109 protein-coding genes and 8 pseudogenes (2 of these 117 only partly in view) are annotated in these 114,837 nt (G+C 51.9%); 72 read left to right on the top strand and 45 right to left on the bottom strand.

Annotation, left to right across the window (positions count from 1 at the left end; translation table 11 throughout):
- A protein-coding gene (pspF, locus tag FDW98_RS13605; protein ID WP_096756888.1) for a phage shock protein operon transcriptional activator crosses the window boundary here: on the bottom strand, positions 1-778 show its 5' portion. The gene continues 197 nt to the left of window position 1, outside the view; only the first 778 of its 975 coding nucleotides appear in the window; the start codon lies at positions 776-778; its stop codon lies beyond the left edge, outside the window.
- 170 nt (positions 779-948) lie between these two features.
- Here pspF and pspA point away from each other — a divergent pair, with 170 nt between their 5' ends.
- The 8 genes from pspA to tyrR all read left to right on the top strand — a co-directional run bounded on the left by pspA (position 949) and on the right by tyrR (position 7,168).
- Complete coding sequence (gene pspA / locus FDW98_RS13600) at positions 949-1,617, top strand: phage shock protein PspA (RefSeq protein WP_096756889.1); 669 nt, start codon at positions 949-951, stop codon at positions 1,615-1,617.
- A 54-nt stretch (positions 1,618-1,671) separates the two neighbouring features.
- A complete protein-coding gene (pspB, locus tag FDW98_RS13595; protein WP_096756890.1) occupies positions 1,672-1,896 on the top strand; it encodes an envelope stress response membrane protein PspB in 225 nt (74 codons plus the stop codon).
- Positions 1,896-2,255: an envelope stress response membrane protein PspC gene (gene pspC / locus FDW98_RS13590; RefSeq protein ID WP_096756891.1), complete on the top strand. Its 360-nt coding sequence runs from the start codon at positions 1,896-1,898 to the stop codon at positions 2,253-2,255. The genes pspB and pspC overlap by 1 nt, the downstream gene beginning before the upstream one ends.
- An 8-nt stretch (positions 2,256-2,263) precedes the next feature.
- Positions 2,264-2,485, top strand: a complete 222-nt coding sequence (pspD, locus tag FDW98_RS13585; protein WP_096756892.1) for a phage shock protein PspD — start codon at positions 2,264-2,266, stop codon at positions 2,483-2,485.
- Positions 2,486-2,561: 76 nt separating this feature from the next.
- Entirely contained in the window at positions 2,562-2,879 is a 318-nt protein-coding gene (pspE, locus tag FDW98_RS13580; RefSeq protein ID WP_096756893.1) for a thiosulfate sulfurtransferase PspE, read from the top strand.
- Between the two features lie 142 nt (positions 2,880-3,021).
- Positions 3,022-4,419 carry a YcjX family protein gene (locus FDW98_RS13575; protein WP_096759391.1) on the top strand — a complete coding sequence of 466 codons (1,398 nt, stop codon included), beginning with the start codon at positions 3,022-3,024 and terminating at the stop codon, positions 4,417-4,419.
- On the top strand, positions 4,416-5,477 hold the full coding sequence (locus tag FDW98_RS13570; RefSeq protein WP_096756894.1) for a YcjF family protein: 1,062 nt from the start codon (positions 4,416-4,418) through the stop codon (positions 5,475-5,477). Before FDW98_RS13575 ends, FDW98_RS13570 begins: the two co-directional genes overlap by 4 nt.
- Before the next feature lie 146 nt (positions 5,478-5,623).
- The gene (gene tyrR / locus FDW98_RS13565; protein ID WP_096756895.1) at positions 5,624-7,168 is read left to right on the top strand and encodes a transcriptional regulator TyrR; all 1,545 of its coding nucleotides are present in this window, start codon (positions 5,624-5,626) and stop codon (positions 7,166-7,168) included.
- Between the two features lie 49 nt (positions 7,169-7,217).
- On the opposite strand, the gene tpx is transcribed toward tyrR, so the two are convergent.
- Complete coding sequence (gene tpx, locus FDW98_RS13560) at positions 7,218-7,724, bottom strand: thiol peroxidase (protein ID WP_096756896.1); 507 nt, start codon at positions 7,722-7,724, stop codon at positions 7,218-7,220.
- A gap of 114 nt (positions 7,725-7,838) precedes the next feature.
- Between tpx and ycjG the strand changes: the two genes are divergently transcribed.
- On the top strand, positions 7,839-8,804 hold the full coding sequence (gene ycjG / locus FDW98_RS13555) for an L-Ala-D/L-Glu epimerase (protein WP_096756897.1): 966 nt from the start codon (positions 7,839-7,841) through the stop codon (positions 8,802-8,804).
- Here the strand turns inward: ycjG and mpaA are convergent.
- On the bottom strand, positions 8,779-9,507 hold the full coding sequence (gene mpaA, locus FDW98_RS13550) for a murein tripeptide amidase MpaA (RefSeq protein ID WP_096756898.1): 729 nt from the start codon (positions 9,505-9,507) through the stop codon (positions 8,779-8,781). The two genes, ycjG and mpaA, sit on opposite strands and share 26 nt — an antisense overlap.
- A gap of 184 nt (positions 9,508-9,691) precedes the next feature.
- Here mpaA and mppA point away from each other — a divergent pair, with 184 nt between their 5' ends.
- Positions 9,692-11,305 carry a murein tripeptide ABC transporter substrate-binding protein MppA gene (mppA, locus tag FDW98_RS13545; RefSeq protein WP_096756899.1) on the top strand — a complete coding sequence of 538 codons (1,614 nt, stop codon included), beginning with the start codon at positions 9,692-9,694 and terminating at the stop codon, positions 11,303-11,305.
- A 42-nt stretch (positions 11,306-11,347) separates the two neighbouring features.
- Here mppA and FDW98_RS13540 read toward each other — a convergent pair whose 3' ends face one another.
- Positions 11,348-11,908: a MarR family winged helix-turn-helix transcriptional regulator gene (locus tag FDW98_RS13540; RefSeq protein ID WP_096756900.1), complete on the bottom strand. Its 561-nt coding sequence runs from the start codon at positions 11,906-11,908 to the stop codon at positions 11,348-11,350.
- 115 nt (positions 11,909-12,023) lie between these two features.
- On the opposite strand from FDW98_RS13540, the gene FDW98_RS13535 reads away from it, so the two are divergent.
- A complete protein-coding gene (locus tag FDW98_RS13535) occupies positions 12,024-12,254 on the top strand; it encodes a glutaredoxin domain-containing protein (protein WP_096756901.1) in 231 nt (76 codons plus the stop codon).
- A gap of 65 nt (positions 12,255-12,319) precedes the next feature.
- On the top strand, positions 12,320-12,601 hold the full coding sequence (locus FDW98_RS13530; protein WP_096756902.1) for a Rho-binding antiterminator: 282 nt from the start codon (positions 12,320-12,322) through the stop codon (positions 12,599-12,601).
- 16 nt (positions 12,602-12,617) lie between these two features.
- On the opposite strand, the gene FDW98_RS13525 is transcribed toward FDW98_RS13530, so the two are convergent.
- Positions 12,618-13,388, bottom strand: coding sequence for a DeoR/GlpR family DNA-binding transcription regulator (locus tag FDW98_RS13525; RefSeq protein WP_096756903.1), 771 nt, complete (start codon positions 13,386-13,388; stop codon positions 12,618-12,620).
- 104 nt (positions 13,389-13,492) lie between these two features.
- Between FDW98_RS13525 and FDW98_RS13520 the strand changes: the two genes are divergently transcribed.
- The gene (locus FDW98_RS13520; RefSeq protein ID WP_096756904.1) at positions 13,493-13,876 is read left to right on the top strand and encodes a VOC family protein; all 384 of its coding nucleotides are present in this window, start codon (positions 13,493-13,495) and stop codon (positions 13,874-13,876) included.
- 4 nt (positions 13,877-13,880) lie between these two features.
- A pseudogene (locus tag FDW98_RS23825) lies at positions 13,881-13,979 on the top strand (cupin domain-containing protein); the annotation flags it as partial.
- Between the two features lie 42 nt (positions 13,980-14,021).
- Here the strand turns inward: FDW98_RS23825 and FDW98_RS13510 are convergent.
- Positions 14,022-15,047 carry a mechanosensitive ion channel family protein gene (locus FDW98_RS13510; RefSeq protein WP_096756905.1) on the bottom strand — a complete coding sequence of 342 codons (1,026 nt, stop codon included), beginning with the start codon at positions 15,045-15,047 and terminating at the stop codon, positions 14,022-14,024.
- A 249-nt stretch (positions 15,048-15,296) separates the two neighbouring features.
- Between FDW98_RS13510 and FDW98_RS13505 the strand changes: the two genes are divergently transcribed.
- Positions 15,297-15,557 carry a DUF2534 family protein gene (locus FDW98_RS13505; RefSeq protein ID WP_096756906.1) on the top strand — a complete coding sequence of 87 codons (261 nt, stop codon included), beginning with the start codon at positions 15,297-15,299 and terminating at the stop codon, positions 15,555-15,557.
- Between the two features lie 48 nt (positions 15,558-15,605).
- Here the strand turns inward: FDW98_RS13505 and uspE are convergent, their stop codons facing one another.
- The 4 genes from uspE to ogt form a co-directional block, all read right to left on the bottom strand.
- Positions 15,606-16,553, bottom strand: a complete 948-nt coding sequence (gene uspE, locus FDW98_RS13500; RefSeq protein ID WP_096756907.1) for a universal stress protein UspE — start codon at positions 16,551-16,553, stop codon at positions 15,606-15,608.
- 202 nt (positions 16,554-16,755) lie between these two features.
- Entirely contained in the window at positions 16,756-17,571 is an 816-nt protein-coding gene (locus tag FDW98_RS13495; protein WP_096756908.1) for an APH(3')-I family aminoglycoside O-phosphotransferase, read from the bottom strand.
- Between the two features lie 190 nt (positions 17,572-17,761).
- On the bottom strand, positions 17,762-18,514 hold the full coding sequence (fnr, locus tag FDW98_RS13490; protein WP_137398865.1) for a fumarate/nitrate reduction transcriptional regulator Fnr: 753 nt from the start codon (positions 18,512-18,514) through the stop codon (positions 17,762-17,764).
- Between the two features lie 194 nt (positions 18,515-18,708).
- The gene (gene ogt, locus FDW98_RS13485; RefSeq protein WP_096756910.1) at positions 18,709-19,224 is read right to left on the bottom strand and encodes a methylated-DNA--[protein]-cysteine S-methyltransferase; all 516 of its coding nucleotides are present in this window, start codon (positions 19,222-19,224) and stop codon (positions 18,709-18,711) included.
- 224 nt (positions 19,225-19,448) lie between these two features.
- On the opposite strand from ogt, the gene smrA reads away from it, so the two are divergent.
- Positions 19,449-20,012 carry a DNA endonuclease SmrA gene (gene smrA, locus FDW98_RS13480; RefSeq protein ID WP_096756911.1) on the top strand — a complete coding sequence of 188 codons (564 nt, stop codon included), beginning with the start codon at positions 19,449-19,451 and terminating at the stop codon, positions 20,010-20,012.
- A gap of 11 nt (positions 20,013-20,023) precedes the next feature.
- Here smrA and FDW98_RS13475 read toward each other — a convergent pair whose 3' ends face one another.
- Both FDW98_RS13475 and FDW98_RS13470 read right to left on the bottom strand, forming a co-directional pair.
- Complete coding sequence (locus tag FDW98_RS13475) at positions 20,024-21,256, bottom strand: sensor domain-containing diguanylate cyclase (protein ID WP_096756912.1); 1,233 nt, start codon at positions 21,254-21,256, stop codon at positions 20,024-20,026.
- A 67-nt stretch (positions 21,257-21,323) separates the two neighbouring features.
- The gene (locus tag FDW98_RS13470) at positions 21,324-23,438 is read right to left on the bottom strand and encodes a bifunctional diguanylate cyclase/phosphodiesterase (RefSeq protein WP_096756913.1); all 2,115 of its coding nucleotides are present in this window, start codon (positions 23,436-23,438) and stop codon (positions 21,324-21,326) included.
- A gap of 417 nt (positions 23,439-23,855) precedes the next feature.
- On the opposite strand from FDW98_RS13470, the gene FDW98_RS13465 reads away from it, so the two are divergent.
- The 4 genes from FDW98_RS13465 (at position 23,856) to dbpA (ending at position 28,013) form a co-directional block, all read left to right on the top strand.
- Positions 23,856-25,022 carry a methyl-accepting chemotaxis protein gene (locus tag FDW98_RS13465; RefSeq protein ID WP_096756914.1) on the top strand — a complete coding sequence of 389 codons (1,167 nt, stop codon included), beginning with the start codon at positions 23,856-23,858 and terminating at the stop codon, positions 25,020-25,022.
- 148 nt (positions 25,023-25,170) lie between these two features.
- Positions 25,171-26,154 (top strand): zinc transporter ZntB, encoded by a 984-nt coding sequence (zntB, locus tag FDW98_RS13460; RefSeq protein ID WP_096756915.1) that lies wholly within the window; start codon positions 25,171-25,173, stop codon positions 26,152-26,154.
- 274 nt (positions 26,155-26,428) lie between these two features.
- The gene (locus FDW98_RS13455; RefSeq protein ID WP_096756916.1) at positions 26,429-26,611 is read left to right on the top strand and encodes a hypothetical protein; all 183 of its coding nucleotides are present in this window, start codon (positions 26,429-26,431) and stop codon (positions 26,609-26,611) included.
- 28 nt (positions 26,612-26,639) lie between these two features.
- Positions 26,640-28,013 (top strand): ATP-dependent RNA helicase DbpA, encoded by a 1,374-nt coding sequence (dbpA, locus tag FDW98_RS13450; RefSeq protein ID WP_096756917.1) that lies wholly within the window; start codon positions 26,640-26,642, stop codon positions 28,011-28,013.
- A 104-nt stretch (positions 28,014-28,117) separates the two neighbouring features.
- Here the strand turns inward: dbpA and ttcA are convergent, their stop codons facing one another.
- The 5 genes from ttcA to nifJ form a co-directional block, all read right to left on the bottom strand.
- Positions 28,118-29,053: a tRNA 2-thiocytidine(32) synthetase TtcA gene (gene ttcA / locus FDW98_RS13445; RefSeq protein WP_096756918.1), complete on the bottom strand. Its 936-nt coding sequence runs from the start codon at positions 29,051-29,053 to the stop codon at positions 28,118-28,120.
- Positions 29,054-29,251: 198 nt separating this feature from the next.
- Positions 29,252-29,686 (bottom strand): universal stress protein UspF, encoded by a 435-nt coding sequence (gene uspF / locus FDW98_RS13440; RefSeq protein ID WP_096756919.1) that lies wholly within the window; start codon positions 29,684-29,686, stop codon positions 29,252-29,254.
- Between the two features lie 81 nt (positions 29,687-29,767).
- Positions 29,768-29,980, bottom strand: a complete 213-nt coding sequence (locus FDW98_RS13435) for a KTSC domain-containing protein (protein WP_096756920.1) — start codon at positions 29,978-29,980, stop codon at positions 29,768-29,770.
- A gap of 150 nt (positions 29,981-30,130) precedes the next feature.
- Positions 30,131-31,264 carry a porin OmpC gene (gene ompC, locus FDW98_RS13430; protein WP_096756921.1) on the bottom strand — a complete coding sequence of 378 codons (1,134 nt, stop codon included), beginning with the start codon at positions 31,262-31,264 and terminating at the stop codon, positions 30,131-30,133.
- A 362-nt stretch (positions 31,265-31,626) separates the two neighbouring features.
- Positions 31,627-35,151 (bottom strand): pyruvate:ferredoxin (flavodoxin) oxidoreductase, encoded by a 3,525-nt coding sequence (nifJ, locus tag FDW98_RS13425; RefSeq protein ID WP_096756922.1) that lies wholly within the window; start codon positions 35,149-35,151, stop codon positions 31,627-31,629.
- Positions 35,152-35,425: 274 nt separating this feature from the next.
- Between nifJ and FDW98_RS13415 the strand changes: the two genes are divergently transcribed.
- Complete coding sequence (locus FDW98_RS13415; protein ID WP_096756923.1) at positions 35,426-35,692, top strand: DUF333 domain-containing protein; 267 nt, start codon at positions 35,426-35,428, stop codon at positions 35,690-35,692.
- Between the two features lie 13 nt (positions 35,693-35,705).
- Here FDW98_RS13415 and hslJ read toward each other — a convergent pair whose 3' ends face one another.
- The gene (gene hslJ, locus FDW98_RS13410; protein WP_096756924.1) at positions 35,706-36,125 is read right to left on the bottom strand and encodes a heat shock protein HslJ; all 420 of its coding nucleotides are present in this window, start codon (positions 36,123-36,125) and stop codon (positions 35,706-35,708) included.
- 112 nt (positions 36,126-36,237) lie between these two features.
- Positions 36,238-37,227, bottom strand: coding sequence for a D-lactate dehydrogenase (ldhA, locus tag FDW98_RS13405; protein WP_096756925.1), 990 nt, complete (start codon positions 37,225-37,227; stop codon positions 36,238-36,240).
- Positions 37,228-37,969: 742 nt separating this feature from the next.
- Here ldhA and FDW98_RS13395 point away from each other — a divergent pair.
- From FDW98_RS13395 to FDW98_RS13385, 3 genes are all read left to right on the top strand, one after another.
- Positions 37,970-39,175, top strand: a complete 1,206-nt coding sequence (locus FDW98_RS13395) for a serine hydrolase (protein WP_096756926.1) — start codon at positions 37,970-37,972, stop codon at positions 39,173-39,175.
- 97 nt (positions 39,176-39,272) lie between these two features.
- Positions 39,273-39,494: a hypothetical protein gene (locus FDW98_RS13390; RefSeq protein WP_137398864.1), complete on the top strand. Its 222-nt coding sequence runs from the start codon at positions 39,273-39,275 to the stop codon at positions 39,492-39,494.
- Positions 39,495-39,611: 117 nt separating this feature from the next.
- Entirely contained in the window at positions 39,612-39,824 is a 213-nt protein-coding gene (locus FDW98_RS13385) for a hypothetical protein (protein WP_096756927.1), read from the top strand.
- 156 nt (positions 39,825-39,980) lie between these two features.
- Here FDW98_RS13385 and blaGIL read toward each other — a convergent pair whose 3' ends face one another.
- Positions 39,981-40,841 carry a GIL family class A beta-lactamase gene (gene blaGIL, locus FDW98_RS13380; protein WP_346343672.1) on the bottom strand — a complete coding sequence of 287 codons (861 nt, stop codon included), beginning with the start codon at positions 40,839-40,841 and terminating at the stop codon, positions 39,981-39,983.
- A 181-nt stretch (positions 40,842-41,022) separates the two neighbouring features.
- Here blaGIL and FDW98_RS13375 point away from each other — a divergent pair, with 181 nt between their 5' ends.
- The 10 genes from FDW98_RS13375 to FDW98_RS13330 all read left to right on the top strand — a co-directional run bounded on the left by FDW98_RS13375 (position 41,023) and on the right by FDW98_RS13330 (position 50,150).
- Positions 41,023-43,662 carry a YdbH family protein gene (locus FDW98_RS13375; protein WP_096756928.1) on the top strand — a complete coding sequence of 880 codons (2,640 nt, stop codon included), beginning with the start codon at positions 41,023-41,025 and terminating at the stop codon, positions 43,660-43,662.
- Positions 43,659-43,850 (top strand): YnbE family lipoprotein, encoded by a 192-nt coding sequence (locus FDW98_RS13370; protein ID WP_096756929.1) that lies wholly within the window; start codon positions 43,659-43,661, stop codon positions 43,848-43,850. The genes FDW98_RS13375 and FDW98_RS13370 overlap by 4 nt, the downstream gene beginning before the upstream one ends.
- Before the next feature lie 7 nt (positions 43,851-43,857).
- Positions 43,858-44,181: a YdbL family protein gene (locus FDW98_RS13365; protein WP_096756930.1), complete on the top strand. Its 324-nt coding sequence runs from the start codon at positions 43,858-43,860 to the stop codon at positions 44,179-44,181.
- 105 nt (positions 44,182-44,286) lie between these two features.
- Positions 44,287-44,892 carry a CDP-alcohol phosphatidyltransferase family protein gene (locus FDW98_RS13360; protein WP_096756931.1) on the top strand — a complete coding sequence of 202 codons (606 nt, stop codon included), beginning with the start codon at positions 44,287-44,289 and terminating at the stop codon, positions 44,890-44,892.
- The gene (locus FDW98_RS13355) at positions 44,889-45,806 is read left to right on the top strand and encodes a phosphatidate cytidylyltransferase (protein WP_096756932.1); all 918 of its coding nucleotides are present in this window, start codon (positions 44,889-44,891) and stop codon (positions 45,804-45,806) included. The genes FDW98_RS13360 and FDW98_RS13355 overlap by 4 nt, the downstream gene beginning before the upstream one ends.
- A 6-nt stretch (positions 45,807-45,812) precedes the next feature.
- Positions 45,813-46,451: a lysophospholipid acyltransferase family protein gene (locus FDW98_RS13350; RefSeq protein WP_370316940.1), complete on the top strand. Its 639-nt coding sequence runs from the start codon at positions 45,813-45,815 to the stop codon at positions 46,449-46,451.
- Positions 46,444-48,204: a bifunctional alpha/beta hydrolase/class I SAM-dependent methyltransferase gene (locus tag FDW98_RS13345; RefSeq protein WP_096756934.1), complete on the top strand. Its 1,761-nt coding sequence runs from the start codon at positions 46,444-46,446 to the stop codon at positions 48,202-48,204. The genes FDW98_RS13350 and FDW98_RS13345 overlap by 8 nt, the downstream gene beginning before the upstream one ends.
- Positions 48,194-49,498: a phosphatase PAP2/dual specificity phosphatase family protein gene (locus FDW98_RS13340; RefSeq protein ID WP_096756935.1), complete on the top strand. Its 1,305-nt coding sequence runs from the start codon at positions 48,194-48,196 to the stop codon at positions 49,496-49,498. Before FDW98_RS13345 ends, FDW98_RS13340 begins: the two co-directional genes overlap by 11 nt.
- The gene (locus FDW98_RS13335; RefSeq protein ID WP_096756936.1) at positions 49,474-49,875 is read left to right on the top strand and encodes a hypothetical protein; all 402 of its coding nucleotides are present in this window, start codon (positions 49,474-49,476) and stop codon (positions 49,873-49,875) included. Before FDW98_RS13340 ends, FDW98_RS13335 begins: the two co-directional genes overlap by 25 nt.
- Positions 49,876-49,958: 83 nt before the next feature.
- Positions 49,959-50,150: a hypothetical protein gene (locus FDW98_RS13330; RefSeq protein WP_096756937.1), complete on the top strand. Its 192-nt coding sequence runs from the start codon at positions 49,959-49,961 to the stop codon at positions 50,148-50,150.
- 50 nt (positions 50,151-50,200) lie between these two features.
- On the opposite strand, the gene azoR is transcribed toward FDW98_RS13330, so the two are convergent.
- Positions 50,201-50,806, bottom strand: a complete 606-nt coding sequence (gene azoR / locus FDW98_RS13325; protein ID WP_096756938.1) for an FMN-dependent NADH-azoreductase — start codon at positions 50,804-50,806, stop codon at positions 50,201-50,203.
- Positions 50,807-51,007: 201 nt separating this feature from the next.
- On the opposite strand from azoR, the gene hrpA reads away from it, so the two are divergent.
- The 4 genes from hrpA to aldA all read left to right on the top strand — a co-directional run bounded on the left by hrpA (position 51,008) and on the right by aldA (position 58,090).
- Complete coding sequence (hrpA, locus tag FDW98_RS13320) at positions 51,008-54,910, top strand: ATP-dependent RNA helicase HrpA (RefSeq protein ID WP_096756939.1); 3,903 nt, start codon at positions 51,008-51,010, stop codon at positions 54,908-54,910.
- 125 nt (positions 54,911-55,035) lie between these two features.
- Entirely contained in the window at positions 55,036-55,596 is a 561-nt protein-coding gene (locus FDW98_RS13315) for a GNAT family N-acetyltransferase (protein ID WP_096756940.1), read from the top strand.
- 57 nt (positions 55,597-55,653) lie between these two features.
- Positions 55,654-56,451 carry a YdcF family protein gene (locus FDW98_RS13310; RefSeq protein WP_137398863.1) on the top strand — a complete coding sequence of 266 codons (798 nt, stop codon included), beginning with the start codon at positions 55,654-55,656 and terminating at the stop codon, positions 56,449-56,451.
- A 199-nt stretch (positions 56,452-56,650) separates the two neighbouring features.
- Positions 56,651-58,090 (top strand): aldehyde dehydrogenase, encoded by a 1,440-nt coding sequence (gene aldA, locus FDW98_RS13305; RefSeq protein WP_096756941.1) that lies wholly within the window; start codon positions 56,651-56,653, stop codon positions 58,088-58,090.
- 42 nt (positions 58,091-58,132) lie between these two features.
- Here the strand turns inward: aldA and FDW98_RS13300 are convergent, their stop codons facing one another.
- On the bottom strand, positions 58,133-59,059 hold the full coding sequence (locus FDW98_RS13300; RefSeq protein ID WP_096756942.1) for an alpha/beta hydrolase: 927 nt from the start codon (positions 59,057-59,059) through the stop codon (positions 58,133-58,135).
- Positions 59,060-59,210: 151 nt separating this feature from the next.
- On the opposite strand from FDW98_RS13300, the pseudogene FDW98_RS23655 reads away from it, so the two are divergent.
- The 5 genes and pseudogenes from FDW98_RS23655 to cybB form a co-directional block, all read left to right on the top strand.
- Positions 59,211-59,345, top strand: a pseudogene (locus tag FDW98_RS23655) (helix-turn-helix domain-containing protein); the annotation flags it as partial.
- Positions 59,346-59,384: 39 nt separating this feature from the next.
- Positions 59,385-60,067 (top strand): annotated as a pseudogene (locus FDW98_RS13290) (hypothetical protein).
- A gap of 238 nt (positions 60,068-60,305) precedes the next feature.
- Positions 60,306-60,784: pseudogene (locus tag FDW98_RS13280) on the top strand (Hcp family type VI secretion system effector).
- Positions 60,785-60,790: 6 nt separating this feature from the next.
- Positions 60,791-61,063 (top strand): annotated as a pseudogene (locus FDW98_RS13275) (sugar phosphate isomerase/epimerase); the annotation flags it as partial.
- A 161-nt stretch (positions 61,064-61,224) separates the two neighbouring features.
- Positions 61,225-61,755, top strand: a complete 531-nt coding sequence (gene cybB / locus FDW98_RS13270) for a cytochrome b561 (RefSeq protein WP_096756944.1) — start codon at positions 61,225-61,227, stop codon at positions 61,753-61,755.
- Positions 61,756-61,804: 49 nt separating this feature from the next.
- Here the strand turns inward: cybB and FDW98_RS13265 are convergent.
- Positions 61,805-62,121: pseudogene (locus FDW98_RS13265) on the bottom strand (EamA family transporter); the annotation flags it as partial.
- 377 nt (positions 62,122-62,498) lie between these two features.
- Here FDW98_RS13265 and FDW98_RS13255 point away from each other — a divergent pair.
- The 6 genes and pseudogenes from FDW98_RS13255 to FDW98_RS13230 all read left to right on the top strand — a co-directional run.
- A pseudogene (locus FDW98_RS13255) lies at positions 62,499-63,221 on the top strand (mechanosensitive ion channel protein MscS); the annotation flags it as partial.
- Positions 63,222-63,470: 249 nt separating this feature from the next.
- A complete protein-coding gene (locus FDW98_RS13250) occupies positions 63,471-63,890 on the top strand; it encodes a translesion error-prone DNA polymerase V autoproteolytic subunit (protein ID WP_096756945.1) in 420 nt (139 codons plus the stop codon).
- A 2-nt stretch (positions 63,891-63,892) separates the two neighbouring features.
- On the top strand, positions 63,893-65,155 hold the full coding sequence (locus tag FDW98_RS13245) for a Y-family DNA polymerase (RefSeq protein ID WP_096756946.1): 1,263 nt from the start codon (positions 63,893-63,895) through the stop codon (positions 65,153-65,155).
- A gap of 168 nt (positions 65,156-65,323) precedes the next feature.
- A complete protein-coding gene (locus FDW98_RS13240) occupies positions 65,324-65,599 on the top strand; it encodes a metal/formaldehyde-sensitive transcriptional repressor (RefSeq protein WP_096756947.1) in 276 nt (91 codons plus the stop codon).
- A 32-nt stretch (positions 65,600-65,631) separates the two neighbouring features.
- Positions 65,632-66,750 (top strand): S-(hydroxymethyl)glutathione dehydrogenase/class III alcohol dehydrogenase, encoded by a 1,119-nt coding sequence (locus tag FDW98_RS13235; protein ID WP_096756948.1) that lies wholly within the window; start codon positions 65,632-65,634, stop codon positions 66,748-66,750.
- 169 nt (positions 66,751-66,919) lie between these two features.
- A complete protein-coding gene (locus tag FDW98_RS13230) occupies positions 66,920-68,608 on the top strand; it encodes a methyl-accepting chemotaxis protein (RefSeq protein WP_096756949.1) in 1,689 nt (562 codons plus the stop codon).
- A 49-nt stretch (positions 68,609-68,657) separates the two neighbouring features.
- Here the strand turns inward: FDW98_RS13230 and FDW98_RS13225 are convergent, their stop codons facing one another.
- The 7 genes from FDW98_RS13225 to FDW98_RS13195 form a co-directional block, all read right to left on the bottom strand.
- The gene (locus tag FDW98_RS13225) at positions 68,658-69,746 is read right to left on the bottom strand and encodes a pilus assembly protein FimA (RefSeq protein ID WP_096756950.1); all 1,089 of its coding nucleotides are present in this window, start codon (positions 69,744-69,746) and stop codon (positions 68,658-68,660) included.
- The gene (locus FDW98_RS13220) at positions 69,743-70,321 is read right to left on the bottom strand and encodes a fimbrial protein (RefSeq protein ID WP_096756951.1); all 579 of its coding nucleotides are present in this window, start codon (positions 70,319-70,321) and stop codon (positions 69,743-69,745) included. The genes FDW98_RS13225 and FDW98_RS13220 overlap by 4 nt, the downstream gene beginning before the upstream one ends.
- 8 nt (positions 70,322-70,329) lie before the next feature.
- On the bottom strand, positions 70,330-70,890 hold the full coding sequence (locus FDW98_RS13215; protein WP_096756952.1) for a fimbrial protein: 561 nt from the start codon (positions 70,888-70,890) through the stop codon (positions 70,330-70,332).
- Between the two features lie 3 nt (positions 70,891-70,893).
- Positions 70,894-73,479, bottom strand: coding sequence for an outer membrane usher protein (locus FDW98_RS13210; RefSeq protein WP_096756953.1), 2,586 nt, complete (start codon positions 73,477-73,479; stop codon positions 70,894-70,896).
- Between the two features lie 25 nt (positions 73,480-73,504).
- Entirely contained in the window at positions 73,505-74,227 is a 723-nt protein-coding gene (locus FDW98_RS13205) for a fimbria/pilus periplasmic chaperone (protein ID WP_226794630.1), read from the bottom strand.
- 88 nt (positions 74,228-74,315) lie between these two features.
- Positions 74,316-74,876: a fimbrial protein gene (locus tag FDW98_RS13200; protein WP_096756954.1), complete on the bottom strand. Its 561-nt coding sequence runs from the start codon at positions 74,874-74,876 to the stop codon at positions 74,316-74,318.
- 375 nt (positions 74,877-75,251) lie between these two features.
- Entirely contained in the window at positions 75,252-76,175 is a 924-nt protein-coding gene (locus FDW98_RS13195) for a LysR substrate-binding domain-containing protein (RefSeq protein ID WP_096756955.1), read from the bottom strand.
- A 220-nt stretch (positions 76,176-76,395) separates the two neighbouring features.
- Here FDW98_RS13195 and FDW98_RS13190 point away from each other — a divergent pair, with 220 nt between their 5' ends.
- From FDW98_RS13190 to FDW98_RS13175, 4 genes are all read left to right on the top strand, one after another.
- Positions 76,396-77,298, top strand: a complete 903-nt coding sequence (locus tag FDW98_RS13190; RefSeq protein ID WP_096756956.1) for a manganese-dependent inorganic pyrophosphatase — start codon at positions 76,396-76,398, stop codon at positions 77,296-77,298.
- Positions 77,299-77,420: 122 nt separating this feature from the next.
- Positions 77,421-78,764, top strand: coding sequence for a VOC family protein (locus tag FDW98_RS13185; protein WP_096756957.1), 1,344 nt, complete (start codon positions 77,421-77,423; stop codon positions 78,762-78,764).
- 193 nt (positions 78,765-78,957) lie between these two features.
- Positions 78,958-80,613 (top strand): glucan biosynthesis protein D, encoded by a 1,656-nt coding sequence (locus FDW98_RS13180; protein ID WP_096756958.1) that lies wholly within the window; start codon positions 78,958-78,960, stop codon positions 80,611-80,613.
- 167 nt (positions 80,614-80,780) lie between these two features.
- A complete protein-coding gene (locus FDW98_RS13175) occupies positions 80,781-81,005 on the top strand; it encodes a YdcH family protein (RefSeq protein WP_096756959.1) in 225 nt (74 codons plus the stop codon).
- A 66-nt stretch (positions 81,006-81,071) separates the two neighbouring features.
- Here FDW98_RS13175 and alr read toward each other — a convergent pair whose 3' ends face one another.
- Positions 81,072-82,298, bottom strand: a complete 1,227-nt coding sequence (gene alr, locus FDW98_RS13170) for an alanine racemase (RefSeq protein WP_096756960.1) — start codon at positions 82,296-82,298, stop codon at positions 81,072-81,074.
- Between the two features lie 219 nt (positions 82,299-82,517).
- Here alr and rimL point away from each other — a divergent pair, with 219 nt between their 5' ends.
- Positions 82,518-83,063, top strand: coding sequence for a 50S ribosomal protein L7/L12-serine acetyltransferase (gene rimL, locus FDW98_RS13165; protein ID WP_096756961.1), 546 nt, complete (start codon positions 82,518-82,520; stop codon positions 83,061-83,063).
- On the opposite strand, the gene ydcK is transcribed toward rimL, so the two are convergent.
- Positions 83,055-84,035: a YdcK family protein gene (gene ydcK, locus FDW98_RS13160; protein ID WP_096756962.1), complete on the bottom strand. Its 981-nt coding sequence runs from the start codon at positions 84,033-84,035 to the stop codon at positions 83,055-83,057. The genes rimL and ydcK overlap by 9 nt on opposite strands.
- Positions 84,036-84,148: 113 nt before the next feature.
- Here ydcK and tehA point away from each other — a divergent pair, with 113 nt between their 5' ends.
- The 3 genes from tehA to FDW98_RS13145 all read left to right on the top strand — a co-directional run bounded on the left by tehA (position 84,149) and on the right by FDW98_RS13145 (position 86,586).
- Positions 84,149-85,150 (top strand): dicarboxylate transporter/tellurite-resistance protein TehA, encoded by a 1,002-nt coding sequence (gene tehA / locus FDW98_RS13155; RefSeq protein ID WP_096756963.1) that lies wholly within the window; start codon positions 84,149-84,151, stop codon positions 85,148-85,150.
- On the top strand, positions 85,150-85,746 hold the full coding sequence (tehB, locus tag FDW98_RS13150) for a tellurite resistance methyltransferase TehB (protein WP_096756964.1): 597 nt from the start codon (positions 85,150-85,152) through the stop codon (positions 85,744-85,746). The genes tehA and tehB overlap by 1 nt, the downstream gene beginning before the upstream one ends.
- Before the next feature lie 168 nt (positions 85,747-85,914).
- Positions 85,915-86,586 (top strand): DUF3313 domain-containing protein, encoded by a 672-nt coding sequence (locus FDW98_RS13145; protein ID WP_096756965.1) that lies wholly within the window; start codon positions 85,915-85,917, stop codon positions 86,584-86,586.
- Positions 86,587-86,629: 43 nt separating this feature from the next.
- Here the strand turns inward: FDW98_RS13145 and FDW98_RS13140 are convergent, their stop codons facing one another.
- Positions 86,630-87,538: a DMT family transporter gene (locus tag FDW98_RS13140; protein ID WP_096756966.1), complete on the bottom strand. Its 909-nt coding sequence runs from the start codon at positions 87,536-87,538 to the stop codon at positions 86,630-86,632.
- Positions 87,539-87,727: 189 nt separating this feature from the next.
- Here FDW98_RS13140 and FDW98_RS13135 point away from each other — a divergent pair, with 189 nt between their 5' ends.
- Positions 87,728-88,597, top strand: a complete 870-nt coding sequence (locus FDW98_RS13135) for a helix-turn-helix domain-containing protein (protein ID WP_096756967.1) — start codon at positions 87,728-87,730, stop codon at positions 88,595-88,597.
- Here the strand turns inward: FDW98_RS13135 and FDW98_RS13130 are convergent.
- Positions 88,580-89,678, bottom strand: a pseudogene (locus FDW98_RS13130) (benzoate/H(+) symporter BenE family transporter). The gene FDW98_RS13135 and the pseudogene FDW98_RS13130 overlap by 18 nt on opposite strands.
- Positions 89,679-89,783: 105 nt before the next feature.
- Here FDW98_RS13130 and FDW98_RS13125 point away from each other — a divergent pair.
- Positions 89,784-90,320 (top strand): helix-turn-helix domain-containing protein, encoded by a 537-nt coding sequence (locus tag FDW98_RS13125; RefSeq protein WP_096756969.1) that lies wholly within the window; start codon positions 89,784-89,786, stop codon positions 90,318-90,320.
- Positions 90,321-90,398: 78 nt separating this feature from the next.
- Positions 90,399-92,360, top strand: a complete 1,962-nt coding sequence (locus tag FDW98_RS13120) for a U32 family peptidase (protein ID WP_096756970.1) — start codon at positions 90,399-90,401, stop codon at positions 92,358-92,360.
- Between the two features lie 3 nt (positions 92,361-92,363).
- On the opposite strand, the gene FDW98_RS13115 is transcribed toward FDW98_RS13120, so the two are convergent.
- From FDW98_RS13115 to FDW98_RS13100, 4 genes are all read right to left on the bottom strand, one after another.
- Entirely contained in the window at positions 92,364-92,594 is a 231-nt protein-coding gene (locus FDW98_RS13115) for a DUF2554 family protein (RefSeq protein WP_096756971.1), read from the bottom strand.
- Positions 92,595-92,780: 186 nt separating this feature from the next.
- Positions 92,781-92,906 (bottom strand): DUF2474 domain-containing protein, encoded by a 126-nt coding sequence (locus FDW98_RS13110; RefSeq protein WP_096756972.1) that lies wholly within the window; start codon positions 92,904-92,906, stop codon positions 92,781-92,783.
- The gene (gene cydB, locus FDW98_RS13105) at positions 92,906-93,916 is read right to left on the bottom strand and encodes a cytochrome d ubiquinol oxidase subunit II (RefSeq protein WP_096756973.1); all 1,011 of its coding nucleotides are present in this window, start codon (positions 93,914-93,916) and stop codon (positions 92,906-92,908) included. The genes FDW98_RS13110 and cydB overlap by 1 nt, the downstream gene beginning before the upstream one ends.
- On the bottom strand, positions 93,916-95,319 hold the full coding sequence (locus tag FDW98_RS13100) for a cytochrome ubiquinol oxidase subunit I (protein ID WP_096756974.1): 1,404 nt from the start codon (positions 95,317-95,319) through the stop codon (positions 93,916-93,918). The genes cydB and FDW98_RS13100 overlap by 1 nt, the downstream gene beginning before the upstream one ends.
- A gap of 263 nt (positions 95,320-95,582) precedes the next feature.
- Between FDW98_RS13100 and FDW98_RS13095 the strand changes: the two genes are divergently transcribed.
- The 8 genes from FDW98_RS13095 to patD all read left to right on the top strand — a co-directional run bounded on the left by FDW98_RS13095 (position 95,583) and on the right by patD (position 103,424).
- Positions 95,583-95,759 carry a type II toxin-antitoxin system HicA family toxin gene (locus FDW98_RS13095; protein ID WP_096756975.1) on the top strand — a complete coding sequence of 59 codons (177 nt, stop codon included), beginning with the start codon at positions 95,583-95,585 and terminating at the stop codon, positions 95,757-95,759.
- Between the two features lie 46 nt (positions 95,760-95,805).
- Positions 95,806-96,222: a type II toxin-antitoxin system HicB family antitoxin gene (locus FDW98_RS13090; protein WP_137398867.1), complete on the top strand. Its 417-nt coding sequence runs from the start codon at positions 95,806-95,808 to the stop codon at positions 96,220-96,222.
- Between the two features lie 93 nt (positions 96,223-96,315).
- Positions 96,316-97,725, top strand: a complete 1,410-nt coding sequence (locus FDW98_RS13085) for a PLP-dependent aminotransferase family protein (RefSeq protein ID WP_137398862.1) — start codon at positions 96,316-96,318, stop codon at positions 97,723-97,725.
- A gap of 330 nt (positions 97,726-98,055) precedes the next feature.
- On the top strand, positions 98,056-99,201 hold the full coding sequence (ydcS, locus tag FDW98_RS13080) for a putative ABC transporter substrate-binding protein YdcS (RefSeq protein WP_096756978.1): 1,146 nt from the start codon (positions 98,056-98,058) through the stop codon (positions 99,199-99,201).
- A gap of 16 nt (positions 99,202-99,217) precedes the next feature.
- Positions 99,218-100,234, top strand: coding sequence for an ABC transporter ATP-binding protein (locus FDW98_RS13075; RefSeq protein ID WP_096756979.1), 1,017 nt, complete (start codon positions 99,218-99,220; stop codon positions 100,232-100,234).
- Positions 100,235-101,179, top strand: a complete 945-nt coding sequence (locus FDW98_RS13070; protein ID WP_096756980.1) for an ABC transporter permease — start codon at positions 100,235-100,237, stop codon at positions 101,177-101,179.
- A complete protein-coding gene (locus FDW98_RS13065) occupies positions 101,169-101,975 on the top strand; it encodes an ABC transporter permease (protein WP_096756981.1) in 807 nt (268 codons plus the stop codon). Before FDW98_RS13070 ends, FDW98_RS13065 begins: the two co-directional genes overlap by 11 nt.
- A gap of 21 nt (positions 101,976-101,996) precedes the next feature.
- Positions 101,997-103,424, top strand: coding sequence for an aminobutyraldehyde dehydrogenase (gene patD / locus FDW98_RS13060; RefSeq protein WP_096756982.1), 1,428 nt, complete (start codon positions 101,997-101,999; stop codon positions 103,422-103,424).
- A 435-nt stretch (positions 103,425-103,859) separates the two neighbouring features.
- Here patD and FDW98_RS13055 read toward each other — a convergent pair whose 3' ends face one another.
- Complete coding sequence (locus FDW98_RS13055) at positions 103,860-104,846, bottom strand: hypothetical protein (protein ID WP_096756983.1); 987 nt, start codon at positions 104,844-104,846, stop codon at positions 103,860-103,862.
- Positions 104,847-104,886: 40 nt separating this feature from the next.
- Positions 104,887-105,441, bottom strand: coding sequence for a TetR/AcrR family transcriptional regulator (locus FDW98_RS13050; RefSeq protein WP_096756554.1), 555 nt, complete (start codon positions 105,439-105,441; stop codon positions 104,887-104,889).
- A 180-nt stretch (positions 105,442-105,621) separates the two neighbouring features.
- Here FDW98_RS13050 and FDW98_RS23650 point away from each other — a divergent pair, with 180 nt between their 5' ends.
- Entirely contained in the window at positions 105,622-106,347 is a 726-nt protein-coding gene (locus FDW98_RS23650; protein WP_226794632.1) for a hypothetical protein, read from the top strand.
- A 288-nt stretch (positions 106,348-106,635) separates the two neighbouring features.
- Here FDW98_RS23650 and FDW98_RS13040 read toward each other — a convergent pair whose 3' ends face one another.
- Positions 106,636-108,399 (bottom strand): EAL domain-containing protein, encoded by a 1,764-nt coding sequence (locus FDW98_RS13040; RefSeq protein ID WP_096756984.1) that lies wholly within the window; start codon positions 108,397-108,399, stop codon positions 106,636-106,638.
- Positions 108,400-108,931: 532 nt separating this feature from the next.
- On the opposite strand from FDW98_RS13040, the gene FDW98_RS23420 reads away from it, so the two are divergent.
- Together FDW98_RS23420 and FDW98_RS13035 are read left to right on the top strand one after the other, a co-directional pair.
- Positions 108,932-109,105 carry a hypothetical protein gene (locus FDW98_RS23420; RefSeq protein WP_170975212.1) on the top strand — a complete coding sequence of 58 codons (174 nt, stop codon included), beginning with the start codon at positions 108,932-108,934 and terminating at the stop codon, positions 109,103-109,105.
- Between the two features lie 259 nt (positions 109,106-109,364).
- On the top strand, positions 109,365-109,808 hold the full coding sequence (locus FDW98_RS13035) for an acetyltransferase (RefSeq protein ID WP_096756986.1): 444 nt from the start codon (positions 109,365-109,367) through the stop codon (positions 109,806-109,808).
- 20 nt (positions 109,809-109,828) lie between these two features.
- On the opposite strand, the gene FDW98_RS13030 is transcribed toward FDW98_RS13035, so the two are convergent.
- Both FDW98_RS13030 and yncL read right to left on the bottom strand, forming a co-directional pair.
- Positions 109,829-110,413 carry a helix-turn-helix domain-containing protein gene (locus FDW98_RS13030; RefSeq protein ID WP_096759397.1) on the bottom strand — a complete coding sequence of 195 codons (585 nt, stop codon included), beginning with the start codon at positions 110,411-110,413 and terminating at the stop codon, positions 109,829-109,831.
- A gap of 357 nt (positions 110,414-110,770) precedes the next feature.
- Positions 110,771-110,866, bottom strand: coding sequence for a stress response membrane protein YncL (gene yncL / locus FDW98_RS13025; protein ID WP_096756987.1), 96 nt, complete (start codon positions 110,864-110,866; stop codon positions 110,771-110,773).
- Between the two features lie 191 nt (positions 110,867-111,057).
- Here yncL and FDW98_RS13020 point away from each other — a divergent pair, with 191 nt between their 5' ends.
- On the top strand, positions 111,058-111,231 hold the full coding sequence (locus FDW98_RS13020; protein WP_096756988.1) for a GhoT/OrtT family toxin: 174 nt from the start codon (positions 111,058-111,060) through the stop codon (positions 111,229-111,231).
- Between the two features lie 8 nt (positions 111,232-111,239).
- On the opposite strand, the gene FDW98_RS13015 is transcribed toward FDW98_RS13020, so the two are convergent.
- Together FDW98_RS13015 and FDW98_RS13010 are read right to left on the bottom strand one after the other, a co-directional pair.
- Entirely contained in the window at positions 111,240-113,399 is a 2,160-nt protein-coding gene (locus FDW98_RS13015; RefSeq protein ID WP_096756989.1) for a virulence factor SrfC family protein, read from the bottom strand.
- On the bottom strand, positions 113,396-114,837 hold the final stretch of the coding sequence (locus tag FDW98_RS13010) for a virulence factor SrfB (protein WP_096759398.1). The gene runs 1,540 nt beyond the window's last position; 1,442 of the gene's 2,982 nt are visible here — the last part of the coding sequence; its start codon lies off the right edge, out of view; the stop codon is at positions 113,396-113,398. Before FDW98_RS13010 ends, FDW98_RS13015 begins: the two co-directional genes overlap by 4 nt.

Genomic DNA, 114,837 nt, shown 5'->3' with positions numbered 1-114,837 from the left:
CGGTGTGGCGTTTGAAAGGGTCAATCACGACTTCATCCAGTGGAAATTCGCTGGTGCCGTGGCGGTAAACAGAGCGCTCGACGACGTTTTTCAGCTCACGAATATTGCCCGGCCAACGGTAGTGCAGCAGAGTATCCCTGGCCTGTGCGCTAAAGCCTGGAAACAGTGGTAAGCCAATTTCCCGGCACATTTGAATGGCAAAGTGCTCGGCCATTAGCATGATGTCGCTTTGACGCTCCCGCAACGGGGGAAGTTGCACCACATCGAAGGCCAGCCTGTCGAGCAGGTCCGCGCGAAACGTCCCTTCATTAACCATCCGCGGTAAATCGGCGTTGGTGGCGCAGACCAGGCGCACGTTAACCTGCAGCGGTTGGCTGCCGCCAACACGTTCGAGTTCCCCGTATTCAATCACCCGTAGCAGTTTTTCCTGTACCAGCATCGGGGCGGTGGCCAGTTCATCAAGAAACAGCGTCCCGCCATCAGCGCGTTCAAAGCGTCCGGGATGACGTTTTTGTGCGCCGGTAAAGGCGCCAGCTTCGTGACCGAACAGTTCTGAATCGAGTAAGTTTTCATTGAGCGCCGCGCAGTTCAGCGAAATAAACGGCCCTTGCCAGCGCGAAGAGAGGTAATGCAGGCGGTTAGCGATCAGCTCTTTGCCGGTGCCGCGCTCACCGATCACCAGTACCGGTTTATCCAGCGGCGCCAGCTGAGAAACTTGCTCAAGCACCTCGATGAAACTGTTGGCTTCGCCGAGGAGGTTGTCTTTGTATCCGGTCATGATGAAATTCACTATTTGTTAGTGTTATTCACCAATGTACCCTAATTTCGCTATCAGGTAAAATTAACTATTATTTTTATAATCAAGTAGTTATAAAGTTGGCACGCAATCTGCATTAATCCAGCAGCAGGGCATCGCCCGATATCAGAACTATCAGTGAGGATTACATTATGGGTATTTTTTCTCGTTTTGCCGACATCGTGAACGCCAACATCAATGCGTTGCTGGAAAAGGCTGAAGATCCGCAGAAGCTGGTGCGGTTAATGATTCAGGAAATGGAAGACACGTTGGTTGAGGTGCGTTCGAACTCGGCACGTGCGCTGGCGGAAAAGAAACAGCTATCCCGCCGTATTGAACAGGCCACCGCGCAACAGGTTGAGTGGCAGGAAAAAGCAGAACTGGCGCTGCGTAAAGAGAAAGAAGATTTGGCGCGATCTGCCTTAATTGAAAAGCAGAAGCTTACCGATCTGATCGCCTCGCTGGAACATGAAGTGACGCTGGTTGATGACACGCTGTCACGCATGAAAAAAGAGATTGGCGAGCTGGAAAATAAACTCAGCGAAACCCGTGCTCGTCAGCAGGCATTGACCCTGCGTCATCAGGCCGCCAGTTCTTCACGTGATGTTCGTCGTCAACTGGACAGCGGTAAGCTCGATGAAGCCATGGCGCGCTTTGAGTCTTTTGAGCGTCGTATCGACCATATGGAAGCTGAAGCTGAAAGCCATAACTTTGGTAAGCAAAAATCGCTGGATCAGCAATTCGCCGACCTGAAAGCGGATGATGAAATTAGCGAGCAGTTGGCGCAACTGAAAGCCAAAATGCAGCAAGACAAGCAATAATAATATCTGGCGGCGCCCGAACGCGCCGCCGCTCATCACCTGTAAGGAGTACTCATGAGCGCGCTATTTCTGGCCATCCCGTTAACCATCTTTGTGCTGTTTGTTTTACCGATTTGGTTATGGCTGCATTACAGCAACCGTTCCAGTCGTGGCGAATTGTCGCAGAACGAACAGCAGCGTTTAGTGGATCTGAACGCTGAAGCGCAGCGCATGCGTGAGCGTATTCAGACGCTGGAAGACATTCTGGATGCTGAACATCCTAACTGGAGGGACCGCTAATGGGAGGCGTTAACCTGAACAAAAAGTTGTGGCGTATTCCGCAGCAGGGCATGGTGAAGGGGGTCTGCGCAGGTATCGCGCAGTATCTCGACGTGCCGGTGAAGCTGGTACGGATTCTGGTAGTACTGTCGATTTTCTTCGGCCTGGCCTTTTTCACCCTGGTGGCCTATATCGTACTGACTTTTGTGCTGGATCCAATGCCGGACAATGTCGCAACCGGTGAACAGCAACCGTCCAGCGGGGAACTGTTGGATGCCGTCGACCGCGAACTGGCGGCCAGTGAAAATCGTTTGCGGGATATGGAGCGTTATGTGACGTCAGATACCTTCACATTGCGTAGCCGCTTCCGTCAACTGTGAGGAATGAGATGAACAATCGCTGGCAACGTGCCGGGCAGAGGGTAAAGCCTGGCGTTAAATTAGCAGGTAAGCTGGTTCTGTTTACGGCACTTCGCTACGGCCCGGCGGGCGTCGCCGGGTGGGCGGTAAAATCCGTCGCCCGTCGCCCGCTAAAAATGTTGCTGGTTTTGATGCTTGAACCTTTATTGAACAAGGTCGCCAAAAAAATATCCCGCCGTTATGGTCAGTGATAGTGCGCTCGCAATATTTTCTTAAGATCAGTTATATAGTGTTAGATGAAATTAGGTCATTTAACAGGACGATACTATGTTGAGAAAAGGGGTATTCGCGCTAGCGTTGCTCATCGGTATGCCGGTTTTTGCCGCGGAACATTGGATTGATGTCCGCGTACCTGAGCAATACCAGCAGGAGCATGTTCAGGGAGCCGTCAACATTCCCTTAAAAGATCTCAAAGCGCACATCGCGTCCGAGGTTCCGGATAAGACCGACACCGTGAAACTGTACTGTAATTCCGGGCGGCAATCGGGACAGGCGAAAGATATGCTTACCGAGATGGGATACATGCAGGTAACAAATGAAGGGGGGATCAAAAGCATTGATCTTCCGAAAGTAGAAAACAAATAATCGCGCAATGTACATCTATTTCGGGCGGCATTATTTTTTGTCGCCTGCTAGACCTCAGGTAGTTGATAAATAAGAATTACCCCCTATCTTTACTTCCTGTTTGTTATATTTCCTACGGTTCCTTCAGCATAACGGGATGGCGATGAAGCGACTCAAAAATGAACTCAATTCGCTGGTGAATCGCGGCGTGGACAGGCATCTGCGTCTGGCTGTCACCGGGCTTAGCCGCAGTGGTAAGACCGCGTTTATCACTGCGATGGTGAACCAATTACTCAATATTCATGCCGGCGCTCGTCTGCCGCTGCTCAGTGCGGTGCGCGAAGAGCGTCTGCTCGGCGTTAAACGGGTTCCACAACGCGACTTTGGCATTCCGCGCTTTACCTATGATGAAGGGCTGGCCCAGCTGTACGGCGCTCCGCCGACCTGGCCGACACCGACGCGCGGCGTGAGTGAGATTCGTCTGGCGCTGCGTTATAAGTCCAATGACTCATTGCTGCGCCACTTTAAAGACACCTCCACGTTATATCTGGAGATCGTCGATTATCCGGGCGAATGGCTGCTTGATTTGCCGATGCTGGCACAGGATTACCTGAGCTGGTCGCGGCAAATGACCGGATTATTGCAGGGCCAGCGGGCAGAATGGTCGGTAAAATGGCGGCAGTTAAGTCAGGGGTTAGATCCCTTAGCGCCCGCCGATGAAAATCGTCTGGCGGAGATTGCCGCCGCCTGGACGGATTATTTGCATCAGTGTAAGCAGCAGGGCCTGCATTTTATTCAGCCGGGGCGTTTTGTTCTGCCGGGCGATATGGCGGGCGCACCCGCGCTGCAGTTTTTCCCGTGGCCGGATGTTGACGCGTATGGCGAATCGAAACTGGCGCAGGCTGATAAACACACCAACGCTGGCATGCTGCGCGATCGGTTCAATTACTACTGCGAGAAAGTGGTGAAGGGGTTTTATAAGAATCACTTCCTGCGCTTTGACCGTCAGATTGTGCTGGTTGACTGCCTGCAACCGCTCAATAGCGGACCACAAGCGTTTAACGATATGCGTCTGGCGCTCACGCAGTTGATGCAAAGCTTCCATTATGGTCAGCGTACATTGTTCCGGCGGTTGTTCTCACCGGTGATCGACAAGTTACTGTTTGCCGCTACCAAAGCCGACCACGTGACGGTCGATCAGCATGCCAACATGGTGTCGCTACTGCAGCAACTGATCCAGGATGCCTGGCAAAATGCCGCCTTTGAAGGCATCAGCATGGATTGTCTGGGGCTGGCGTCGGTACAGGCCACTACCAGCGGATTGATCGATGTGAAAGGCGAGAAGATCCCGGCACTGCGGGGGAACCGCCTGAGCGACGGCGCGCCGCTAACCGTCTATCCGGGAGAGGTGCCAGCACGCTTACCGGGTCAGGCGTTTTGGGACAGTCAGGGCTTTCAGTTTGAAGCGTTTCGTCCGCAGGTCATGGATGTGGATAAGCCCTTACCGCACATTCGTCTTGATGCCGCGCTGGAGTTTTTAATAGGAGATAAATTGCGATGAGCGAGCCGTTAAAACCGCGTATCGATTTCTCAGGACCGTTGGACGTTGATCAACGTCCGGCTTTTAAAGCGCAGCAGATGTTCGACGATACGCAAGCGCAGACTTTTTCTCCGGCTCAGTTAGACGAGCCGCTGGCAGATGAAGGACAGGCCGAAGCGGTCATTGATGCTGCTTTACGTCCTAAGCGTAGTCTGTGGCGCAAAATGGTGATGAGCGGGCTGGCATTGTTTGGCGTCAGCGTGGTCGCACAGGGTGTGCAGTGGACGATGAATGCCTGGCAAACGCAGGACTGGGTTGCGCTGGGTGGCTGTGTCGCCGGAGCGCTGATTGTTGGCGCCGGTGTCGGTTCGGTGGCAACGGAGTGGCGTCGGCTGTGGCGTTTGCGCCAGCGCGCGCACGAGCGTGATGAAGCTCGGGATTTGTTGCATAGCCACGGCGCCGGCAAAGGGCGCGCGTTTTGTGAAAAGCTGGCACAGCAGGCGGGTATCGACCAGTCTCATCCGGCGCTACAGCGCTGGTATGCCTCTATACACGAAACGCAAAACGATCGTGAAGTGGTGAGCCTGTATGCTCATCTGGTGCAGCCGGTGCTGGATGCGCAGGCGCGGCGCGAAATCAGCCGCTCGGCGGCAGAATCTACGTTGATGATCGCCGTCAGCCCGCTGGCGCTGGTGGACATGGCATTTATCGCCTGGCGAAATCTGCGATTGATTAACCGTATTGCGACGCTATACGGCATCGAACTGGGCTATTACAGCCGCTTGCGCCTGTTCCGCCTGGTGCTGCTGAATATTGCCTTTGCCGGGGCCAGTGAACTGGTTCGCGAAGTCGGTATGGACTGGATGTCGCAGGATCTGGCCGCACGTTTATCCACGCGAGCTGCCCAGGGCATTGGCGCCGGATTGTTAACGGCGCGTCTGGGGATTAAAGCGATGGAACTGTGTCGTCCGCTGCCGTGGATTGACGATGATAAACCGCGTCTCGGTGATTTCCGTCGCCAGCTGATCACTCAGGTCAAAGAGACCGTACAAAAGAATAAACCTGCGCGTGAAAGCTGAGTAAAAATGGGCGCCGATTGTATAACTTTACGCCCCGGCGCCTAATTTTCCAGCGTGCTGTCAATATTTGTTGACAGAGTCCTTCCTGCTAACGAAATACTGGCTTATCATCTATCACATGATCCCTTGTTTAGGTGAAGGTTCCCATGCGTCTGGAAGTGTTTTGTGAAGACCGACTTGGTCTGACCCGCGAATTACTCGATTTACTGGTGCTTCGAGGCATTGACTTACGCGGTATCGAGATCGACCCCATCGGGCGAATCTACCTTAATTTTGCGGAACTGGAGTTCACCAACTTCAGCAGCCTGATGGCTGAAATCCGCCGTATTGCCGGTGTAACGGATGTGCGCACCGTGCCCTGGATGCCTTCTGAACGCGAACACCTGGCGCTGAGCGCGCTGCTTGAGGCGCTGCCTGAACCGGTCCTTTCACTGGACATGAAAAGCAAAGTGGAGATGGCGAACCCGGCGAGCTGCCAGCTTTTTGCCCACACGCAGGATCGTATGCGCAACCACACGGCGGCGCAACTCATCAATGGCTTTAACTTCCAGCGCTGGCTGGAGAGCAATCCGCAGGATTCCCACAGCGAGCATGTCGTCATTAATGGACAGAATTTCCTGATGGAAATAACCCCTGTCCATTTGCAGGGCGAAAATCAGGAACAGATGTTAACCGGCGCGGTGGTGATGCTGCGTTCCACCATCCGCATGGGGCGTCAGTTGCAAAACATGACCACCCAGGACCTGAGCGCCTTTAGCCAGATTATTGCCGTCAGTGCCAAAATGAAGCACGTGGTAGAACAGGCGCGTAAACTGGCCATGCTGAGCGCACCGCTGCTGATTACCGGCAATACCGGGACGGGGAAAGATCTGTTTGCCCATGCCTGCCATCTGGCAAGCCCGCGAGCGGCGAAACCTTATCTGGCGCTGAATTGTGCGTCGATCCCTGAAGATGCGGTAGAAAGCGAGCTGTTTGGTCATGCGGGGGAAGGTAAAAAAGGTTTCTTTGAGCAGGCTAACGGTGGTTCAGTACTGTTGGATGAAATTGGCGAAATGTCGCCGAGCATGCAGACCAAATTGCTGCGTTTTCTTAATGACGGGACCTTCCGCCGCGTCGGCGAAGATCATGAGGTTCACGTTGATGTCCGTGTGATTTGCGCCACGCAAAAAAATCTGGTGGAGCTGGTACAGAAAGGTTTGTTCCGCGAAGATCTCTATTATCGGCTGAATGTACTGACGCTCAACCTGCCGCCGCTGCGCGATTGTCCGCAAGACATTATGCCGCTCACCGAGCTGTTTGTGGCGCGTTTTGCCGACGAACAGGGCGTGCCGCGCCCGAAACTGTCCGCCGATCTCAGTACGGTGTTAACCCGCTACGGTTGGCCGGGTAACGTGCGCCAGTTGAAAAATGCTATCTACCGGGCATTAACCCAGCTTGAAGGGTACGAACTGCGGCCACAGGATATCTTATTACCGGATTATGATGCGGCGACGGTAGCTGTGGGGGAAGAGGTGATGGAAGGGTCGCTGGATGAAATTACCAGCCGCTTCGAGCGCTCTGTCCTGACGCAGCTGTATATTAATTATCCCAGTACGCGCAAACTGGCCAAACGACTTGGCGTTTCGCACACCGCTATCGCCAATAAGTTACGTGAATACGGTCTGAGTCAGCAGAAAAAAAGCGAAGAGTAATACGTAGATGAAAAAGCCTCCGAATGGAGGCTTTTTGCTTTAGGGCGACTTAGGCTTTCAGTACGTCCAGAGCGGCAGCATAGTCTGGCTCGTTGGTGATTTCATTCACCAGCTGGCTGAAAATGACGTTGTCATTCTCGTCGATAACCACCACGGCACGCGCGGCCAGGCCCTTCAGTGGGCCTTCGGCGATTTCAACGCCGTAGTTTTTCAGGAATTCCGCGTTACGCAGGGTGGACAGAGTGATCACGTTGCTCAGACCTTCCGCGCCACAAAAGCGAGAATGGGCGAATGGCAGGTCGGCTGAAATACACAGTACGACAGTATTGTCGATTTCTGTCGCCAGTTGGTTAAACTTACGTACCGATGCCGCACAGACGCCGGTATCGATGCTTGGGAAAATATTCAGCACTTTGCGCTTGCCGGCAAACTGGCCCAGCGTAACGTCAGACAGGTCTTTAGCCACAAGGGTAAAAGCCTGCGCTTTGCTACCTGCCTGAGGAATGGAGCCAGCAACGGCAACCGGGTTGCCCTGGAAATGAACGGTTTGTGACATGGTTATCTTCCTGTTTACATATAGTTAACGTCGAGGTTAGTTTATGCCATCAACAGTTAACACGGCAAACGCTATTTGCGGATATCCACTTCCGGGACTGCATAAGGAAAACAAATGAGAACAGTGAAGGTATATGAGGAAGCCTGGCCGTTACACACCCCGTTTGTCATTGCCCGTGGCAGCAGGACCGAAGCGCACGTGGTGGTGGTCGAACTGGAAGAAAACGGCGTGAAGGGGATCGGCGAGTGTACGCCTTATCCTCGCTATGGCGAGAGCGATGCCTCGGTACTGGCGCAAATTATGGGTATCACCCCACAGCTGGAAAACGGACTGACGCGCGAAGATTTACAAAAGCTACTGCCTGCCGGTGCCGCACGTAATGCTGTCGACTGCGCGCTTTGGGATTTAAGTGCCCGGCAACAGCAGCAAACCCTGGTGGAGCAGGTCGGTGTCGAACTCGATGCAACGGTAACGACGGCTCAGACGGTGGTGATCGGCACGCCGGAACAGATGGCGGCAAGCGCTGCCGCCCTGTGGGAGAACGGGGCGACGCTGCTGAAAGTCAAACTGGATGCGCGCTTAATCAGCGAACGTATGGTCGCTATTCGTTCGGTTGTTCCTGATGCAACGTTGATTGTTGATGCCAATGAGTCCTGGCGTGCCGAAGGTCTGGCCGCACGCTGTCAGCTGCTGGCTGACTTAGGTGTTGCCATGCTGGAACAGCCGCTGCCTGCTCAGGACGATGCCGCGCTGGAGAATTTTGTGCATCCGCTGCCCATCTGCGCGGATGAAAGCTGCCATACCCGCAGTAGCCTGAAAGCGTTGCACGGACGCTATGAGATGGTGAACATTAAGCTGGATAAAACCGGTGGCCTGACGGAAGCACTGGCGCTGGCGACCGAAGCCCGAGAACAGGGTTTTGCATTGATGCTGGGATGCATGCTGTGCACATCGCGCGCGATTAACGCCGCCTTGCCGCTGACGCCGCAGGTCTGCTTTGCCGATCTCGACGGCCCGACCTGGCTTGCGAACGATGTGCAGCCCGCCCTGCATTTTACGACCGGGCAACTCCATCTTTAGGGTGCCAGCGCAGCAAATTGGACATCGCCAGCAGGTATTTTTCGCTGGCTTCATCTGAAGATATGGGCGGGAACTCTGCGGTAATGCAGTGTAGGTTCAGGTCGGCACACCAGCTACCAAATGATCCCGGCGTTTCATAACCCACGCTGGTGACGAGGGGGAGTTCAAACCCTCGCGCCAGCCACTCGCCCAGTTCGCTGTGCCTCGGATCTTCAATACAGGCCAGCGGGTCGTGAAATGAGACCACCCAGGCGGGATGAATGCGGTGAATCAACTGACACAGTGCCTGGGTTTCCGGTTCGGAACCCGGATGATCCCCCGTCAACAGCACCACATCGCGTTCTTCTGCACTACTGTTCCAGCGATAGACAGTTTCACCTGCTTTCCAGTTTGCTGCCGGGAAATTACGATTGAGATCAACCCCGTTAGCATTGGCGCGCAGGCCGAGCTGACACCCGTCAGGGTTTACCGCCAGTACCACGTGGTGACGGCGCAGGGAAGGGGTAAGCGTACGCAAGGCGCAGGACAGCGTGACAATTGATGCGTTTTCGTCACCGTGGGTACCCGCCAGAATGAGTCCACTATCATGATCGGCTGCCGGCGCGGGAAACCAAATTAACGGGGCACCTAAGAGTGAACGTCCGTAATGTTCGGTTCCTGGCGGAAATGCGCCGCGCTCGGCACGGGGACGGGTAACGGTCATAGTCATCTCTGAATGCATAAATTGTTATTCGCAGTGTTGTGCAAAATGTATGGATAATCAAATCGTTTTCACACACTTATCTTTTCAGGTGTAATATCACTTTCTTGTCCGAAGTTAATTGCATTTCCTGCTGGCGATACAAATAATTACACATTCACTTAATGGTCAGATTTGAGGGTATCTTATGCGGCATTCTGTTCCAGTAACCTGTTGTGCGCTGTTGGTTAGCAGCATTTCCTTGTCCTGGGCTGCGGATGTACCCAGCGGTACGGTACTGGCAGAGAAACAAGAACTGGTGCGTCATATCAAAGATGAACCGGCCTCGCTCGATCCGGCCAAGGCTGTGGGGTTACCAGAAATTCAGGTCATTCGTGATTTATTTGAAGGGCTGGTTAACCAAAACGAAAAGGGCGAAATTGTGCCTGGCGTTGCCACCCAGTGGAAGAGTAACGATAACCGTGTCTGGACGTTTACGCTGCGTGATAATGCCAAATGGGCCGACGGTACGCCGGTAACGGCACAAGATTTTGTTTACAGCTGGCAGCGTCTGGTTGATCCGAAAACACTGTCTCCGTTTGCCTGGTTCGCGGCGCTAGCCGGGATCAATAATGCGCAGTCGATTATCGATGGTAAAGCCACTCCCGATACGCTGGGCGTTAGCGCGGTAGATGCCCGCACCTTAAGAATTCAGCTGGATAAACCGCTGCCGTGGTTTGCGAATTTAACGGCTAACTTTGCGTTTTATCCGGTACAGAAAGCCAATGTTGAAAGTGGTAAAGAGTGGACGAGACCGGGTCATTTAATCGGTAACGGCGCGTATGTATTAAAAGACCGCGTGGTTAACGAAAAATTGGTGGTGGTACCAAATACGCACTATTGGGATAACGCTAACACCGTGCTGCAAAAAGTCACTTTCCTGCCGATTAACCAGGAATCTGCGGCAACAAAACGTTATCTGGCTGGCGATATTGATATTACGGAATCCTTCCCGAAGAACATGTATCAGAAACTACTGAAGGATATTCCGGGACAGGTTTATACGCCGCCGCAGCTCGGCACCTATTATTATGCGTTTAACACCCAGAAAGGTCCAACGGCTGATTCACGCGTGCGTCTGGCGCTCAGCATGACTATCGATCGTCGTCTGATGGCGGAAAAAGTCCTCGGAACCGGCGAAAAACCGGCCTGGCATTTTACCCCGGATGTCACGGCGGGATTTACGCCTGAACCTTCACCGTTTGAGCAAATGAGTCAGGAAGAGCTGAACGCGCAGGCGAAGACGCTGCTGCGTGCGGCGGGCTATGGACCGCAAAAACCGCTAAATCTGACGCTGTTGTATAATACGTCAGAAAACCATCAGAAGATTGCCATCGCCGTCGCGTCAATGTGGAAAAAAAACCTGGGCGTTGATGTGAAGTTGCAAAACCAGGAGTGGAAAACCTACATCGACAGTCGTAATACCGGTAATTTCGATGTTATCCGTGCTTCCTGGGTGGGGGATTACAATGAGCCATCTACCTTCCTGTCGTTATTAACCTCGACTCACACGGGCAATATTTCGCGGTTTACTAATCCCGCGTACGATAAAGTGTTGACCCAGGCCACGATGGAAAGCACCGAAAAAGCCCGTAATGCGGACTATAATGCGGCAGAAAAAATACTGATGGAGCAGGCGCCAATTGCTCCGATTTATCAGTACACCAATGGTCGTTTAATTAAGCCATGGCTGAAGGGGTATCCGATTACCAACCCTGAAGATGTGGCATACAGCCGCAGCATGTATATTGAGAAGCATTAAATCTGGTATCGGCTGGGGAATTTTCGTGCCAGCCTTTTCCTGTTACTCCGGGGGCTGGTGCTCCCGGCAAATTAGCATTGAATCATCTTTACTCAACACCTCTTTCGTCAGATTACAAAATCCCTGACCCTTTATTTTTTGGTGAAACCGACAGCTATGGCACAGACCAAAGCCTGGCACATTGTGGGTCCGCTGAATTTCTCTTAGTAGTTCGAACAACAGTTCTTTTAGCTGCGTCGCGCGTTCACCCATTGCCGATTCGCCTGCCACTAAAAATGTGGGGGGAAGCAGCGCATCCAGTAAGGTGTTGGCTGACCCAGTTAACTGCAGATGAACGCTGCGTTTATCGCGATCATCCTGCTTGCGCACGATCAACCCTTTGGTTTCCAGAAGCTTAAGCGACTGGGATACCGTACCTTTGGTGAGACCGAGGTAATCCGTCACGCCGAGCGGCGTATTGGAATAGCGGTTGCAGCGCGCCAGATACATTAACGCGCTGAGCTGTACTGGTTGCAGATCCGACAGTAATGGATGCTGGCGAAACCACATCCGCATCAGGCTAGAAAGCCTGTCCATAACGTCGAAAAGTGACATATCGTGCATTACAAAATCCTCCTCGGCATAGAGTATCGACTAAAAACTATATTGACAAAGTCTAAATCTCTCGTAGTATGAATTATGGTATCGAATCGATACTATAATTCACAGGAGAGGTATTATGAGCAAAGCCCGGTTTTATCATGCTGGTTGCCCGGTGTGCGTATCCGCAGAACAAACGCTGCTACAACATCTGTCCCCTGATGTGGAGGTTGATGTCATTCACCTGGGAGAACAGCCTGCTCGGGTGGCAGAGGCTGAGTTGGCTGGCGTGAAGTCTGTTCCGGCGTTGGTCATCGATGGCAATGTGCTGCATATCAACTTCGGCGCACCTATCGAAGCCTTGAAATAACACAAGCGTTCGGGGCGTTGCATTGGCAATTTCCCGAACATCCGATCGAATGCTCAGGGACCGTTATGTATTCCACAGAAAAGTATCACCCTGTTGATTGTGACCTTCATGATTACCTGGAGATCGCCTGCATATACCGCTATATGCTGCGTATTGTGCTCACCGACGGCACAGTCTTTGATGCCAGAGCCGTGACGACACGAACAACGGCAGGTAAAGAGGAGTATTTGGTGGTTGAAAGGCAGGAAAGTCCGCAAAACATTCGTCTGGATTACCTGTCAGCCATCACCGCGTTAACGGCAGGGGCGAAATTTAGCACTGTGCTATTTGCCTCTGTGACTCGTTGACGTCACAGAGAGAGCGTTACACGGTATAAATCCGGATGTCGTGCGCCTGAAAAGTGGTGCCATACTGTTTGCTAATGTTTTCCTCTACCACTATCACATCGATTTCGCTGCTCTGAGCGACCACATATCGGGCCACCGCGGGGATCTTATCCGCCGTCAGCGCGACAATAGTTTCATTGCACTGCTTAATCACCGCTTTCTTGAACTCACAGTCGGCATAGTCAAACCCGGTTAAACCAGATTCCGGTGCCATTGCGCAGCCGCCAATAAATCCCTGGTCAAACAAAATGCCCTGCACCTGGGTTATCGCGGTGGTGCCTACACTTCCACCGGATGAGCGCTGTATCGGGCCACCGAGGATTATGACATCGTACAACGGTTTCTTGAGCAGAGCGGTGGCAATTTCCGGAGAATTAGTCACGACGGTCAAAGCAAGCTCGGCGGGTAACGCTTCAGCCATCGCCAGATTGGTGGTTCCGCTATCAATAAAGATACAGCTGCCGGATTTGACCAGTCGGGCACAGCGTTGCGCGAGGCTACTCTTTTTCGCCGTATTTTTTGTTTTCCTCACCGACATATCTTCAGATTCCGGCAAAGAAATGACGGCCCCACCGTACACTTTTTTGCAGACACCTTCTTTACTTAGTTCATGCAAATCCCGACGAATTGTGTGTTCTGACACGCCGAGTCGACCGGCAAGCTCGGAACAGACAACCCTACCGTTTTCCTGCAGGATTTGATAAATCAGCGACTGACGTTGTTCCGGGAATGCAGCATAATCGAGCATCAAAACTCCTGGTAAAATAAATATCGAGCAATAATAATCATGATCGTGCATTATGACTGGTATTGTCAATGTCCCTTAATGGGCGTGTTTGAGAGAGGCAGGTGATGAAGATTGCACATATGGCGCTGTGGACCCAGGATCTCGAGCGGCAGGCCCGTTTCTGGATCACCTTTTTGGGCGGTGAGATTAACGAAAAATACGCCAGTAAAACTAATCCCGGGTTTGAATCCTATTTTGTCAAAATTGGCGAGAGTATTGCGATTGAGTTAATGACTAAACCCGGCCTGAGCCAGGCGGTGCCCGACAATAACACCACCGGGTGGGTACATCTGGCGATCTCTGTTGGTGGGGTAGAGAACGTCGACTCAATATCAATGCGCGCCAAACAGCAGGGGATCCTCGTCTCCGGTCCGCGTACCACTGGCGATGGCTATTACGAAGCGGTCATTCACGATCCCGACGGCAATTTAATTGAGATTGTTGCATAACGCGAGTTGGTTTGCGCATATCGCGGTGGAAATCCCGGCTCCAGGCGCCTCGAACGAATGGCTGGAACCCGTGGCCGACGAAGAATACAACCAACTTCCCTGATTGATAGACTAATAAGACGCGGGGTTCCGCGCCTTATGCCTTTTAATGAGCAGAAGCCTGAGGATTGTCCATATACAGCGTCTGGCTTGGGAAGGCAAAGTCAGCGCCGTTTTCCTGGACCAGGGTGATAATTTTCAAATAAACATCCTGCTGTACGGCAAGCCACTCCTGCCATACGGTTGTTTTGGTGAAGCAGTAGACCATAATATTCAGCGAAGAATCGGCAAACTCATTAAAGTAGACCAGTAGGGTCTGCTTCTGGTCAATTCCAGGGTGATTTTGCAGCATCTGTCTGATCGCATCGACAATTGTGCTTATTTTATCGGCATCCTCATACCGCAACCCGATCACCGTTTTTATCCGTCGATTGCTCATCCTGCCCGGGTTTTCTACGCTAATTGATGAGAAAATCGAATTGGGCACATACAGGGGACGATGATCGAAGGTGTTTATTTTGGTCATCCGCCAGCCAATTTCGGTCACCGTACCTTCGATGTTTCTGTCCGGGGAGCGGATCCAGTCACCGATGCTGAACGGTCTGTCAAAATACAGCATGATACCTGAGAAGAAATTGCTCAGAATATCTTTCCCCGCCATACCGACAGCAATACCACCGATACCACCGAAGGTTAACAGGCCAGACAGGCTCATACCAAAATGCTCGCCGTACAGTAAAACGATGGCGACGACGATCGTAATCTTAATAATACGCGACAGGATCCGCGCACTGGTAATGTCCCGGCCTTTGTTGATCTGCGTTTTTTCAAACTGGTTAATCACCAGAAAGAGTTTTGTGGTTAAAATCAATGCAATCAACGAGGTACAAAGAAAATTGACCACGCTGGGCGAGACAAATGTCAGTTTATAGCTGTCGATAACGTTATTGGCGATGCTGCCAAACGTACCGATAATAATGGCATAGACGAAAAACTGCGCCGCGTGGAATATAAATCCTTTGCAGTGTTTTTCACTACGATGAAACCAGACGCTCATCAGCACTAATGCTGCACAGCAACTGAGAATGACCGTCAGATTAAAGGCATTATTCATAAACAATTTAGCGATCATGATTCTCCCTGGCTACTCCGTGTTAGCAAAATATCATCTGACATCCTGAACCTCAGGTATTTTACCTGTAACAGGCTGTCATATCATTCATCATGAGGAGATAGAAATAATACAATTAGCGCTATTTTCAGTTGAATAACGCGGGTGTCAACCCCGCAGGCAGTTTATGTAGCAGACAGTGAGTTGATGTCATGGTATTGTTATTGCAAAGTGACAATATTTTCATCTGCACAAGAAAAGGACGAGACTATGATCATGGCTAAGCTGAAGACAGCTAAGGGAAGAAAATTTCTGTTGTGTCTGCTTGGAGTGTTTATCATCGCCGCATCGGTGGTGACGCGAGCCACTATAGGTGGGGTGATTGAACAGTACAATATCCCGCTGTCTGACTGGACGGCTTCCATGTATGCCATCCAATCGGCAATGATTGGCGTCTACAGTATGGTGTTTACTATTCTGCTGGCAATCCCGCTTGGGATCTATTTCCTTGGCGGCGAGGATAAGCACTAAGCGCTTATGATGCCGGACGACATCGTCATCCGGCAGGTTGCTGCGTGATCAATCGTCTTCGTCGTCCAGTTCAACCGGCGTCTGATACTGATCGGGCTTAATGACCAGCAGATCGCAGCGTAGATGGTCGATGACCTGTTCCGCCGTATTGCCAAGGAATGCGGCAGAAATACCGGTGCGCCCCACGGTACCCAGTACTACGATACCCGCCTGTAAATGCTCTGCTAAATCAGGAATGACCTCTTCAGGCAGTCCTTTTTCAACGTGCGTGACTTTCTCATCGATGCTGAATTTCTGACGCAATGCCTTCATGGCCAGCAGGTGCTGTCCGCGAATCGCGTCGTTATAAACGCTAGGGTCAAACTCAGGCAGTTCAATGGCGATGTTGATTGGGGTAACAGGGTAAGCCCCCACCAAATGTACTTCGGTATGGTTAACCTGATCTGCGAGCATCAGCGTTTCTTTGACCAGCTTTTCGTTAAGCGCGTTGTGATACGCTTCTTCGCTGGCCAGGTTGACGGCAACCAACGCCTTCCCGCCTTCCGGCCATGGTTGGTCTTTGACCATCCACACCGGACTTGGGCATTTACGTAATAAATGCCAGTCGGTTGGGGTGAAAATCACCGCCTCCAGGCGGTCGTGCTGGTGCGCCATTTTAAGGACCAGGTCATGCTTAGCACTGATGACTTCCTGGATGATGGCTTCGAAGGGACGGTTGTGCCAGACCACTTTAATATCAAGAGGAATACCTGCATCAATATAGTATTTCGCTTGCTCGCGTATCCATGCCGTTCGCTGACTGATAACACCTTGACGCATTGCCGTCCGCTCATCGGGCGACAACAGGGTAGTCATCTCATAGGAAAAGTCATAGATCGGCAAAAAGGCTTTAATTTTGCCACCAATCCGTTGATGCAAATAAACAGCTCGCCGTAATGCAGGTTGATCGTCCTGGTTCGGATCGATGACCACCAGCATGTTTTGATACATAGCCATACAGGGTCTCCTTACAACTGTCACCGCAGTTTGTCATTAAAAGAGTAACCCAATAATGTGGATTGAAACAGGGGAGAACCTCCTGCCAGATCAATAAATCGGGAGAATCCCTGTTTTTTGTCCGTATCCCAAGAAATGAGAGCAACTGTTCTTAGCCGTTGTAACCCTTTGATGCCAGAACGGGTTGAGATTTCTCGTCAATTTAAAAAAACTCATCGAGCATCAAATGAAACTGCAACTTTTTCAGATCAGGGGTTGTGATGCCATATGTATGAAAAAGTCTATTCTGTAAAGACGGTGAAAAATCACCGAGACAGTTCCAGAGAATGGCAAGATCCTGGTATCGATCGGCGATACCAACGCGACCAACATCAATACAACCCACCACTTCACCCTGGCTAATAATAACGTTATCCAGTGAGAAGTCTCCGTGCGTCACCACGGAGTCGGGCGAGAAGGGTAAAAGGGACTGCATCTCATTCCAGACTTGTTCAACAGACCACCCCTTGCGCTCATCATCAAAATCATCAGCATCAACCAGACCGCTATTCATTCGTGTTTGCGCCAATGCGAGCCGAAACAAATGATCGCTGTTAAAAGGACAGTGGCTTACAGGGATCTGGTGTAACCGCTGCAGGAATACAGCAAGTGCATCAACAATACTATTCTGTGCAGCTGGGTATTCTTCTAACATCTGAAACGCAGTCTTGCCGGGTATCGCTGTTGTGAGTAGCAGCGCTTCATCCCCTGTGCGGGTAAAATGCTTGATAGCCGGAAGTGGTAAATAAGCCTTCAGCCAGTTAAGTCGGATCATTTCATCTGTAATATCATCGGCAACGGTCCCTCTACCTTGCTTCAGGTACAATTCCGGCGCACCAGCTTTACTATACAATCGATAAATGACTGCGCCAGATTGACCGGCATGATCACGCGCCCATTGATAGCCCTTCAGGTCAGCGTCCAGACTTGTATGTAATTGCAGAGCTGAGCACTGCTTTTCCCTTTGAATATAATTCATAACATTCCTTTGTATTGTGACTGACTCATAGCGGATGCATTTGTTGTAAGCAGAAAACGGATACCAGACGGGCAAAGCGGAAAAGAGTCGATGAATGATGATTAGAGCAGAAGAGAACCTTCTGCCAGATCGTTAAATTGGGAACATTTAGCGATGTGACAGAAGGGTAATAGCGATGCTTGCAGAACGATTACGCTACGTTGCGTGAATGGCCAGCAAGAACAGCCAGTGCGTCGCTATTCTCGATAGTGATATATTTGCCTTTCACCGCCAGCATGCCGCTTTTCTGGAATCGACCCAGCAGACGACTGATGGTTTCTACCGTGAGGCCGAGATAGTTACCAATATCTCCGCGAGTCATGGTCAGGCGGAATTCGCGAGGCGAGAATCCACGTTGGGCAAAACGACGGGACAAGTTGTAGATGAAGGCCGCTAAACGTTCTTCTGCGTTCTTCTTCGACAGCAACAGGATCATGTCCTGATCGCCTTTGATCTCGCCGCTCATCAGACGCATCATCTGCTGACGCAGATTCGGCATCTTACCGGACAGATCGTCCAGGGTCTCGAATGGGATTTCACAGACCATTGAGGTTTCCAGCGCCTGTGCGAAGCTCGGATGATGACCGCTACCGATGGCGTCAAAACCGACTAAATCGCCGGCCAGATGGAAACCGGTAATTTGCTCATCGCCTTGTTCGGTAATGGTATAGCTTTTAATCGTTCCGGAGCGGATAGCATAGAGTGATTTAAGTTCATCGCCTGCTTTAAAGAGCGTCTGCCCCTTTTGGATAGGCTTTTTACGCTCAATGATATTATCGAGCTGGTCAAGCTCGTGCTCGTTAAGTGTGAACGGGATGCAATCCTGGCTGATGCTGCAATCCTGGCAATGGATAGCACAACCGCCAGACTGAATGCGCCGTATAATTCGCTTTTCCGGGATCATAGGTCTGCTCAAGCCGTAATTGATATTTGTCAATTTTAACATCTTTTTGGTGAGCACGTAAGCCTGACCTACCCCTAAGAGAGAATAATTCAGGCATAAGCGAGTTGAATGTTTGTATCTGTTTGATTAACCGCACTTTATCTGCGGTTGCTTTATGTAGAAGTGTGATGAATAAGGCATTAATTGCCTGGATTCTAGAGTAGCAAATAGCCTTCATGGCGCAATAACCACTCTTTACGCTGCACACCACCTGCATATCCGGTCATGGTACCGTTGCGTCCAATCACGCGATGGCAGGGAACAACGATGCTGACTGGGTTAGAACCGTTTGCTGCACCCACGGCCCTGGCGGCACCGGGACGCCCCAGTTGTTCGGCCAGTTGCCCATAGTGCATCACCTGACCACAGGGGATCGCGCGTAGCGCTTGCCAGACTTCCCGCTGAAACGGGGTACCTGCGGTGGCCGTTTCCAGTGTGTCAATAATGCCCAGATTCCCCGCGAAATATTCAGACAACTTATCGCTTAACCCCCCGGGGTTTTTTGCGGCAATGCGCTGATAGCCTTCAGTGCGATAATGAATATCCAGCAGCTGTTCCATACGATCGCTGTGCTGATCCCATTCGACGGCGCGCAGGCGAAATTGTTCATCGCAAATCACCCACAGTGGACCTAGCGGTGTTGCAATGGTGTCTTCAAGTAAATTAAGCATCCGTTTCTCTCAATACCGGCGGGGCAATACCCGTGTCATCTGGCGGGCTTACACCTTATCACGCCAAGGATATTCACAGCTATACCCCCTAAGATCCACGACTTAAACCACCGAGTAGAATCGCCTGATTATTGGAAATAGCTGTAAACCGTTGTCGGTATAGTTGTCGGTATAATAGTGCGCAGTTATGATAATGACCGTCGCAAAATGCTGGAGGATGAAACATGAACCCTGATGACGCATCATTGTTTCTGGACGCTATGGGGGATGTTGAACCTCTGAAAGGCTGTACTGATATCCACTGGCAGCCTTCGCGCAATCCTCGTGCGCCAGCGCGTATTGATACGCTGCAGTTGGATAATTTTCTCTCTACAGGTTTTCTGGAGATCGTACCGTTGAACGAACCGCTGGCATTTCATCGCGAGGGGTTACAGCAGGGCGTTACCGATAAGCTGCGGAGCGGAAAGTATCCCCAGCAGGCGAGTCTCAATCTTTTGCGTCAGCCGGTCGAAACATGTCGTCAGATGTTATTCAGTTTTATCCATCAGGCCCTACAGGAGGGGCTGCGCAACGTCCTCATTATTCATGGCAAGGGACGAGACGATAATTCCCATGCCAATATCGTGCGCAGCTATGTGGCGCGTTGGTTGACGGAGTTTGACGACGTGCAGGCGTACTGCAGTGCACTGCCGCACCATGGTGGTAGCGGGGCATGTTATGTTGCACTTCGCAAAACGGCGCAGGCCAAACAGGAAAACTGGGAGCGCCATGCAAAGCGCAGTCGTTAACGGCTGCGATCTCAGGCTGCCAGCACCCGGTTTCTGCCTTCGTTCTTGGCTTTGTATAACGCGTCGTCCACGCGTTTGAACAATTCATCAATGCTTTCATTCGCTTCGTGTCGTGCCACGCCGATGCTGACGGTAAAGCGGGGAAGGCCCGGCAGGCCGACACGGGCAACCGTTGCACGTAGGGTTTCTGCCAGATTAAGTGCAACATCGAGAGATGTACGTGGCAGGAGCAGCAAAAATTCTTCACCTCCCCAACGAAAGACCAGATCGTCTTTACGCGCGCAGGCTTCCAGCGTGCGGGCTAGCGCGCAAAGCACCTCATCGCCCTTCAAATGACCGAAGAGATCGTTAATGCTTTTAAAACGATCGGTGTCGATCAGTAACAAGCTATAGTCCTGCGTCAGCGGCATAGCGTGCGTTTGTTCCGCTTCAGTGATGTGATAAAAATGCCTGCGATTGAATAATCCGGTTAAGGCGTCACGCAGTGCAGCCCGTTCCAGTTCCTGCTCAAGGCGTTTTTGCTCGGTAATATCGTGAATAATGCACAGCATCAGTTTATTACCGTAAATCTCGATGGGGCCAGCGTAGGTTTGCACGTGACGAGTGCTGCCGTCGGCCAGTTTGTGGACAAAATGTAAGGGCTTATGGCCGCCAGGCAGATGCGCAATTTTATGCATCACCGGTAAGACGTGACGCCCCAGCATGTTAATTTCCCAGGTATGTTTCTGGCACATCACGTCATGGCTGTAACCATAAAAATTCAGCGCACTGAGGTTGGCGTCGACAATCAACCCATCGCGAGACGGATCGATGAGCAGCATCGGCGCTGAGTTTGTCAGGAAAAAACGCGCGTAAAATCCCTGTTTCTTACGTTGGTAATTGGCGGAACGACTGGCTTTAAGCCCTTGTGCCGCCGGGGTTTCAATACCTTCAAAAAGAATGACGTCACCGCAATTAGCCAGAACTCTGATCGACAGACGGCAGGCCTGGGCAATTTCCTCTCCGTCCCGGCAAACTGTGAGGATTTCCACAATGTCATGCTGATTTTTCAGGTCGCTGAGATACTGGGTTAAGTCGGCCTGAGCATGGGTCGAAAACACCCCCTTCCTGAGGCGTGAGAAATCCCCAGCTTGCATGATTTCCCGAGCTACGGTATTGGCGAATACCAGGTCCTCGGTATAGGGCGAAACGAGCCAGACCGGAATGGTTAATAAATCCAGTGAATGCAGTTCGTTTGTGCTCATCGATAATCCCGTTATCTTCATTGGCTATGTTGCCGACCAACTGGCAACTAATATTTCTTTTTCAGTCTCACAACGATATTGATTCCTGGTGAGACAATGCCTGTGCGGCCAGTATCGGTTTTACGCTGCTTTCTGTGTGTATCAATTCATGGATCTGATGTGCGGGCAGGGGCTTAGCAAACAGAAAACCTTGTAAAACTCTGCATCCCATCTGGGTGAGGAGTATTTCCTGCTCATGTGTCTCTATACCCTCAGCCACTACGCACATATTCATCGAGTGGGCTATGTCAATAATAGTAGACACGATTTTTGTATTTTTGCTGTTCTCACTAATATCTTTGACAAATATTCTGTCAATTTTTAATTCCCGCGCCGGGAGTGACTTTAACATCAGGATATTTGAATAACCGGTGCCAAAATCATCAATAGAAATGGTGATGCCGAGTGCAGAAAATGCATTCAAAACGTCGACGCTATGCTTTAAATTTTTAAGGGCTGTACTTTCAGTCAGTTCCAGCGTTAATTGTGTCGGTGATAGCTGATATTGCGCGAGAGCATTGCAGACAAAATCGACGATATCATGCTGTTCAAACTGGGCGGATGAAAGATTTACGGCGAGCGTCCACTGGCTATGACCTTGCGACGCCCATTGGTGTAACTGAAAACAGGCCTGATGAATAACCCAGTCACCGACTGGAATGATCAGACCTGTCTCCTCAAGCGCGGGAAGAAATTCAGCAGGCAGCAGCATGCCGCGCTCGGGGTGGTGCCAGCGAAGGAGTGCTTCAAAACCGGTCAGCGTATGATCCCCTGCGGTATATTTAGGCTGATACCATAGCTCGAATTGATTATGCTCAAGCGCCTGCGACAGTTCCTGTAAAAATGTCGGTGGTGTATCTGCGATTGCCTCCATTTCTGGCGTGTATATTGCCCAACCGTTTCTGCCAGCCTGTTTAACATGGTACATCGCCATGTCAGCCTTCACTTTTAACTCATGCAACGTTGCGCCATGTTCAGGATAAATACTGCTTCCTGCGCTTAACGACACCCGAAGAGAATGTCCACATAACGAAAACGGCTCTTTGATAACATTGGCAACACGGGTCAGCAGGTCGGAGATAGCCTCTCTGCCGCTATTCGGAACCAGCAGCATAAATTCATCCCCACCCAGTCTTGCGAGGGTCATGGTCTCATCGAGACAGGTATAGATGCGTTGAGTGCTGGCGATCAGCAATTGATCACCCATGTGATGACCCCAGGTATCGTTAACCACTTTGAACCGATCGAGGTCGATAAAGACTAGCGAAAACGGGTGTTGATGCAGTTTGGAGTCCTGCATGCAGGACTGTAAGCAGGCATCGATCTGGGTGCGGTTGGCAAGTCCAGTCAGCGGGTCAAAGTGGACCTGATGTTCGAGCTGACAGTTTAATTGATGCAAATTATCTGCCAGTCGTGATGTCCGTAGTTGGGCGTCCACCATCGAAATCACCAGCATTATCCCCAGGATCACCATCGTTATGGCGCTGACCCAAATGGAGAGTTCCAGCGTGGAGATCCCCTCGTGCGCGGTGTGCGTGACGTGAGTGAAAGTTGCAGCACTCATCCCGGTGTAATGCATAGACGCAATAGCCAGCGCCATAATGAGCGCGGCAATAAGGCGGTAGATCAACGCGCGCCGGGTATTTTGGCGTAAATGAAACGCCAGCCATAAACCCACGCCCGACGCCACGACGGCAATGACCACAGAGAGCAGAATAAGCCTGCGATCCCAGATAATTGCCACATGTTCAATAATGGCCGCCATGCCAACGTAGTGCATTGCCACTACGCCAGTGCTTAATAGACTCGTGGCGACAACCAGGCGTTTTGTTGAAAGCGTCTGACCCGATATGGCGATATTGATGGCAAACGTTGCACTTACAAGAGCAATGAGAAAAGAGCACGCGGTGAGTACGAAATGATAATTTATCGACATGCTCATTTTCATGGCCAGCATACCAATAAAATGCATTGACCAGATCCCCAGACCCAGCGTCGCACCACCGGATAACCGCCAGAAGGTCGATTCTCGTCGACTGGAGATTGCCACTTTTCCCGCACTGTCGAGAGCAATAAAAGAGGCAATAAAAGCGACTACAAAGGAAATCCCAATCAGTACAGGGTCCCACGACACGTGCAACATCGTACTACCTATAGATAAAAAGTCGTGATGTTAAATCTAGCAGGTTTTGTCAAGTTAACCCGATAAAACCAGGAATAGTCTTAATATTTCATCATGAGTATTAGCTTGAACCTCTCAAAATAGGAAATATTCTATTTTCGCTTATATAAACATTCACCATATTTATGTTTTTGCGCATTTTGTGTTCGTGGCGTGCTCCTCATCACAATAATCTGAACGTTGGTGCCGTGACCCGCTTTGGCAGAGAAAAATGTGGCATTAATGAAAATTTAAACTGTAATAATACGCCTTAAGTGAAAGTGGGTTAGGGTCCAGTTGAAAATTAAGGTTTCTGCGTAAGCGAATGGTAATCTGTGTCGCAACTGCTATAAAAATTACTACCCGTATTTATATTATTTCTTGGTGAGCAGAGCTGAAATGTTGAAGAATATAAGCGTCAGGACGTTTATTATTTCATTTGTGACATTAACACTTTTTATTCTCAATGTGATGGAGTTATTATTATCCACAGAGATTGATACTATTATTTATACTGACGTAGTGAGTCTGATCTCGATATTATGTCTGTGGTGGTACATGACAAAATATCTCGTTGAACCAATCAATACCGTTAAAAAAAGCATTGAAGAGGTCACGTCAGGGAATTTGGCGATCAGTATTCCTGAGTTCGGAAATAATTGCGCCGGGCGACTTATTCCGGGTATCAATAGCTTATCGAGTAATATTTCTGCGTTAGTCAGCGAAATCCGCACTTCTTCACGCACGGCGATGATGCTCTCTGAACAACTTGCGGACCGCAGTGCAGCGCTGTCGGTTAAAACGGAGCAGCAATCAGGGGCGTTAACGCAAACCTCTGCCAATATGGATGAGATAGCCATCAGTACACGCAATAATGCTGAGAATACGCAGTTGGCCAGTGCCCAGGCGAATATCGCTACACACTCTGCCCGTCAGGGGGGCGAATTAATGGTACAGGTTGCGACCAATATGCGCTCTATCACCGAATGCGCGCAGCAGATGACGGAAATCATCGCCCTGATTGACGGCATTGCTTTTCAGACGAATATTCTGGCATTAAACGCAGCTGTGGAATCAGCACGAGCAGGTGAGCACGGCAAGGGGTTTTCCGTGGTAGCGGGAGAGGTGAGGACGCTGGCCCATCGTAGTGCTGAAGCGGCAAAGAGTATTAAACGGCTGATTGATGAAACACATTACAACGTGCGCGAAGGGGCGGCTATTGTCCGCGAAGCCGAAAAAAACATGCAGGATATCGTGGGCGGCGCCGGGCAATTGGACCAATTGATGGGGGAGATATTAACCACCACGCGGGAACAGGAGAAGGGTATCGTAAAGATTACCCAGGCCCTGGCAGAGTTGGAAAACGTGACTCAAAGTAATGCCATCATGGTTGATGAGTTATCGGATTCATCTGCCATTCTGAAAAATCAGGTAAACGACCTGCAGTCACGAACACATAAATTTCATTTAAGTAACACTCCGGAAAAAGAATTTTTCCCACAACCTCACGGCACCGTAACACCTTCGGGGCTCAGCCGACGGGATAAATACGGTCATTCATTCTAATCCTGTAGTCACCCGCGCCGACGTCGTCGGCGTTTTCATTTTTATTTAACTTTTCTGAATCATTTCAGCACAATGGGATAATGAGATATTGCTTAACATAATCTGCAGGCTAGACTAACGAAAAAGACTGAATGACTGTGGAGGCGCTGTGGAAGCCATTAAGGGAGCGGACGTTAATGTGCCGGATGCCGTGTTTGCCTGGCTACTGGATGGCCAGGGCGGAGTAAAACCGCTGGAAGATAACGATGTGATCGATGCTCAGCATCCCTGCTGGTTGCATCTTAATTATACCCATTCTGATAGCGCGAAGTGGTTGGCGACGACGCCTCTGCTTCCTAATATTGTGCGCGATGCGCTGGCCGGTGAAAGTACGCGCCCACGAGTCAGCCGGATAGGGGAAGGCACGCTGATCACCCTGCGGTGTATTAATGGCAGCACGGATGAGCGTCCAGACCAACTGGTGGCAATGCGTTTATATATGGATGAGCGGCTGATTGTCTCGACGCGTCAGCGTAAGGTGCTGGCGTTGGATGATGTGATCAGCGATTTGCAAGAAGGAACGGGGCCGAATGACTGTGGCAGTTGGTTGGTGGATGTCTGTGACGCGTTAACCGATCATGCCAGTGAGTTTATTGAACAGCTGCACGACAAAATTATCGATCTGGAAGACAATTTACTCGATCAACAAATCCCACCGCGCGGCTTTCTGGCACTGTTGCGTAAGCAACTGATCGTCATGCGGCGCTATATGGCGCCACAGCGAGATGCCTATGCACGTCTGGCGAGCGAACGACTGCCGTGGATGACCGACGATCAGCGGCGCCGGATGCAGGATATCGCCGACAGGCTGGGAAGAGGGTTGGATGAGATTGACGCCTGTATTGCCCGGACCGGTATCATGGCGGATGAAATTGCGCAGGTGATGCAGGAATCGTTGGCTCGCAGAACCTATACCATGTCGTTGATGGCGATGGTCTTTCTGCCCAGCACATTCTTAACCGGATTGTTTGGCGTTAACCTTGGGGGAATTCCCGGTGGCGGCTGGCAGTTTGGTTTCTCATTGTTTTGTATTCTGTTAGTGCTCCTGATTGGTGGTGTTACTTTATGGTTGCATCGTAGTAAATGGTTGTAACAACAACGTTTTTTACCGCCTCGGATGGGCGAAAACGTTTAATATTTTGAGCGAGGTCAATAAACTCTCTACCTATTCGGGGCAATATCTCTCTCGCAGGTGAATGCAACGTCAAGCGATGGGCGTTGCGCTCCATATTGTCTTACTTCCTTTTTTGAATTACTGCATAGCACAATTGATTCGTACGACGCCGACTTAGATTAGTCGGCTTTTTTTTGCCTGCAGGAAATGAGCGTCTACCCTAAAAGAGTCAACCTGAATGACTGGAGGGAATATGACCCGTCTTACGCTATTGCTACCGTTGCCCACACTCAACACCGACTCTGTACCGACCGATCCGGTACCCATTCCTGACCCGATACCTCGTCCGCAGCCGATGCCCGATCCACCGCCGGATGAAGAACCGATTAAATTGTCGCATCACGGGCGCAGATCTGCGAGGATACGCGCCTGCTAATTGTAAGTTCTTACCGCGAGATTAAATTGTGACCGCTTTTTCTACTCTGAATGTTTTACCTGCCGCTCAACTCGAGAATCTTAACGAGCTGGGTTATCTTGAAATGACGCCTGTTCAGGCCGCTGCGCTACCGGCGATCCTGGCAGGAAAAGATGTTCGCGTGCAGGCAAAAACCGGCAGTGGCAAAACGGCCGCGTTTGGTCTTGGACTGTTACAGCACATTGATGCCGCGCTGTTTCAGACGCAGTCGCTGGTCTTATGCCCCACACGTGAACTGGCTGACCAGGTCGCGGGCGAACTGCGTCGATTAGCGCGTTTCCTGCCGAATACCAAGATATTAACGTTGTGCGGTGGACAACCTTTTGGCGCACAGCGTGACTCTTTGCAACATGCGCCACATATTATTGTCGCCACGCCGGGCAGATTGCTCGACCACCTGCAAAAAGGTACCGTGTCGCTGGAAGCCCTGAATACACTGGTAATGGATGAAGCCGATCGCATGCTGGATATGGGCTTTAGCGATGCCATTGATGAGGTGATCCGCTTTGCGCCTGCGTCACGCCAAACGCTGCTGTTTTCGGCGACCTGGCCGGAAGCGATTGCCGCAATCAGTGGCCGGGTGCAGCAAAATCCGTTAACGATTGAAATCGATACGGTGGATGCGCTGCCGGCGATTGAACAACAGTTTTTTGAAACCTCCACACACGGCAAAATTTCGTTGCTGCAAAAGTTGCTCAGTCAACATCAGCCGGCATCGTGCGTTGTCTTCTGTAACACCAAAAAAGATTGCCAGGCCGTGTGCGATGCGTTGAATGCCGCGGGGCAAAGTGCGCTGTCACTCCATGGCGACCTGGAGCAGCGCGATCGCGATCAGACGCTGATTCGTTTCGCTAACGGTAGCGCGCGCGTGCTGGTGGCAACCGATGTTGCAGCACGTGGCCTCGATATTAAATCGCTTGAGCTGGTGGTGAACTACGAACTGGCATGGGATCCGGAAGTGCATGTACACCGTATTGGACGTACTGCGCGTGCGGGTAACAGCGGCCTGGCCATCAGCTTCTGTGCGCCAGAAGAAGCCCAGCGTGCCAATATTCTTTCTGAAATGCTGCAACTTAAGCTGAACTGGCTACCTGCACCTGGCAACGGTTCAATTGTGCCGCTTGAGGCCGAGATGGCGACGCTGTGCATTGATGGCGGCAAAAAGGCAAAAATGCGTCCGGGTGATGTTCTGGGGGCATTGACCGGTGATATGGGGCTGGATGGGGCCGACATTGGCAAGATTGCCGTGCATCCGATGCATGTCTACGTGGCCGTTCGTCAGTCCGTGGCGCACAAAGCGTGGAAGCAGTTACAAAACGGTAAGATTAAAGGCAAAACCTGTCGGGTTCGTCTGTTGAAATAAATGTCCGTTGGAGTGCCTGATGGCGCTCCACTTATCTGGCCTACAGGCGTTTATGCATGTCGTAGGCCGGATAGGACGTTTACGTCGCCATCCGGCATGATAAATTACTTCACTTCAACCACGTTCAGGCGTAACTCATCCAGCTGATTTTCATCTTCTTCCGGCTGCCAGCCAGCAGGTTGCAGCGGGATCTCTTCGCGATCGAACGCTAAGTCACCGCCGTCAACGACCGCTGAGCCGTGCTTAATACCTTTAAAGTCGAACAGATTGATATCGCTAAGATGCGAAGGCACCACGTTCTGCATTGCGCTGAACATGGTTTCAATACGGCCCGGGTAGCGTTTATCCCAGTCACGCAGCATGTCAGCAATCACCTGACGCTGCAGGTTCGGTTGTGAACCGCACAGGTTACACGGAATAATCGGGTAGCCTTTGGCTTCTGCAAAACGCTCAATGTCTTTTTCACGGCAATAGGCCAGCGGACGAATGACGATATGCTTTCCGTCGTCGCTCATCAGCTTCGGTGGCATACCTTTCATTTTCCCGCCGTAAAACATGTTTAAAAACAGCGTTTGCAGGATATCGTCGCGGTGGTGTCCCAGCGCAATTTTCGTGGCACCAAGTTCGGTTGCCGTGCGGTACAGAATGCCGCGGCGCAGGCGAGAGCACAGTGAGCAGGTTGTTTTCCCTTCCGGAATTTTGTCTTTGACGATCCCGTAGGTATTCTCTTCGACAATTTTGTACTCGACGCCCAGTTGTTCCAGATACTCCGGCAGAATGTGTTCCGGGAAACCGGGCTGTTTCTGATCCAGGTTAACCGCAACCAGAGAAAAACTGATCGGCGCGCTTTGCTGCAAATTGCGCAGGATCTCCAGCATGGTGTAGCTGTCTTTCCCACCGGAAAGGCACACCATAATGCGATCGCCATCTTCAATCATGTTGAAGTCGGCAATCGCTTCGCCTACGTTACGACGCAGACGCTTTTGTAATTTGTTCAGGTTATACTGATCTTTTTTGCTAATATCTTGATTTTGCGACATTTAATAGAGGCTCAATTCATAGTGTGGCATCAGAAGAGAATGCATCACGCCGGATTGTCCGGCAAAAGAAGTCTGATATAAAAACTGTGGCGTGTATGGTACGGATAAGCGGGAAAAATGTCAGCACATTTAGGTCAGGAATCGCGGGGTAAAAGAGGTAGAAATGAAAAGCCCGCAGCGATGTGCGGGCCAGAAAGCTTAGCGGACGACCAGAACCGAACACTCCGCATGCCGCACTACAGCTGCGGCGTTGGAGCCAAGCAGATAAGTGGTGATGTCAGGTCGGTGCGAGGCAATAATGACCATATCTGCGGGTAATTTCTTGGCAAGCTCCAGAATTTTATCTTTTGGCGAACCCTCAACGACATGAACGTGAATTCTGTCTGCCGGGATATTGAACTTCTTGATCATCTCTTCCAGTTGAGATTTCGCTTCGGCCTTAAGATCGTCCATGGCCGGCAACTCAGCCGAGTAGGCCAGTCCAAGCGAAGCATAATAGGGCAATGACGGAATAACGGTCAGAAAATGGACCTGTGCATCGTCAATTCTTGCCTCGGCTTCGACATGGGCAATAACGCGTTGAGTTAATTCTGAGTCTGAAATATCGATGGGTACAAGAATCGTTCTGTTCATAAAACCTCCTGTTTAAGTATCCTCCTAAAGCTTACCGCGTAATGGCACTTTATGTACAATGACAGAGATCACATTTTGGCATCACTTTATTTTGAGTTCAGGGAACTTGCCTTTTATTACGCCATCGTAAAACCGGCCTTTTGAGACCACTGTCAGGAAATCTCGAAAGATACGCGCCGGGACCGAGTGATATTGCAGGATTTCCGTATGGTGAAAACGAATTTCTAACGTGCGGGATGATTCGTCATAACCGACGGATGCAATACGGGATGATTTGACGGGGTGATGATTCATTGCAGGCATCCTCTGCGGCGAGTGTGAAGGCAATATATCATCTATCAGGGATGTGTTTTAACGCAACAGATATAATGTTTTGATCTACATAAAACATAATTGCACTGCAGGGGTGGGAGAGTAGCCCGCTGTTTCCAGCGGGCTGACAGATTAGAACTGGTAAACCATACCCAGTGCTACAGTGTCATCGGTAGAGATATCGTTTTCAGTGTAGAAGCTCTTGTCTTCATCCAGCAGGTTGATTTTGTAATCAACGTAGGTGGAGAAGTTTTTGTTGAAGTAGTAAGTTGCACCTACGGAAGCATATTTAACCAGATCCTGGTCGCCATCAGAACCGTTTACACCCAGATCCTGGCCTTTAGACATCAGGAAAGAAACTTCCGGACGCAGACCGAAGTCGAACTGGTATTGCGCAGTCACTTCAAAGTTCTGTGTTTTGTTGGCAATAGTATTATTGCTACCGTCTGAGCCGCCATAAGGGGTCATATTACGGGTTTCAGAGTACATGGTTGCCAGGTAGATGTTGTTGGCGTCGTATTTCAGGCCAGCAGTCCAAGCATCAGCTTTGTCGCCGCCAGCGGTAGAGTGATTAACCTGCTCGTTGGTACGGTCAGAAGAGGTATATGCCGCACCGAAGCTGACGCCCATACCCAGATCGTAGGTAGAAGACAGACCGAAGCCGTCACCGTTGGAGTTCTTCATATTACGATCGTCACCACCGTTATTGGTGCCTTCTTGCTCCGGCGACTGATTTTCGTTCGCGCCCTGGTACTGCAACGCCACGTTCAGACCATCAACCAGGCCGAAGAAATCGGCGTTACGGTAGGTGGCTACGCCGTTGGCACGACCGGTCATGAAGTTATCGGCTTTGGTGTAAGAGTCACCGCCGAATTCTGGCAACATATCGGTCCAGGCTTCCACGTCGTACATCACGCCGTAGTTACGACCGTAGTCGAATGTGCCGTAATCGCCAACTTTAATACCCGCGAAGGCCAGACGGGTCCAGGAATCGCCTTTATCACCTTCTGTACCGTTTGCCTGAACCTGATATTCCCACTGGCCATAGCCGGTGATCATATCGTTAACCTGAGTTTCGCCTTTGAAACCCATACGCATATAGGTCTGGTCGCCATCACTGCCAGCGTCATCAGAGAAATAGTGCAGACCGTCTACTTTACCGTAGAGGTCTAATTTGTTGCCGTCTTTATTATAAACTTCAGCAGCGTGTGCAGCGCCTGCAGCTAACAGGGCAGGAATTACGAGAGCCAGTACTTTTCTGTTCATTGAAATAATCCTTTAGTTTTTATATTTACCTGCAACTACCCATATAGGGTGTTAAAGCATGCTAAAGGAGAAGTTCCGTAAAGAGATAAATATGAATTGTTACGTCTTAAGTAAAATCTTAAATAAATAATTCCACGGAAACGATGATAATTGTGGTGAATGAATTAATGATTAAGTATATAAAATAAATATTATACAAGTTAATTTTGTTGGGATATTCTGCGCGGGTTATATGCCTTTATTGTCACGTTTTATTTTTCGTTGGAGAGTTGTCCCAGAATTGATTCGCCAGCGAATAAATTGACAAGCCCGAACATCTGTTCGGGCTTTTTTTATTCCAGATTAATACTTAACTGAACGTATTAATCGGTACTGCTTTTTTCGGTTTTTCCCGCCAACTGCGCCAGGAAGTCATAGCGTTTTTGCAAATCTGCGGTCGCATCCTTCCACAACTGCTCTGCCACCTCCGGCTGCTGTGCATTCAGGCGGCGGAAGCGCTGTTCGTTCATCAAAGTCTCAGCCAGCGCATCTGACGGTGGGCGAGAGTCCAGTGCCAGCGGCAGTTTACCTTCGTCAGCGCGACGCGGATCAAAGCGATACAGCGGCCAGAATCCGGTGGCCGTGAGTTGGCGCATCTGATCGTGACTCAGGGCGAGATCGTAGCCGTGTTCTTCACACGGGCTGTAGGCAATAATCAGCGACGGACCTGGGTAAGATTCTGCTTCCTGAATCGCTTTCACCGTCTGGTTTAACTGCGCTCCCAGCGAGATCTGTGCGACGTAAACATGACCGTACATCATCATACTGACGCCCAGATCTTTACGTGCTTTACGCTTACCGTGTTCGCCAAATTTGGTGACCGCGCCAAGCGGTGTCGCTTTCGAGGCTTGCCCGCCGGTGTTGGAATAACACTGGGTATCCAGTACCAGGATGTTAACGTTCTCGGTCAGGCTCAGGACATGGTCCAACCCGCCAAAGCCAATATCGTAGGCCCAACCGTCACCGCCAATCAGCCAGATTGATTTCTCAACCAGTGCATCGGCATCGGTTAACAGTTGCTGTGCGCCATCAACGCTTTGCAGATGTTGGCGCAGTTCGGCGACCTGCTCGCGACGAACTTCCGGCGTGGCTTCTGCGTGCAAGGCATCATTCAGCTCAGCCGGGATCTTATCGGCAAACTGTTCCAGCAAGCGCATGACGCGAACGCGGTGTTGGTCCACCGTCAGGCGGAAGCCCAGACCAAACTCGGCGTTATCTTCAAACAGAGAGTTTGCCCAGGCTGGCCCACGGCCGTTTGCATCGGTGGTATACGGTGTGGAGGGCAGGTTTCCGCCATAAATCGATGAACACCCGGTTGCGTTGGCGATCAGCATGCGGTCACCGTACAGCTGGGTAAGCAGTTTGATATACGGCGTTTCGCCACAGCCTGAGCAAGCACCGGAATATTCAAACAGCGGGGTGATCAGCTGCGAGGTGCGAATATCAATGCGTTCCAGTTTGCTGCGGTCGATCTCTGGCAGGTTGAGGAAGAAATCATAGTTCACTTTTTCTTCTTCGACATGCTCCAGGCGGGACATCATATTGATGGCCTTGATCTCTGGATTCTGGCGATCTTTCGCCGGGCAGACTTCCACGCACAGATTACAGCCGGTGCAATCTTCAGGCGCGACCTGTAGAACATATTTCTGACCGCGCATATCGCGGGATTTCACATCCAGCGAATGCAAACTAGCCGGGGCGTCTGCCATTGCTTCCGGGGAAACCACTTTGGCACGAATTGCCGAGTGCGGGCAGGCGGCAACGCAGTGGTTGCACTGTGTACACAGTTCTTCTTTCCAGATAGGGATTTCTTCGGCGATATTGCGTTTTTCCCAGCGCGTGGTGCCCATGGGCCAGGTACCGTCTGGCGGCAGTGCGGAGACGGGCAGTGCGTCACCCAGACCTGCGAGCATTGCCGCCGTCACGGTTTTCACAAAATCAGGCGCGGCATCGGAGACCACTGGCGGTCGGTTGGCACTGTGCGGATCAACCGGCTGAAGAGCCACTTCGGCGACCGACTCACGTGCCAGCGCCAGCGCCTGCCAGTTACGTTCAACCAGATCCTGACCTTTGTTGCTGTAGCTTTTTGCAATTGCGCCCTGCAGTTCCGCCAGTGCGCTATCACCGGGTAAAATTTGTGTCAGATGGAAAAACGCCATTTGCATTACGGTGTTAATACGTGCTGCCAGGCCGCATTCGCGGGCGATTTTGGCAGCGTTAATCACGTAAAAACGGGCCTTCTTCTGGTTCAGAACTGCCTGAACTTCTTGCGGCAGACGTGACCACACCTCATCCACGCTGTACGGCGTATTGAGCAGGAAGATACCGCCTGGCTTCAGACGTTCTGCCATTTGATATTTATCGATAAACTGCAGCTGATGGCAGCCAACAAAATCCGCCTGCGACACCAGATACGCCGAACGGATCGGTTTTTCGCTGACGCGCAGATGGGATACCGTCAGGCCGCCGGCTTTTTTCGAGTCATAGACGAAATAACCCTGCGCATACCACGGCGTCGAGTTACCGATAATCTTGATATTGTTTTTGGTCGCTGACACGCTGCCATCGCTGCCTAATCCGTAAAACAGGGCTTCGAGTTTTGCGGTGGTGGGCAGGGTGTTTTCTGGCAGGGGGAGTGACAGATTGGTGACATCATCATAGATGCCGACGGTAAAGCGCGATTTTGGTTTGGCGTGGCTTAACTCATTAAACACCGCCATCACGCAGTCCGGGCCAAACTCTTTCGAGGAAAGGCCATAGCGCCCGCCAATAACACGCGGTAGCGTTTCACGCTCGCCACAGTTAAAGGCTTCGGCCAGCGCGGTCATGACATCCAGATACAACGGCTCAGCCTGTGCCCCGGGTTCTTTGGTGCGATCCAGAACGGCGATGCTGCGTGCGGTTTCCGGCAAGACCTGCAGTAAATGTCGGGCTGAGAACGGACGGAACAGACGGACTTTCAGTACGCCGACTTTTTCGCCACGGGTAAGCAACTCATCCACGACTTCTTCGCAGGTGCCGATGGCGGAGCCCATTAGAATGATGACGCGCTCTGCCTGCGGATGACCATAGTATTCAAACGGCTGGTACTGGCGACCCGTTGCGGTGGCGAAATCGTTCATTGCCTGTTCGACATGCTCGTAAACCGCGTTGTACCACGGGTTTGTCGCTTCGCGTGACTGGAAATAGGTATCCGGGTTAGCCGAGGTGCCGCGAATCACCGGATGCTCCGGATTCAGCGCGCGAGAACGATGGGCGTCGATCTCCGCCTGCGGCATCAGTCCAAGAATGGTGTCATCGGCCAGCGGTACGATTTTATTGATTTCATGTGAGGTGCGGAAACCATCAAAGAAATGAATAAACGGGACGCGGCTTTTCAGCGTGGCGATATGCGAAATCAGGGCAAAATCCTGCGCTTCCTGAACGCTGCTGGCGCACAGCATCGCACAGCCGGTCTGGCGAACGGCCATCACGTCGGAATGGTCGCCAAAAATCGACAGCGCATGGGTGGCAATCGTACGTGCCGCAACATGCAATACAAACGGCGTCAGTTGACCGGCCAGTTTGTACAGCGTCGGGATCATCAGCAATAAACCTTGCGATGAGGTAAAAGATGTAGACAGCGCCCCGGTTTGTAACGCGCCGTGTACGGTCGCAATGGCACCGCCTTCCGACTGCATCTCCACAACGCGAGGCGTATCGCCCCAGACGTTTTTTAGCCCGTTCCCGGCCCAGGCATCGGCCTGCTCCGCCATCGTCGAACTTGGCGTAATCGGGTAGATGGCGATAACCTCGCTGGTACGAAATGCAACCGAAGCAACCGCACCATTACCGTCAATTGTTTGCATACTGACACCCTTACATTGCGCAAAAAGAGGGACCCGCAAAACGGCGGCGAGTCCTGTAGTTATCTTTCTATTTTAGCAAAAGCCATCTGGACACATTTTCGCATTTGTGTCCCTGTAATAAACAGAATGAATGGTTTGATCAAAGGAGCCGTCAAAAAATTGCCAGAAAATGTAAACAGGGCGCATAAATGCGCACTTTACCTCTCGACGACAGTGTTTCTGCTGCCTATTATTTAGGGCTGTGTCGTTGGGTTATTTTTGAGAGGGGAGTGAGATGCGCGCAGCGTTTTGGGTAGGGTGTGCCGCGTTATTATTATCGGCTTGCAGCAGTGAACCTGTTCAGCAGGCAACGGCCGCGCACGTCGCGCCGGGCATGAAGGCTGCAATGTCGGGTTCTGGTGAGGCCAACTGCGCTATGATTGGCGGTTCGTTGTCGATTGCACGTCAACTGGATGGTTCCGCCATCGGGATGTGTGCTTTACCTAACGGCAAACGCTGCAGTGAACAGTCGCTTGCCGCCGGGAGTTGCGGGAACTATTAAGTCTCCGCGTTAATTACATTAAATCTGCCAGTTTATACGTCAGTGTTTGCTCTGCCGTCGCCAGTGTTAACTGGTTAGCCGTCAAATCGACCTGTGCGCCTTGCTTAAACACGTCGCTGATAACGCCATCAAGTGTGTTCAGCTGTGGGTCGGCGCACATCATGCGGGTCATCGCCAGGTCTTTCACCTTCAATTCGCCGTCAGACAGCTTGCCCTGGCCCGTGAATTGATTACACATTTTTCCCGACACCGTCATATTTTCACCAAAACTCAATTCGGGTTGATTTTTCGCAACGGTGACCGGTTTGCCGTTCACGCTCTCCAGAACGAAACGGTGGTGCTGTAACTGTTCGCGATTAACGGAAACTTTTCCATTGCTCACACAGCCAGCCATAAGCATGCTGAGCGCAATCAACGTGACAATTTTCTTCATTGAATTTCTCTACGTTAGTGACGGGAATACAATCAATATAATAATGATACTGTCGGATTTATCATCAGGGGTTATCTGAAAATGCTCCCCTGATGGCAGGGGAGCGGCGTTTTCAGAAGAGGGCGTTCGGGCAGGTTTCGCCTTTGGAAATCTGGGCCAAATTCTGCAAGGTTGTTTCCGAAATGCTGGTTAACGCTTCGGCCGTTAAAAATGCCTGGTGCCCGGTGAACAACACGTTATGACAGGCAGACAAGCGACGGAATACGTCATCCTGGATAACATCATTGGACTTATCTTCAAAGAACAGGTCGCGTTCATTTTCATACACGTCCATACCCAAAGAACCAATTTTCTGGTTTTTCAGGGCATCAATGGCAGCCTGTGAGTCGATCAGGGCCCCGCGACTGGTGTTAACGATCATTACGCCGCTTTTCATTTGCGCGAAGGCTTCTTCATTGAGCAGATGATAGTTTTCCGGCGTTAACGGACAGTGCAGGGAAATGACGTCTGACTCCGCAAACAGCGTGTTGAGATCGACATACTCAACGCCTAATTCAAGAGCAGCAGCGCTTGGATAGGGATCAAACGCCAGCAAACGCATACCAAAGCCTTTCAGGATCCGCAGCGCGGCAATACCAATTTTACCAGTACCGATCACCCCGGCGGTTTTACCGTACATGGTAAAACCAGTCAGGCCTTCCAGAGAAAAGTTGGCGTCACGAGTGCGTTGGTACGCGCGGTGGATACGACGGTTCAGCGTCATCATCATACCAATCGCATGCTCGGCGACCGCTTCCGGCGAATAGGCCGGAACGCGCACAACCTGCAAACCTAGCTCTTTGGCGGCGTCCAGATCGACGTTATTGAATCCGGCGCAGCGCAGGGCAATGTACTTCACCCCGTGCTTTTTCAGTTCTTCCAGAACCGGGCGGCTGCCATCGTCGTTGACGAAGATGCACACGGCTTCGCAGCCATGGGCTGTTTTGGCCGTTTTCTCGGTCAGCAGAAAGTCAAAGAATTCAAGTTCAAAACCAAAAGCCTCGTTAACCTGTTGCAAGTACTTCTTGTCGTACTGTTTTGTACTATAGATGGCGAGTTTCATAAGACTTTCTCCAGTGATTCTGAAATCACATTAATCCAATTCAAATTATTTTACAAAATCCAAAAAACAATTGATAGTCATAGATATAATGAATAATTCTAGAGTATCTCTTCTTAATGTGGGCACATTGCTGGATTTAAACCACGTTGCCCATCATACGTGCTTTGGTACGGTACGCACTAGAACAGACTGGTGGCTTCCTGTCGCTAAGCACGGCTACTTTTGGTTGCACATCTACTCACAAAACTCGTCCTTTCCGTTCAAACCTGCTTTAACTTTCTCTTCATTAAAATAGATTGTTTTAATAATCTATTTTCAATTTAAAGATGCTTGCACCGTAGAATTGAGAGGTAAGACATGAGCAAGCCGGGTGACTATGAAGACTGGAAATCATCCGTCACCTTACCAACTGAGCGTGGGCAATGTCAGGCGTTTGAAGAAGGGACCAAGAGAGGGATTTTCCACGATGACTTCCAGGTACATGAAGGGGATGTGGTTGCAACTGAGCACTGGGGATCGAGCGGATTTCCGAACACTGACCTCAGTACAAGGTGAAACGTTATGGTAAGGAGAAAATCATCTGCGTGGATCTCTTAGCCAACACTTGTCTTGAGGTAACGGCCCGCATTGGTATGGTTCAGGACTAAGCTTATGACACATAACAGCCATCTATTATTGCTTTTCGGCAGGCCAAGTGTGGTACATTTCCGGCACTCTAACGCCCCCGCTCACTTTAAGAAGTATGCAGAACAGACTTAAATTATTTAGCTGGCTTTTAATTGTTATCTCGTCACTCAGCGGTTGCGGCACGCTCTCGCAAATGTCATCCCCGGCAGGTACTCAGGAACTCCTTACTCATCAATCGCTGGACGGCGACGTTGATAGCGTGGTGCGTCACTATATGGCGAAAAAATCTGTCCCTGGGATGATGGTCGCAGTGATCCATAACCATGGTTCGCCCCAGTTTTACAACTGGGGCGTAACTGATGCGGTTCATCGCTACCCGATCAAGCCTGATACTCTGTTTGCCCTCGGCTCGCTCAGCAAAGGAATTACGGCGGAAGTGGTGGCTTGTCTGGTGAATGAAGGACGACTGCGTTGGGACGATAACCTGGCGACATTGCTTGCACCGGGGACGCCGCTTAGCGCGGATGCACAAAAAATTACCCTACTGGAACTGGTGACTCACACCTCCGGCCTACCGCGTCAGAATATGGATATTCCGATGCTGGGAAAATTCATTAGTTACTTAGGCAGCGGTGAGAATTTTTATGGTGAACTGGATAGCGATAATTTGCTGCATTATCTAACCAACTGGCGGGCGCCACAGCATAAAACGCCGGAATATTCCAATATCGGCTACGCCCTGATCGGCTATATCCTGATACATAAAACTGGCGAAGATATACAAAACTTAGCCTCGCACTATATATTTCGACCGTTGCAAATGGCTAATAGCAGTTTTACTCCGCTGAAGTTAAAAGGATATCCGCAGCGTGCGCTTGGCCACGCGGGTGACCAACCTAAATTCATTCCGCGCGGACAGCTTACCCCGGACTGGCATTTTTCCAACAACATGGTGGCGGCGGCGAGTTTATACAGTAACGCCGAAGATCTTGCCACTTATGCCCGCTATCATGTGTCGACGACCAACAACCACTTACTGGATAGCGTGTTTGACGAAGTCAGTAATACCGATATTCAACGCACTGACGGTGTACAGGGTATTGCATGGACCACCGACTTTATCGAACGGGAAAGAATCACCTATCAGGTGGGGTATATCGGGGGTTACTCCAGCTTTATCGGTTTTGATAAAGAAAAGGGCAATGCGGTAGTGGTACTGCAGAATACATTTAATTGGAGCAATTATATTGGCATCGCGTTATTAATGGATATGGCGAAAAATGACAACGGTATCCCCGGAAACCATTTTGCAAAAAATTAACACTTTGAAAAAGTTAAACCGCATGTTGCTTATAATTCCTTTAGACAATCCTCTCAGGAGATTATGATAAAAATATACAGCCACATAGGGAATGGACATGACATTGTTTGAGGAATACAAGGAGTTGCTCAAGGCCGATTTTGATGTTGTCGAAAGGGATGACCTGAGCATGGTAATGGATATTTTTCATAGAAATCTCCCCGGTTCAGATTACGAGAAAATTCTACTTATGAACACACTGGTTTTTCGGGGGGATTACCGGGGCCTAAGTACCCCCACCGCCGAGTCCAATAAACCGTGTGGTGTTGTCGTGCCGTAACAGCATCCGACACGTCGATTTCCTCCACGTTCGTTAAGCCTGTAACGCGGATAAAAAGCCAGGTGAATTACCTTCAGGCAGCTACGCTTATACAGGTATCACATATCTGGAGGGGTCATGTTAACTCACTCTGAAGCAAAACGCTGGGCCACCTTAATGCTGAAGGCTGCATTATGTGATGGTATGAAACCTGAAGAAATTTCCCGGCAGGTGCATCTTGTCTGCGATCATCATGGCAAGGCGTGCCTCGAAGAGCTCATAGAGGAAATTCTGATAGAAGCAGGTCGTATCGGACCTAAACATAGCGATGGACAACTGCGCCATCACTGAGTCTGAACGCTTCCGCGTCCCCGTTAATATGATGTCTTAAGAGCAGACAGAACAACGGGGAATCGCGTGATGCACTGCAGATGACTCAACTCAGTTCCCTGATTTTTTATATTTCCGCTGGCACGCGTAACAACGTACCGTTGTTTTGAGGCAATTTTACTCATCCCAGTGTTGGATCAGCGTCGCCCCAATCCCCGCAATCTGCCTGTTTCGCGCCTCCATTGTTGCCTGGCTTTCGGTGATGTAAATCACCACGATACGGGAAGGCTTACCGTCCGGCCCTAACGCCGCGACGATCCCGCGAGAACCGCGTGCCCCAGCACCTGTTTTATCGGCTATAAACCAGCCTGCCGGAAGTACCGAGCGCAACAGTGGCCCCGCGACTTTATCCGTCACCATCCAGTGGGTGAGTTGCTGCTGTGATGTCGTCGTCAAGATTTTTCCGGTGAGCAGTTGGCGCAATGTTTGCGCCATATTTTCAGGTGTCGTCGTATCGCGTTTATCGCCGGGTAGCGCTTCGTTCAACTCGGGTTCCCAGCGGTCGAGTCGGGTCACCCGATCGCCGGTTGTGCGCAGAAACGCGGTTAATCCTTGCGGACCGCCGATGGCCGTAAGCAGTAGATTCGCCGCCGTGTTATCGCTCATGGTGATGGCGGCATCGCATAATTCGCCGACGGTCATGCCATCGGTCAGGTGTTTTTCTGTGACCGGTGAGTACTCGACCAGATCACGCCGGCTGAACGGGATGCGACGATCCAGCCGCTCTTTTCCTGCGTCAACGCGTGCGAGCACCGCGCCGCAGAGTAAAACCTTAAATGTACTCATCATCGGGAAACGCTCTTGCAGGCGATAGCTTTCCAGAATCTCACCGCTGATAAGATCCAGCTCCGCATAGCCGACGCGTGCGGGAAGTACGCTTTCAGCTTCTTTGACTTTATTCAGCGTTGTCGGGTGGGCAAACGCGGGCAGGCAAAATGCGGTAAGCAATGGGATAAGGGCCAGACGAAAGTGGGGCATAGTTATATTCTTCCTTGGTATCTCTCTGATTAAAGATAACTTATTTAAATTATTCACAACCTATAAATATTACATATATTTCAATGGCATCTATTCTTAAGGTGGGCATGTTTAGCTAAACATGCCACAATACACGCCGAAACCGGCTTAAATTTTCGCTAAATCAGGATATTAACTACCCATGAAGGGTAAATATAAAGCCGTATTGGCTCTACTCTTATTATTGACCCTTGTGCCGCTGACGTTGCTGATGACGTTGGGCCTGTGGGTTCCTACGCTGGCGGGTATCTGGTTGCCCGTCGGTACGCGCATTGCGCTGGACGAGAGTCCACGGCTTACCCGACATGGGCTGCATATTCCCGAACTCCGCTATCTGGTCGATGATTGTCCACTCGCGCGTATCACCGAGGCGGATTTATCCCACCCCAGCCGCTGGTTGCTGAACGTCGGCAGTATTGAACTGGATTCCGCTTGCCTGGCTAAACTGCCTCAGACGGAGCCATCGCCCGCCGCGCCGAAAACGCTGGCAGAATGGCAATCCATGCTGCCCAACACCTGGATCAACATCGATAAACTCATTCTTTCTCCGTGGCAGGAGTGGCAGGGCAAACTGTCACTTTCGCTGACGCCTGCCATCCAGCAAGTCAGTTATCAGGGCGAAAAGGTTAAATTTCTGGGACGTCTGCACGGGCAAAATCTGACGGTCAACGAACTGTCTGTGGCGGCTTTTGAAGAGCAACCATCGGTGAAGCTGGTCGGGGAGTTTACGATGCCGCTGGTGCCCGACGGACTGCCGGTGGGCGGTCACGCGGTTGCCACCCTAAGCCTGCCGCAGGAGCCAACGCTTGTGGATGCAGAGCTGGAATGGCGAGAGAACAGCGGACAGCTGATCGTGATGGCACGGGACAATGCAGAACCGTTGCTGGATCTGCCGTGGGAAATCACCCGCCAGCGGCTGACGGTGAGCGACGGGCGCTGGAACTGGCCCTATCAGGGCTTCCCGTTAAGCGGTCGTTTAGGCTTAAACGTCGAAAACTGGCAGGCCGGTGTCGAAAACGCGGTAGTCAGCGGGCGTTTGAACATTCTGACGCAGGGTGATGCAGGCAAGGGTAACGCGGTGTTAACCTTTGGTCCCGGCACGCTCGGCATGGACAACAGCGACATGCCGTTACAGCTAACCGGCGAGGCGAAGCAGGGTGATCTGATCTTTTATGCGATGTTACCCGCGACGCTCAGCGGCAGTCTGAGCGATCCGCAGCTGGCTTTTGAACCTGGCGCCCTGTTACGTTCTCGTGGTCGGATTATCGACTCGCTGGATATAGACGAAATTCGCTGGCCGTTGGCCGGTGTCAAGGTGACCCAACGCGGGGTGGATGGGCGGTTACAGGCTATTTTACGCGCCCATGAAAACCAGATGGGCGGTTTTGAGCTGCATCTTGATGGTCTGGCTAATGATTTCCTGCCTGACGCCGGTCGCTGGCAGTGGCGGTACTGGGGCGAGGGCAGTTTTACCCCGATGCACGCTCGCTGGGACGTGGCAGGCAAGGGGGAATGGCACGACAACACCATAAAACTGTTTGACCTTTCTACCGGATTTGACCATCTGCAATACGGCACCATGCTGGTGGAAAATCCGCGTCTGGTGATGGATGAGCCGATCGTCTGGGTGCGAGACCCGATCCAGCCCACGTTTAGCGGGGCGCTGTCGCTGGACGCCGGGAAAACCACCTTCTCCGGTGGCAGTACTCTGCCGCCTTCAACCCTGAAGTTCAGCGTAGAAGGGAGCGACCCGACGATATTCCAGTTCAAAGGCCAACTGCATGCTGGCGCCATTGGCCCGGTCCAGTTGAACGGTCGCTGGGACGGGATCCGCTTGCGTGGTCAGGCCTGGTGGCCAAAACAGTCGCTCACCGTATTTCAGCCACTGGTGCCACCGGACTGGAAGATGAACCTGCGCGAAGGCGAACTGTATGCTCAGGTTGCCTTCTCCGCCGCCGCAGAACAAGGCTTTGAGGCAGGCGGTCATGGCGTATTAAAAGGCGGTAGCGCCTGGATGCCCGACAACCAGATTAATGGCGTCGATTTTGTGCTGCCGTTTCGTTTTAGTGAAGGCGCCTGGCAACTGGGCACGCGCGGGCCGATTTCATTGCGTATTGCAGAGGTGGTGAACCAGGTCACGGTGAAAAATATCACCGCGGATCTGCAAGGCGGCTATCCCTGGAGCGAAGATAATCCCTTACTGTTGAGTGATGTTAGCGCCGATTTGCTGGGCGGCAAGGTAGTGATGCAGCAACTGCGTATGCCGCAACACGATCCGGCATTAGTGCGGGTGCAGAATATCTCGTCCAGCGAGCTGATTAGCGCGGTTAATCCCAAACAGTTTGCCATGTCCGGCCCGGTCAGCGGCGCATTGCCGCTCTGGTTAAACAATGAAAAATGGATTATCAAAGACGGCTGGCTGACCAACCCTGGGCCGATGACGTTGCGCATCGACAAAGATACGGCGGATGCGGTGGTCAAAGACAATATGGCGGCCGGTGCGGCGATAAACTGGCTTCGTTATATGGAAATCACCCATTCCTGGACGAAAATAAATCTTGATAACCTTGGCGTATTAACCATGCAGGCAGCCGTCACCGGCAATAGCCGGGTAGATGGCAAAGTCGGGACGGTGAATTTGAATTACACCCATGAAGAAAACGTCTTTACGTTATGGCGCAGTTTGCGTTTTGGCGACAATTTACAGGCATGGCTTGAGCAAAATGCAGCGCTGCCAGAAACCCATTGCCTGGAAGGCAAGGAATGTGAGGAACAACAATGAAAACTATTGCGACCATGCTGGGACTGCTGGCGTCATCTTTGCTGGTAGGGTGCACCCCGCGTATTGAAGTTGCGGCGCCGAAAGAGCCCATCACCATCAATATGAACGTCAAAATCGAGCATGAGATCCATATTAAAGTCGATAAAGACGTCGAGAGCCTGTTGAAATCACGCAGTGATTTATTCTGAGGTGACGATGAAAAAAACGCTTAAAGTGACCCTGTTGCTCCTGAGTTTACTGAGCGCCAATGCGTTTGCGCTGACCCTGAATGAAGCCAGAACCCAGGGGCGGGTGGGTGAAACGCTCAATGGCTACCTTGTGGCATTGCAAACCGATGCTGAGACCCAGACGCTGGTGAGTGAGATAAACAAGGCGCGTAGCGCCAGCTACCAGCAACTGGCTGAGAGTAACAATATTCCTGTTGATGAAGTGGCAAAAATGGCCGGACAAAAACTGGTGGCGCGCGCTAAACCGGGGGAGTACGTCCAGGGCATTAACGGGAAGTGGTTGAAAAAGTAATCAACATATGTTTATTAAATCTCATTTTGGAATAATGGCAAGTATCAGGCAGGTATGGTTAATTAATCCACTATAATTGCATCAACAAATTATCAAGGAGTGATGATGACGCTTTATCAGATAAAGCCTGCTTTCCAGGCGCTTTTACGCCCGCTCATGTTCTGGTTAGATAAAAAAAGCGTCACCGCCAATCACGTCACACTGGCCGCGATGGCGCTTTCTTTTATCACTGGTGCTGTGCTGTTTATCTTCCCCGAACCTAAACTTTTCATTCTTTTACCCATCGTTTTATTTATACGCATGGCGCTCAATGCGCTGGACGGCATGCTGGCGCGTGAATGTAACCAACAATCCCGCTTGGGCGCTATTCTCAATGAAACCGGGGATATTCTCTCCGATCTCGCGTTGTATCTGCCGTTTATGCTGCTTTCCGGCAGTAATGCGCTGCTGGTACTGGTTATGCTGTTTTGTGCGCTGATGACGGAATTCTGCGGTGTGCTGGCGCAAACCATCAATGGCGTGCGCAGCTATGCCGGACCGTTCGGCAAAAGCGACAGGGCACTGGTGTTCGGTACATGGGGGCTGGTGCTGGCGCTGTGGCCGCAGGTGGCGCAGTGGAATAACGTTATTTGGGGCATTGCCACGCTATTGCTGCTGTGGACTATCGTTAACCGCTGTAAGAGCGCATTACGTGACGAGGGGGCGAAATGATGCTGCTGGAAAAGTCCCTGGCGGTGATTTTTGCCCTGCTGGTGATAGCGACACTGGCAAACGGTCTGCTGGTGTGGCGTCGGCCGGGTAAAGACTGGCGTGAGCTGACGCTGCGTATTCGCACCTGGTGGGTGATCATTGTACTGTTTTCACTGGCTATCTTAAGCCCGCCCTGGCTGGCGTTGACCTTCTTCGCGCTGGTGAGCTTTATGGCGTTAAAAGAGTTTTTAACGCTGGCCCCATCGCGCCAGACCGATCGTATGCCGCTGTTGTGGATGTTTATTGCGATCCCCATTAACTACTGGCTGATTGGTATCAACTGGTACGGCATGTTCGTGGTGTTTATTCCGGTGTATGCGTTCTTATTCTTGCCGGTGCGTATGGTGATTGCTGGCGATACGCAGGGATTTTTACGCTACGCCTCCCAGCATCACTGGAGCTTGATGACCACCGTGTTTGCGTTCAGTCACGTGGCGTTTTTGCTGGTGCTGCCTGATGACGGCAAGCAGACCGGGGCACTGCTGGTGCTGTTCCTCGTCGGCTTAACGGAATTCAACGACATTGCCCAGTACCTGTGGGGAAAATCAATGGGCCGTATCAAGGTGATCCCCAAGGTAAGCCCCAATAAGACCCTGGCGGGACTGGTTGGCGGCGTGGCAACCACCACGCTTGCGGCGGCGGTGCTGGGCCCGCTCATGACACCGTTAAGCATACCGATGGCGATGCTGGCAGGGCTTATTATCGGCATCAGCGGTTTCTGTGGCGATGTGGTGATGTCGGCCATTAAGCGCGATATTGGCGTGAAAGACAGCGGTACACTGCTGCCAGGTCACGGCGGTATTCTCGACCGGCTGGACTCGCTGATCTTCACCGCCCCGGTGTTTTTCCACTTCATTCGCTATTTTTACTATTAACGTATGATCAATACATTGCTACGAACGCTGTTTACGCTGTGCATCGTTTGGCCGGTAATTTGGCTGTGGCTTGGGCTGCGCGTCAGGCACCGGGATCGCTTGCCGCAGCAGGGGCCAGCGATTGTGGTCGCAAATCACAACAGTCATATGGATGTTTTTGCGCTGCTGTCGCTGTTTGCGCTGCGCCGTCAGGGGGCCATCCATCCGGTGGCCGCCGCTGACTATTTTCTGCGTAATAAATGGATGGCCTGGTTTGCGCTTAATATTCTCAACATTATTCCGATTACGCGTAAGGGCGGAGAAGCTGACCCGCTGGCACAGTGTGAACAGGCCTTACGCGACGGCAAGATCTTGATCCTTTTCCCTGAAGGTACCCGCGGCGAACCGGGAATACTGGCACCACTGAAATCCGGCATCTGGCACCTCAGTCAGCGTATGCCGTCGGTACCGATTATTCCCGTCTGGCTGCGCGGAACGGAGCACGTGATGGCGAAGGGGAATCGTATTCCTCTGCCGCTGTTTATTGACGTCAACATTGGCAGACCGTTGGTCGCGCAGAGCGATAAACGCGTTTTTATGGACGATCTCAGACAGCAGCTGGTGCTGCTACAGCAACAAACTACAGGACCGCACCCTCATGACTAACATTCGAGTGCCCGATGAACGTCCATTTTTGACCAGCGACAACACCGCGCTGTTTTTCCGCCACTGGCCGGCATTAGCAGCAGGTCCTGCGCCAAAAGTGATTGTCCTGTTTCATCGCGGACACGAACATTCCGGGCGTTTGCAACACATTGTCGATGAGCTTGCGATGCCGGACACCGCGTTCTATGCCTGGGATGCGCGCGGTCACGGGCAGTCGCCAGGACCGCGCGGATATAGCCCATCGCTTGCACGTTCGGTGCAGGATGTCGACGAGTTCGTGCGCTTTGCCGCTGCTGACAGCCAGGCTGCAATGGAAGATGTGGTGGTGGTGGCGCAAAGCGTGGGTGCGGTGCTGGCAGCGACCTGGGCTCATGATTATGCGCCTTCCATTCGTGGGCTGGTGCTGGCGTCCCCGGCGTTCAAAGTCAAACTGTACGTACCGTTTGCCCGTCCGGGGCTGGCCTTAATGCATCGCCTGCGCGGCCTGTTTTTCGTCAACTCCTACGTCAAGGGCAAATACCTGACGCACGATCCTGAGCGCGTGGCGAGTTTCAACCAGGATAAGCAGATCACCCGGGCGATTGCGGTGAACATCCTGCTCGATCTCTATAAAACGGCGGAGCGTATTGTCAGCGATGCCAGCTCCATTACTCTGCCTGTGCAGCTGTTGGTTTCCGGGGATGATTTTGTGGTCCATCGTCAGCCGCAAATTGATTTTTACCAACGCCTCAGAAGCCCACTCAAGGAACTGCACGTGTTGCCGGGCTTTTATCACGACACACTGGGTGAAAAAGACCGGCATCTGGCGTTCGACAAAATGCGTGATTTTATCGACACGCTGTACGCGATGCCGCCGCAGCGCTTTGACTACCGTAATGAAGACCGCTGGAGCCCCGGAGCAGATAGCTGGCGGCTGCTTAGTGGCGGACCTGCGCCGTATTCGCTTGACGATATTGCCTATCGTGGCCTGCGCTATGGGATGAAATTACTCGGGACGCAATCAACGGGCGTGCGTCTGGGGTTTGAGACCGGTTTTGATTCGGGTAGTACGTTGGATTATGTCTATCGCAACCAGCCTCAGGGCAGCAGCGCGCTGGGTCGGCTGATTGACAAAAACTACCTGAACAGCGTGGGCTGGAAGGGGATCCGCCAGCGCAAGGTTCATTTGCAGATGCTGATCCGCCAGGCGGTGGCGCAACTGGCAGAGCAAGGAACCGCAGTGCATGTAGTGGATATCGCGGCCGGACACGGGCGCTATGTGCTTGACGCACTGGAAGGCGAAGCGGCGGTCAACTCGATTTTGCTGCGCGATTACAGCGAACTGAATGTTAAGAAAGGCAGTGAGATGATCGGCAGCCGCGGTATGGCTGAAATTGCCCGCTTCGAGCAGGGCGATGCCTTCAACCGCGAACAGCTGGCGTCGCTGGAACCGCGTCCCACATTAGGTATTGTTTCTGGGTTATATGAACTCTTCCCTGAAAATACGCTGGTACGTAATTCGCTCGCCGGGCTGGCTGACGCGATTGCCCCTGGAGGCGTGCTGATCTACACCGGGCAGCCCTGGCATCCGCAGTTAAAAACCATCGCCTGGTCGTTGACCAGCCACAAAGACGGCAAAGCCTGGGTGATGCGCGTGCGTACGCAAGGGGAAATGGATGCGCTGGTGCGGGAGGCCGGGTTTGATAAGTGCACGCAGCTGATTGATGAGTGGGGGATTTTCACTGTCTCGCTGGCGGTGCGCCGTGGGGGTTGAACGCCGTAAGGTGATGGTACAGGCGGTGGGTTGGCTAATGCTGCTGGCACCTTTTTTCTTTCTTACCTATGGCAAGGTCAATCAGTTTACTGCCTGGCAGGACACGCAGCATGACAATGTGGGCAGCATCGTGTTTGGCTGGGAGTCCGCCATTCCCTTTCTTCCGTGGACTATTCTGCCGTACTGGAGTCTGGATCTGTTTTACGGATTGTCACTGTTTGTCTGCACCACGCGCGTTGAACAGCGGCGGTTGGTGCTGCGTCTGTTCCTGGCGTCGGTGATTGCCTGCGTCGGTTTTTTGCTGTTTCCACTCCAGTTTAGCTTTACGCGCCCGGAGGTCAGCGGCGCGGCAGGCTGGCTGTTTGCTCAGCTTGAACAGTTCGACTTGCCGTATAACCAGTCCCCGTCGCTGCATATTATTCTCTGCTGGCTGCTGTGGCGGCATTTCAGTCATCACCTCAGTGGGGGGTGGCGCAGGCTATGTGACGGCTGGTTCTTGCTGATCGCCGTGTCGGTACTCACCACCTGGCAGCATCATTTTATCGATATCATTACCGGGCTGGCGGCAGGCATGCTGATTGACTGGATGGTGCCGGAAAAACGTTGCTGGTGCTGGCGCAAACCGGATGCGGCGCGCTTAAGGCTGATGCGTCGTTATTTGTCGGGTGCCGCGTTATGCACTATTGCCAGCGTATGGCTAACGCCCTGGCTGCTGTGGCCTGCTGTATCGTTGCTGATGGTGAGCTATGGCTACGGCGGATTCGGCGCGGCGACCACGGGCAAAGATGAACAAGGGCGACTGCCGCCTGCCGTGTACGGGCTGACGCTACCCTGGCGAGTAGGGATGTGGTTGTCGATGCGCGGATTTACCCGCCGTCTGCCACCGCTGAGCAACATTGTCGCTGGCGTCTATCTCGGTAGTTTTCCACGCCGCATACCTGAACAAAACGCGGTACTTGACCTGACCTTTGAATTTGCGCGCGGGCATGCTACTTCCATGCGCGCCTACGCTTGCGTCCCGATGCTGGATCTGGTGATCCCGAGCGACGCCGAGTTACAACAGGCGGTAGACCGGCTGGAAACGCTACATAAAGAGCAAGGGACCGTACTGGTACACTGCGCGCTGGGGCTGTCGCGCAGTGCGATGGTGGTTGCGGCGTGGTTGTTGCAATGTGGCCATGTGGCAACCGTTGAGCAGGCGGTGGCGTATATTCGCGAACGTCGGGCGCAGGTGGTGCTGACGGATGAACATCTGGAGAGGCTGCAGCAATGGCAACAGAAAGTGACGGTGTAACGAATGATGAGACGCTGCACCGCGATTTGCTACGACACACGCTGGAAAGCTGGCGTTTCATCCTGCTTTTTAGCGTCCCACCCATGGTGTGGGCGATCGTTGTCGCACCGTCGGGGGTGCTACGTGCGGTTATCGCGCTGTTGTGCGCCATTGTCTGGTTTGGCTGCTGGCGCCTGTGGCTTGATGCCCGCTACTTTTCGCTGCTCAATGTGCAAAACAACGTGCAGGCCGGAGAGGCACTCTATGTCATCTGGCAGCGCGACAAGCTGAGGACGCTGAGCCTGACCGAGCGCCAGGCGGGAGCATTGGCGCAGTTTCGGCGTACGCTTTATTGGGTTGCTGCGTTGTGGGCGGCCTGGTTGATGATGCTGGTGTAGCGTTTTCGGCAGCGCAATAGTTGCCACACTAGACGGTGTTGATGCTGATATATTCCCTCTCCTGTGTCTCCTGGAGTGAAATCATGTGGCTTCTCAAGTGGTATGTCTGGAATCGTTGGCTGTTCAAACTGTTAAGCCGGGATGTTGCGGAGCCTGAACAATTTTTGTGCCATTGCTGGGAAGAGAATCTGGCGAAATGCCGGGAGTATTCGATAATCTGGCGTGATATCAATCGTATTCACGGCAAGCAGATGCGGATGCGGGCAAAGAAGTAAAATTGGCGTGGGTTAAAAACCCTCCCACCGGATGGTGAGAGGGTGAATTATCAGGCAGCGACGACGCTATCGATAGCGGCTTTGGCGTCAGACTGTGCTTTGGTCGCCACTTCCGGACCGTACGCGATACCTTCTGCGAACACGAAGTTCACATCGGTGATGCCGATAAAGCCCAGGAAGGTCGACAGATATGGGGTAACCAGGTCAGTCGGCGTATCTTTATGGATACCGCCACGGCTGGTGACAATAACTGCACGTTTACCGGTCACCAGACCTTCCGGCCCTTTCTCGGTGTAACGGAAGGTTACGCCAGCACGCGCAATCAGGTCGAAATAGTTTTTCAACTGAGTCGGGATGTTGAAGTTATACATCGGCGCGGCAATCACAATCACGTCATGGGCTTTCAGCTCAGCAATCAGCTCATCAGACAGCGCCAGTGCTTCCTGTTGACGCGGCGTCAGCGGCGTATCGCTCGGGCGCATTGCACCTACCAGTTCGCCGTCCAGTACCGGAACAGGATTTTCCGCCAGGTCACGGATGGTGATGTCGTCAGCAGAGTGCTTTTCACGCCACTGTTCAACAAAATAATCAGACAACTGACCAGACTGAGAGTACCCTGCCAGAATACTGGATTTAAGAACTAATACCTTGCTCATGGGTGTTTCCTTTTATGTGTTTGAAGGGGATGTGCCCCGTTGCTTGTTGACACTTTATTCACAATCCTGCCGCAGTGATAGCGCAATATATCGAATCCTATGTTCGAAATTATTGAACAACACATGAAAAGCGCCGATGTGGTACTCTATACCTATCATCTTAAAGAGATTTAACCCGGCAGAGCACTGCCCTCTAACGCTATGACAGAACAACAAAAAATAACCTTCAACATGCTACAGCAGCAGCTGGAATCACTGATGCTGCGCGACAAACAGCGTTTCTCCCGCCGCCTGCACGGCGTGAAGAAGGTTAAAAATCCTGATGCACAACAGGCCATTTACCAGGAGATGGTAAAAGAGATTGAACAGGCTGCCGGTAAAGTTGTGCTGCGTGAAGCGGCACGACCAGACATTACCTACCCGGAAAACTTGCCTGTTAGCCAGAAAAAACAAGACATCCTGGACGCGGTTCGCGACCATCAGGTGGTGATTGTTGCCGGGGAAACCGGCTCCGGTAAAACCACCCAGTTACCGAAAATCTGTATGGAGCTGGGGCGTGGGGTGAAGGGGCTTATCGGCCATACCCAGCCGCGTCGACTGGCGGCGCGTACCGTAGCTAACCGTATCGCCGAAGAGCTGCAAACTGAGCCGGGCGGCTGCATCGGGTATAAAGTGCGTTTCAGCGACCATGTTAGTGATAACACCATGGTTAAGCTGATGACGGACGGTATCTTGCTGGCGGAGATCCAGCAGGATCGCATGCTGATGCAGTACGACACCATCATCATCGATGAAGCCCACGAACGCAGCCTGAACATCGATTTTCTGCTCGGCTATCTGAAAGAACTGCTGCCGCGTCGCCCGGATCTGAAAGTCATTATCACCTCGGCGACCATCGACCCTGAGCGTTTTTCAAAGCATTTCAATAACGCGCCAATTATCGAAGTCTCCGGTCGAACGTACCCGGTGGAAGTGCGCTACCGTCCGATTGTTGAAGATGCGGACGACACCGAGCGCGATCAGCTGCAGGCGATTTTTGACGCGGTGGATGAACTGGGACGTGAAAGCCAGGGGGATATTCTGATCTTCATGAGTGGCGAGCGTGAGATCCGCGACACCGCCGATGCGCTGAATAAGCTGGATTTACGCCACACCGAAGTGTTGCCGTTGTATGCGCGACTCTCCAACAGCGAGCAGAACCGCGTGTTCCAGTCGCACAGCGGACGCCGTATTGTGCTGGCGACCAACGTGGCGGAAACCTCACTGACCGTGCCGGGGATCAAATACGTCATTGACCCGGGAACCGCGCGTATCAGCCGCTATAGCTTCCGCACCAAAGTTCAGCGCTTGCCCATTGAACCGGTATCGCAGGCCTCCGCCAACCAGCGTAAAGGCCGCTGCGGACGCGTATCGGAAGGGATCTGTATTCGTTTGTATTCCGAAGACGACTTCCTGTCGCGCCCGGAATTTACCGATCCGGAAATTTTGCGTACCAACCTGGCCTCCGTCATTTTGCAAATGACCGCGCTGGGGCTGGGCGATATCGCCGCGTTCCCGTTCGTGGAAGCGCCGGATAAACGCAATATTCAGGACGGTGTGCGCCTGCTGGAAGAGCTGGGCGCAATCACCACTGATGAACAGCAAACCGCATATAAACTCACGCCGTTGGGCCGCCAGCTCAGCCAGTTACCAGTGGATCCGCGTCTGGCGCGGATGGTGCTGGAAGCGCAGAAGCATGGCTGCGTGCGTGAGGCGATGATCATTACCTCGGCGCTGTCCATTCAGGATCCGCGTGAGCGTCCGATGGACAAACAGCAGGCGTCTGACGAAAAACACCGTCGATTCCACGACAAAGAGTCCGACTTCCTCGCCTTTGTGAACTTGTGGAACTACCTTGGCGAGCAGCAAAAAGCGCTGTCGTCGAATCAGTTCCGCCGCCAGTGCAAGCTCGATTTCCTCAACTATCTGCGCGTGCGTGAATGGCAGGATGTTTACACCCAGCTACGTCAGGTGGTGAAAGAGTTAGGGATCCCGGTTAACAGCGAGCCTGCTGAGTATCGGGAGATCCACGTCGCGCTGCTGACCGGTTTACTGTCGCATATCGGGATGAAAGATGCCGATAAGCAGGAATTTACCGGCGCGCGTAACGCTCGTTTTTCGATCTTCCCCGGCTCCGGTTTGTTCAAAAAACCGCCGAAGTGGACGATGGTGGCAGAACTGGTGGAAACCAGCCGACTGTGGGGACGTATTGCCGCGCGTATTGACCCTGAGTGGGTGGAGCCGGTTGCCCAGCATTTGATCAAACGCTCGTACAGTGAACCGCACTGGGAGCGCGCGCAGGGTGCGGTGATGGCGACAGAAAAAGTCACCGTCTACGGGCTGCCGATTGTCGCTGCGCGTAAGGTCAACTACAGCCTGATAGACCCTGCGCTGTCACGCGAACTGTTTATCCGTCACGCGCTGGTGGAAGGCGACTGGCAGACCCGGCATGCGTTTTTCCGCGACAACCTGAAGCTGCGGGCGGAAGTGGAAGAGTTAGAACACAAATCACGCCGCCGCGATATCCTGGTCGATGATGAAACGCTGTTTGAATTTTACGACCAGCGCATCAGCCATGATGTGGTTTCTGCCCGCCATTTTGATAGCTGGTGGAAAAAGGTTAGCCGTGAAACGCCGGACCTGCTCAACTTTGAAAAAAGCATGCTCATCAAAGAAGGCGCGGAAAAAATCAGCAAGCTGGATTACCCGAACTTCTGGCATCAGGGCAATCTCAAGCTACGACTGAGCTATCAGTTTGAACCCGGAGCTGACGCCGACGGTGTCACCGTACATATTCCTCTGCCGCTGTTAAACCAGGTCGAAGAGTCCGGGTTTGAATGGCAAATTCCGGGGCTGCGTCGTGAACTGGTGATCGCCTTGATTAAATCGCTGCCGAAGCCGGTGCGACGCAACTTTGTGCCAGCACCAAACTATGCGGAAGCGTTTTTAGGCCGCGTAACGCCGCTGGAACTGCCGTTGCTGGACTCGCTGGAGCGCGAACTGCGCCGGATGACTGGCGTTACCGTTGACCGCGACGACTGGCACTGGGATCAGGTGCCTGATCACCTGAAAATCACCTTCAGGGTGGTGGATGATAAAAACAAGAAGCTGCAGGAAGGTCGTTCGCTGCAGGCGTTGAAAGACGCGCTGAAAGGCAAAGTGCAGGAAACGCTGTCGGCGGTGGCGGATGACGGCATCGAACAGAGCGGGCTGCACATCTGGAGCTTCGGCCAGTTGCCGGAAAGCTACGAGCAAAAACGCGGTAACTATAAAGTCAAAGCGTGGCCCGCGCTGGTGGATGAACGCGACAGCGTGGCTATCAAATTGTTTGATAATCCGCTGGAACAACAGCAGGCTATGTGGAGCGGGTTACGCCGTCTGCTGCTGCTGAATATTCCGTCGCCCATCAAGTATCTGCACGAGAAGTTGCCGAATAAAGCCAAGCTGGGGCTGTACTTTAACCCGTATGGCAAAGTGCTGGATTTGATTGATGACTGTATCTCCTGTGGTGTGGATCGATTAATCGACGCCAACGGCGGCCCGGTGTGGACGGAAGAGGGCTTTGCGGCGCTGCACGAAAAAGTGCGCGCCGAACTGAACGACACCGTGGTGGAGATTGCCAAGCAGGTCGAACAGATCCTGACAGCGGTGTTCAATATCAATAAACGCCTGAAAGGCCGCGTGGACATGACCATGGCGCTGGGGCTTTCGGATATCAAAGCGCAAATGGGCGGACTGGTCTACCGTGGATTCGTCACCGGCAACGGCTTCAAACGCTTGGGCGATACGCTGCGTTATTTGCAGGCTATCGAGAAACGTCTGGAGAAACTGGCCATCGATCCGCACCGCGATCGTGCGCAGATGCTGAAAGTGGACAGCGTGCAGCAGGCCTGGCAGCAGTGGTTCAATAAACTGCCGCCCGCGCGTCGCGAAGATGACGATGTCAAAGAGATCCGCTGGATGATAGAAGAACTGCGCGTCAGCTACTTTGCCCAGCAGCTTGGTACGCCGTATCCGATTTCGGATAAGCGTATCCTGCAGGCGATGGATCAGATTAGCGGCTGATCACGTTTTTTGGCTTACTTTCGAGAAGCCCGGCTAGCGCAAACAGCCGGGCTTTTTTATGAGTTCTGATAAAAGCAGGTCATGCTGTCACACCATTACTCAGTGTGCGGCTCAGTAGAGTAGCGATGATGATAATAAAAACATTTTCTATTACTACGGACCGACTGATTTTGCGTCCGCAAACGATCAATGATTTTGACGTATGGTATCCCCTGTACGCGGACCCCCATATATTTCATCTCGCGAATGCTCCGGGGTTTACGCCAGAAGAAGGCTGGAATCGGTTGTTACGAAACATCGGTCATTGGGCTACGTTTGGCTATGGCATCTTTTCTGTTTTTCAAAAATACGATGGTCGTTTTTTAGGTGAAACTGGGCTGGCTCATTTTCATCGTAGTAGGGGGCCAGACTTTGATCCTTTCGCCGAAGCATCATGGGTCATTTCACCGTCGGCTCAGGGGAAGGGAATTGCCCAGGAAGCCGCAATCGCGGCTCATCAGTGGTTTGTGGATGCTTTTTCACCTGCCAGAACAGTTTGCCTTATCGCAAAGAATAATCCGGCCTCAGTTCGCGTGGCGGAAGTTGTGGGGTACCGTATTTATGAAGAGTGTATTTATAAAGGTGCCGACTGCCTGAAACTTGTTTGCCAGTGGGAAAATCCACAACCCGCTATTCTTTCAGAGTGATTAACTTCTCGTTAAATTATGCGCGCGGTATTCTGCGAGGAGCAAAGAGGAGGATTTATGAATTTGAGTGCATTTCCGGCACTTTCCGCCACCACCCTTACGGCGATTAACACCGTGGGGCAATGGCTGGCGCAGAATGATTTCGCCGAAAATGTCACGGTTCAGGCTGATTGCGTGATTCTGGCCGGGAATGCGGTGATCCCGACCATCGACGCGGCCTGTCGGATAGCGAAAGAACAACAGATTCCCTTGCTGATTAGCGGTGGTATCGGTCATTCCACGACCTTTCTGTACGCCGCCATCGCGCAGCACCCACGCTATAACACCCTGCGTACCGCCGGACGCGCAGAAGCGGCGATCCTTGCTGATATCGCGCACCAGTTCTGGCACATTCCCGGTGAGACGATTTGGGTGGAGGACCAATCCACCAACTGTGGGGAGAATGCCCGCTTTAGCTGTGCGTTACTGCGTCAGGCAACCCAGACCATGGAAACCGTGATTGTGGTGCAGGACCCCACCATGCAGCGCCGCACCATGGCGACTTTTGAGCGCGTCACGCGTGACGATCCGCAGGCGCCGCGCTGGCTCAGCTTCCCTGGTTTTGTCCCTGCGTTAACGCTACAGGGCGACGGTGTGGATTTCGCACCAACCGCTGAAGGTCTGTGGTCGGTGGACCGTTACCTGTCTCTTATTACCGGTGAGCTTCCGCGTCTGCGTGATGATGAAACTGGCTATGGACCCCGTGGTCGCGATTTTATTACGCATGTGGATATTCCGCCGACCGTCGAACAAGCAGGCTTATATCTGCAACGCGATGGCGCGCTGATTGACTTCCTGAACAGCCGCTCTCTGTAATCTCTGCTGCCCGTTTGTCGCTTTTTTTGTGCAAACGGGCATTCATCCCGCCGGTTTTTTCTCGTCACCACGACGTTGCCTGACGCTTTTATGAAGCGGCTCACAGAACCACCATCGCAGTGGCAATGTGTTATGCATGATTGATATTAATTAACAATAGTTTTACTTATTGAAAACAAATCAATCACAGGAGCAACGCATGTCAGTACCCGTACAACATCCTATGTATATCGATGGGCAGTTTGTGACCTGGCACGATGACGCCTGGATTGATGTCGTCAATCCGGCGACGGAAGAGGTCATTTCCCGTATTCCTGATGGCCGTGCTGAGGATGCGCGCAAAGCGATTGACGCAGCGTATCGCGCCCAGCCTGCGTGGGAGGCGCTGCCCGCCATTGAACGCGCCAGCTGGCTACGCAAGATTTCCGCCGGGATCCGTGAGCGTGCCGGTGAAATTAGCGCGCTTATCGTGGCGGAAGGCGGCAAAATCCAGCAACTGGCGGATGTTGAAGTCGCGTTTACCGCCGACTATATCGATTACATGGCGGAGTGGGCTCGCCGCTATGAAGGTGAGATCCTGCAAAGCGATCGTCCGGGTGAGAACATCCTGCTGTTTAAACGCGCCCTTGGCGTAACCACGGGCATTCTGCCGTGGAACTTCCCATTTTTCTTGATCGCCCGTAAGCTGGCTCCCGCCTTGCTGACCGGGAATACCATTGTCATTAAGCCAAGCGAGTTTACGCCGAACAACGCTATCGCTTTTGCCAAAATTGTCGATGACATCGGCCTGCCGCGCGGGGTGTTTAACCTGGTGCTCGGACGGGGAGAAACGGTGGGTCAGGAGTTGGCCGGGAACCCGAAAGTGGCGATGGTCAGCATGACCGGCAGCGTAGTGGCCGGTGAGAAAATTATGACAGCGGCGGCGAAAAATATCACCAAAGTGTGCCTGGAGTTGGGCGGTAAAGCCCCGGCTATCGTGATGGATGATGCGGACCTCGAGCTGGCCGTGAAGGCGATTGTCGATTCCCGCGTGATTAATACCGGGCAGGTGTGTAACTGCGCCGAGCGCGTATACGTCCAGAAGGGGATTTACGATCAGTTTGTTAATCGCCTGGGCGAGGCGATGAAAGCGGTGCAGTTTGGCAATCCTGCGGAACGTAAGGACATTGCGATGGGGCCGTTGATTAACGCCGCGGCGCGGGAGCGTGTGGAGCAGAAAGTTGCGCGTGCGGTGCAGGAAGGGGCCCGCGTGGTGCTGGGGGGGAAAGCGGTTGAGGGGAAAGGGTATTACTACCCGCCAACGTTATTGCTGGATGTGCGCCAGGAGATGGCGATTATGCACGAAGAAACCTTTGGCCCGGTGCTGCCAGTGGTGTCGTTTGACGCCCTGGATGAGGCGATTGCGATGGCTAACGACAGCGACTACGGTCTGACCTCATCGATTTATACGCAAAACCTGAACACGGCGATGAAGGCGATTAAAGGGCTGAAATTCGGCGAAACCTATATCAACCGTGAAAACTTCGAAGCGATGCAGGGCTTCCACGCAGGCTGGCGCAAGTCCGGTATTGGCGGGGCAGATGGCAAGCACGGTCTGAACGAGTACCTGCAAACGCAAGTGGTTTATCTGCAATCCTGATATTTTTGCCGGGTTGGTCTAGCGACCTACCCGGCATAATCATTACACCTTGCTGGCTATCCAGTTCATCATCATCTCCGGCCAGATGGCCAGCGGCAGTCCTTGCGTATCGCGAATGCCGAACCCGTGCTTGCCCCGTTCAAACAGATGCATTTCAACCGGTACGCCGAGCTTGCGCAGCGCAGTAAACAAGACCAGGCTGTTCTCGACTTTGACCGCTGGATCGTCAATCGCATGCAGCAGGAAGGCGGGCGGCGTGGTGTCATCCGCTCTTTCTTCCAGGGAGTAGTGGTGAATGTCTTGCTCTGCGGGCGTGGCGCCAACCAGCTCAAGACGTGAGCCCGGATGGGCGACACCTTCCCGCAGGCTAATCACCGGATAAACCAGCGCCATGAAAGCAGGGCGAGTGGGCTGTTCATCAATGCTATCCATCGGCGCATACACCGACTCTGCAAAGCGGGTTCCCAGGCTGGCGGCAACGTGCCCCCCGGAGGAAAACCCCAGTACGCCGAGACGGAGCGGATCGATTTTCCACTGCTGCGCGTTGGCGCGAATGTAGCGGATGGCGCGCTGGGCATCGGCCAGCGGTGCGTTTGATGCTTCCTCGTGACCGTCTCCCGGCATGCGATAGGTCATCACAAACAGGGTATAGCCACGCGCGGTAAAGAACGGTGCCAGTGCGCTGCCTTCTTTATCCATCACAACGCGACGATAAGAACCGCCAGGGGTAACCAGGATCCCCACGCCGTTCGGTTTGGCGGGGGCGTAGACGGTAATTTCAGGGGCGCGAATGCCGGTTACCGCGCGGTCGTAGTCTGACGTTCCGGTGTGCCGGGGTTCAGGCGTAAATACCGCATCGCTATTTTTTGCTCCGGGGGCTTCGCCCTGCGGCCATATCGGGTAGGTGGTCGCGTGGGCAACGGCTTGCGCCATCATATTCTCTAATGTTTCACGGCTCAGTGCTTCCATTACGTTGCTCCCTCAGTGGCAAAGGGTAGCTATAACATAATTAATACATTGAAAACGGGGATCGATTCACAACGTCTTGAATTCGCGAGAAATAAAAAGGGGTAAGGGGCTGGATTACGTTATTCCACGTCATGCCTGGACGCGTGGTCACCCAAAGTTGTCAGATAAACAGCAGAAAGAGCTTTGCAGGATGCACGGATGCGGCGAGTACTCAATCAGTGATTTGGCTGAGTTATTTTCCGTTTCGCGACCAACTGTTTACCGGACGCTTTCCCGTGGGAAATAATGAAAAACTGGATTTAGTGAAAATAAGCAAGGAGCGGTTATGTACAACAACAATGAAGTTATCAGTTACCTTCAGGCCAATAAGATCCTTGCATTAAAACTCGACTATGCCGTTTCAGCGGTCGGTCAAAAGGTCACAAATCAAGTTGAAACATTAGGAAAGGGCGCTACCCGCCTGCTTTATTACACGTCCTGTTTTACCGATGAATATAACGATGTTTGCCAGCAGCAAAAGACGGAAGATCTGCGCTTCAGAAATGGCGTTATTCGCATTATCCAGCATGGTGATGTTGTCTATGAAACTACTTTGAAGAAATATTTAAATACAAAACAAATGACCAATTAGAGCACATTAAAAAAGTGCTTATGGCGGTGAATGTTCATATCGCCGCCAGCACTCTTACAGGTGCAGGATACGCTTTAGCTGTCGCTACCAGCGTCCGCATTGGATTGAATCTAAGCATGCAACTCAGCGCCCTTGCGGGCCGAGCGGCTGGTACGGCTGCCGGAGTAGTGGCTACGTATGGTCTGGTTCAGAAAGCGGCGGATAGTGCCCATCGTCTACACGTCCAGTACCCAGCCTATTACTCTGTACTTTACATGCAACAACTGGAAATGATGTATTTCCTGATTGAATCGGTATTCGAGCGCGCGGGAGCACTTGAAGCACAATGGTCGTCTGATTCCAGTATAGCGAATATCATCACCCGGATGATCCGATAGCCATGATTCAATTACTAAAGAAATTCCTACTGTGGCAACTCAGGTTTTTATCATCACTGTACGGGCCTGTGATTCTCACGATTATTTTCGCACTGCTTCAGGGGTATTTTTTTCCTGACAGCCCTGTATGGCTTATAGGCGTATTCGCCATAATTATGATTGTTATTTTTACGCGTTACTGTAAATGGTGACAGCGTCAATATCACAGTTTTTTAATCATCACTGATAAGGAAATTATATGTCTACTCCCGCACATTTATGGCTTGAAGATGAAAACGGATCGCCGATTATTGGCAGTTGTTTAATGCCCCTGCGTTTGGGGTCCATCGAATTAAAATCATTTTCGCATGGTGTAACCATTCCAGTAGATCCCAGCTGGGGCAAACTTACCGGAACGCGCGTTCATAGCCGATCACGATAGTGAAGGAATTTGATCAAACAACACCACTTCTGTACCGCGCTGTCTGCGAAGGCCGCACACTGAAAAAAGCAACGATCAAGATGTATCGAATGCTGGAGTCTGGTATTGAGTCTGAATATTTCAATATCATCCTGGAAAACATCAAAATCACGACGGTTTCCCCTTATCTTGCCCCTAATGGCATGAGCAGCACCCATCTTGAAACGCTTGAATTGCGTTATGAAGCAATTACCTGGAAGTATACGGAAGGTAATATTATCTATCGTGATTCATGGAACGATCGCTGTTGTGCCTGATCACGAAGGAAATCAATTTCCCACGCCAAGGACTGAAAAAAAACTGATGTGGTTATTGAGAAATTCGGCGACGGTGCCGCGGAGCATAACAGCTTCCGTGGGGCCGGTTCGGTGGAGCTGCCAGCTGCCGGCCTCGGGTCACTCAACTATCTGCTGTATGTGGAACGGCTCGCTAAAAACCATCCGAATATTCCGCTGATTATTGAACATGTGGATGAGTCGGATATTCCGCGCGCCAAAAATTTTGTCGATGACGTACTGATGGTGACCGGGACGTAATGCTTCATCTGCAACCGGTATTCCGCTGTACTGGCGGGGTACCGGCAATCGTTATTTTTTGCGGTTACACGTAATCAACGGAAAAGGATCTAACAAAGTTAATGAATTTTTAACAAAAGCTGGTTATGTTGACGCATTATTGTTTTTACTCAGGAAGTGTTATGGGGAATAAGTATTCTGGCCTGCAAATTGGCATCCACTGGCTGGTCTTTTTATTGGTGATTGTGACCTACTGTGCCATGGAACTCCGCGGATTTTTCCCGCGCAGCTATCGTCCCGGGTTCAATATGGTACACGTGTCCTGCGGCATCACGATTTTAGCGCTGATGGTAACGCGCCTGCTGGTCAGACTTAAATATCCGACGCCGCCGATTGTGCCAAAACCGAAGCCGATGATGACCGGTATGGCGCATCTTGGGCATCTGGTTATTTATCTGTTGTTCATCGTCCTGCCGATAATTGGTCTGGTGATGATGTACAACCGAGGGAATCCGTGGATCGCCTTTGGCATCGTTATGCCACATGCGACAGAAGCCAACTTTGATGTTGTGGATATGCTGAAGTCCTGGCATGTGACACTGGCAAAACTGGGCTATTTTGTCATTGGTCTGCATGCCGCCGCCGCCCTGATGCATCACTATTTTTGGCAGGATAATACGCTGCTACGCATGATGCCGCGCAAGCGTTCGTAATGTCGATAATCAACGCCCCGCATTATGCGGGGCGTGTGTTTTGGGCCACTTATTTTTTGATGCTCTGCACCTGAGGGGACCGTTTTTTCAGACTGACGATCGCCAGCGCCACAACAATCAATACAATCCCGCTCCCTTCAACTACGCCGGGCTCTTCACCCAGCAGCCACCAGGAAAACAGGACCCCGCAAACGGGTACCGCCAATGTGCTTAAACTGGCAATACTGGCAGTAAGTTACGCAGGACAAACAGCCATAAACTCCATGCCAGCGCCGTTGCCAGTATGGCGCTATAGCCTAACGCCCAGAAGACCACCGGCTGCCAGTCAGGGCTGCGCTGAGGGACCAGGAAGGCCACCAGGCTCATTCCAGATGAGCGTCAAGGCGACCAGGCCACTAATCGCCAGTGGGTTACTTTTCCCTGCAGTGCTCATGGTGTATCCGTTTTAATGATTTTATGGTGCCACTATACCTGGTTTATGACCGCGATACCGTTTATCGAAAAATCATTGTTTTTTATGACCGCCTTTCTCATCAATAGATTACTAATCATGCATGCACTTTTTTATAAACAATATTGATATGTTTAAAATTGTAAAAATATTGTTTTTTTAACTGCGTCTTTCATCAATTTGTTTCCTATACTTTTTTTGCCGCTAATGAAAGGAGTTCCACCATGCTCAAGACCGTTCCATTTAAACGGACAGTGTTGGTCAGTATGTTTACACATGCGGGATGGTGAGTATGAACAAGGTACTGCTCATTTTTTTGACGTGTTTTATTAGCGCTCTGGTTTTTCCCTCATTCGCGGCGGAGCCCCGACAGCAGCCATCGGAACAGGAACGTGCGCGGACGGTGTATATCTTTCACCAACCGATTGTGATGCTGCAGGCAAAATTTGGCTTAACCACGCCAGAAGAGCGGGTGTTGCGCATCCGTAATACGCTGCGTAATTTTACGCAGGCGGACCTGCGTGAACCGCTGAAAATTGTGCCGATAACCCGCTACAACCAGCCGGGAAGGCTGATCGTCATGAACGGCAAACCGCTGCTGCTGCTGGCGCAAGCCGATCTGGATGAAGGCGACGATCTGACCCTCGATCAGGCCGCTCAGCGGGTGCTGGTGCGCATGGAGACCCAGCGGACGGCGTTGCGCGATCAATTCGACGGCGGTTGGCTGGCGCTGTCTGCGGTGAAAACAGCCGCGGGATTGCTGGGGCTGATTCTTTTTTTCTATGGCGCGTACCGTTCATGGCGATGGGTTCGCCGTTATTACCGGCATCGAATCATTGCTAACAGAAGCTGGCTCCCCCAGCGCTGGCGGCGTTTTACCGGTGCAATCGAGGCACGTTTGTATGCCTTATTGATGATTCTGCTGGGCATAGTCGCGTTGTATGTCTGGCTCAGTTGGGTATTTAGCCTGTTTCCCTGGACGCGTGTCTGGGGAACATCTCTGGGTGATTGGTCAAGAGGCGGATAAAACACAACGTGAACGGTTTCAGAAATAGTTAAATTCAGCGCAGCTGATGGTGTGGGTTGGCTGAAAAAACGTCAACATTTGGGCCTCCCGAAATAATTTACAAAACCGATATTTTTAACCGCAACCCATACTTACACGTGAGATGGTTAAGCAATAAACAGCGCCCGTCTTCCCATCACTTGATTGCATGCTTCACTACAACTACTGTATATAAAAACAGTATGTGAGGGATGCGTCATGATGTTGTACAGACCTTCAGAGCCGCGCGAGGCGATCGCGCTACCCCTTTTCAGTTATGTTGTCGCGTGCGGGTTCCCCAGCCCGGCACAGGACTACGTGGAGCAGCGTATTGATCTGAATGCCTTGTTGATCAAGCACCCCAGCGCGACCTACTTTGTGAAAGCGGCAGGCGATTCGATGGTTGACGCCGGGATCAATGAAGGCGATCTGTTGATTGTTGACAGCGCCAGAACCGCCGCTCACGGGGATATTGTGATTGCCGCGGTGGACGGTGAGTTTACAGTAAAATGTCTCCAGCTCAGACCTACCGTGCAGCTTAATCCGATGAACCGCGACTGGTCACCGATTCGGATCAGCAGTGAAGATACGCTCGATATCTTTGGTGTTGTGACTTTTATCGTCAAATCGACGGGGTGAGAATGTTTGCGCTCTGTGATGTAAATGCATTCTATGCCAGCTGTGAGACCGTGTTTCGCCCGGATTTGAAAGGCCGCCCGGTGGTGGTGCTATCGAATAACGACGGCTGCGTCATTGCCCGCAGCGCCGAAGCCAAAGGGCTGGTAACAATGGGCTCACCTTATTTCAAACAGAAAGAAATTTTCCGCCGACACGGGATTGTTACCTTCAGTAGCAACTATGAACTGTACGCCGATATGAGCCAGCGGGTGATGACCACCCTGGAAGAGATCGCGCCACGGGTGGAGATCTACTCAATTGATGAGGCGTTTTGCGATCTCTCTGGGGTCATGAATTGCTGCAATTTGGCGGCGTTTGGACGTGAAATTCGACACTCGCTGCACAAGCGCACGCATCTGCTCGTCGGCGTAGGTATTGCGCCCACCAAAACCCTCGCGAAGCTGGCGAACCATGCGGCCAAAAAGTGGCAACAGCAGACGGGCGGAGTGGTGGACCTCTCGAACAGGGAACGCCAGCGTAAGCTGATGGCGGCGCTTCCGGTCGATGATGTTTGGGGCGTTGGTCGCCGTACCAGCAAGAAACTCGACGCGATGGGTATCAAGAGTGCGCTGGATCTGGCGGATACCCACACTGACGTTATCCGCAAGCATTTCAGCGTGGTACTGGAGCGTACCGTACGTGAACTACGCGGTGAACCCTGCCTGGGGTTTGAAGAGTTTGCAGCGGTGAAGCAGGAAATCATCTGCTCAAGATCGTTTGGTGAGAGGCTCACGGATTACAATGCCATGCGGGAGGCGATTTGCGCCTATGCCGCGCGTGCAGCAGAAAAATTGCGCGGGGAACACCAGTATTGTCAGTTTATCTCTGCGTTTATTAAAACCAGTCCATTTGCCCCGAATGAACCTTATTATGCTAATAGCGCGTCGACCAAATTGCTGATCCCCACCCAGGATAGTCGGGATATTATCAATGCGGCAACACGCTGCCTGGACGTTATCTGGCGAGACGGACTGCGCTATCAAAAAGCGGGCGTGATGCTGGGGGATTTTTTCAGTTCAGGCGTGGCGCAGTTGAATCTGTTTGATGACAATGGCCCTCGACGCAACAGCGCGGAGTTGATGATCGTGGTGGATCGGCTCAATAAAGAAGGGCGCGGAACGCTCTGGTTTGCCGGGCAGGGAATAGAACAGCAGTGGAAAATGAAACGAGGAATGCTATCCCCACGATATACCACGCGTTTTGCGGATTTGCTGCGGGTGAGTTGATTGTATAAAACAGGGAGATGTTATTTATTTTCTGGAGACGCCCCGCATTTATTTAATTACCCGATACCGGCGGTCAATTGCGCCTCTCCTCATGACCCCATAAATTTCACCGTTTACACGGGGCTATTAAATGAAATACCATACCCCCCTATAGTATCCGGAGGGCGTATGCCGCATTCACCTGAAGACAAAAAACGCATTCTCACTCGTGTACGACGTATTCGTGGGCAGGTTGATGCGCTCGAGCGCGCGCTGGAGTCCGGCGAACCCTGTCTGGCGATCCTGCAACAAATTGCCGCCGTACGCGGCGCATCCAACGGCCTGATGGGCGAAATGGTTGAGATCCACCTGAAGGATGAACTGGTCAGTGGGGAGACCTCCCCGGACCAGCGTGCCGTGCGTATGGCTGAAATCGGCCATCTTCTGCGCGCTTATCTAAAATAACACCATCACCTCGCAATAATGGGAAGAGACAAATGAAATCACGTGCTGCAGTTGCATTTGGCCCCGGCCAACCGTTAAAAATTGTCGAAATCGACGTCGCGCCGCCAAAAAAAGGGGAAGTGCTGGTTAAAATCACCCACACCGGTGTGTGCCATACAGACGCATTTACGCTCTCGGGCGACGATCCGGAAGGTGTATTCCCGGCAGTACTGGGCCATGAAGGCGGCGGCATTGTGGTTGAAGTGGGCGAAGGCGTCACCAGCCTGCAACCGGGTGACCATGTGATTCCGCTGTACACCGCCGAATGTGGCGAGTGTAAGTTCTGTAAATCTGGCAAAACCAACCTCTGTCAGGCCGTGCGCGCGACCCAGGGTAAAGGTTTGATGCCAGACGGCACAACGCGTTTTTCTTACAACGGCGAGCCGATTTATCACTACATGGGCACCAGCACCTTCAGTGAATATACCGTGTGCGCAGAGATCTCGCTGGCGAAGGTCAATCCACAGGCACCGCTGGACAAAGTCTGTCTGCTGGGCTGTGGCGTTACCACCGGGATAGGCGCCGTCCATAACACGGCAAAAGTAAAAGAAGGCGACACCGTGGCGGTGTTTGGTCTGGGCGGTATCGGTCTGGCGGTGATCCAGGGCGCGGTACAGGCAAAAGCCGGGCGCATTTTAGCGGTCGATACCAACCCGGAGAAATTCAAGCTGGCCGGTGAAATGGGTGCGACCGATTTCATCAATCCGAACGATTACGATAAGCCGGTGCAGGATGTGATTGTTGAGCTTACCGACGGCGGCGTGGACTTCAGCTTTGAATGCATCGGTAATGTGAACGTGATGCGTGCTGCGCTGGAGTGCTGCCACAAAGGGTGGGGCGAGAGCATCATCATTGGCGTGGCGGGCGCTGGGCAGGAGATCAAAACACGTCCGTTCCAGCTGGTGACCGGACGCGTCTGGCGCGGCTCCGCATTTGGTGGTGTAAAAGGGCGTACGCAGCTGCCGGGCATGGTCGAAGACGCAATGAGCGGGAAAATTCAGTTAGATCCGTTTATTACGCATCGCCTGCCGCTGGAGCAGATCAACGAGGCGTTCGATTTAATGCATCAGGGTAAGTCTATTCGCACTGTTATCCACTTTGGCGATAACTGATCCATCCGCCAGCGGAACTCTCCGCTGGCACTTTCCTGAATTTTTTAGAATGATGTTGTGAAAGTGTGACGAAACCGGCGCTTTTCGCGGTAAGCAATCCTGGCGGATTGCCGATGACTATCTATCGGGCGTGTTTTCACGCATAAACCCTACAAGAGAGTCGACGGTCATGGACAACACAACATCGATGCAGGCCCAGCATAAACTGGGTTTCCTGCATCAAATCCGACTGGTTCCGCTGTTTTCCTCCATTCTCGGTGGCATCCTTCTGCTGTTCGCCTTAAGTTCCGGGCTGGCGAGCTATTTTCTTATGCAGGCCGACCGCGATCAGCGCGATGTGACTGATGAAATTCAGGTCAGGATGGGGTTATCGAACAGCTCTAACCACTTGCGCACCTCGCGTATCAATATGATCCATGCTGGTGCGGCGAGTCGTATTGCCGAAATGGACGATATGAAGGCCAATATTGCGGAGGCGGAAAAGCGGATTAAGCAGTCGCAGGAGGGCTTTAATGCCTATCTGTCTCGGGCGGTGAAAACGCCGGCAGATGAAGCGCTGGACGCTGAACTGAGCGCCAGTTTTAAAGCCTATATTGACGGTTTGCAGCCGATGCTCAAGTACGCCAAAAACGGCATGTTTGAAGCGATCATTAACCATGAAAATGAACAGGCCAGACCGCTGGATACCGCCTACAACAAAGCGCTGCTGAAGGCCATTGAGATCCGCACCGCAAGGGCAAACCAGCTCAGTGAGCAGGCCCATCATCGGACACAAATTGGCATGGTCTTTATGCTGGGCGCATTCGGTCTGGCACTGGCCTTAACGCTGATGACGTTTATGGTGCTGCGTCGTACCGTGATCCATCCGCTGCTGCGTGCAGCCAAACGTATTGAGCAAATCTCTGCGGGCGATCTGACCATGCAGGATGAACCTACCGGACGTAGCGAGATTGGTCGTTTGAGCCGTCATTTGCAGACCATGCAGCAGTCTCTGGTTAAAACCGTGGGAACCGTGCGTCAGGGGGCAGAAGAAATCTATCGCGGGACCAGTGAAATCTCTATGGGGAATACGGACCTGTCATCGCGCACGGAAGAACAGGCTGCGGCGATTGAACAGACGGCGGCCAGTATGGAAGAGCTGACGGCTACGGTGAAACAGAACGCTGATAACGCGCATCATGCCAGCAAACTGGCGGAAGATGCTTCCGGCAAAGCCAGTCGGGGTGGTCAGATGGTTTCTGGCGTGGTTCATACCATGGGCAACATTTCGACCAGCTCGAAGAAAATCTCTGAAATTACCGCCGTCATCAACAGCATTGCTTTCCAGACCAACATCCTGGCGCTGAATGCAGCGGTGGAAGCGGCGCGAGCAGGCGAGCAGGGGCGCGGCTTTGCGGTGGTAGCCAGCGAAGTGCGTACACTGGCAAGCCGTAGTGCCCAGGCAGCAAAAGAGATTGAAGGATTGATCAGCGAATCTGTACGGTTGATTGATCAGGGTTCCGGGGAAGTGGTGGCTGCAGGCAATACCATGACGGATATCGTCGATGCGGTAAAACGCGTGACCGATATTATGCTGGAGATCGCTGCCGCCTCCGATGAGCAAAGTCGGGGCATCGTGCAGGTGAGCCAGGCGATTTCAGAGATGGACAAAGTCACGCAGCAAAACGCCTCGCTGGTCGAAGAAGCGTCTGCCGCAGCGGCCTCGCTGGAAGAGCAGGCCGCACGCTTAACCCAGGCGGTTGGCACCTTTCGCCTGCAGGGCACAAGAGCGATAAAACGCGTTGCAGCCGTTGTTAATCCAGCATCTTCAACTCCACGGTCAAGTGCGATAAATACGGATAATTGGGAAACTTTCTAATAGGTCAGCAATCCGGTAATTCGGTTCTCTGAATTACCGGGTGACTCGCTTACTTATAGGTTGCGCTAATGGTTCCTGAGGCCGTGAACACACCGGGGGTATAATTATCACAGGTACTGTTATTGCTGGCTGAAGTGCAGGTGAGCAATGCTGCCATGGGAATATCTTTCGATGAAACGATACTGCCAAAATTAATAGTAACCGAAGAATTGCTGTCATTCGCCGAGAGGTATTTTCTCGATGAGTCTTCCCAGGAAATCGCAACGCCTCGACCACCCGCAGCGGATGTTCCGGTGGTGGTATTGGCGAGAATTGATAAGTTAGAGTTGTCGTATATTGCCTTCGTAGACGTTAGCTTTAGGGTAACACTCGAAGCATTAATGCAGTTGCTGTTTTTTAAAGTGAAGTTTACTCGCGGTTTTTCATTACCAACATCGCCAAAATCGATAGTAGTAGGAGAGACGGACAAATTGCAGGTTGGAGTAGCAAATCTAACGGTGAAAGATGAGTTATTTAATAAAACGGGAATCTGTTGATCTGTATCACTTGCCGAGCCAGCGCGGAACCGACCAAGTTCACCACTGATAGCTGGATGAGCGTCACCTACGGCAGAAACTGTCCCTTGCTGCCAAATTTCTATAGTTAAATCTGCATAGCTTTCTTCGGCAGTCCAGGCAAAGTCAAGCAGGCGAGTAACTGCGGTTGAGGAAGGTAAATAAACCTTTCCATAATTGCTCCAGGATGATTTTATATATACAGCGTAATATATTCCAGGTAATGTTGTTGGCCAAAATCCTCTATTATAGGTATAGTTGTTAGTGGTGTAACTGTCGTATTTTACACCTTGAGTATTTAAGGCCCATCCATACCAATCAGAACCATCATTACCATTATTGCAACTAACTGTAGCAACTCTGCCAAAAGGAAAAGTACCTAATAATGTGGGGGTTGTACTCGATGGATTAAAACTGTTTACGGTTAAAGTTCCTACATTTATTGTGGTGTTTTTTATATTTTCAAAATAACACTCTCTGGCTTGAACTCGGCATGAAAATATACCTATCAATAGAGAGGTGGTTACAAATAATAAACGCGCAATAAAAATAGACTTGCTTTTCGGTTTTTGGAATATTTTCATTTATAACTCACGCTGATTTGTACTTGGCTTAACACACCGCCTGGAGTGACTGGTTTTGCTGAATCCACTTTTTGAAAACGAGTCGGAAAGGTGATGTCAGAATAGGTGGTTGAACCTTTATAGTTAACAATATTGACGGCAGAAGTATTGTCTTTATTAAGCACATTAATATAAGTAGGTCTGGTCCTCCCCTCAAAGACCACAACGCCCACATTTCCAGCTACAGTCATCGGACCGGTATATTCATTGGGGAATATCTGATTGCCGTTGAGTTGCGCTTTTTGTGGCTTAAAGCTTACCACCAGCGTTTTGGCGACGGAACCGGAGTCACAACGTACGCTGACCTTCAACGGCTGTGTTGGCACGTTGCCCACTTCGGTAGCCGATAAGTTGGCCCATGCGCCACCGGCTGCAAACTCACTCGCCTCCACGTCGCCTAAATTTACGTCGGAGGCGGCAATATCACAACTACCGGTGACGACTTCTGCATTTATCGTTAAGACATTGGTGTTGGTACTTGTCTCGGCCCATAACGGCGTGGATATCAGTAATAAGACTGCTGGTATAAATTTCACGCTGGCTCCTACTGATAGGTCGTGGTGAATGTTAATGTCGCACTGTATATCCCTGAAGTCTGAGGCGTGCCTGGATAAGATGTTGGGCGTAGAAAGAGGGACAATGGCAATTTACCGTTGCTGCGCTCTGTGCTGCTCCAGGTTATTTTTTCAGTGTTGTTTACGCCGAGTGGCAACGGCGTATTGAGATTGCTGGTGCGATACAGCACGCTCGCCACGCTTACCTTGCCTCCTTTCATTTCTGTCGGATATCCACTCCATGAAGAACTGGCCTTTGGTAAGGTTTGCATCCAGTTCAGCGTCTGCGAGGTTTTCGTTCCGGACTTCGTGATATAGCAATCACTGTATTCCAGAGAAAAATCTTTTCGAGTATTGCTACCCTGAGCTTCTATTTCGGCCCATGTTAATACGCCAAAGTCGATAGTCTGATTCACCGCCTTACTACTTCCGACCACAATATTAATGGTACAGGTTGTGGCGAGTAAGTTGGCCTTGAAATTCACCGTCACATCCGCGGCGAAAAGCGACGGGCTACATAACAACAGAGAGATAAGCATGACACGGCGCATACGCTATTTCCTGGCTCCTAGCATCTGACACACTAAGGTATCCAGACGGATTGATTTACCTATCATTGCGGGCGCATCGGGGATCTGGTAGGCCACGTCGCAGTAGCTTGCTGCATCGCTACCCCAAACTACTCTCAGGCTACCGTGCGGTTCAATACCACGTAAAAAAGCACGCCCTGCCTGGCCCATTGCACCAACAGAAATGCCTTGCTCATTAACGATGTCAGCCCCCAGCGGAATAAAGCTGTTATCGCTGCGCTTCAGGGTGACAAAGACCGATTGCCCCTGCTCGGTGGCAAACGTCACTTTCACCACCGCACCATCGCGCGGCACGACGGCGGCCGAGGTGTTTTTCACCTCGACATCCGTATCAATAGTGCTGAGGTCAATCCCTACATTATTCTCGGCATAAGGCGAAAGACTGGTTGCGACGGTATACCCAGCGCTGTCAATCTCGCCATAACCATTGCTGGTGGTAGCGCCATCTGCACCTTTGGCCTCTATTAATGCAATGGCACTTTGTGCGTTTACGTTTCCTGGCAGGAGCGTTAATCCACCACTGTGTAATAACACACCACCGTTATTGTTTACGGAGTACTGCTGATTATGATTTTTATCCACAGTTGCGGAAACGCTGGTTGCCCCATGCGCGCCGTTATAGGTGGAATACCCACTTACGGAATAGGTATCCTCTCCCTGGCTGTCCTGGTTAGCGGTGGTACTGAGGCTGTAGTTCCATCTATTGTTGCTATTGTTGCCGCTGGCCGTACTGGTCAAACCGTTGTTGCCACCAAAGTTGCTATTAGCGCTGAGGTTCAAACTGGAAAAGGCTGGTTGATCGTTCTGAGCATTGCTACCAAAAGGAATACTCAACCCAACGTACAGGCTGTCATCTTCATCGCCCCATTCGTTATAACTGCGCTGTAGCGAGATATTCCACGAGATGGAGCGGAAAGTATTGCTGTAGCCCAGCGAATACTGAGACGTTTTGTCTGAGTTACCCCAATAACTCGTCCAGGTGCCGCTGAGATAAAATGCGCCGTAATCTTTGCCGTTAAGGGTAATGGGTTGATTGATGTTAGCCTGAAGCTCATTTTTAGAATGGCTGTAGTTGCTGCGATACGCATCGTTAGGGTTAGTATCGTGATCGTCGCTATAGCTATCGATACTATTTTGCAAAGAGATGGCGTCATTAAGCGAGAGATAGTCTTTGGTGCTGTAGCGATAGGCGCTAAAGCTGAAATTGGTCTGTGTTGCCTCCAGGACATTACTGTAGCTTAAACGGTAACTCTGCCCTTGCAGGACACCAATATCGTCAAGTGACGCGCGAGAATGGGTAACATCGACTGCGATGGCGCCAAGACGAGTATTCATAGCAAGACCCAGCATCCCAGCCAGGTATTCTTCTTCCATTGACTGTATGCCACCATATAGCGTGAAAATATCGCTCAATCCATAATTACCGTTGGTGGTGAGCACCCACGGGGAATCATCGTCACCGTCATCATCTAATGTCCCGGCGGCAAAATCCCAGTCGACTTCGCCTTTAGTCATTAATTGCGCGACCGATGCATAGGGCACGGTAAACATGCGTTTTGAGCCATCAGCCTCTTCTACGGTAACGTCGAGGTCAGCGCCGTTGATTGCTAAATAATAATCCTTCAGGGCAAAAGGACCTGGGGGAACGGTGGTTTCATAGATGATGCGCGACTGCTGTCGTACGGTAATTTTAGCATTACTGTTCGCTACGCCGTTGATGACCGGGACGTATCGGCCATCATGGGGATCCATTCGTTTGTCGTTATAAAGGTGTATGCCTTTAATGCCGATGCTATCCAGCACTTCGCTACGAGAGGTCACCTGACCCAGTTCCATTTGCGCCCGGATGAACGGTAAGTCGCGTGCCAGATAGAGGTCGTAGTTGTTCCAGGTTGCGCTATCGTCTGTTGTCCAGTTCAACGCGCCGCTGGAACGCAGCCGCCAGGCCCCCAGGTTTAGGCCATAACCTAAGCCGAGATAACCACTGTCAGAGGAGGTACCGTCATTTTCGCTGTGATAACCGCTGAGGTTCCAGTTCACCATTGCTGCTGGAATACCTGCATCCCAGCGAGCAGGGTTGACATAACCAGCAGGATGGCTGACTAAAAACAGTTGTGGAATGGTAAGCATCAGGATTTGCGTGTTGGGATCGTAACTCACGCTGGATGAGGGGTAATAGTCCTCCAGCATGTAGCATTGTGATTCACCTTCGTTTGCATTTTCCGTGGGGAGTTTGCTTACATCGACGTTCGCTTCATCGAGCACTTCACGAGTCAGGCAGGGAGACGCGTTTGGTGTGTGATTATCAATAAACTGGATCTTTGCAGTTTGCTGTTGCTCACCGTTAATCCATATAGATACGGTATAAATACCCGGTTTCACCGGGTTGCCGCGAGCATATTGTGATACGTCAATTGTCGATTTTTTACTTGCGTTGCTAAAGATAAAGTCATCGTTGAATTCAATGTAGTTATCGTCAGCAAATCCTGTCTGACAAATAGTCAACAATATCCATACAGAGGTAGCCAGGTGGTGTTTTGATATCGACATTAAGGCAATCCTTGCGCGAATTCTGCTACTTTCCTGTTGCGTCAACGTTACCGCCGTAATCATTGACAGCTGTCCATGACACGGATTCAAAACGCGGGGTAGTTAGGGATTTCACCTCATAGCTTGCGCTGGAAAAGGGGGCGACCATATCGGGTTCAATGCTGTATTTTTTACCTCCGGAGGTAATGTTTGCACCTACCAGCGAGACAAAGTAAGGGGAGTCATTTTTCGCCGTTGCCCAGATTTGTTTGCCCTTGTCTGCCAGGCTCCATTTCAGGTGTTGAATGGCCTCGTCAGACGAACCGGAAAGGGGGGCCGGGCGGTAAAATACTTTGATACGCGTTTTAAGCGCAATTTGCAGTTGATTTGATTGGGCTGCATCTTTGTTTTTACCAGGGATTTCAAGCGCGTTAAACCAGTAAACACTTTCACGGTCGGAGGGTAAAGGCTGACCATCCCAGTTTAAGCGTACGGTGAGTCCTTGTTTGGGGTCGACGCGGCTGACCGGTGGAGACGCGATAAAAGGGATATCTAAGGTTTGTGGATCAATATCTTCATGGCCGTCATCTAACCATGACTGTATTAACAAAGGTTGCTGGCCCTGATTAACCATTTTGACCAATGCTTCTTTGGCACTAGAAAGATAAATAACACGAGTTGCATTAATTACCAGGCTGGCGGTAGCCGAATAGCTGAACGAAATGGCGGATGAAAACATAATTAGCATGAATGCTTTATTTGAAGTCATATTATTTTTTTCTGATGTTAACTACTGCAACCAAAAATTGATTAGGTTGCAGTATGGTTGTTAAGTTTTTAAAAATTTAATTACCCTCTTAAGGATAGGTCGTTGTAAAGGTGGTGTTTGCTTTAACTTGTCCAACTTGTGGGGTGCCGGAACCTGAATAGATATAGCCAACGGTATAGTCAAATACTGCCCCGTTATCGGCATCATAATCGGCTTCAGACTGCGGCGTTGCAGATTTGAAATCGATAATAGTATTCGTTTTGGTTTCTTCTACCTGGAAGCCTGCATCTTTATCACCCGCTGCAACAGTGTTTAACAATGCTTTGGTTGTGCTATTAAAATTTCCCACTGTTGAAAATTGCCCCTTTACTTTACCGCCAGTAGGTGCCGTTGCGCAGTTTTTAACGGTAATCTGGAAGTTAGTTTTCATCACTGGATTATTGACGGCGGCTTGCATGACTGGAACCGTGACATCAAGAAGCTGAACTTCTTTTGATGCGGAAACGCCATCAATGCTGACATCACAGGTTGATGCTGTAATGTTCCCTACAAAATCGATGTTTGCTGAGTCAGAACCCGCTGCCTGTACCTGAAAAGTTGTACCTGCGACCAGAGCCGCTGCCACACTTAAAAAAGCAAAAGATTTCATGTTATTTTCCTTAATAACAAATTAAATGACGTAAAGATTATATATCTCCAAGTTATAGTTGAACAGTAGGTGAGGGAGGGGTAATTATTTTTTGAGAATTTATTTAGGTGGGGCTATTAACAGGTTAATTTATTACGTCATATAAAATTTAGTTTTATTTTTTCTATTTCCTTATGAATTTTAAAGGAAAATTTTAGATGTGCGAGTTATACTGGGGAATGTCATCAGATATTTTTCGATGAAAATACAAAGTAAAGTAAGTGTTACTTAATTTTCTTGTAAGAAAAAATGCGGCTTATTGGGTATGTTTCGCAAATGTTTTATCGCACTTTTACGTATGCAGACCTGTCGGTAACGACAGGTCTGCATACGTAATCAGAACGGGACAGTTTTGCGGATCGCGGCGATGAGGATCTGGGCGGCGGTAGAGAGCTGAACGTCGCTACGGGTCAAAATGCCAATGGGTTCGCCGGATCCTTGCATCGGTACCGGTAATGACACCAGTGTGGCCTGGCGTAAATCTTCCCGCACCGCGCCTGACGGCACAAACCATACGTAGTCGTAATCCACTGTCAACTGGCGCGACAGCGATGCCGACAGCGTTTCAATACAACCTCGCGGCAGTTCACACCCCTGGCTTAGCAGCAGGGCTTCCGCATGCTGCCTCGGCGCGGTACCTTTTGGCGACACCACCACCGGCCACTCCATCACCCGGCTTAGCGTGATGGTTTCCTGCAACAGCGGGTGGTTAGGGCGTACGACCAGCTTGAGCGACTCGAGAAATAATAATTCGTAGTTTAGCCCGACCATGAGTTCCGCATCGGCCATCCGACCAATGCCGAGATCGATTTCCGCGGATTTTAACCCGGCGAGGATCATCGGGTTACTCATGGTGGCAACTTGCAGCGTGGTCTCCGTTTGCTGCTTGTGGAACGGACCAATGACGGCGGGAAGAATACCCAGTGCAGCCGTCGGCAGTGCCCCGATGCGCACGACATCATTATGTGCTTCTTCCCGACGATTTAATGCCTGACCGGCCGTATTGAGCGCGTCCAGCACTCTTACCGCATGGGTAAGAAACTGTTCGCCGGGTAGCGTTAACTGCGCACCAAGGCGACCGCGCTCGAAGAGGCGTGTCCCGGTCAGTTGCTCCAGTTCGTTGAGTGTTTTGGAGAGAGCCGGTTGACTCAGGTTTAGGGTTTCAGCCGCGCGCCCCAGCGTCCCCTGTTGGGCAACGGCGACAAAAGTGTGAAGATGGCGCAAGCGAATACGCTGATTGAACAGAACATTTTTTTCCATAAGCGATGTTAAAAACAGAGCCGTATCGGTAGCAAGTAAAGTTGTTGGTTTTTGATAACCTGATAGCAAAATATTATTAACATCTATCATATTTTACTTACAACTGATTTGTTTTGCTTATGTTTTGTACTGCCTGACTGCGCAGCGGGATCATGGAAGGGAATGTAGCCGATCGTTATACTTTGGCTATTGTTCTCTTCACGTTACAAGGCACTGATTAATGATACATGTCATAGGGCACCTTAATCCCGATAGCGATGCCATCTGCACCGCCGCGATGACTGCGCGCTGGTTAACCTTACGCGGCCAGCAGGCGACGGCATGGCGCGCGGGTGAACCTAACCGTGAAACGCAATTTATCTTTGAGCACGCGGGACTCTCGATGCCCGAACTGCTGACGTTTCCGTTGACCGACAGCGATGTCTGGCTGGTGGATTTTACTGAACCCGCTCAGGGTCCAGACTCTCTGGCTGAGAGTAATGTCGTTGGTATTATCGATCATCACCGCCTCGGCGGTTTGATGACGCGTTTACCGCCGGAAGTGTGGGTGAAACCGGTCGGCAGTAGCGCGACGCTGTTATGGCAACTGATGTCGGAAGAGGAGCGTCGCCAGATCTCTTCCGCCGAGGCCGTGTTGCTGCTGGGGGCCATTTTGAGTGACACTGTCACGCTACGCTCACCTACCACTACGGCAGACGACCGCCAGGCGGTGGACGCGTTGGTCGAAAAAACGGGCGTTGATCGGGAGGCATTCTGCCGCGACCTGCTATCAGCTAAAACCAGCGTGGAGGGGATGAGCGCCCGGCAACTTCTCAATAAAGATTGCAAAACGTTCACGATTCATGGGCATCAGGTCTGTGTGGCGCAGCTCGAACTTTACGCACTGGATCAGGTTGCGCCGGTACTGGACGATTTGCGTGCGGAAATGGTGCGCTATGCTGAGGAACGCCACGCTGCGCTGGTCGTGCTGATGCTGACGGATATCAACAAAGGCGACACCAGCCTGTGGTTTGCCGGAAAAGAACTGACAGATATCGCGCAGCCCTGCAAGGTTGAAGGAATGCTGAGTCGTAAAAAACAGATGCTGCCGTGGCTGGAAAACCATTTGAAACCACGCCAGTAAGCGCCGTTCATCGTCTACGCGGGTGGGGGGAATTCATGCGGGATCACAGTTTGTAAATTCTTCCCACCGGACTCGGTAGCGTTCTCTACACTCCAGGTAATATTCACTGGAGGCATGACATTATGGCGAACACCATCACGGCAGATGAGATTCGGGAACAATTTTCGCAGGCAATGTCAGCAATGTACCAGCAGGAAGTCCCGCAGTACGGCACGTTGCTGGAACTTGTCGCTGATGTGAATCTGGCGGTACTGGAAAATAATCCGACGCTGCATGAAAAACTGGCTAATGCGGATGAGTTAGCGCGCCTTAACGTTGAGCGCCACGGTGCGATCCGGGTAGGGACCGCGCAGGAACTGTCCACGCTGCGGCGGATGTTTGCCATTATGGGCATGTACCCGGTCAGCTATTACGATCTCTCCCAGGCGGGCGTTCCCGTCCATTCCACGGCGTTTCGCCCCATCGACGATGCTTCGCTTTCGCGTAATCCGTTTCGGGTGTTTACCTCGCTATTGCGTCTCGAGTTGATAGATAGCGTAACACTACGCCAGCGGGCTGCGGATATTCTCGCAAAACGCGATATTTTTACGCACCGTTGCCATGAATTACTGGACGAGTTTGATGCGCAGGGTAGTTTTACATCTACCCAGGCCCAGGAATTTGTGCATGAAGCATTGGAAACCTTCCGCTGGCATCAGCACGCTACGGTAGATGAAGAGACCTATCACGCGCTACACAACGAACATCGACTGATTGCTGATGTGGTGTGTTTCCCCGGTTGCCACATCAACCACCTGACGCCACGCACGCTGGATATCGACCGTGTGCAGTCGATGATGCCGGGATGTGGCATTGAACCGAAAATCCTCATTGAAGGGCCGCCGCGTCGCGAGGTGCCTATTCTGCTGCGCCAGACCAGCTTTAAAGCGCTGGAGGAGGCGGTGCTGTTTGCCGGTGAAATGCGTGGTACGCACACCGCACGTTTTGGCGAGATTGAACAGCGCGGCGTGGCGCTGACCCCAAAAGGCAGGCAGTTATATGATGAACTCCTGAGTCACGCGGGAACGGGTAAAGACAACCTGACGCACCAGCTGCATCTTCAGGAGGTGTTTAAAGCCTTTCCGGACAGTGAGTTTTTGCTACGCCAGCAGGGGCTGGCCTGGTTCCGCTATCGACTAACGCCGTCGGGCGAGGCGCATCGTCAGGCGATCCGACCGGAGGATGACCCGCAGCCGCTGATCGAACGAGGCTGGCTGGTGGCTCAACCAATCACCTACGAAGATTTCTTACCGGTGAGCGCTGCGGGCATTTTCCAGTCTAATCTGGGCAATGAAACCCAGGCGCGCAGTCATGGTAACGCCAGTCGGGATGCGTTTGAACAGGCGCTGGGCTGTGCGATTTATGATGAGTTTGTGCTGTATCGGGAGGCTGAAGAGCGCAGTAAACGGCGCTGTGGTTTACTTTAATGGAATTTACACGGGATTCGGTCTGTTCCCATCGACATAATATATTTTCGATTTTGTACAGATAATCGGCGACCAACAATTGGATTATTAATGAATTTTGTCTAGAGTGAGCGGTCAGAAATGTGCACTCTCTTGCCGCAGATTTTGACCGGCGCGGGACCATTCACACGACCAGAAGGACTTACTTTCAGGCATGAATCGTAGACGATTTATTAAAGGTTCAATGGCAATGGCCGCCGTGTGCGGAACCAGTGGTATTGCATCACTCTTTTCCCGTGCTGCCTATGCGGCAGAGTCTGACATTGCAGACGGAAAAACCGTACGTTTTGATTTTTCCGTACTGCAATCAATGGCCCATGATTTGGCACAAAAACCGTGGGGCGGTGCGCCGCGCGCGTTGCCGGATACGCTGGCGAAACTCACGCCTCAGGCTTATAACAGTATTCAGTACGACGCCGAGCAGTCGCTGTGGAACAACGTTGAAAATCGTCAGCTGGACGCGCAGTTTTTCCATGTCGGCATGGGATTTCGTCGCCGCGTGCGCATGTTCTCGGTTGATGACAGTACGCATCTGGCGCGTGAGATCCACTTCCGCCCTGAACTGTTCAAATACAACGATGCGGGCGTAGATACCAAACAGCTCGAAGGGCAAACCGATCTCGGCTTCGCTGGTTTCCGCGTGTTTAAAGCGCCGGAACTGGCCCGTCGCGATGTGGTTTCTTTCCTCGGCGCCAGCTATTTCCGCGCCGTCGATGACACCTATCAGTACGGTTTGTCGGCGCGTGGCCTGGCGGTGGATACCTATACCGACAGCAAAGAAGAATTTCCTGACTTTACCGCGTTCTGGTTCGAAACGGTCAAACCGGGCGCGACCAGCTTTACGGTGTATGCGCTGCTCGACAGCCCAAGCGTAACCGGTGCGTTTAAATTTGTGATCCACTGTGAGAAAACGCAGGTGATCATGGATGTGCAGAACCATGTCTACGCCCGTAAAGACATCAAACAGCTCGGCATTGCGCCGATGACCAGCATGTTCAGCTGCGGTAATAACGAACGTCGGATGTGCGATACCATTCACCCGCAAATCCATGACTCCGACCGACTGGCAATGTGGCGCGGCAACGGGGAGTGGATCTGCCGTCCGCTGAACAATCCGCAAAAACTGCAGTTCAATGCTTACACCGATAACAACCCGCGCGGGTTTGGCCTGTTGCAGTTGGATCGTGACTTCTCCCACTATCAGGACATCATGGGTTGGTACAATAAGCGCCCAAGCCTGTGGGTCGAGCCGCGTAACCAGTGGGGCAAGGGGACCATTGGCTTGATGGAGATCCCAACCACCGGTGAAACGCTGGATAACGTTGTCTGCTTCTGGCAGCCGGAGAAGGCGATCAAAGCCGGTGACGATCTGGAGTTCAAATATCGCCTGTACTGGAGCGCACAGCCACCGGTACGCTCACCGCTGGCGCGTGTGTTGGCAACCCGCACTGGCATGGGGGGATTCCCGGAAGGATGGGCACCGGGCGAGCATTACCCGGAAAAATGGGCGCGCCGCTTTGCCGTTGACTTCGTCGGTGGCGATCTGAAAGCCGCTGCGCCGAAAGGTATTGAGCCGGTGATTACGCTCTCCAGCGGCGAAGCGAAGCAGATTGAAATCCTCTACGTTGAGCCGATCGATGGCTATCGTATTCAGTTTGACTGGTATCCGACCTCTGACTCAACCGATCCGGTAGATATGCGCATGTTCCTGCGTTGTCAGGGCGATGCGATCAGCGAGACCTGGCTGTATCAGTATTTCCCGCCAGCACCGGATAAACGTCAGTACGTTGACGACCGCGAAATGCGTTAATCGCAAGGTCAGTGGCTCTCCTGAAGGGGAGTCACAGACCTCATATCTGCTGAAACATTCTGTACGCTATTTACTCGATCCTGTTCGCATTTTTCCCTATGTCAAATAGGTAAGCTGAAGGTGTGTGTTTCTTATACACGCTTTTTGTCCACTAACAGGGAGAAAGTATGTTTCCAGAATACAGAGACCTTATTTCCCGACTGAAATCCGAGAACCCTCGCTTTCTGTCTTTATTCGAAAAACACAACAGCCTTGATCATGAGATTTCCAGACTGGAAGGTTCGGATGGTCGGGGATACAGTTTGGATATTGTTCGCCTGAAGAAACAGAAACTTCACCTGAAGGAAGATCTGCTCAAAATCCTGCAAAAAGAGAGTATCAGTGAGAGCTAAATAGTACGGCTCTCACTGTGTAAAAGGGCTTTCCGCAAAAAATGGGAAGCCCTTCCTGTCTAAGACTTAATCGACCATTACCCGTTTGTTCGTCGCGCCCCATAGAATCGACATTTCGGTGAACAGCGCGCCGCTGATTTCTTCCACTTCCTCTGCGCTAACTTGCGCCTTGCCCTGTTTACCGAACAGCACCACCTCATCACCAGAGGTCACCAGCGGCAAATCGGTCACATCGACAATCAGCGTATTCATTGACGTTTTACCCAGCACAGGTACCCGCTGGCCGCGGATCAGCACATGCCCTGCGTTGCTGAACACGCGACGATAGCCGTCAGCATAACCTGCAGGAATGTTAGCGAGAACGGAATCGCGTTTGAGTGTATATGTACGGTCATAGCCGACGGTATTACCTTTCGGGTAATGGTTTACCGACGCAATCGATGATTTAAACGTCATCACGCGTTTGTATTCTGTGCTGGCGATGGTATCACCATAAAAAATCCCGCCAACGCGCACCAGATCCAGCCATGATTCACGCACGGTCAGCGTGGCGAAGGTATTGGCCACATGCAACGTCACGTCTTCGCGTTTCAGCCCGGTAATCTTGAGAACCTGGGCTGATTGGGTATTGAAGCGGGCCAAATCGCGCTTGACCACCGCGGCATCTTCTTCCGGGAAATGCGACATGATGCCGACAATTTTCAGTCCAGGTAAGGCCGAAATAGCGCGGGCTTCTTCCAGTCCGGCCGCCGTGCTGACTTCCAGACCGTTGCGCGACATTCCGCCAGAGTTCAATGCCAGATGAATACGGATGGTTTTGCCTTTCTCCTGAGCAATAGCGCTCAGACGTTTCGCCATGTCCAGATTGCCAATCAGCTCCTCAGTATCAAAATCTGCCGCCTGACGCATCTCTTTTTCCGTGGCATTACGCACGCGCATCAGTTGTGATGTAAAATCGGCCTGACGCACGATGCTGATTTCTTCATTACTGGCGACGCCAATACACTGCACGCCGTTTTGCATCATCACCGGCGTGACGAGAGACAGGTCGTGCCCGTACGCGTCGCCTTTGAGAATGGCGCACAAGCGAGTTTTATCTCCCAGCAACTGCTGAACTTTGTGGACATTATATTCCAGCGCGCTGCGGGAGATCTCCAGGGTGGTATTATCCACCACCACCTGCTTGCTGACCGCATAAGGCACGGGACCGGTCTGCGAGGTGGGAACGGGTTGGTGACAGGCGGTGATCAGAAACAGCGGGATAAGTGCTAAACGACCCAAAGGTGCTGCCATGCTTGCTCCTTAGCAAAAAAATAGCGGTATTATTGTCATCATTGCGGATCATCCCCATGAGGATGCCCGGTTAATCAGAGTAGCGGGTTCGGCGCGGTAGATTGTCGCTAAGTGATTGCTGTTACAGCATAAAAGTATGATGCCCGGGGTGATAAATAGATTAATATCTGCGGATGCCAGTCAGAAATGCTCCGTTAACGAAAGTGAAGGAGATTAAACATGCCAGAAGTCATCCCCGTCAGCGACCCGCTGGAACTGCGGGCAGTCGAAGAGCAACACGTCACGCCATTGCATCAACTGGTACTCAAAAATAAGCGCTGGCTGCAGCAGTCGCTGAACTGGCCACAGTTTGTCGAATCCGAGGATGACACACGCAAGAACGTGCAGGGCAATATGATGCTGCACCAGCGCGGCTACGCCAAAATGTTTCTAATTTTTGAACAGCAGAACGTGGTGGGGGTGATCTCGTTTAACCAGATCGAACCGTTGAACAAAGCCGCCTATATTGGTTACTGGCTGGATGAAGAACATCAGGGGAAAGGCATACTGTCCCGGGCGCTACAGGCGTTTATTCAACATTACGCGCAGCGCGGTGAGATCCGCCGTTTTATCATTAAATGCCGGGTAGATAACCGTGAAAGCAATCAGGTCGCACAGCGCAATGGTTTCCTGCTGGAAGGTTGTCTGAAGCAGGCGGAGTTCCTCAACGGTGAGTACCATGATGTGAATCTCTACGCCCGTATCATTGATTGCGCCTCAGAATAAGCCTGCCAGAGGCGTGCGGGTAATACGTTGCTCGCCGTTGATCACTTTCGGGCCGCGCAGATGAATTGCGTCGCCTTCAAAGGCCACGATGCAAGCTTGGCCGGTAACCTCAATGTGATGTTCGATCAGCACTTCGCCCTGGATACAGGCGTGGCCTTCAATGAGAATGCGATCGTCAAGCAGGATTGGGCCACCGCGTAGGCGCGCATGCCCCCCAACCAGCACGTGATGCTTCAGGACGCAGTTACCCTCGATCACGGCGTGCTCCGCCACCTGTGAGCTGTAGCGCAGGGTAGGAATGGCATCTTCATCAGTTCCGGAGGTAACCCGAGCATGGCCGTAAACTTTCGCGCAATCGCAGATCCAGACGTTATTTTCTTCATTGCCTTCTATTCGCGCAAAATCAAAAACTTCGGCGCGGTGTTCGATAAAGGCATAATTGACGACAGCGTCGCCATAGATTTGCGCCTGATGCACCACGCGCGAGTTGCTGACGGTTGCGCGGTCATAAATGTGCAAAATCTGGTCGTTTTCACGGGTTAATCCTTTGGCGGCAATGATTTCTGAACCACTCAACACGCGAGCCTCACCGGAAAGGAGGCATTCCCCACGAACCGTCGAATCTTTGACCGTGACGTTGTCACGTATTTCTGCGCCATGGCTGATTTCTGCCTGGTCAATCCATGCGTTATCGCCAACTTGCGTCCCCTCTCTGATCACGCTTGCACGGGTAATGCGGGCGTTGCCGGAGATAACCGCCCCGGCAAAGGCGATGGCATTCTCATCGTAAATCCAGCAATCACCGTGTTGCGCCAGCACGCTTTCGTCGTCAATCCAGCCGCCTGGCGTACCGGCTTGCACATCATTAAAGTCGGTGAGGGCGATGACCTGGTGTAGCAATACGTTTTTTTTGTGGCCATTATCCTGATAACTGAAGGAACGTGGCTCATCGCTCAGACGGTATTTGGTCATAAAGAATTTCCCAGTTGCGCACCTTAGTTAAACGTAGCAAAGTTTTCAGCACTGGCTAAACAGCCGTAAATTCCATAAAATGTATTTCAAATATACTTTAAAAAATAAACAAAATGAGTAATAACAAATACAGTGAGCGAGTTCTTAATCTTCCGGCCGGTTATTTTGGCATGGTACTGGGAACCATCGGGATGGGTTTTGCCTGGCGATATGCCAGTCAGATATGGCCGGTGAGTCACTGGATAGGTGACGGTCTGGTGATCCTCGCGATGGTCATTTGGGGGCTGTTGACGCTGGCATTTATGACCCGTCTGGTGCGTTTTCCCCACAGCGTGCTGGCGGAAATACGCCACCCGGTGATGAGCAGCTTTGTCAGTCTTTTCCCTGCCACCACCATGCTGGTGGCGATTGGTTTTGTTCCCTGGTGCCGGCCCTTAGCCGTGGTCTTGTTTGGTATTGGGGTGGTGATCCAGCTGTCATACGCAGCCTGGCAAACGGCAGGGCTGTGGCGGGGTTCTCATCCGGAAGAAGCTACCACGCCGGGTTTGTATCTGCCGACCGTGGCCAATAACTTTATCAGCGCCATGGCCTGCGGCGCGCTTGGTTACACTGATGCCGGGCTGGTGTTTCTCGGGGCAGGCGTCTTCTCTTGGTTAAGCCTTGAGCCGGTTATTCTGCAGCGTTTACGCAGTTCTGGTGAACTGCCGGCGGTATTACGTACCTCGCTGGGGATTCAACTGGCTCCGGCGCTGGTGGCCTGTAGTGCCTGGCTCAGCGTCAACGGTGGCGAAGGCGATACGCTGGCAAAAATGTTGTTCGGCTATGGCCTGCTGCAACTGCTGTTCATGTTGCGTCTCATGCCGTGGTATCTGTCTCAGCCGTTTAATGCATCATTCTGGAGCTTCTCGTTCGGCGTCTCGGCGCTGGCAGCGACGGGGCTGCATTTAGGCCACGGCAGCGAGTCAGGTTTTTTTCATACGCTGGCGATCCCGCTGTTTATTTTTACCAATTTTATCATTGCGCTATTACTGATACGCACGTTTGCATTGCTGATGCAGGGAAAACTGCTTATTCGCACGGAGCGTGCAGCATTACTGAAATCTGAGGATAAATAATGACCCGTTGTGACGAAAACTACTTTACTGAGAAATATGATTTAACCCGCACGCATTCCGATGTTGTCGAGGCGGCAAAAATTGTTACGCCAGGCAAAACATTAGATTTAGGCTGTGGGAATGGTCGTAATAGCCTGTACCTGGCGGCTAACGGTTATGACGTGACGGCGTGGGATAAAAACCCAATGAGCATTGCCAACCTTGAGCGCATTAAAGACGCGGAAGGGCTGACCAATCTGCACGCAGAGGTAGCGGACCTCAATGCGTTACGCTTTGACGGTGAATATGATTTTATTCTTTCCACCGTGGTGATGATGTTCCTCGAAGCAAAAACTATCCCGGGCTTGATTGAAAATATGCAACGCTGCACTAAACCAGGTGGATATAACCTGATCGTCGCGGCCATGGATACCGATGATTTTCCGTGTACCGTTGGGTTCCCGTTTGCGTTTAAAACCGGAGAATTACGCCGCTATTACACCGGATGGGATCTGCTGAAATATAACGAAGATGTGGGTGAACTTCATCGTACGGATGAGAACGGCAACCGTATTAAACTGCGCTTTGCAACAATGTTGGCGCGTAAAGCTGGTTAACCTACCCATTTGTGATAAGCCTTTCTACGTTCAGCATTTTTTTGGTGCTGAACGTTAAGCTAACGTTAAGATAAAATTGTGCGGTCCTTACCATTTTTAGTACATCCAAAATGATTCCGATTTGCTATTCTTTTCAGGCATCATTGCGAAAACTAAAGGGATCGTTCCATGCGTACTCAAACTTTATTTAAAGTTGCAGTGCTTACTGGCCTGTTGGCATTATCTGGCTGTGCATCAAAAGTGACTCAGCCGGATAAATATTCTGGGTTTTTAAAAAACTATTCGGACCTGAAGGAAACTAAATCAGCAACCGGACAACCGGTGCTCCGTTGGATTGATCCTAACTTTAAAGAATCCAATTACGATAACATCGTTTATAACCCAATCACGTATTATCCGGTTCCTAAACCAACCACCCAGGTTGGACAACAGGTGCTTGATAAGCTGCTGAACTATACCAACACGCAGATGAAAACCTCCATTGCTAAGCGTAAGCCGCTGGTGACAACGCCTGGCCCGCGTAGTCTGATTTTCCGTGGAGCAATCACCGGTGTGGCGACCAGCAAAGAAGGACTACAGTTCTATGAAGTGGTTCCGGTCGCGCTGCTTGTTGCCGGTACACAGATGGCGACAGGTCACCGCACCATGGATACCCACCTCTATTTTGAAGGTGAGTTGATCGATGCGGCAACCAATAAGCCAGTGATTAAAGTTGTTCGTCAGGGTGAAGGTAAAGACCTGAATAACGAAAGTACGCCGATGGCGTTCGAAACGTTGAAGAAAGTTGTTGATGACATGGCGACCGATGCCTCCATGTTTGACGTAAATAAAAAACAATAATGAAAAACGCACCGTCTGCTTTCTGCGGATGGTGCGATTTTTTTCAGGCTACCCGGCGACGGTACAGCAGTTTCCCCATCAGCATTTCCGGGCGGGTGAACATCACCAGATTCCCCAGTAAAATCAGTACTAATCCGGCAATGGCGTTAATCTGCCAGACATACCCCTCATACAGCGTAGACAGCGTCAGTGCCACCAGTGGAAAAAGCAGCGTGCTGTAGGCCGCCTTACTGGGACCGATACGTCCGACCAGCGTGAAATAGGCGCCAAAGGCAATCACCGAACCAAAAATCGCCAGATACAACAGAGCGCTAAGATAACTGAAGGTCCACTGAGGTGTGAAGTTATCGCCGCGCACCAGCGCAATGGTAGCAATCAACACGGTGCCGTATAACATCGCCCAGCTGTTGGTGGTCATCACCTCGAGGCCATTTTTCTGATGGCGCAGGCTTATCATATTGCCCAGTGAGAAACCAAACGTGCCGAGGGCGCTCAAGCCAATGCCCAGCAGCAGCGAATGATTTAACCCGCTGTTGACTAAATCTTGCCAGAACAAGGTGACGATGCCTGTCAGGCCCAGTCCGGCGGCGACATAAAAACGTCGCGGCGGTTTTTGACCAAAAAACAAGTAGCTATTAACCGCGTTGAACAGGACTGCCATTGAGAAAATAACCGATTCGAGTCCGGTATTGATCCATGCGGCGGCTGTGTAAAAACACCAGAAGTTAAAACAAAAAACGCAGCCGCCTTGTAACAAACAAAACAGATGGTCACGTGCGGAAAGCTTACGCAATTTTCCGCTGACCAGCAGAATGACTATCATCACCGTGCTGGCAACGGCAAAGCGCCAGAAGATAGAAACAGGGGCGGCAACCGGGCCTTGTTGCAGGTAAATGGCAATCCATGTCGTGCCCCATATCACCACCACCAGACTGTACAACAGTGCGTTCATACATCGCTCTCATTTTGCCTATTCAAAGGCAGACTGTGCCACGCCACCTCTGAGGGCGCTTTCATCCGATTGCGGGAGACTTGCAAAATCTTGCGCTTTTTTTTATGCAAAGCGGAAAAGGGGGCTGTTAACACCCTGTTGCTGAGATAGACTGAAAATCTGCTCACAACGTCTTTTGAAAGTGATGGTATGCCTCAGCCCTACGATGCCTTTGAAAACTTACGCAAACATAATGCCGTGCTGCATGAATCGGTTGCGTTACATTCTGGGATCCAGCTGGCGGCGTGGTCGAACAAACGCGATACCATCACTCAATATTGCGATCACCATACGCTCAGTTTGTATGTGGCAGATGGCTATGAGAGTTACCACAAAACGGCGGGCGGCTGGAAGAATGGCGGTGGCCCGGACCGCTTCTGCCTGATGCCCAAAGAGAGTGAATCCAGCTGGGATATCCGCGACGATCTGTCGTTTGTGCATCTCTACTGCACCGACGCGCATTTGCGTGAGGTGGGGGAGAAAGTCTGGGATAAGAGCCCTTATAGCGTCACGCTGGACGAACATACTTTCGGCAGCGATCCGGGGATCACCGCTGTGTACCGCCAGTTTCTACTTGGTAATGACTGGCAACAGCCTGCTAACCATCTCACGCTGAGCGCCGCATCTTCGCTGTTATTAACGCACCTGATCCAGCATTACAGTAACGTACAATGGCGACCGCCGGTGGTCACGGGCGGACTCGCGCCCGTCACCTTGCGTAATGTGCTGGCCTATATCGACGCGCATTTGGCATACCCCATCACCCTGAGCGATTTGGCAGGTGAAGCGGCGTTGAGCGATTTTCACTTTGCCCGAATGTTCCGCCAGTCGATGAACATGGCGCCCCATCAGTATGTCATGCAGCGCCGTATGGCGCTGGCGCAGCAGCTGGTTTGTTACTCTTCCCGCAGCTTGTCTGATATCGCGATGGTCTGCGGGTTTAGCTCCGCCAGCCACTTCAGCAACCGTTTTAAGCAGGTGACGGGCAAAACGCCCTCGCAGCTACGTGCGTCGCGCTAATCTCAGCACCGTGTAGCACACCCCTCCGGCAATTAATCCCCAAAATGCAGATCCAATCCCCAGCAGCGTCAAACCACTGGCGGTGACCAGAAAGGTGATAATCGCCGCGTCACGCTCGGCTTCTTGATGCAGCGCTTGATACAAGCTGCCGCTAATCGTCCCCAGCAGCGCCAGACCGGCCAGCATCTGGATCCAGCCCCGCGGCAGCGGCCGCTAACCAGCGTCGCTGGGCGTCCGGGTGCGCTTCCGGGCTTTGGCATATCGCGGCGGTGATGGCGGCAATACAGATGGAGTAGACGCCAAACGGGGAAAACAACAGCGCCAGCAGGCCGGTGAACACGATCAATGGCGAAACGGGTAATGAATAGCCGGAGGCCTTCATGGTGGCAATGCCGGGGGCATTTTGCGAGGCCATGGTGACCAGAAACAGCGGCAGAGCAATACTGATGCTATGGGCGAGGGAAAAGTGGGGGGCGATAAATTCCGGCATCACCGGTGAGAGAGTTATGTTGTTAGTGACAACGTCACCTTTTATCAAGGCAATCATTATTCCCACCAACATCGCAGCAATGACCGCGTAACGCGGGGCGACAACTTTGAGCACCAACCACGCCAGCAGCATGCTGCCGCACAGGAGCAGCTCGTTGTTCAAACTATTAAATGCCTGTAGGCCAAAACGCAGCAGGATCCCAGCCAGCATCGCTGACGCCAGCGAGTGAGGGATGACTTGCATCAGTCGGGCGAACAATCCCGTCACACCGCACAGGACAATCAGCGCATTGGCGACAATAAATACGCCAATTGCCTCCTGAATAGTGACACCCTGCAGACCGGTGACCAGCAGCGCTGCACCGGGCGTTGACCACGCGGTTAATATCGGCGCACGGTACCATAACGTTAATGCCAGCGTACTGACGCCCATGGCGATGCCCAGCGCGGTCATCCAGCCAGCAATTTGCCCGGTAGTTGCCCCGGCGGCTATCGCCGCTTGCCAGATAATCGCCGCTGAACTGGCGTAGCCGACCAGCACAGCAACAAAACCAGACAGTACGGTAGGCAGAGGGAGTGAATATGTGCGCATAGCGGCTCCGCGTGCGTTATAACGGTCGGTTACTGTAGCACTGTGCGCTATAGCGTACAAGTGATAGTCTAGTGCTTTGCCACATGAGATCGAGGGAGATAACGAATGGACAATGTTACCCACTATCTGGCGACCACGCTCAGGGCGTTACGTCAGCAGCGGGAATGGAGCCTTGCACGTCTGGCGCAGGAGACCGGCGTGTCAAAAGCCATGCTGGGGCAGATTGAGCGCAACGAATCCAGCCCAACGGTGGCGACGTTATGGAAAATCGCCACCGGGCTGAACGTTCCCTTTTCGAGCTTTATCACGCCGCCGGAAGCGGAGAGCACGCCCGCATTCGACCCGCAGCAGCAGGCGATGATCGTCACGCCGTTGTTCCCGTGGGATCCACAGCTCTGCTTTGACCATTTTTCGATACTGCTGGCACCGGGATCACTTAGCGAATCTACCCCGCATGAGACCGGCGTTATTGAACATGTGGTGGTGATTAATGGCCTGCTGGATATGGACATTGACGGCAGATGGCGAACGTTAAAAACCGGCGAGGGGGTGCGTTTTGCCGGGGATACCGCGCACAGTTATCGGAATAGCAGTGAACTGCCGGTTCACTTTCATTCGCTCATCCATTACCCACGGAGTTAATAGGGAAAACTATTTCGCAACGTCGCGCTTCTGACTACAATAGCCGCCATTTTACCGCTTTTGGATGGTAACAACCGTATGCCTCAGCAACCTCATCGTCTTGAATTGTTAAGCCCGGCCCGTGACACCGCGATTGCGCGCGAAGCCATTTTGCACGGCGCAGATGCCGTTTACATTGGTGGACCGGGGTTTGGTGCACGTCATAATGCCAGTAACAGCCTGAAGGATATCGCTGAACTGGTGCCTTTCGCCCATCGCTATGGGGCAAAAATCTTTGTGACGTTGAACACGATTTTACACGATGATGAGCTGGAACCCGCTCAACGGTTGATTACCGACCTGTATCAGACCGGCGTTGATGCCCTGATTGTACAGGATATGGGGATTCTGGAGCTGGATATTCCGCCCATTGAGCTGCATGCCAGCACCCAGTGTGATATTCGCAGCGTCGAGAAGGCTAAGTTTCTCGGTGATGTGGGGTTTACCCAGATTGTACTGGCGCGCGAGCTTAGTCTGGAACAGATTAGCGCCATCCATCAGGCTACCGACGCGACCCTTGAGTTTTTCATTCACGGTGCGTTGTGTGTGGCGTATTCCGGCCAATGCTATATTTCCCACGCCCAGACCGGGCGCAGCGCTAACCGTGGTGACTGCTCTCAGGCTTGTCGCCTGCCGTATACCCTGAAAGACGATCAGGGGCGGGTGGTGTCATACGAAAAACACCTGCTGTCGATGAAAGATAACGATCAGACCGCTAACCTGGACGCGTTGATCGACGCAGGCGTGCGGTCCTTCAAAATTGAAGGCCGCTACAAAGACATGAGCTACGTGAAGAATATCACCGCCCATTATCGCCAGATGCTGGATGCGATTATCGAACAGCGCGGTGATTTGGCCCGTGCCTCAGCCGGTCGTACAGAACATTTCTTTACCCCCTCCACGGACAAAACGTTCCACCGCGGCAGCACAGATTACTTTGTCACCGCCCGCAAAGGGGATATCGGTGCATTTGACTCGCCGAAGTTTATCGGCTTGCCGGTAGGCGAAGTGCTGAAGGTAGGTAAAGATCACCTTGATGTTGAAGTGACGGAGCCGCTGGCTAACGGCGATGGCCTGAACGTGTTGATCAAACGCGATGTGGTTGGATTTCGTGCCAATACCGTCGAGAAAACGGGGAACAACCGCTATCGGGTCTGGCCGAATGAAATGCCGACCGATCTGCATAAAGTGCGTCCGCATCATCCGTTGAATCGTAACCTCGATCATAACTGGCAGCAGGCGTTGACCAAAACGTCCAGCGAACGTCGCGTGGCGGTCGATATTGAACTGGGCGGCTGGCAGGAACAGCTGATCCTGACGCTCACCAGCGAAGAGGGCGTGAGCATCACCCACACGCTGGATGGCCAGTTTGAGGAAGCGAACAACGCGGAAAAAGCGCTGAGCAATTTGCAGGAGGGGCTGGCAAAGCTTGGGCAGACGCTGTATTACGCCCGTGATATTCAGGTGAATCTGCCGGGCGCACTGTTTGTGCCGAACGGTCAGCTTAATCAGCTGCGTCGTGACGCCGTTGAAATGCTGGACGCCGCGCGACTGGCCAGTTACCAGCGTGGCCGCCGCAAACCGGTCGCCGACCCGGCCCCGGTTTACCCGCAAACGCATCTGAGTTTTCTGGCAAACGTCTATAACCATAAAGCGCGCGCGTTTTATCACCGTTATGGTGTTCAGCTGATTGATGCTGCTTATGAAGCGCATGAGGAAAAAGGCGAGGTGCCCGTGATGATCACCAAGCACTGCCTGCGTTTCGCCTTTAATCTATGCCCAAAACAGGCCAAAGGTAACATCAAAAGCTGGAAAGCGACGCCAATGCAGTTGGTCAACGGTGACGATGTGCTGACGCTGAAATTTGATTGCCGACCGTGCGAAATGCACGTCATCGGCAAGATGAAACATCACATTCTGAAAATGCCGTTGCCGGGCAGCATCGTGGCTTCCGTCAGTCCGGATGAATTGATGAAAACGCTGCCGAAGCGTAAAGGCTAAGCGTTAACTTTGATGGGTATCGGGTTTGCGTGATTTTTGCCAGTGATGGTGTTCGCGGAGATCGGCGGCGGATTCTTCCGCCGTCATACGCAGTTCATCGCTGTCAGCCGTGTGACGTAATAAGTGATCGGCATCCTGCACCTGAAGATATTCATGTCCCTGATTAGTAGCGAAAAGCTGGCCAGAAAAAAGCGCACTGGTCAGCAATAACACCGTTAACCCTTTCTTAAACATCATTCACCCTCTGGTACGTTTTAACAAAAATGGCGGTAATTTCGTCGAGTGACTATTTCATTATTTAATCGGGTTAAAGGCAATCAATGTTTCATCAATTCGCCGGTTATTGCATTTTTGTTTATATAACGTTGGGATTTTAGCTGTCGGGTAACGCTACGCTACCCGACCAATATGAATGCAGACTCAGGACTTAAAACCTGCTGCCGTCATCAGCACACGGAAGACCATGCCAACAGCGGCCAGAGCCAGCACGCTGCCGCCCCATAGGATCACCAGCCACATCAGGCGTTTCCAGATTGATTGTTGCATCAATGATACCCCTCACCAGGTTGAACTTTGCCGCGAAAAACGTAATAGCTCCAGAAGGTGTAGACGAGGATTATTGGGATAATCAACAAGGCACCTACCAGCATAAAGCCCTGACTTTGTGGCGGGGCTGCCGCCTGCCAGAGGGTGATGGTCGGTGGAATGATATGCGGCCAGATGCTGATCCCCAGTCCGCTGAAACCGAGGAAAATTAGCCCCAGCGTCAGGATAAACGCCAGTGCATGGCTGTGCTGCTGGCCCAGCGAACGCCACAACCACAGGCTGATCAGCGCGACCAGGAGTGGGACCGGCATCAGGAACCACAGGTTTGGCAGACTAAACCAGCGATCGGCAATGGCGCTGTGCGCCAGCGGTGTCCACAGGCTGATAATGGCAATGACGACCAGCAACGCCAGCAGCAGTTTTTTGGCGGCGTTGCGCATTTTATCCTGTAGTGGATTTTCGCTTTTCATCACCAGCCATGTCGCACCCAGCAGCGCATAGGCCACTACCAGGCCCACGCCGCAAAACAGCGTGAAAGGGGTGAGCCAGTCGAAAGGCCCGCCGCTGTAGCTGCGTCCGCTGACTGAGAATCCATTAAGCACCGCACCGACGACAACGCCCTGGGTAAAGGTGGCGAGGATTGAACCGCATATAAACGCTTTATCCCAGAATGGCCGGTGTGCGGGCGTTGCTTTGAAACGAAACTCAAAGGCCACACCGCGAAAAATCAGGCCGATTAGCATCAGGGTTAAGGGGATGGTCAGCGCATCGACGATCACCGCGTAGGCCAGCGGAAAGGCACCAAACAAGCCTGCGCCCCCCAGCACCAGCCAGGTTTCATTGCCGTCCCAGACCGGCGCGACGCTGTTGACCATCACATCGCGATCGTCGGGGTCCTGAATGGCCGGAAATAAAATGCCAATCCCAAGGTCGAAACCATCCATCACGATATACATCAGCGTGGCGAACACGATGATAACGAACCAGATAACTGATAAATCAATACCCATTAGCGATGTGCCTCCGGTTGAGAATCGAGGACCGCAGCGGAAAGCGGTCGTGCAGGAGTACCCGTTGGCGGACTCGTTGGGTCATCTTCCTGCGGTCCTTTACGGATCAGGCGGATCATGTAGCTGTAGCCCACACCGAAGACCGAACTGTAAACCACAAAGAAGGCCATCAGGCTGATGCTCATGTGCAAATCGCCATGTGCGGAAACCGCATCCGCCGTCCGTTGCAGGCCGTAAACAACCCACGGCTGACGACCGACTTCGGTGGTCACCCATCCGGCCAGAATGGCAATCAGACCGGAGGGTCCCATCCATAGTGCGAAGCGCAGGAAAGGACGCGAGGTATACAGGCGTTGTTTGTAGCGCAGCCACAGGGCAAATGTGCCGAGCAAGATCATCAACATCCCCAGTCCCGCCATAATGCGAAACGACCAGAACACCATGGTGGAGTTAGGACGATCTTCTTTCGGAAATTCTTTCAGAGCCGGAACTTGTTTATCCAGACTGTGGGTCAAAATCAGGCTGCCCAGCGCGGGTACTGCCAGCCCGTAGCGGGTGCGCTCCTGTTCCATATCCGGCCAGCCGAACAGCAACAGCGGGGTCGGTTCACCGGGCTCGTTCTCCCAGTGACCTTCAATGGCGGCAATCTTGGCGGGTTGATGCTTCAGGGTGTTAAGTCCATGCATATCGCCAATCAACGCCTGTAACGGGGCGACGATCAGCATCATCCACAGGGCCATTGAAAACATGGCACGAATTGCCGGCGTATTATTTCCACGTAATAGATGCCAGGCCGCCGACGCCGCGACAAACAGGGCGCTGCTCAGGAAGGCGGCGACGGACATATGCAGTAGACGATAGGGGAAGGACGGATTGAAGATGACGGCAAACCAGTCCACCGGCACGACTTGTCCGTTGATAATTTCGTAACCCTGCGGTGTTTGCATCCAGCTGTTGGAGGCGAGGATCCAGAAAGTTGAAATAATGGTGCCCAGCGCGACCATACAGGTGGCGAAGAAGTGCAGACCTGGACCCACGCGCTGCCAGCCAAACAGCATCACACCAAGGAATCCTGCCTCGAGGAAGAAGGCGGTCAGCACTTCATAGGTCAGCAGCGGCCCGGTGATACTCCCGGCGAACTCGGAAAAACCGCTCCAGTTGGTGCCGAACTGGTAGGCCATTACCAGGCCCGAAACCACGCCCATACCAAAGTTGACGGCGAATATTTTAGACCAGAAATGATACAGCGAACGCCAGGTGGGATTTTTGGTTTTCAGCCACAGACCTTCGAGCACCGCCAGATAGCTGGCAAGACCGATAGTAATGGCCGGAAAGATGATGTGAAACGACACCGTAAACGCGAACTGGATGCGCGCCAGGTGAAACGCGTCAAGACCGAACATGCTTAACTCCGCAGGCAAAATTGATTTAGCGCAATTCTATGCCTGAGGAACAGTGGGGGGCAGAAACAGAACAGTTCTTTTTAACCATAACAGTTGCAGTGCTGTTATTTGTTAGTGGTACTGATATGAAATCTGGAAGCTGGGTTCCTGTTATTAAATAGCATCCTCCTCAAAACCGTTAGTTTTCGGTATTAGTAATCCAGCAATGAAAAGGTAAGCACAATTGCTTACTTTGTGCATATAATAGGCAGCAGGGAGGCGCGGTGAAGCAAAGCGAGTTCAGGCGCTGGCTTGAATCTCAGGGAGTTGATATCACTCATGGCTCGAATCATGTGAAGCTGAGGTATCAGGGAAGGCGCAGCGTTATGCCCAGACATCCTGGTGATGAGATAAAAGAAGCCTTGCGAAAAGCAATTCTTAAGCAGCTGGGTTTATCGTAATTATCACTATTGTAAGGTTGATTAAATGAGAGCTTTTACAGAAATTATGCGCTATCCCGTCAATCTAAAGCCCGCCGTAGAAGGTGGGTTTGTGGTCTCTTTCCCGGATATTCCAGAAGCATTAACGCAGGGGGATTCTCGCCATGAAGCCCTGGAGGCGGCGCAGGATGCACTGGTTACCGCTTTCGAATTTTATTTCGACGATAACGAGACTATTCCTTTGCCTTCGGCGGTTGATGCGGCTGATGATTATGTCGAAATCCCCCTGAGCGTTGCTTCTAAGGTGCTTCTGCTAAATACCTTCCTGGAAGCAAAAATCACCCAACAGGAGTTGGCGAGTCGGATTGGCAGACCTAAGCAGGAAATCACCCGGCTATTCGATTTAAAGCATGCGACCAAAATCGATGCCGTGCAGGCTGCGGTGCGAGCATTAGGTAAACAGCTTTCGTTAACGATGCAGTGAAACTGCAAATCATAACAGTTGTCAGAATGTTGTTAATTTTAGTGACTGATATACACTGCGAGCGTCACCTGCAACAGACCCGCGAGAATCATCATGAAAAAATATCAACGACTGGCGGAACAAATTCGCGATCAAATCGCCTCTGGCGTCTGGCAACCCGGCGATCGTCTGCCTTCTTTACGTGAGCAGGTGGCGACCAGCGGGATGAGTTTTATGACCGTCGGCCATGCTTATCAACTGCTGGAAAGTCAGGGGCGGATCATTGCGCGGCCGCAATCCGGTTATTATGTTGCCGCGCGGCCCGAACGAGAGTCGGCAACCCCGCAATCGCAGGTTGTGCGCGATGAAGCGGTCGATATCAACACGTATATTTTTGACATGCTGCAGGCCAGCCGGGATGCTTCGGTGATGCCGTTTGCGTCCGCATTTCCTGACCCCCGTTTATTTCCCCTGCAGCAGCTTAACCGTTCGTTGGCGCAGGTGAGCAAAACGGCGACGGCAATGAGCGTGATTGAAAACCTGCCGCCGGGTAATGCCGAATTGCGCAATGCCATTGCACGTCGCTATGCCCAGCAGGGGATCACTATTTCGCCGGATGACATTGTGATTACCGCCGGGGCGCTGGAGGCCCTCAACTTGAGCCTGCAAGCGGTGACCGAACCTGGCGACTGGGTGATTGTCGAAAATCCCTGTTTTTACGGCGCCTTGCAGGCGCTTGCAAGGCTACGTTTAAAAGCGCTGTCTGTTGCCACCGACGTCAAGGACGGGATCGATCTCGTCGCACTGGAGCAGGCTTTACAAGAGTATCCGGTGAAGGCTTGCTGGCTGATGACCAACAGCCAAAACCCGTTGGGGTTTACGCTCAGCGCAGAGAAAAAGGCCCATCTGGTCGCGTTGCTGGAAAAATACAACGTGATGCTGATCGAGGATGATGTGTACAGCGAGCTGTATTTTGGCCGTGAAAAACCGCTGCCCGCCAAAGCCTGGGATCGTGGCGACAGAGTGCTACACTGTTCGTCGTTTTCAAAATGCCTGGTGCCCGGATTTCGCGTTGGCTGGGTGGCGGCGGGGAAGCATGCGCGGCGCATTCAGCGGCTTCAGTTGATGAGCACCTTATCAACCAGTTCCCCGATGCAACTCGCATTGGTGGATTACCTGTCTACCCGGCGTTATGACGCGCATTTGCGTCGGCTACGTCGTCAACTGGCAGAACGCAAACAGCAGGCCTGGCAAACGCTGCTGCGCCATCTTCCGGCGGAAGTCAAAATTCATCATAGCGATAGCGGCTATTTTCTGTGGCTCGAACTGCCTGAACCGCTTGATGCGGGCGAGCTCAGCACGCAGGCACTGGCGCACCATATCAGCATTGCACCGGGGAAAATGTTCTCGACGTCAGGAACCTGGACACGCTTCTTTCGCTTCAATACCGCATGGCACTGGGGAGAACGCGAAGAGCAGGCCGTGAAACAACTTGGGAAATTAATTCGCGAGATGATGAAATAATAATGAATGGGCTATTCAATATAAAAGAATAGCCCATTCTTATTTTTGAAATAGCACCAGTAAAATCACGATGTTATTTCTTCAGGTGCAACCATACAAAATATCAATACCTCTAATTATTCCCCTCCGTGCATCTAACTCGTTGTCTATACTCCAGAAGATTAAATAACGTTGCAATAACTGACAGCGTAATGAGCGTTAGCTCACAACCTGATTAAATTTCCTTGCGCCAGCAGGAACGCTGCCAACACCCCGACTACTTTTAGGAAAGGACATATATTTACGGCAAGGCTGCCGCTCATTATTTTTTTTCGACAGGAGTAAGACGTTATGAGCAAGCAATTTGCCCTCACGAGCCTGTGTGCGCTCAGTATGACACTGATGACCGCCCACGCAGCTGAACCCCCAACATCATTAGATAAACCAGAAGGACGCCTGGATATTATTGCCTGGCCGGGGTATATCGAACGTGGCCAAACGGATAAACAATATGACTGGGTCTCACAGTTTGAGAAGGAAACGGGCTGCGCGGTGAATGTAAAAACGGCGGCCACCTCAGACGAAATGGTTAGCCTGATGGCAAAAGGCGGATATGACCTGGTCACGGCATCCGGTGACGCGTCACTGCGTTTAATTATGGGGAAACGTGTTCAACCTATTAATACTGCACTTATTCCGAACTGGAAAATCATCGATCCGCGTGTAGTCAACGGTGAATGGTTTAATGTCGGGGGAAAAGTGTACGGCACACCGTATCAGTGGGGGCCAAACCTGCTGATGTACAACACCAAGACCTTCCCAACGCCGCCGGATAGCTGGAAAGTGGTGTTTGTAGCGCAAACCCTGGAAGACGGCAAAAGCAATAAAGGGCGCGTCCAGGCTTACGACGGTCCGATTTATATCGCCGATGCGGCGTTATTTGTTAAAACCACCCAACCACAACTGGGCATTACCGACCCCTATCAGCTGACCGAGAAACAGTATCAGGCCGTCATTAAGGTCCTGAGAGATCAGCATAGTCTGATCCATCGCTACTGGCATGACACCACCGTGCAAATGAGTGATTTTAAAAACGAAGGTGTTGTCGCTTCCAGCGCATGGCCTTATCAGGCTAACGCCCTGAAGGCTGAAGGACAATCTGTCGCCACCGTCTTCCCAAAAGAGGGGGTTACCGGCTGGGCGGATACCACCATGTTGCACAGCGAAGCAAAACATCCGGTCTGTGCTTACAAATGGATGAACTGGTCATTAACCCCGAAAGTGCAGGGCGACGTTGCCGCCTGGTTTGGATCGCTGCCGGTCGTGCCTGAGGGATGCAAAGCCAGCCCGCTGCTAGGTGAAAAAGGATGTGAAACCAATGGCTATAGCTATTTCGACAAAATCGCCTTCTGGAAAACGCCGATCGCCGAAGGGGGCAAGTTCGTTCCTTACAGTCGCTGGACGCAAGATTACATAGCCATTATGGGCGGTCGCTGATTCCGCTGGGGGTTTTATGACGTACGCAGTGGAATTTAACAATGTCTCGCGATTGTACGGGGACGTTCGTGCCGTCGATGGGGTCAGTATTGCGATTAACGATGGTGAGTTTTTCTCTATGCTGGGGCCATCCGGCTCTGGCAAAACGACCTGTCTGCGCCTGATAGCTGGTTTTGAACAGCTGTCAGGCGGTGCAATTAGCATTTTTGGCAAGCAGGCCAGCGAGTTGCCGCCCTGGGAGCGGGACGTCAACACGGTATTTCAGGATTACGCGTTGTTTCCGCATATGTCGATCCTCGATAACGTGGCCTATGGGTTGATGGTCAAAGGGATGGATAAAAAACAGCGCCATGCCAAAGCGCGAGAAGCGCTGGAGAAGGTGGCGCTCGGCTTCGTTTATGAGCGTAAACCGTCGCAGCTTTCCGGTGGACAGCGCCAGCGCGTGGCGATCGCCCGCGCACTGGTTAATGAACCACGCGTGCTGCTGCTGGATGAACCGCTTGGGGCGCTGGATCTTAAACTGCGTGAACAGATGCAGTTGGAATTGAAAAAACTACAGCAGGCGCTGGGCATCACCTTCATTTTTGTTACCCACGATCAGGGTGAGGCGTTGTCGATGTCCGATCGCGTGGCGGTGTTTAATAACGGCCGCATTGAGCAAGTGGACTCTCCCCGTGAACTCTATATGCGCCCACGCACGCCGTTTGTGGCGAGCTTTGTCGGGACATCAAACGTCTTTGATACCGCCATGTCGGCGAATGTCTGCGGCCTGCAGGGAATGTTCTCTCTGCGCCCGGAACACATTCGCTTGAATGATCCTGGCGCGGAAGTGCAGGCTCCGGGCGTTATTCAGGCGGTGCAGTATCAGGGGGCCGCGACGCGGTTTGAGCTAAAACTGGCTGGTGGCGAAAAGTTGCTGGTAAGCCAGGCGAACCTGACGGGAGAAACGCTGCCGTCAACGCTGTCGCCGGGTCAGCAGGTCATGGCCTCGTGGTCACGTGACGTGATGGTCCCGCTGGTTGAGGAGAGGTGAATGGCAATGAACGTTTTACATTCACCTCCTCAGACCACCAGGTTGAACAAAATCTCAGGTTATTTCTGGCGTAATCCGGGGCTGGGGCTGTTTTTACTGCTGCTCGGACCGCTGATGTGGTTTGGTGTTGTCTACTTTGGCTCATTGCTGACATTACTGTGGCAAGGGTTTTATACCTTTGACGATTTCACTATGTCCGTTACGCCAGATCTGACGCTGGCGAACCTGCAGGCGCTGTTTAACCCGGCGAATTACGACATCATTTTACGCACGTTGACCATGGCAATAGCGGTGACTATTGCCAGCGCCATTCTGGCGTTTCCGATGGCGTGGTATATGGCGCGTTACACCAGCGGCAAGATGAAGGCCTTTTTTTACATCGCCGTCATGTTGCCAATGTGGGCCAGCTATATCGTCAAAGCCTACGCGTGGACGTTGCTGTTGGCTAAAGACGGCGTGGCGCAGTGGTTTTTAACCCATCTCGGGCTGGAGCCGATACTGACCGCGTTTCTGACGCTGCCAGCCGTGGGCGGGAATACGCTGTCGACGTCAGGATTAGGGCGTTTTCTGGTTTTTGTCTACATCTGGCTACCTTTTATGATCCTGCCGGTACAGGCTGCGCTGGAACGGTTACCGCCGTCATTGCTGCAGGCTTCGGCGGATTTGGGCGCCCGCCCGCGTCAGACCTTCCGCTATGTAGTGCTGCCGCTGGCTATCCCCGGGATTGCTGCTGGTTCAATCTTTACCTTCTCGCTGACGCTGGGTGATTTTATTGTGCCGCAACTGGTGGGGCCGCCGGGTTTTTTCATCGGCAACATGGTCTATTCGCAACAAGGGGCTATCGGCAACATGCCAATGGCGGCGGCATTCACCCTGGTGCCGATTGTATTAATCGCACTGTATCTGGCGTTCGTGAAGCGTCTGGGAGCGTTTGATGCACTCTGAACGCGCACCGTTTTTACTCAAACTGGCCGCATGGGGTGGCGTGATTTTCCTGCACTTTCCCATCCTCATCATCGCCGCCTACGCGTTTAATACCGAGGAAGCCGCATTTAGCTTTCCACCGCAGGGGCTTACGCTACGGTGGTTTAGCGTGGCGGCACAGCGTAGCGATATTCTGGAATCAGTGACACTGTCACTTAAGATCGCCGCGCTGTCGACGGCCATCGCACTGGTGCTAGGAACGCTGGCGGCGGCAGCCCTGTGGCGGCGGGATTTCTTTGGCAAGAACGCAATATCGCTGTTGCTGCTGTTGCCTATTGCGCTACCGGGCATTATCACCGGTCTGGCACTGCTGACTGCATTTAAAACCATCAATCTGGAACCCGGCTTCCTGACCATCGTGGTGGGGCATGCGACGTTTTGTGTGGTGGTGGTCTTTAACAACGTAGTGGCCCGTTTTCGTCGCACATCATGGAGTCTGGTTGAAGCGTCAATGGACCTGGGGGCGAACGGCTGGCAAACCTTCCGCTATGTGGTGCTGCCGAATCTTGCGTCGGCGCTGTTGGCCGGAGGCATGCTGGCGTTTGCGTTGTCGTTTGATGAAATCATCGTAACAACGTTCACGGCCGGACACGAACGAACACTTCCGCTGTGGCTACTCAATCAACTCGGACGTCCGCGTGATGTCCCGGTGACCAACGTTGTGGCATTGCTGGTGATGGCGGTCACAACACTGCCGATTTTAGGGGCCTGGTGGCTGACGCGTGAAGGCGACACTCTCGCCGGAAACGGTAAATAAACGACAATATGGGAAATTGCTATGCAACATCAATTACTGATTAACGGCGAACTGGTCAACGGTGAAGGTGAAAAGCAGCCGGTCTATAACCCTGCTACCGGTGACGTGATCCTGGAAATTGCCGAGGCGTCAACCGTGCAAGTTGATGCAGCCGTCCGTGCTGCCGACGAGGCTTTTGCCAACTGGGGGCAAACTACACCGAAAGTGCGTTCAGAGCTGTTACTGAAGCTGGCGGACACTATCGCCGAAAACGCGCAGACATTTGCTGAGCTGGAATCCTTGAATTGCGGTAAGCCTTTTCACTGCGTGCTAAATGATGAAATTCCGGCGATTGTGGATGTTTTCCGCTTCTTTGCCGGTGCCGCACGTACGCTCAACGGCCTGGCGGCCGGGGAGTATCTGGAAGGGCATACGTCCATGATCCGTCGCGATCCGCTGGGGGTGGTGGCGTCTATCGCACCGTGGAACTATCCGCTGATGATGGCCGCGTGGAAACTGGCACCGGCGCTGGCGGCAGGTAACTGCGTGGTGATTAAACCATCCGAAATTACCCCATTAACGGCACTGAAGCTGGCGGAGTTGGCGAAAGATATTTTCCCGGCAGGCGTGATTAACGTGCTGTTTGGTCGTGGTAAAACCGTGGGCGATCCGCTGACCGGTCATGAAAAAGTGCGCATGGTTTCACTGACCGGCTCTATTGCTACCGGTGAACACATCATTGGGCATACTGCGCCATCGATTAAGCGCACGCATATGGAGTTGGGCGGCAAAGCCCCGGTTATTATTTTTGATGATGCCGATCTCGATGCGGTGGTGAGCGGCGTACGCACGTTCGGTTATTACAACGCCGGGCAGGATTGCACCGCAGCCTGTCGCATCTACGCGCAGAAAGGCATTTACGACGCGCTGGTCGAAAAATTGGGTGCGGCGGTCGCCAGCCTGAAAACCGGTTCACCGAATGATGAATCAACAGAGTTGGGGCCGGTAAGCTCTCAGGCTCATTTGGATCGCATCACCAAAGCGGTGGATGAGGCCAAAGCGCTCGGGCACATCAAAGTCATCACCGGCGGTAAAAAAGTAGAGGGTGCAGGCTACTATTTTGCCCCAACGCTGCTGGCGGGCGCGAAGCAGGACGATGCTATCGTTCAGCGGGAAGTCTTCGGCCCGGTGGTCAGCATCACCCAGTTTGATGATGAGGCTCAGGTCCTGGCATGGGCTAACGATTCAAAATACGGGCTGGCATCTTCGGTCTGGACGCGAGACGTTGGTCGTGCCCATCGCCTCAGCGCCCGCTTGCAGTACGGCTGTACCTGGGTCAACACCCACTTCACGTTGGTGAGCGAAATGCCGCACGGCGGGCAAAAACTCTCCGGTTACGGTAAGGACATGTCGGTTTATGGACTCGAGGATTACACCGTTATCCGTCATGTGATGATTAAACACGAGTAAAATCAGAACCTGCGCATAGCCATAGACGCACGGATAGCTAATTACTGGCAGGCGTGTGTCTATACTATGCGCGCCACTGGCCTCGTCGCCATCGGACGGCGGTAAGTTGGAAATATCCGCGAGGTCAGGCTAATTTACGTACAGTGGAGTCGCGTTCCGTTCTCTTAATGAACATCACTTCGCTGATGCCCGGTATCTGGGTTTCATGGCAACATCCCTTCGATTAAGGATAGCGTTGCATCGACCCATTGAACTCACAGCACGAAGCGGACAAGTTACATGAGCTGAAGGTCCGCTGTGAGCGAATTGCGGACATGTTAGCTCTTCACTGTATAAGCAATCTGTCTTAAACCAGCGGTACCCAGTAAATAAAGTTGGCTTTCTAAGCCCTCAGAGCAGCCAACTGTTTGTCCTCGTTAAGCAAGGAATGTTCAGTTATCCCGCTAAACGGCTGAGTATGGCTCCTGACTGAACGAGTCTCGATAACATAAGCTCGGGATCGATCTTACGGGAGGTGAGGTACAGACCGGGATTTTCTTCATCCTGCAGAAGGGATTCGATACCAACAGCCACGCCTACTGCAGTAAGGAAAGCCTGTCCTCCAGGATGCGTCAGCTGGAATTTCAGCATGCCCTCTTGACCATCAGTGAACATTCCCTCGATTTCATAAATAATTTCGACTGATGGTTTTTCACCATGACGGCTGCCATGAGATTGGCCAAGTGCAAAGTCAACGCGGACTGAGGTTGCGCCGGTGGCGTAAGCCAGTTCTGCAGCATCAAACCCGGGGAAACTCATTCCTGTAAATGCAAAACCATCTTCCAGTGTGTATTCCCTCATTTCTTTTCCATCTCGTGGAACTATCCATTGAGAATCTTCAAGCAGCAACCCAGCTTCCTTTTGAGAAAAATCACCATAATCGACCTGACTTGCCGGTCCACCAAGATCGTTCTCATCCATTAGCGCAGCAGCCTGGATACGTTTTACTTTTTGGAAATGCCTTGAAAAATGAATACCTGCAGAGATAATAATTCCAGCAAAACTGGTATCCTGAATAAGCACCCTGCAATCCGGATTACGGAGAAACAGCGTCAATTTAGGGGCGATGTGGTTCAACTGGGTAGCAATACTTGTATAAGGTATGCCGTGTGCAATTGCGTACTGTGCCGGATGAGTGGAAAGATCGTTGGTTAAGACCGCAATGCCACTGAATTTCATTGAGGAATCAATGCCCAAATCGGCCCTTAGCGTATCAACTGCGATACCGGTTGTGTTGTCGTATCGCGCGGCGGATTTTTGGGCTTGTTCTGCATTCCTGCCTGCGATAACCACAGGCAGGTCGGGTAAAAATTGATTCAGAAGTGATACCAGGTGAGAACCAACAGTTCCGTAACCACCGATGATAAGAAAAGGTTTATGCATATTAATCTCTGAAGGGGAAGCGTTAATGGAAATCAGTCGTTCATTTATCGACTGGAGCTGCAGAAAGAGTGCGCAGGACGTGTAGAGCACCATTTAAGTCGCCAGGGTATATCTGCATACTGGCGCCCAGACACAGTCCATCAGCAGCCATCCTCACCACGGCGAACTCAGAGCGATCTTCCAGGCAGCCGCGTTCGTTAAGAATACCCTGATACCATTCCCGCCATTTCTCGCAGATATGTTCATCCGCCATGGCAGACTTCCATAACGTCACCATGTCCGGGTTATCAATTGTTGCAGCGCCCATTTCAAGATAGGCACGAGTGAATGCACCGATATCACAGGGATCCATATCTATCCGCCGTGTAATTTCCGCAGAAAACTCATTCACCATTTGTTCAAACACGCAGTTTAGAAGCGCGTCTTTACCTGGGAAATGATGAAAAAAAGCACCTTTGGTCACGCCAGCCATATCACAGATTGCTTGCACACTGGCAGTGGACAAACCGTTACGTGCCGCCAGTGCTCTGGTGCATTCAATTAGTGAAGCCCTGACCAGTGCAGGCTGTTTTTTACGAAGATGATTGATTGTCATTAGATAAACATACCGGTCGGTATGTTTATTGTCAATTAATCAGGAGCGTCTGCTCCTGGCACACTTCTGCCGTTGACCCTTCAGCCTCACGGCTCCTTCAAAATCAATGTTGGTAGGTTGAAGATTTAAGCGATACTAATCTAAGCTAGCATTCGGAATTTTTAATATAGGGATTTTGCTATGTCAGTATCGAGGCATCTTGGCTGGGGCGGGGTTGTCGTTTTTGGCGCCGTGCTGTTGGTGGGATGTATTCCGTATCCGCGGGAAAGGCCCGGATATATCGATCTCTGTGAAAGCGAGTATACATTTACGGTCGATAGCCCAAGCGGAAAGCAAGAGATTGTGCTGGAAACCTATCTCTATGATCACGGTATGCCAGGTAACTATATCCCTGCTAAACGAAGCAGCTTTACTATTCCGCACGTCCAGGGGCCTGAAGCGAGGCCGGACTTTTATGTCCAGTTGATTGCGTATAACAAAGGCCGTCAGCGTCCTTCTCGTCCGGGGACTAAAGGGCTGCCAGCGGTACCGATTATTATCGACACACGTGAAGCCTATATTGACCTGGGCGATGGTAACCAGGTTAGTGCAAGGCCAGAAATTTATCTCGGGACCACATCATTCCCTTATGATTTCCCGGAAGACAGAAAGGAATATGCAAGACCATCGCCTTACGACCTCAATAGTGATGAGGTACATCGCAACGTCCCCCGAATTACGAATAACGATGACTACGGTTCAGCGTACGTGGTCTTTAAAATTTATGACGGCAACGCGAATTCTAAATGGTCTGTCCATTTAGGCGATCTTGAAGTTGATGGGGTGAAAGTGGCAGTGCCCGTGCTGAAACTTTGTTATCAGCCAACGCTGAAGTGGATTGGTATTGAGCCGCTTATGCGCCCATAAATATCGGACAGGATAACCGGATGACATCCGCTAATGTTTCAGGGATGTCCACTTCCACAAGGCATTTCCCGATTTTGCGACCGTGCGGATCCTGGCATAAAGCAGATAAGCTAACTGAGCTAAAGGTCCGCGGTGAGCGAAGAGCGGAAGTGAGAATTTGTCATGATTACCCTGATGCGGGACTAACATCGGCCTCTGATAATCAATGGAGAGCAGGTCAGGATGACCAGTTCCCTTCTTATTTATATATTGCGGGCAGGCGAGCATACGTATTTACTTAATACTCGTTCACTTTAAGGCTTCGTCTCTGCCGTGATACCAGGTTTCAAAAGCATCGGGGGTCATCGGTTTGGCAAAAAAATAGCCCTGAACTTCATCGCAGCCCAGCCTTCTTAAAATATCAACGGTCCTGGCATCCTCGACTCCTTCGGCCAGAACGATATAGTCGAGCTGCTTGAGGAGTGTGATAACGTTGCGAACAATGATGCGGCTGGCCTTGTCGCGAGCAACCTTACTCACAATAGAGCGGTCAAGCTTGATGATGTCCATCGGGATTTGTCGCAGGTAGTTAATGTTGCTGTATCCGGAACCAAAATCATCCAGAGATATTTTAAATCCGCGTAGTTTGAGCATGTCCAGGCCGCTAAGTGCAGCGGGGCTTTCCAGCATCTCCTCGGTTTCCAGACACTCCACCCCCAGCAGGGCAGGATCCAGACGCGCGTCCAGCATTTTCTGTTCCAGCTCATCGGAGAAATCTGGTCTTGAAAAATCACTGGCGGCCAGATTAATCGACACGGGTAAAGAAAGTCCACGGCTTTGCCAGGCACTCAGTTGCACAATAGTGTGATCGATAACCCACGCTGTGAGTTCGCGCATCAGGCTGGTCTTTTCGACCAGAGGAATAAACACACCCGGCAACACTTCGCCGTTTTTAGGATGTTGCCATCTAAGCAAAGCTTCGGCTCCCGTCACACGCCCTGTCACCAGTGAGATTTTCGGCTGATAAACCAGATATAAGCCCTGGTTTTCATGTAGCGCTTGTCTAACTTCAGTAAGAAGGCTGAAATCAGTCTTCTTACGGCTATCCAGTGCGTCATCATAGACTGTAAACCGGCGCCCCTGACTTATCCCTTCATGCAATGCGCTGACTGCACGGCGCAGAATTTCATTCGATGTCAGAGATTTATCGCAAAGCCCGGAGTCACCCATGTGAATATCCAGATCAAGGGGAACTTCCGGGGTGATCCTGGCCTGGATCCCCTGAAGGCTTTGAGAGATATCTTCTAATGTCAGAGTTTTTTCCTTATGGGTAAAAAAGGCAAATCGTCCGACTGCCACGGCGTAGAGCTGCCCTTCTAAAGGTAGGCGGGTCTGCAGCTCTGCGACCATATTACGAAGTAGATTTTCTACGGCAGTCATACCGAGTGAGCGAGCCATTTCGTAGGCTAATGGCATATCAATACAATCAATAATGACGAGCCTGAATGAGCCTTCAGCTGAAACCTCTATATCCTTCAGCAGTCGCTGCCGGTTTGGTAATAGCGTGACTATATCGAGGTAGCCCACGGAGTGCCACGAGGCCAGAAAATCCGATATAAGTCCTGCCATCTTTTCAAAAAGATCGAGCTGCTCGTCTGAAAGTTCCCTGGGCTGAGTATCGAGGATACACAAGGTACCTACGGGTACTCCATCCTGGGTTTTAAGTGGGCACCCTGCATAAAAGCGAATGAATGGAGCTTCTTTTACCGCGTGATAGTCACGAAAGGTAGGGTGCTGATGAGTGTCATGACAAATGAATGTCTTACTCTGTTCTTGGGTCTGTACGCAAAATGCCTCGCTCAGGCTGGTTTCCGTGACGGCAACATTTTGGGCGGATTTGATGTATTGCTTTTCTTCATCGAGAACAGAAACAAAGCCCATCGGCATGTTCAGCAAGTGGCATATTAGATGAGTATATTTTTTTAACGCATCATCCCGACCCTTGTCAGGATTTTTCAACAAGTCGATTGCCGCAAGTCTTTTACTTTCATCTCTGCTGAGATCGGTCAACATGGCAAGACATCCTCCGGTGCAGTAGGCTTTTGGTTATTCCACACTCACAGGTAGCATGTGTCATTCTTCCAATGGCATACGGTAATACATACCTGTGACCTGCCTAAATTCTCACATTAAAATGTTTCCCGTTGATTGTCTCCCGGAAATGTCGCCCCCGGCTGCCTGGTAATCCATTTGCTGGTTGTGTTTGTGTCAGTAATGTCCGCACCTGGCACGGAGCGGACCGCCTGCGTTGCCGCGAGGTCTGCGTTGAGCTGCGGACGTTGGCAAGGTCTTACTTACATCGTGGAGGTTTGAGCAGCAATAGTGCGCTCGAGAGGCAGTGACAGTTCCTTCCAGCAACCCCAAAACAGCTCAACCACAAAAAACAACCCGTTTGATTTTTCGCCGCTTTAACGAGCGAATCCTCATCAAATACATGGGATAAGGAAGAAACGGAATGTTCACGCTTTACAAGAGGTGGGATGCCGAGCGAGAGCTGGCTCCCAGTGACATTCAGTTCATTCTGTCGCCACGAGATGCGCTGAATATGGCGAGCATTTTTTACGAACTGGATTACCTGAAATACGACCAGCGCAACCGCATTCTGCCTCACAGCGTCCCGAAGCGGCTGAGAGGGGGATACCACCGATTTGCGACACAACCCTACAAACGCAAGCGTCTTAGCGAATACGACGGACTCTATGATGAGGTGGTCTACTGAATTTGGCCACATTAGCAGAAGTGTGGAATGTCCGCTGCTGGCTGTGAGCGAGGAGCGAAAAGTCGGTTTGAAAAAGCCCAGGATCATTGTCGCAGACGATGATGAGGATCAGACTAACCGGCGTGTTAGCTCTTCTCATGGGGAATGCTAAGGTATAACAATTAAAGTACTATAGTAAATTTAATTTCACTATAGTAAGCTTAAGGCGGCTCATTTTGTACGTAAATACACAAAGTAATGACCACTTAAGGTAGAGTAAATGTTAAAAATCAGAATGTCACGACCCTCTGAAGCGTCAGAAATTATCCAAATTTGGAAAAATTCTGTAGATGCCACGCACGATTTTCTGACAGCCCACGACCGACAAGAGATCGAAAAAGACGTTGTCAGTTTTTTTTCAGAAACCCCTGTATGGGTTGCAACAAATCAGGAAGACCAACCGCTAGGATTTATGTTTCTACATGAGAGCCATCTGGAGGCACTTTTTGTCGATGCTTCTGCTCGCGGACTTGGCGTGGGAAAACGGTTGATCTCACATGCACTGGCGCTGCATCCTGATTTAAGCGTCGATGTAAATGAACAAAATCAGCAGGCTATAGAGTTTTATCAGCATATGGGCTTTCAGGTTACAGGCCGTTCCGAGCAGGACAATCAGGGAAGGCCTTATCCCCTGTTACATCTAAGCAAGTCTAATGTGATGTAACCCCTTAAGCAGGGGCAATATCATTGATTTTTTTGACTAAAAGTGACGATGTAAGAACAACTCTGTTCGCTATCAGGATTGCTCATTTGGCACTCGCTTGCAAAGGTAAGGGCAAGACAGTCACCGGCTTGTAAGTGATGGGTCTGATGATTAACCCGAAAATCAAGGCTGCCGCTCAACATCCACAGTGTTTGCCCGGAAAGATGCTCATTCGCAGAGGCGGGAATCGTCAGTTGACCCATAGCAGGAATTTCAACTTTTATAAGCTCCGGGCATGCCCCTGCTGGGGAGAGTGACCAGCGGGTAATGCCTGATTGTTCATCTGTCCAATGCTGCTGCTGATCCGCGAAACGAACCAGTGAGTTCTGATGCTGCTCAAGCTCCGCAAAAAGTTTTGATAGCGTTATATTCATGGCGTTGGCTAAACGACTCAGTATCGTGGCACTGGGACTGGAGGTGCCTCGTTCAACTTTGCTAATCATGGCCTGACTGACGCCCGATCGTTGGGCAAGTTCTGTTACAGTCAAATTTCGAGCCTTTCTGTGTTTAAGCAATAAACGCGCAATGTCGCTATCTACTATCTGATTTTGAGATGTTTTATCCATTTTCGCCCTCACTTTAGCCTGCCTGATTATGCCATTACATAAATTGGGCTGAAATAAATGATTTTGTAAGTCTAAAAATTTAGGCTTTCGAAGCGTTGAGAACAGTGCGAATGACTTATTGATGAGACAGGGCAGCGCGTGAAGTCAGAACGCAACGGAATATAAAATTTGGTTGCGGATCCGCTTAGGGGGCAAAGCATGCCGGGGCTTCGCGATTTCATTACCGCAGAAAGGTTAGGGCTATTACACACTAAGGATAATTTACTGGCAGGTGAAGCAGTGGGAAGATCGCACATCAATGGCAGAGAGAATGTTCTCTCTGCCAGCAGACGCTGCAATTAATCAACAAGAGTCACATCAAGCAAACCAGCCGAACCTTATGGATATCAGGCTGAAAAGTCCTACAGCAGCAAAGATATTTATCAGTATCACGGTTTTACTGGAAACATTCATTTTTGCCACCTTTCGATTTAACCCTTATGGGTATAGTACGGGTTAAAACTATCCGCAATAGTACGAAATCTGAACATTACGAATAGCGGTTGTTTTCTCGCCGGTTTCTTAAAAAAATGAATAAAACTTGATGTGTGTCATAAAAAAGAGCATATTGCGCGCGATTTTCCCTTCTGGCCCGGATGCCCTAAATGTCTTTGTACCAAAACATGCTGGTTTTTTATGCGGTAATGGCCGCCATCGCGGCTATCATCACCTGGTTTCTATCGCGCGATAAAAAGCGTATTCGCTTTCTCAGCGCGGTATTAGTCGGGGCGACGTGGCCGATGAGCTTTCCCGTCGCACTCCTGTTTTCTCTTTTCTAATGACGTCGTCAGGCCTTTAGCAGCGCGATTAATCGCAACCTGTCAGCGTCAGTCACGTCCAGCGGATGCTGATAGCCGACGTTTTCATTGGCGCGGGTGTACAGGGCAACCAACCAGTCATACACGTATCGGCTGGCACCATGCCGAGGTTGCTCGTCCAGTTTTGCCAGTCGACGCATCGGTTGTTGCGGCGGGGCGCTAAAGATAGCGGCACCTTTTAGGATCCTGCTGGCAGGGCGCTGTTCCTCGGCAACGCGAGCAAACCCAAGCCAGGTAATAAAATCACCGATATCCGCGTGTAGCTGTGCTGCGCAGACGTTCTCGCGCTGCATAATAGCGTGCAGGCGTTGTGGCATCTCCAGTCGGTAACTGGTGGTCACCAGGATGTCGGCAACCTGCCTTAAGGTTTGTGGCTCCAGGTGCAGGCGACGCGCGTTATTCTCATTACGACACCACTGGCGCACATGGTTGATCCACATTTTATGCGCCAGGTATCCGGTCTCTTCACTCTCTTGCGGGTGAGAAGTATCTCGCGCGTCAGCAAACAGGTCGATCGCATCATTAAATAAGCCGCTAACCTGCTCCTCACGCGGTTGTTGAATACGTAACAACGACTCCACGCTGCGCATAGGCGGCAGTAGTCCCTCCAGCAGCTCGCCATGTTTTGCCGCCTGAGCTTGCAACTGGCGAATAAGTGATTCACTCGCCCCGGTCGTCTCGTCATCCGTGTGTAGCCAGCTCATTAACGTGGCGCGAATTCGCTGCTGGAGCTGCTCGTGCAGAGAGATAAACCGAGCCTGACGCTGAGCGGGCGAAGTGGCCTGCGACAACCATTCAACCAGGCGCTGTAAACTGTGCTTATCCAGCGCCTGCAGCGTGCCCCAGTGCAGTCCGGGTTTGCCCAGTAATTGCTGAACGGCTTCATCGAGGTTCTGCTGGGTGCTAAAACGTGCATCCTGTGGGGTAATGGCCCACACCACGCCCGGTAACGCAGCATCGTGCAGCGGTTGGGTATCGTTGATCCAACCGAGTAGTGTGCGGGTGACGGTCGGCGTCTGCGAACGGGTGGATACCGCGTTGCAGATGACTAACACATCGGGTTGCAGACACTGGCGGTAATGCTCCAGCATCCAGCCTAATTTTGCTTGCCATAGCGGGTGTGGATGCGCATCCGGTGCCAGGGGGATATCCAGCAGGTCCGTGCTCTCCAGCACTGTGTCTTCTACCGTCAGTACCAGTTCGCGGGTCAACAGCGCCAGTGATTCCAGCGACAGGCTGACCGCATTAAGCAACTGATTGTCGGCAATGGGATGCACCACCACATCACTTGGCGCGTCGTGCCCGGTCAGTGCCGCCTGAGTGAGAAAGCTTTCGGCGGGCAAGCCGAAATGGTCGACCAGCAGGCTAAACGGCGCAGCTAATTCTTTGGCATGCCCGGTTTGCTGCAGCGTATGCGCCAGTGCCAGAAACTGCTGCGTGAGTTCTGGCTGTTCTCCCCACAGTAATGCCCAGGCATGTGCCCGGGTGGTGAGATCCAGTGCCGGAAGCAGCATGGCAAACTGGTGCCACAGCGCATCGTCAATTTGCTGCTGGTTTGAGGGAACACGAGAACGCCAGAAACGCGCGATGGTGGCCACGTCTTGTGCGCAGATCCCCGGCACAGGATGGCGCTGGCGCAGCGTCTGCCATTTTTCTAACCGCGTCTCAATGATCGTTTTTTCAACCTGACGGTTGTCAGGTAACGCACAGAACTGGGCGATAAACAGCTGAACCAGCTCCGCCTCGCTCATCAACCGCAGGCGCAGCGGCCATGCGCTGTCCAATGGGGTTTCGTCGCGGGTAAAGCGAATAGCCATGTTGGTTGGCGCATGGCCGGGGTTAATGTGCGTAAAGTAATCGACGCTGCGCTCCGGCGTGGTGATATTCAGTTTGCCACCCGTATTGCTGCACAATGCGCAGAGCAAATGCGCTTTCGCCGCCTGTGAGTGGCCGTACAATCCCACACAACCCGGCGCGGCGAATGTCTCATTGAGCGCGGCTTCATTGACGGCGGCTAACGTGAGCTGAGCAAGCAGGGAATCTGCTTCATCATCCAGGCGTGCCGCGCGTGTACGCACGTCCGTTACCCATTCGATGGCGGCCTGTGTGGTGTTTAACGTCTTGCTCATTTCAGGTACACACTCCCGCTATCAATCCAGTAATGGCTACCGCTGTGGCGGCGGTCTGCCAGCGTATTCAGTTTTAAGGTTAAGGCGTTAGCGGCAACGGGTGTGCCATCCTGCAGCCAGGCATCGCTGAGGACGAAGTATTCCGGGCCGGTCTCTTTGCTACCGCCACGTAATTGCAGGCGCACATTTAATACGCCATCACCGGCGATGGTTTTCGCCAGCTCAGCAGAGTTGATACTGAGCGTATACAGCGGGGTGGCGGGCCAGCGGCTGTTCTCCAGTTGGCGGAAACCTAACGTCACATTGCCACGCAGCGGGAAATTCAGGCGCGCGTCCAGCTTTGCGCCTGGCTTGTCGAGGTCAATATCGTGATACCAGATATTCTCATCGCGCAGCGTATTAACCGTGTTATCTAACACGCCGAGATAGCGTACCGTCGAGTACGCGCCGATATCGGCGGCTTTAAAGTTAAAACGCGGCAGACGCAAATCCAGCGCCAGGCTGCACAGCATGGCGCCCACGGCGGCGGTGGACTTCGGATTGCCAATGCGCCCTTGCTGGCTAAACGGATACCACTCATGCACGCGGTAGCTGTCCATCCAAATCATACGATTAACCGGAACGGGTTGCAGATGACGAATCAGCGCCTGTACGCCTGGTAAACAGGCGGGTCTGCCGGTTACCAGTAAAATGTCGCAACGATAGTGCGAGATGGCTTCACACACGGCGTGCAGCGGAGAGGTCAGGGTAAACTGCCCGGCCAGCAAGGCTTCCTGTAATGGCCTGAACTGCACTTGTAGCGGCACGCTCAGCACGTCAAAAACCGGTGAGCCCGCAGGCAACGCATGATCGATGGCCTGCTGGATATAGTTCATCACGTTGCGCGTTGGCGGCTGGGCCAGCAGTTCGCCAAAGGTAGCATGCAGCCCCGCTACCGGGTCGTTAACATCGCTTTGCTCCCACGCGGAGAGCACCGCATGCCCGAGCGGCATAAACAGCTGTAACGCCGTTTGCTGGCGTAAAATCGCCTGGGTGTCGATGCGCCCGGAGTCGCCAAACAGCGTTGCCAGCAGGGCGGCGGCGTCGGTAACCCCCGCCTGTTGTAAGCGGGTTTGCAGGGCAGGTAGCACGCAGCGTTGGATAACATCGAGCAGCAAGTCATCCCCGGCAACCTTGAATCCTTCACGAAACAGCAGATGCGGCGTGATTTTGACATTCGCCCCCACGCCATCATCTAACTGATAATGGACCACGGCCATATCCGTGGTGCCGCCGCCAATGTCGATTGATGCCACACGCAGGGCGCGACCGTTGACTTCACCCGGTTCCGGCAGGCGGTCCGGGCGGGCGAGGGCGTTGAAGAACGATTCGGTGTGCCCGTCGTAGTGTGAAATCGCTTCATTGTATAGCCAAACCAGCTGCCCACAGCTGGCTTCAT

It is taken from the genome of Citrobacter sp. wls711 (assembly GCF_005281055.1).
GTDB classification, from domain to species: Bacteria; Pseudomonadota; Gammaproteobacteria; order Enterobacterales; family Enterobacteriaceae; genus Citrobacter; species Citrobacter gillenii.
Note: the sequence above shows the minus strand (reverse complement) of the source record. Positions and strands in the feature narration are given on the sequence as shown.

Bases quoted from the DNA above. Each gene is read 5' to 3' on its own strand.
- FDW98_RS13090 (WP_137398867.1), top strand. From the start codon at position 95,806: ATGCGCTATCCCGTCAATCTAAAGCCCGCCGTAGAAGGTGGGTTTGTG.
- FDW98_RS13120 (WP_096756970.1), top strand. From the start codon at position 90,399: ATGCCTCAGCAACCTCATCGTCTTGAATTGTTAAGCCCGGCCCGTGAC.
- FDW98_RS13245 (WP_096756946.1), top strand. From the start codon at position 63,893: ATGTTTGCGCTCTGTGATGTAAATGCATTCTATGCCAGCTGTGAGACC.
- FDW98_RS13195 (WP_096756955.1), bottom strand. From the start codon at position 76,175: ATGGAAAAAAATGTTCTGTTCAATCAGCGTATTCGCTTGCGCCATCTT.
- FDW98_RS13055 (WP_096756983.1), bottom strand. From the start codon at position 104,846: ATGCATAAACCTTTTCTTATCATCGGTGGTTACGGAACTGTTGGTTCT.
- FDW98_RS13345 (WP_096756934.1), top strand. From the start codon at position 46,444: ATGACTAACATTCGAGTGCCCGATGAACGTCCATTTTTGACCAGCGAC.
- FDW98_RS13520 (WP_096756904.1), top strand. From the start codon at position 13,493: ATGAAGATTGCACATATGGCGCTGTGGACCCAGGATCTCGAGCGGCAG.
- FDW98_RS13360 (WP_096756931.1), top strand. From the start codon at position 44,287: ATGACGCTTTATCAGATAAAGCCTGCTTTCCAGGCGCTTTTACGCCCG.
- FDW98_RS13125 (WP_096756969.1), top strand. From the start codon at position 89,784: ATGGACAATGTTACCCACTATCTGGCGACCACGCTCAGGGCGTTACGT.
- FDW98_RS13050 (WP_096756554.1), bottom strand. From the start codon at position 105,441: ATGACAATCAATCATCTTCGTAAAAAACAGCCTGCACTGGTCAGGGCT.
- FDW98_RS13525 (WP_096756903.1), bottom strand. From the start codon at position 13,388: ATGCTCGATTATGCTGCATTCCCGGAACAACGTCAGTCGCTGATTTAT.
- ttcA (WP_096756918.1), bottom strand. From the start codon at position 29,053: ATGTCGCAAAATCAAGATATTAGCAAAAAAGATCAGTATAACCTGAAC.
- FDW98_RS23650 (WP_226794632.1), top strand. From the start codon at position 105,622: ATGTCAGTATCGAGGCATCTTGGCTGGGGCGGGGTTGTCGTTTTTGGC.
- tehA (WP_096756963.1), top strand. From the start codon at position 84,149: ATGAGTAATAACAAATACAGTGAGCGAGTTCTTAATCTTCCGGCCGGT.
- mpaA (WP_096756898.1), bottom strand. From the start codon at position 9,507: ATGACCGTTACCCGTCCCCGTGCCGAGCGCGGCGCATTTCCGCCAGGA.
- uspF (WP_096756919.1), bottom strand. From the start codon at position 29,686: ATGAACAGAACGATTCTTGTACCCATCGATATTTCAGACTCAGAATTA.
- FDW98_RS13570 (WP_096756894.1), top strand. From the start codon at position 4,416: ATGAGCGAGCCGTTAAAACCGCGTATCGATTTCTCAGGACCGTTGGAC.
- ogt (WP_096756910.1), bottom strand. From the start codon at position 19,224: ATGCTTAATTTACTTGAAGACACCATTGCAACACCGCTAGGTCCACTG.
- FDW98_RS13250 (WP_096756945.1), top strand. From the start codon at position 63,471: ATGATGTTGTACAGACCTTCAGAGCCGCGCGAGGCGATCGCGCTACCC.
- FDW98_RS13020 (WP_096756988.1), top strand. From the start codon at position 111,058: ATGTCTTTGTACCAAAACATGCTGGTTTTTTATGCGGTAATGGCCGCC.
- pspE (WP_096756893.1), top strand. From the start codon at position 2,562: ATGTTGAGAAAAGGGGTATTCGCGCTAGCGTTGCTCATCGGTATGCCG.
- FDW98_RS13365 (WP_096756930.1), top strand. From the start codon at position 43,858: ATGAAAAAAACGCTTAAAGTGACCCTGTTGCTCCTGAGTTTACTGAGC.
- FDW98_RS13390 (WP_137398864.1), top strand. From the start codon at position 39,273: ATGACATTGTTTGAGGAATACAAGGAGTTGCTCAAGGCCGATTTTGAT.
- FDW98_RS13145 (WP_096756965.1), top strand. From the start codon at position 85,915: ATGCGTACTCAAACTTTATTTAAAGTTGCAGTGCTTACTGGCCTGTTG.
- FDW98_RS13135 (WP_096756967.1), top strand. From the start codon at position 87,728: ATGCCTCAGCCCTACGATGCCTTTGAAAACTTACGCAAACATAATGCC.
- tyrR (WP_096756895.1), top strand. From the start codon at position 5,624: ATGCGTCTGGAAGTGTTTTGTGAAGACCGACTTGGTCTGACCCGCGAA.
- alr (WP_096756960.1), bottom strand. From the start codon at position 82,298: ATGGCAGCACCTTTGGGTCGTTTAGCACTTATCCCGCTGTTTCTGATC.
- FDW98_RS13065 (WP_096756981.1), top strand. From the start codon at position 101,169: ATGCACTCTGAACGCGCACCGTTTTTACTCAAACTGGCCGCATGGGGT.
- FDW98_RS13470 (WP_096756913.1), bottom strand. From the start codon at position 23,438: ATGTTGCACGTGTCGTGGGACCCTGTACTGATTGGGATTTCCTTTGTA.
- FDW98_RS13300 (WP_096756942.1), bottom strand. From the start codon at position 59,059: ATGGAAGCACTGAGCCGTGAAACATTAGAGAATATGATGGCGCAAGCC.
- FDW98_RS13355 (WP_096756932.1), top strand. From the start codon at position 44,889: ATGATGCTGCTGGAAAAGTCCCTGGCGGTGATTTTTGCCCTGCTGGTG.
- cybB (WP_096756944.1), top strand. From the start codon at position 61,225: ATGGGGAATAAGTATTCTGGCCTGCAAATTGGCATCCACTGGCTGGTC.
- FDW98_RS13200 (WP_096756954.1), bottom strand. From the start codon at position 74,876: ATGAAATCTTTTGCTTTTTTAAGTGTGGCAGCGGCTCTGGTCGCAGGT.
- tpx (WP_096756896.1), bottom strand. From the start codon at position 7,724: ATGTCACAAACCGTTCATTTCCAGGGCAACCCGGTTGCCGTTGCTGGC.
- mppA (WP_096756899.1), top strand. From the start codon at position 9,692: ATGCGGCATTCTGTTCCAGTAACCTGTTGTGCGCTGTTGGTTAGCAGC.
- FDW98_RS13175 (WP_096756959.1), top strand. From the start codon at position 80,781: ATGTTTCCAGAATACAGAGACCTTATTTCCCGACTGAAATCCGAGAAC.
- FDW98_RS13310 (WP_137398863.1), top strand. From the start codon at position 55,654: ATGAATTTGAGTGCATTTCCGGCACTTTCCGCCACCACCCTTACGGCG.
- FDW98_RS13240 (WP_096756947.1), top strand. From the start codon at position 65,324: ATGCCGCATTCACCTGAAGACAAAAAACGCATTCTCACTCGTGTACGA.
- hslJ (WP_096756924.1), bottom strand. From the start codon at position 36,125: ATGAAGAAAATTGTCACGTTGATTGCGCTCAGCATGCTTATGGCTGGC.
- FDW98_RS13070 (WP_096756980.1), top strand. From the start codon at position 100,235: ATGGCAATGAACGTTTTACATTCACCTCCTCAGACCACCAGGTTGAAC.
- FDW98_RS13205 (WP_226794630.1), bottom strand. From the start codon at position 74,227: ATGACTTCAAATAAAGCATTCATGCTAATTATGTTTTCATCCGCCATT.
- FDW98_RS13455 (WP_096756916.1), top strand. From the start codon at position 26,429: ATGACCCGTCTTACGCTATTGCTACCGTTGCCCACACTCAACACCGAC.
- FDW98_RS13370 (WP_096756929.1), top strand. From the start codon at position 43,659: ATGAAAACTATTGCGACCATGCTGGGACTGCTGGCGTCATCTTTGCTG.
- FDW98_RS13215 (WP_096756952.1), bottom strand. From the start codon at position 70,890: ATGCGCCGTGTCATGCTTATCTCTCTGTTGTTATGTAGCCCGTCGCTT.
- FDW98_RS13075 (WP_096756979.1), top strand. From the start codon at position 99,218: ATGACGTACGCAGTGGAATTTAACAATGTCTCGCGATTGTACGGGGAC.
- FDW98_RS13535 (WP_096756901.1), top strand. From the start codon at position 12,024: ATGAGCAAAGCCCGGTTTTATCATGCTGGTTGCCCGGTGTGCGTATCC.
- FDW98_RS13100 (WP_096756974.1), bottom strand. From the start codon at position 95,319: ATGTTCGGTCTTGACGCGTTTCACCTGGCGCGCATCCAGTTCGCGTTT.
- FDW98_RS13030 (WP_096759397.1), bottom strand. From the start codon at position 110,413: ATGGATAAAACATCTCAAAATCAGATAGTAGATAGCGACATTGCGCGT.
- ycjG (WP_096756897.1), top strand. From the start codon at position 7,839: ATGAGAACAGTGAAGGTATATGAGGAAGCCTGGCCGTTACACACCCCG.
- azoR (WP_096756938.1), bottom strand. From the start codon at position 50,806: ATGAGCAAGGTATTAGTTCTTAAATCCAGTATTCTGGCAGGGTACTCT.
- ydcK (WP_096756962.1), bottom strand. From the start codon at position 84,035: ATGACCAAATACCGTCTGAGCGATGAGCCACGTTCCTTCAGTTATCAG.
- FDW98_RS13540 (WP_096756900.1), bottom strand. From the start codon at position 11,908: ATGCACGATATGTCACTTTTCGACGTTATGGACAGGCTTTCTAGCCTG.
- aldA (WP_096756941.1), top strand. From the start codon at position 56,651: ATGTCAGTACCCGTACAACATCCTATGTATATCGATGGGCAGTTTGTG.
- rimL (WP_096756961.1), top strand. From the start codon at position 82,518: ATGCCAGAAGTCATCCCCGTCAGCGACCCGCTGGAACTGCGGGCAGTC.
- FDW98_RS13510 (WP_096756905.1), bottom strand. From the start codon at position 15,047: ATGATCGCTAAATTGTTTATGAATAATGCCTTTAATCTGACGGTCATT.
- FDW98_RS13335 (WP_096756936.1), top strand. From the start codon at position 49,474: ATGGCAACAGAAAGTGACGGTGTAACGAATGATGAGACGCTGCACCGC.
- yncL (WP_096756987.1), bottom strand. From the start codon at position 110,866: ATGAATGTTTCCAGTAAAACCGTGATACTGATAAATATCTTTGCTGCT.
- uspE (WP_096756907.1), bottom strand. From the start codon at position 16,553: ATGGCTATGTATCAAAACATGCTGGTGGTCATCGATCCGAACCAGGAC.
- FDW98_RS13210 (WP_096756953.1), bottom strand. From the start codon at position 73,479: ATGTCGATATCAAAACACCACCTGGCTACCTCTGTATGGATATTGTTG.
- FDW98_RS13035 (WP_096756986.1), top strand. From the start codon at position 109,365: ATGTTAAAAATCAGAATGTCACGACCCTCTGAAGCGTCAGAAATTATC.
- FDW98_RS13180 (WP_096756958.1), top strand. From the start codon at position 78,958: ATGAATCGTAGACGATTTATTAAAGGTTCAATGGCAATGGCCGCCGTG.
- FDW98_RS13330 (WP_096756937.1), top strand. From the start codon at position 49,959: ATGTGGCTTCTCAAGTGGTATGTCTGGAATCGTTGGCTGTTCAAACTG.
- cydB (WP_096756973.1), bottom strand. From the start codon at position 93,916: ATGGGTATTGATTTATCAGTTATCTGGTTCGTTATCATCGTGTTCGCC.
- FDW98_RS13110 (WP_096756972.1), bottom strand. From the start codon at position 92,906: ATGCAACAATCAATCTGGAAACGCCTGATGTGGCTGGTGATCCTATGG.
- FDW98_RS13190 (WP_096756956.1), top strand. From the start codon at position 76,396: ATGATACATGTCATAGGGCACCTTAATCCCGATAGCGATGCCATCTGC.
- patD (WP_096756982.1), top strand. From the start codon at position 101,997: ATGCAACATCAATTACTGATTAACGGCGAACTGGTCAACGGTGAAGGT.
- FDW98_RS13465 (WP_096756914.1), top strand. From the start codon at position 23,856: ATGTTGAAGAATATAAGCGTCAGGACGTTTATTATTTCATTTGTGACA.
- FDW98_RS13395 (WP_096756926.1), top strand. From the start codon at position 37,970: ATGCAGAACAGACTTAAATTATTTAGCTGGCTTTTAATTGTTATCTCG.
- nifJ (WP_096756922.1), bottom strand. From the start codon at position 35,151: ATGCAAACAATTGACGGTAATGGTGCGGTTGCTTCGGTTGCATTTCGT.
- ydcS (WP_096756978.1), top strand. From the start codon at position 98,056: ATGAGCAAGCAATTTGCCCTCACGAGCCTGTGTGCGCTCAGTATGACA.
- FDW98_RS13185 (WP_096756957.1), top strand. From the start codon at position 77,421: ATGGCGAACACCATCACGGCAGATGAGATTCGGGAACAATTTTCGCAG.
- fnr (WP_137398865.1), bottom strand. From the start codon at position 18,514: ATGATCCCGGAAAAGCGAATTATACGGCGCATTCAGTCTGGCGGTTGT.
- FDW98_RS13040 (WP_096756984.1), bottom strand. From the start codon at position 108,399: ATGTTGACCGATCTCAGCAGAGATGAAAGTAAAAGACTTGCGGCAATC.
- tehB (WP_096756964.1), top strand. From the start codon at position 85,150: ATGACCCGTTGTGACGAAAACTACTTTACTGAGAAATATGATTTAACC.
- FDW98_RS13530 (WP_096756902.1), top strand. From the start codon at position 12,320: ATGTATTCCACAGAAAAGTATCACCCTGTTGATTGTGACCTTCATGAT.
- FDW98_RS13015 (WP_096756989.1), bottom strand. From the start codon at position 113,399: ATGAGCAAGACGTTAAACACCACACAGGCCGCCATCGAATGGGTAACG.
- FDW98_RS13475 (WP_096756912.1), bottom strand. From the start codon at position 21,256: ATGAGCACAAACGAACTGCATTCACTGGATTTATTAACCATTCCGGTC.
- FDW98_RS13415 (WP_096756923.1), top strand. From the start codon at position 35,426: ATGCGCGCAGCGTTTTGGGTAGGGTGTGCCGCGTTATTATTATCGGCT.
- FDW98_RS13385 (WP_096756927.1), top strand. From the start codon at position 39,612: ATGTTAACTCACTCTGAAGCAAAACGCTGGGCCACCTTAATGCTGAAG.
- FDW98_RS13505 (WP_096756906.1), top strand. From the start codon at position 15,297: ATGATCATGGCTAAGCTGAAGACAGCTAAGGGAAGAAAATTTCTGTTG.
- smrA (WP_096756911.1), top strand. From the start codon at position 19,449: ATGAACCCTGATGACGCATCATTGTTTCTGGACGCTATGGGGGATGTT.
- FDW98_RS13315 (WP_096756940.1), top strand. From the start codon at position 55,036: ATGATGATAATAAAAACATTTTCTATTACTACGGACCGACTGATTTTG.
- FDW98_RS23420 (WP_170975212.1), top strand. From the start codon at position 108,932: ATGGCGAGCATTTTTTACGAACTGGATTACCTGAAATACGACCAGCGC.
- FDW98_RS13225 (WP_096756950.1), bottom strand. From the start codon at position 69,746: ATGAAAATATTCCAAAAACCGAAAAGCAAGTCTATTTTTATTGCGCGT.
- FDW98_RS13575 (WP_096759391.1), top strand. From the start codon at position 3,022: ATGAAGCGACTCAAAAATGAACTCAATTCGCTGGTGAATCGCGGCGTG.
- pspA (WP_096756889.1), top strand. From the start codon at position 949: ATGGGTATTTTTTCTCGTTTTGCCGACATCGTGAACGCCAACATCAAT.
- FDW98_RS13230 (WP_096756949.1), top strand. From the start codon at position 66,920: ATGGACAACACAACATCGATGCAGGCCCAGCATAAACTGGGTTTCCTG.
- FDW98_RS13140 (WP_096756966.1), bottom strand. From the start codon at position 87,538: ATGAACGCACTGTTGTACAGTCTGGTGGTGGTGATATGGGGCACGACA.
- FDW98_RS13235 (WP_096756948.1), top strand. From the start codon at position 65,632: ATGAAATCACGTGCTGCAGTTGCATTTGGCCCCGGCCAACCGTTAAAA.
- FDW98_RS13115 (WP_096756971.1), bottom strand. From the start codon at position 92,594: ATGTTTAAGAAAGGGTTAACGGTGTTATTGCTGACCAGTGCGCTTTTT.
- hrpA (WP_096756939.1), top strand. From the start codon at position 51,008: ATGACAGAACAACAAAAAATAACCTTCAACATGCTACAGCAGCAGCTG.
- blaGIL (WP_346343672.1), bottom strand. From the start codon at position 40,841: ATGCCCCACTTTCGTCTGGCCCTTATCCCATTGCTTACCGCATTTTGC.
- pspB (WP_096756890.1), top strand. From the start codon at position 1,672: ATGAGCGCGCTATTTCTGGCCATCCCGTTAACCATCTTTGTGCTGTTT.
- FDW98_RS13085 (WP_137398862.1), top strand. From the start codon at position 96,316: ATGAAAAAATATCAACGACTGGCGGAACAAATTCGCGATCAAATCGCC.
- FDW98_RS13495 (WP_096756908.1), bottom strand. From the start codon at position 17,571: ATGAATTATATTCAAAGGGAAAAGCAGTGCTCAGCTCTGCAATTACAT.
- pspD (WP_096756892.1), top strand. From the start codon at position 2,264: ATGAACAATCGCTGGCAACGTGCCGGGCAGAGGGTAAAGCCTGGCGTT.
- FDW98_RS13435 (WP_096756920.1), bottom strand. From the start codon at position 29,980: ATGAATCATCACCCCGTCAAATCATCCCGTATTGCATCCGTCGGTTAT.
- pspC (WP_096756891.1), top strand. From the start codon at position 1,896: ATGGGAGGCGTTAACCTGAACAAAAAGTTGTGGCGTATTCCGCAGCAG.
- ompC (WP_096756921.1), bottom strand. From the start codon at position 31,264: ATGAACAGAAAAGTACTGGCTCTCGTAATTCCTGCCCTGTTAGCTGCA.
- FDW98_RS13375 (WP_096756928.1), top strand. From the start codon at position 41,023: ATGAAGGGTAAATATAAAGCCGTATTGGCTCTACTCTTATTATTGACC.
- ldhA (WP_096756925.1), bottom strand. From the start codon at position 37,227: ATGAAACTCGCCATCTATAGTACAAAACAGTACGACAAGAAGTACTTG.